Origin of the sequence: Bradyrhizobium sp. BR 10289, from assembly GCF_019455385.1 — a bacterium.
Classification (GTDB): Bacteria; Pseudomonadota; Alphaproteobacteria; order Rhizobiales; family Xanthobacteraceae; genus Bradyrhizobium.
The window spans coordinates 57,289-171,566 of record NZ_JACOFR010000011.1 but is presented as its reverse complement, the minus strand read 5'-3'; the positions used below and the strand labels follow the sequence as shown (position 1 = coordinate 171,566).

Annotated in this window: 104 protein-coding genes (1 of these 104 running past the window's edge); 51 read left to right on the top strand and 53 right to left on the bottom strand. The window is 65.0% G+C overall.

Going from position 1 to position 114,278, the window contains the following annotated elements:
- Positions 1-74: 74 nt before the first annotated feature.
- Positions 75-1,736, bottom strand: coding sequence for an electron transfer flavoprotein-ubiquinone oxidoreductase (locus HYH08_RS19980; RefSeq protein ID WP_220011517.1), 1,662 nt, complete (start codon positions 1,734-1,736; stop codon positions 75-77).
- A gap of 136 nt (positions 1,737-1,872) precedes the next feature.
- Between HYH08_RS19980 and HYH08_RS19975 the strand changes: the two genes are divergently transcribed.
- The gene (locus HYH08_RS19975; protein ID WP_220011516.1) at positions 1,873-2,679 is read left to right on the top strand and encodes a uracil-DNA glycosylase; all 807 of its coding nucleotides are present in this window, start codon (positions 1,873-1,875) and stop codon (positions 2,677-2,679) included.
- A gap of 120 nt (positions 2,680-2,799) precedes the next feature.
- Here HYH08_RS19975 and HYH08_RS19970 read toward each other — a convergent pair whose 3' ends face one another.
- From HYH08_RS19970 to HYH08_RS19960, 3 genes are all read right to left on the bottom strand, one after another.
- Positions 2,800-4,308, bottom strand: a complete 1,509-nt coding sequence (locus HYH08_RS19970; protein WP_220011515.1) for a glycosyltransferase family 39 protein — start codon at positions 4,306-4,308, stop codon at positions 2,800-2,802.
- A gap of 99 nt (positions 4,309-4,407) precedes the next feature.
- Positions 4,408-5,193 (bottom strand): ribonuclease HII, encoded by a 786-nt coding sequence (gene rnhB, locus HYH08_RS19965; protein WP_220011514.1) that lies wholly within the window; start codon positions 5,191-5,193, stop codon positions 4,408-4,410.
- A gap of 69 nt (positions 5,194-5,262) precedes the next feature.
- Positions 5,263-6,429 carry a PA0069 family radical SAM protein gene (locus tag HYH08_RS19960; protein WP_220011513.1) on the bottom strand — a complete coding sequence of 389 codons (1,167 nt, stop codon included), beginning with the start codon at positions 6,427-6,429 and terminating at the stop codon, positions 5,263-5,265.
- Between the two features lie 212 nt (positions 6,430-6,641).
- Here HYH08_RS19960 and HYH08_RS19955 point away from each other — a divergent pair, with 212 nt between their 5' ends.
- From HYH08_RS19955 to HYH08_RS19940, 4 genes are all read left to right on the top strand, one after another.
- Positions 6,642-9,056 (top strand): phosphoketolase family protein, encoded by a 2,415-nt coding sequence (locus HYH08_RS19955; RefSeq protein WP_220011512.1) that lies wholly within the window; start codon positions 6,642-6,644, stop codon positions 9,054-9,056.
- An 8-nt stretch (positions 9,057-9,064) separates the two neighbouring features.
- Positions 9,065-10,267: an acetate/propionate family kinase gene (locus HYH08_RS19950; RefSeq protein WP_220011511.1), complete on the top strand. Its 1,203-nt coding sequence runs from the start codon at positions 9,065-9,067 to the stop codon at positions 10,265-10,267.
- A 71-nt stretch (positions 10,268-10,338) separates the two neighbouring features.
- On the top strand, positions 10,339-12,267 hold the full coding sequence (locus tag HYH08_RS19945; protein ID WP_220011510.1) for a hypothetical protein: 1,929 nt from the start codon (positions 10,339-10,341) through the stop codon (positions 12,265-12,267).
- Positions 12,268-12,277: 10 nt separating this feature from the next.
- Positions 12,278-13,888, top strand: coding sequence for a PEP/pyruvate-binding domain-containing protein (locus HYH08_RS19940; protein WP_220011509.1), 1,611 nt, complete (start codon positions 12,278-12,280; stop codon positions 13,886-13,888).
- Here HYH08_RS19940 and HYH08_RS19935 read toward each other — a convergent pair.
- Entirely contained in the window at positions 13,882-14,721 is an 840-nt protein-coding gene (locus tag HYH08_RS19935) for an RMD1 family protein (RefSeq protein WP_220011508.1), read from the bottom strand. The genes HYH08_RS19940 and HYH08_RS19935 overlap by 7 nt on opposite strands.
- 329 nt (positions 14,722-15,050) lie before the next feature.
- Here HYH08_RS19935 and HYH08_RS19930 point away from each other — a divergent pair, with 329 nt between their 5' ends.
- Together HYH08_RS19930 and HYH08_RS19925 are read left to right on the top strand one after the other, a co-directional pair.
- Positions 15,051-15,626 (top strand): glycosyltransferase family protein, encoded by a 576-nt coding sequence (locus HYH08_RS19930; RefSeq protein WP_220011507.1) that lies wholly within the window; start codon positions 15,051-15,053, stop codon positions 15,624-15,626.
- Positions 15,627-15,690: 64 nt separating this feature from the next.
- Positions 15,691-16,620 (top strand): bifunctional helix-turn-helix transcriptional regulator/GNAT family N-acetyltransferase, encoded by a 930-nt coding sequence (locus HYH08_RS19925; RefSeq protein ID WP_220011506.1) that lies wholly within the window; start codon positions 15,691-15,693, stop codon positions 16,618-16,620.
- Between the two features lie 247 nt (positions 16,621-16,867).
- Here the strand turns inward: HYH08_RS19925 and moaB are convergent, their stop codons facing one another.
- Together moaB and ypfJ are read right to left on the bottom strand one after the other, a co-directional pair.
- Complete coding sequence (moaB, locus tag HYH08_RS19920) at positions 16,868-17,431, bottom strand: molybdenum cofactor biosynthesis protein B (RefSeq protein ID WP_220011505.1); 564 nt, start codon at positions 17,429-17,431, stop codon at positions 16,868-16,870.
- Between the two features lie 140 nt (positions 17,432-17,571).
- Complete coding sequence (gene ypfJ, locus HYH08_RS19915) at positions 17,572-18,513, bottom strand: KPN_02809 family neutral zinc metallopeptidase (RefSeq protein ID WP_220011504.1); 942 nt, start codon at positions 18,511-18,513, stop codon at positions 17,572-17,574.
- A 415-nt stretch (positions 18,514-18,928) separates the two neighbouring features.
- Between ypfJ and HYH08_RS19910 the strand changes: the two genes are divergently transcribed.
- From HYH08_RS19910 to HYH08_RS19900, 3 genes are all read left to right on the top strand, one after another.
- The gene (locus HYH08_RS19910) at positions 18,929-20,056 is read left to right on the top strand and encodes a site-specific DNA-methyltransferase (RefSeq protein ID WP_283844154.1); all 1,128 of its coding nucleotides are present in this window, start codon (positions 18,929-18,931) and stop codon (positions 20,054-20,056) included.
- A 184-nt stretch (positions 20,057-20,240) separates the two neighbouring features.
- Positions 20,241-20,567 (top strand): hypothetical protein, encoded by a 327-nt coding sequence (locus HYH08_RS19905; RefSeq protein ID WP_220011502.1) that lies wholly within the window; start codon positions 20,241-20,243, stop codon positions 20,565-20,567.
- A 120-nt stretch (positions 20,568-20,687) separates the two neighbouring features.
- Complete coding sequence (locus tag HYH08_RS19900) at positions 20,688-21,374, top strand: glutathione S-transferase family protein (RefSeq protein ID WP_220011501.1); 687 nt, start codon at positions 20,688-20,690, stop codon at positions 21,372-21,374.
- A gap of 52 nt (positions 21,375-21,426) precedes the next feature.
- On the opposite strand, the gene HYH08_RS19895 is transcribed toward HYH08_RS19900, so the two are convergent.
- From HYH08_RS19895 to HYH08_RS19865, 7 genes are all read right to left on the bottom strand, one after another.
- Positions 21,427-23,436 carry a HAMP domain-containing methyl-accepting chemotaxis protein gene (locus HYH08_RS19895; protein ID WP_220011576.1) on the bottom strand — a complete coding sequence of 670 codons (2,010 nt, stop codon included), beginning with the start codon at positions 23,434-23,436 and terminating at the stop codon, positions 21,427-21,429.
- A gap of 270 nt (positions 23,437-23,706) precedes the next feature.
- Complete coding sequence (locus HYH08_RS19890) at positions 23,707-25,716, bottom strand: methyl-accepting chemotaxis protein (protein WP_220011500.1); 2,010 nt, start codon at positions 25,714-25,716, stop codon at positions 23,707-23,709.
- A gap of 274 nt (positions 25,717-25,990) precedes the next feature.
- On the bottom strand, positions 25,991-28,534 hold the full coding sequence (locus tag HYH08_RS19885; RefSeq protein ID WP_220011499.1) for an HWE histidine kinase domain-containing protein: 2,544 nt from the start codon (positions 28,532-28,534) through the stop codon (positions 25,991-25,993).
- A complete protein-coding gene (locus HYH08_RS19880; protein WP_228747952.1) occupies positions 28,531-29,223 on the bottom strand; it encodes a biliverdin-producing heme oxygenase in 693 nt (230 codons plus the stop codon). Before HYH08_RS19880 ends, HYH08_RS19885 begins: the two co-directional genes overlap by 4 nt.
- A gap of 101 nt (positions 29,224-29,324) precedes the next feature.
- On the bottom strand, positions 29,325-29,945 hold the full coding sequence (locus tag HYH08_RS19875) for a glutathione S-transferase family protein (protein WP_220011498.1): 621 nt from the start codon (positions 29,943-29,945) through the stop codon (positions 29,325-29,327).
- 83 nt (positions 29,946-30,028) lie between these two features.
- On the bottom strand, positions 30,029-30,505 hold the full coding sequence (locus tag HYH08_RS19870; protein WP_220011497.1) for a nuclear transport factor 2 family protein: 477 nt from the start codon (positions 30,503-30,505) through the stop codon (positions 30,029-30,031).
- Positions 30,486-31,346 carry a helix-turn-helix domain-containing protein gene (locus HYH08_RS19865; RefSeq protein ID WP_228747951.1) on the bottom strand — a complete coding sequence of 287 codons (861 nt, stop codon included), beginning with the start codon at positions 31,344-31,346 and terminating at the stop codon, positions 30,486-30,488. The genes HYH08_RS19870 and HYH08_RS19865 overlap by 20 nt, the downstream gene beginning before the upstream one ends.
- 159 nt (positions 31,347-31,505) lie before the next feature.
- On the opposite strand from HYH08_RS19865, the gene HYH08_RS19860 reads away from it, so the two are divergent.
- Entirely contained in the window at positions 31,506-32,783 is a 1,278-nt protein-coding gene (locus tag HYH08_RS19860) for a flavin-dependent oxidoreductase (RefSeq protein WP_220011495.1), read from the top strand.
- Positions 32,784-32,995: 212 nt separating this feature from the next.
- Here the strand turns inward: HYH08_RS19860 and HYH08_RS19855 are convergent, their stop codons facing one another.
- On the bottom strand, positions 32,996-33,415 hold the full coding sequence (locus HYH08_RS19855) for a PaaI family thioesterase (RefSeq protein ID WP_220011494.1): 420 nt from the start codon (positions 33,413-33,415) through the stop codon (positions 32,996-32,998).
- A 249-nt stretch (positions 33,416-33,664) separates the two neighbouring features.
- On the opposite strand from HYH08_RS19855, the gene HYH08_RS19850 reads away from it, so the two are divergent.
- On the top strand, positions 33,665-35,410 hold the full coding sequence (locus HYH08_RS19850) for a sensor domain-containing diguanylate cyclase (RefSeq protein WP_220011493.1): 1,746 nt from the start codon (positions 33,665-33,667) through the stop codon (positions 35,408-35,410).
- Between the two features lie 5 nt (positions 35,411-35,415).
- On the opposite strand, the gene mutY is transcribed toward HYH08_RS19850, so the two are convergent.
- A complete protein-coding gene (mutY, locus tag HYH08_RS19845) occupies positions 35,416-36,513 on the bottom strand; it encodes an A/G-specific adenine glycosylase (protein WP_220011492.1) in 1,098 nt (365 codons plus the stop codon).
- A 106-nt stretch (positions 36,514-36,619) separates the two neighbouring features.
- On the opposite strand from mutY, the gene HYH08_RS19840 reads away from it, so the two are divergent.
- The 8 genes from HYH08_RS19840 (at position 36,620) to HYH08_RS19805 (ending at position 46,360) form a co-directional block, all read left to right on the top strand.
- Positions 36,620-37,117: a DUF721 domain-containing protein gene (locus HYH08_RS19840; protein ID WP_220011491.1), complete on the top strand. Its 498-nt coding sequence runs from the start codon at positions 36,620-36,622 to the stop codon at positions 37,115-37,117.
- A 136-nt stretch (positions 37,118-37,253) separates the two neighbouring features.
- The gene (locus HYH08_RS19835; protein WP_220011490.1) at positions 37,254-37,910 is read left to right on the top strand and encodes a DsbA family protein; all 657 of its coding nucleotides are present in this window, start codon (positions 37,254-37,256) and stop codon (positions 37,908-37,910) included.
- Between the two features lie 218 nt (positions 37,911-38,128).
- Positions 38,129-41,593 (top strand): chromosome segregation protein SMC, encoded by a 3,465-nt coding sequence (smc, locus tag HYH08_RS19830; protein ID WP_220011489.1) that lies wholly within the window; start codon positions 38,129-38,131, stop codon positions 41,591-41,593.
- A 131-nt stretch (positions 41,594-41,724) separates the two neighbouring features.
- On the top strand, positions 41,725-42,705 hold the full coding sequence (locus tag HYH08_RS19825; RefSeq protein WP_220011488.1) for a small ribosomal subunit Rsm22 family protein: 981 nt from the start codon (positions 41,725-41,727) through the stop codon (positions 42,703-42,705).
- 140 nt (positions 42,706-42,845) lie between these two features.
- Entirely contained in the window at positions 42,846-43,406 is a 561-nt protein-coding gene (locus tag HYH08_RS19820; RefSeq protein ID WP_220011487.1) for a LemA family protein, read from the top strand.
- Positions 43,407-43,438: 32 nt separating this feature from the next.
- Positions 43,439-44,665, top strand: coding sequence for a M48 family metallopeptidase (locus tag HYH08_RS19815; protein WP_220011486.1), 1,227 nt, complete (start codon positions 43,439-43,441; stop codon positions 44,663-44,665).
- 210 nt (positions 44,666-44,875) lie between these two features.
- On the top strand, positions 44,876-45,628 hold the full coding sequence (locus HYH08_RS19810; protein ID WP_131866245.1) for a P-loop NTPase family protein: 753 nt from the start codon (positions 44,876-44,878) through the stop codon (positions 45,626-45,628).
- A 63-nt stretch (positions 45,629-45,691) separates the two neighbouring features.
- On the top strand, positions 45,692-46,360 hold the full coding sequence (locus HYH08_RS19805) for a hypothetical protein (RefSeq protein WP_220011485.1): 669 nt from the start codon (positions 45,692-45,694) through the stop codon (positions 46,358-46,360).
- 250 nt (positions 46,361-46,610) lie between these two features.
- Here the strand turns inward: HYH08_RS19805 and HYH08_RS19800 are convergent, their stop codons facing one another.
- The 6 genes from HYH08_RS19800 to petA all read right to left on the bottom strand — a co-directional run bounded on the left by HYH08_RS19800 (position 46,611) and on the right by petA (position 53,454).
- Complete coding sequence (locus HYH08_RS19800; RefSeq protein ID WP_063196579.1) at positions 46,611-47,150, bottom strand: adenine phosphoribosyltransferase; 540 nt, start codon at positions 47,148-47,150, stop codon at positions 46,611-46,613.
- A 9-nt stretch (positions 47,151-47,159) separates the two neighbouring features.
- The gene (locus HYH08_RS19795) at positions 47,160-49,325 is read right to left on the bottom strand and encodes an anthranilate synthase component I (protein WP_220011484.1); all 2,166 of its coding nucleotides are present in this window, start codon (positions 49,323-49,325) and stop codon (positions 47,160-47,162) included.
- A 215-nt stretch (positions 49,326-49,540) separates the two neighbouring features.
- Positions 49,541-49,849, bottom strand: a complete 309-nt coding sequence (locus HYH08_RS19790) for a hypothetical protein (RefSeq protein WP_220011483.1) — start codon at positions 49,847-49,849, stop codon at positions 49,541-49,543.
- 101 nt (positions 49,850-49,950) lie between these two features.
- Entirely contained in the window at positions 49,951-50,625 is a 675-nt protein-coding gene (locus HYH08_RS19785) for a dienelactone hydrolase family protein (protein WP_220011482.1), read from the bottom strand.
- 163 nt (positions 50,626-50,788) lie between these two features.
- A complete protein-coding gene (gene fbcH / locus HYH08_RS19780) occupies positions 50,789-52,861 on the bottom strand; it encodes a cytochrome b/c1 (protein ID WP_220011481.1) in 2,073 nt (690 codons plus the stop codon).
- A gap of 62 nt (positions 52,862-52,923) precedes the next feature.
- On the bottom strand, positions 52,924-53,454 hold the full coding sequence (gene petA / locus HYH08_RS19775; RefSeq protein ID WP_041748489.1) for a ubiquinol-cytochrome c reductase iron-sulfur subunit: 531 nt from the start codon (positions 53,452-53,454) through the stop codon (positions 52,924-52,926).
- Positions 53,455-53,733: 279 nt separating this feature from the next.
- Between petA and HYH08_RS19770 the strand changes: the two genes are divergently transcribed.
- The 5 genes from HYH08_RS19770 to HYH08_RS19750 are packed head-to-tail and all read left to right on the top strand — an operon-like array spanning position 53,734 to position 56,864.
- Positions 53,734-54,192 carry a tRNA (cytidine(34)-2'-O)-methyltransferase gene (locus HYH08_RS19770; protein WP_220011480.1) on the top strand — a complete coding sequence of 153 codons (459 nt, stop codon included), beginning with the start codon at positions 53,734-53,736 and terminating at the stop codon, positions 54,190-54,192.
- An 18-nt stretch (positions 54,193-54,210) separates the two neighbouring features.
- Complete coding sequence (queE, locus tag HYH08_RS19765; protein WP_220011479.1) at positions 54,211-54,843, top strand: 7-carboxy-7-deazaguanine synthase; 633 nt, start codon at positions 54,211-54,213, stop codon at positions 54,841-54,843.
- Positions 54,844-54,860: 17 nt separating this feature from the next.
- A complete protein-coding gene (locus tag HYH08_RS19760; RefSeq protein WP_220011478.1) occupies positions 54,861-55,226 on the top strand; it encodes a 6-pyruvoyl trahydropterin synthase family protein in 366 nt (121 codons plus the stop codon).
- Between the two features lie 4 nt (positions 55,227-55,230).
- Positions 55,231-56,130 (top strand): oxygen-dependent coproporphyrinogen oxidase, encoded by a 900-nt coding sequence (gene hemF, locus HYH08_RS19755; RefSeq protein WP_220011477.1) that lies wholly within the window; start codon positions 55,231-55,233, stop codon positions 56,128-56,130.
- Positions 56,121-56,864, top strand: coding sequence for an HAD family hydrolase (locus HYH08_RS19750; RefSeq protein WP_220011476.1), 744 nt, complete (start codon positions 56,121-56,123; stop codon positions 56,862-56,864). The genes hemF and HYH08_RS19750 overlap by 10 nt, the downstream gene beginning before the upstream one ends.
- A 327-nt stretch (positions 56,865-57,191) precedes the next feature.
- On the opposite strand, the gene HYH08_RS19745 is transcribed toward HYH08_RS19750, so the two are convergent.
- Positions 57,192-58,109 (bottom strand): hypothetical protein, encoded by a 918-nt coding sequence (locus tag HYH08_RS19745; RefSeq protein ID WP_220011475.1) that lies wholly within the window; start codon positions 58,107-58,109, stop codon positions 57,192-57,194.
- 236 nt (positions 58,110-58,345) lie between these two features.
- Between HYH08_RS19745 and HYH08_RS19740 the strand changes: the two genes are divergently transcribed.
- From HYH08_RS19740 to HYH08_RS19730, 3 genes are all read left to right on the top strand, one after another.
- Positions 58,346-60,586 (top strand): Vps62-related protein, encoded by a 2,241-nt coding sequence (locus HYH08_RS19740; protein ID WP_349631449.1) that lies wholly within the window; start codon positions 58,346-58,348, stop codon positions 60,584-60,586.
- A gap of 199 nt (positions 60,587-60,785) precedes the next feature.
- Positions 60,786-61,832, top strand: a complete 1,047-nt coding sequence (locus HYH08_RS19735) for a hypothetical protein (protein WP_220011473.1) — start codon at positions 60,786-60,788, stop codon at positions 61,830-61,832.
- A gap of 132 nt (positions 61,833-61,964) precedes the next feature.
- A complete protein-coding gene (locus tag HYH08_RS19730) occupies positions 61,965-62,183 on the top strand; it encodes a YodC family protein (protein WP_220011472.1) in 219 nt (72 codons plus the stop codon).
- A 163-nt stretch (positions 62,184-62,346) separates the two neighbouring features.
- Here HYH08_RS19730 and HYH08_RS19725 read toward each other — a convergent pair whose 3' ends face one another.
- Positions 62,347-63,120 carry an MBL fold metallo-hydrolase gene (locus HYH08_RS19725; RefSeq protein WP_220011471.1) on the bottom strand — a complete coding sequence of 258 codons (774 nt, stop codon included), beginning with the start codon at positions 63,118-63,120 and terminating at the stop codon, positions 62,347-62,349.
- Between the two features lie 76 nt (positions 63,121-63,196).
- On the opposite strand from HYH08_RS19725, the gene HYH08_RS19720 reads away from it, so the two are divergent.
- Positions 63,197-64,090: a LysR family transcriptional regulator gene (locus tag HYH08_RS19720; protein ID WP_220011470.1), complete on the top strand. Its 894-nt coding sequence runs from the start codon at positions 63,197-63,199 to the stop codon at positions 64,088-64,090.
- 50 nt (positions 64,091-64,140) lie between these two features.
- On the opposite strand, the gene HYH08_RS19715 is transcribed toward HYH08_RS19720, so the two are convergent.
- Complete coding sequence (locus tag HYH08_RS19715; RefSeq protein WP_220011469.1) at positions 64,141-64,881, bottom strand: SDR family oxidoreductase; 741 nt, start codon at positions 64,879-64,881, stop codon at positions 64,141-64,143.
- A 296-nt stretch (positions 64,882-65,177) separates the two neighbouring features.
- Here HYH08_RS19715 and HYH08_RS19710 point away from each other — a divergent pair, with 296 nt between their 5' ends.
- Positions 65,178-65,453, top strand: coding sequence for a hypothetical protein (locus HYH08_RS19710; RefSeq protein ID WP_220011468.1), 276 nt, complete (start codon positions 65,178-65,180; stop codon positions 65,451-65,453).
- 76 nt (positions 65,454-65,529) lie between these two features.
- On the opposite strand, the gene HYH08_RS19705 is transcribed toward HYH08_RS19710, so the two are convergent.
- On the bottom strand, positions 65,530-65,799 hold the full coding sequence (locus tag HYH08_RS19705) for a hypothetical protein (RefSeq protein ID WP_220011467.1): 270 nt from the start codon (positions 65,797-65,799) through the stop codon (positions 65,530-65,532).
- A gap of 244 nt (positions 65,800-66,043) precedes the next feature.
- Between HYH08_RS19705 and HYH08_RS19700 the strand changes: the two genes are divergently transcribed.
- Positions 66,044-66,241 carry a hypothetical protein gene (locus HYH08_RS19700; protein ID WP_220011466.1) on the top strand — a complete coding sequence of 66 codons (198 nt, stop codon included), beginning with the start codon at positions 66,044-66,046 and terminating at the stop codon, positions 66,239-66,241.
- 43 nt (positions 66,242-66,284) lie between these two features.
- On the opposite strand, the gene HYH08_RS19695 is transcribed toward HYH08_RS19700, so the two are convergent.
- Positions 66,285-67,583 (bottom strand): glycosyltransferase, encoded by a 1,299-nt coding sequence (locus tag HYH08_RS19695; protein ID WP_220011465.1) that lies wholly within the window; start codon positions 67,581-67,583, stop codon positions 66,285-66,287.
- Positions 67,584-67,744: 161 nt separating this feature from the next.
- A complete protein-coding gene (locus HYH08_RS19690) occupies positions 67,745-69,913 on the bottom strand; it encodes a PQQ-dependent dehydrogenase, methanol/ethanol family (RefSeq protein WP_220011464.1) in 2,169 nt (722 codons plus the stop codon).
- 195 nt (positions 69,914-70,108) lie between these two features.
- Between HYH08_RS19690 and HYH08_RS19685 the strand changes: the two genes are divergently transcribed.
- Positions 70,109-70,669, top strand: coding sequence for a hypothetical protein (locus HYH08_RS19685; protein WP_220011463.1), 561 nt, complete (start codon positions 70,109-70,111; stop codon positions 70,667-70,669).
- A gap of 10 nt (positions 70,670-70,679) precedes the next feature.
- Here HYH08_RS19685 and HYH08_RS19680 read toward each other — a convergent pair whose 3' ends face one another.
- Together HYH08_RS19680 and HYH08_RS19675 are read right to left on the bottom strand one after the other, a co-directional pair.
- Positions 70,680-71,450, bottom strand: coding sequence for a sulfite exporter TauE/SafE family protein (locus HYH08_RS19680; RefSeq protein WP_220011462.1), 771 nt, complete (start codon positions 71,448-71,450; stop codon positions 70,680-70,682).
- A gap of 184 nt (positions 71,451-71,634) precedes the next feature.
- Positions 71,635-72,513 carry an outer membrane protein gene (locus tag HYH08_RS19675; RefSeq protein ID WP_220011461.1) on the bottom strand — a complete coding sequence of 293 codons (879 nt, stop codon included), beginning with the start codon at positions 72,511-72,513 and terminating at the stop codon, positions 71,635-71,637.
- A gap of 33 nt (positions 72,514-72,546) precedes the next feature.
- On the opposite strand from HYH08_RS19675, the gene HYH08_RS19670 reads away from it, so the two are divergent.
- Entirely contained in the window at positions 72,547-73,797 is a 1,251-nt protein-coding gene (locus HYH08_RS19670) for an AraC family transcriptional regulator (RefSeq protein WP_220011460.1), read from the top strand.
- 199 nt (positions 73,798-73,996) lie between these two features.
- Here the strand turns inward: HYH08_RS19670 and HYH08_RS19665 are convergent, their stop codons facing one another.
- Positions 73,997-75,094: a c-type cytochrome gene (locus HYH08_RS19665; protein ID WP_228747949.1), complete on the bottom strand. Its 1,098-nt coding sequence runs from the start codon at positions 75,092-75,094 to the stop codon at positions 73,997-73,999.
- Positions 75,095-75,377: 283 nt separating this feature from the next.
- Between HYH08_RS19665 and HYH08_RS19660 the strand changes: the two genes are divergently transcribed.
- On the top strand, positions 75,378-75,683 hold the full coding sequence (locus HYH08_RS19660; protein WP_220011459.1) for a hypothetical protein: 306 nt from the start codon (positions 75,378-75,380) through the stop codon (positions 75,681-75,683).
- Between the two features lie 65 nt (positions 75,684-75,748).
- Here HYH08_RS19660 and HYH08_RS19655 read toward each other — a convergent pair whose 3' ends face one another.
- Genes HYH08_RS19655 through HYH08_RS19640 form a run of 4 tightly spaced genes read right to left on the bottom strand, consistent with a single transcriptional unit; the run spans position 75,749 to position 78,567 of the window.
- Positions 75,749-77,005: a CCA tRNA nucleotidyltransferase gene (locus HYH08_RS19655; RefSeq protein WP_220011458.1), complete on the bottom strand. Its 1,257-nt coding sequence runs from the start codon at positions 77,003-77,005 to the stop codon at positions 75,749-75,751.
- Positions 77,006-77,027: 22 nt separating this feature from the next.
- Positions 77,028-77,291, bottom strand: coding sequence for a DUF6111 family protein (locus tag HYH08_RS19650; RefSeq protein WP_220011457.1), 264 nt, complete (start codon positions 77,289-77,291; stop codon positions 77,028-77,030).
- A complete protein-coding gene (locus tag HYH08_RS19645; protein ID WP_220011456.1) occupies positions 77,288-77,959 on the bottom strand; it encodes a CoA pyrophosphatase in 672 nt (223 codons plus the stop codon). The genes HYH08_RS19650 and HYH08_RS19645 overlap by 4 nt, the downstream gene beginning before the upstream one ends.
- Positions 77,956-78,567, bottom strand: a complete 612-nt coding sequence (locus HYH08_RS19640) for a DUF1285 domain-containing protein (protein ID WP_220011455.1) — start codon at positions 78,565-78,567, stop codon at positions 77,956-77,958. The genes HYH08_RS19645 and HYH08_RS19640 overlap by 4 nt, the downstream gene beginning before the upstream one ends.
- A 280-nt stretch (positions 78,568-78,847) precedes the next feature.
- On the opposite strand from HYH08_RS19640, the gene HYH08_RS19635 reads away from it, so the two are divergent.
- The 6 genes from HYH08_RS19635 to HYH08_RS19610 all read left to right on the top strand — a co-directional run bounded on the left by HYH08_RS19635 (position 78,848) and on the right by HYH08_RS19610 (position 88,855).
- Positions 78,848-79,846, top strand: a complete 999-nt coding sequence (locus HYH08_RS19635; protein WP_220011454.1) for an AAA family ATPase — start codon at positions 78,848-78,850, stop codon at positions 79,844-79,846.
- Complete coding sequence (locus HYH08_RS19630) at positions 79,846-80,790, top strand: DUF58 domain-containing protein (RefSeq protein WP_220011453.1); 945 nt, start codon at positions 79,846-79,848, stop codon at positions 80,788-80,790. Before HYH08_RS19635 ends, HYH08_RS19630 begins: the two co-directional genes overlap by 1 nt.
- Positions 80,787-83,600 (top strand): DUF4159 domain-containing protein, encoded by a 2,814-nt coding sequence (locus tag HYH08_RS19625; protein WP_220011452.1) that lies wholly within the window; start codon positions 80,787-80,789, stop codon positions 83,598-83,600. The genes HYH08_RS19630 and HYH08_RS19625 overlap by 4 nt, the downstream gene beginning before the upstream one ends.
- A 7-nt stretch (positions 83,601-83,607) precedes the next feature.
- Positions 83,608-85,671 carry a hypothetical protein gene (locus HYH08_RS19620; protein ID WP_220011451.1) on the top strand — a complete coding sequence of 688 codons (2,064 nt, stop codon included), beginning with the start codon at positions 83,608-83,610 and terminating at the stop codon, positions 85,669-85,671.
- A 241-nt stretch (positions 85,672-85,912) separates the two neighbouring features.
- Complete coding sequence (locus tag HYH08_RS19615; protein WP_220011450.1) at positions 85,913-86,317, top strand: DUF2946 domain-containing protein; 405 nt, start codon at positions 85,913-85,915, stop codon at positions 86,315-86,317.
- Between the two features lie 132 nt (positions 86,318-86,449).
- The gene (locus HYH08_RS19610; protein WP_220011449.1) at positions 86,450-88,855 is read left to right on the top strand and encodes a TonB-dependent receptor; all 2,406 of its coding nucleotides are present in this window, start codon (positions 86,450-86,452) and stop codon (positions 88,853-88,855) included.
- Positions 88,856-89,060: 205 nt separating this feature from the next.
- Here HYH08_RS19610 and HYH08_RS19605 read toward each other — a convergent pair whose 3' ends face one another.
- The 3 genes from HYH08_RS19605 to HYH08_RS19595 form a co-directional block, all read right to left on the bottom strand.
- Positions 89,061-89,543 (bottom strand): GNAT family N-acetyltransferase, encoded by a 483-nt coding sequence (locus tag HYH08_RS19605; protein WP_220011448.1) that lies wholly within the window; start codon positions 89,541-89,543, stop codon positions 89,061-89,063.
- A gap of 26 nt (positions 89,544-89,569) precedes the next feature.
- The gene (locus tag HYH08_RS19600) at positions 89,570-90,088 is read right to left on the bottom strand and encodes a GNAT family N-acetyltransferase (RefSeq protein ID WP_220011447.1); all 519 of its coding nucleotides are present in this window, start codon (positions 90,086-90,088) and stop codon (positions 89,570-89,572) included.
- Positions 90,089-90,367: 279 nt separating this feature from the next.
- Positions 90,368-90,859: an NUDIX domain-containing protein gene (locus HYH08_RS19595; protein WP_220011446.1), complete on the bottom strand. Its 492-nt coding sequence runs from the start codon at positions 90,857-90,859 to the stop codon at positions 90,368-90,370.
- Positions 90,860-90,936: 77 nt separating this feature from the next.
- Between HYH08_RS19595 and HYH08_RS19590 the strand changes: the two genes are divergently transcribed.
- Positions 90,937-91,818 carry a metallophosphoesterase family protein gene (locus HYH08_RS19590; protein WP_220011445.1) on the top strand — a complete coding sequence of 294 codons (882 nt, stop codon included), beginning with the start codon at positions 90,937-90,939 and terminating at the stop codon, positions 91,816-91,818.
- Positions 91,819-91,941: 123 nt separating this feature from the next.
- Here HYH08_RS19590 and HYH08_RS19585 read toward each other — a convergent pair whose 3' ends face one another.
- The 3 genes from HYH08_RS19585 to HYH08_RS19575 all read right to left on the bottom strand — a co-directional run bounded on the left by HYH08_RS19585 (position 91,942) and on the right by HYH08_RS19575 (position 94,543).
- Complete coding sequence (locus HYH08_RS19585) at positions 91,942-92,496, bottom strand: hypothetical protein (RefSeq protein ID WP_220011444.1); 555 nt, start codon at positions 92,494-92,496, stop codon at positions 91,942-91,944.
- A gap of 178 nt (positions 92,497-92,674) precedes the next feature.
- A complete protein-coding gene (locus HYH08_RS19580) occupies positions 92,675-92,881 on the bottom strand; it encodes a DUF4170 domain-containing protein (RefSeq protein ID WP_220011443.1) in 207 nt (68 codons plus the stop codon).
- Between the two features lie 27 nt (positions 92,882-92,908).
- Positions 92,909-94,543: an isocitrate lyase gene (locus HYH08_RS19575; protein ID WP_220011442.1), complete on the bottom strand. Its 1,635-nt coding sequence runs from the start codon at positions 94,541-94,543 to the stop codon at positions 92,909-92,911.
- Positions 94,544-94,774: 231 nt separating this feature from the next.
- On the opposite strand from HYH08_RS19575, the gene HYH08_RS19570 reads away from it, so the two are divergent.
- Complete coding sequence (locus tag HYH08_RS19570) at positions 94,775-96,220, top strand: helix-turn-helix domain-containing protein (protein WP_220011441.1); 1,446 nt, start codon at positions 94,775-94,777, stop codon at positions 96,218-96,220.
- A gap of 165 nt (positions 96,221-96,385) precedes the next feature.
- Here HYH08_RS19570 and HYH08_RS19565 read toward each other — a convergent pair whose 3' ends face one another.
- Entirely contained in the window at positions 96,386-96,679 is a 294-nt protein-coding gene (locus HYH08_RS19565) for an antibiotic biosynthesis monooxygenase (protein WP_164937563.1), read from the bottom strand.
- 357 nt (positions 96,680-97,036) lie between these two features.
- On the opposite strand from HYH08_RS19565, the gene HYH08_RS19560 reads away from it, so the two are divergent.
- Together HYH08_RS19560 and HYH08_RS19555 are read left to right on the top strand one after the other, a co-directional pair.
- Positions 97,037-97,843 carry a hypothetical protein gene (locus HYH08_RS19560; RefSeq protein WP_220011440.1) on the top strand — a complete coding sequence of 269 codons (807 nt, stop codon included), beginning with the start codon at positions 97,037-97,039 and terminating at the stop codon, positions 97,841-97,843.
- Positions 97,844-98,004: 161 nt separating this feature from the next.
- On the top strand, positions 98,005-98,358 hold the full coding sequence (locus HYH08_RS19555; RefSeq protein WP_220011439.1) for a hypothetical protein: 354 nt from the start codon (positions 98,005-98,007) through the stop codon (positions 98,356-98,358).
- 146 nt (positions 98,359-98,504) lie between these two features.
- Here HYH08_RS19555 and HYH08_RS19550 read toward each other — a convergent pair whose 3' ends face one another.
- Together HYH08_RS19550 and htpX are read right to left on the bottom strand one after the other, a co-directional pair.
- Complete coding sequence (locus tag HYH08_RS19550) at positions 98,505-99,146, bottom strand: tetratricopeptide repeat protein (protein WP_220011438.1); 642 nt, start codon at positions 99,144-99,146, stop codon at positions 98,505-98,507.
- A gap of 133 nt (positions 99,147-99,279) precedes the next feature.
- On the bottom strand, positions 99,280-100,224 hold the full coding sequence (gene htpX / locus HYH08_RS19545) for a zinc metalloprotease HtpX (RefSeq protein ID WP_220011437.1): 945 nt from the start codon (positions 100,222-100,224) through the stop codon (positions 99,280-99,282).
- Between the two features lie 146 nt (positions 100,225-100,370).
- Here htpX and HYH08_RS19540 point away from each other — a divergent pair, with 146 nt between their 5' ends.
- From HYH08_RS19540 to HYH08_RS19520, 5 genes are all read left to right on the top strand, one after another.
- On the top strand, positions 100,371-100,601 hold the full coding sequence (locus tag HYH08_RS19540; RefSeq protein ID WP_220011436.1) for a hypothetical protein: 231 nt from the start codon (positions 100,371-100,373) through the stop codon (positions 100,599-100,601).
- 5 nt (positions 100,602-100,606) lie between these two features.
- Entirely contained in the window at positions 100,607-100,834 is a 228-nt protein-coding gene (locus HYH08_RS19535; RefSeq protein ID WP_220011435.1) for a hypothetical protein, read from the top strand.
- A gap of 30 nt (positions 100,835-100,864) precedes the next feature.
- On the top strand, positions 100,865-102,175 hold the full coding sequence (locus HYH08_RS19530) for a lytic murein transglycosylase (protein ID WP_502788406.1): 1,311 nt from the start codon (positions 100,865-100,867) through the stop codon (positions 102,173-102,175).
- 267 nt (positions 102,176-102,442) lie between these two features.
- Entirely contained in the window at positions 102,443-102,946 is a 504-nt protein-coding gene (locus HYH08_RS19525) for a DUF1993 domain-containing protein (RefSeq protein ID WP_220011433.1), read from the top strand.
- Positions 102,947-103,125: 179 nt separating this feature from the next.
- Positions 103,126-104,226 (top strand): alkene reductase, encoded by a 1,101-nt coding sequence (locus tag HYH08_RS19520; protein WP_220011432.1) that lies wholly within the window; start codon positions 103,126-103,128, stop codon positions 104,224-104,226.
- Positions 104,227-104,424: 198 nt separating this feature from the next.
- On the opposite strand, the gene HYH08_RS19515 is transcribed toward HYH08_RS19520, so the two are convergent.
- The 7 genes from HYH08_RS19515 to glpD form a co-directional block, all read right to left on the bottom strand.
- Positions 104,425-106,164 (bottom strand): ABC transporter substrate-binding protein, encoded by a 1,740-nt coding sequence (locus HYH08_RS19515; protein ID WP_220011573.1) that lies wholly within the window; start codon positions 106,162-106,164, stop codon positions 104,425-104,427.
- 131 nt (positions 106,165-106,295) lie between these two features.
- The gene (locus HYH08_RS19510; RefSeq protein WP_220011431.1) at positions 106,296-106,625 is read right to left on the bottom strand and encodes a DUF2160 domain-containing protein; all 330 of its coding nucleotides are present in this window, start codon (positions 106,623-106,625) and stop codon (positions 106,296-106,298) included.
- 9 nt (positions 106,626-106,634) lie between these two features.
- Positions 106,635-107,441, bottom strand: a complete 807-nt coding sequence (locus HYH08_RS19505; RefSeq protein WP_220011430.1) for a carbohydrate ABC transporter permease — start codon at positions 107,439-107,441, stop codon at positions 106,635-106,637.
- The gene (locus HYH08_RS19500; RefSeq protein ID WP_220011429.1) at positions 107,441-108,343 is read right to left on the bottom strand and encodes a carbohydrate ABC transporter permease; all 903 of its coding nucleotides are present in this window, start codon (positions 108,341-108,343) and stop codon (positions 107,441-107,443) included. Before HYH08_RS19500 ends, HYH08_RS19505 begins: the two co-directional genes overlap by 1 nt.
- Positions 108,343-109,428 (bottom strand): ABC transporter ATP-binding protein, encoded by a 1,086-nt coding sequence (locus tag HYH08_RS19495; protein ID WP_220011428.1) that lies wholly within the window; start codon positions 109,426-109,428, stop codon positions 108,343-108,345. The genes HYH08_RS19500 and HYH08_RS19495 overlap by 1 nt, the downstream gene beginning before the upstream one ends.
- A 12-nt stretch (positions 109,429-109,440) precedes the next feature.
- Positions 109,441-110,580, bottom strand: coding sequence for an ABC transporter ATP-binding protein (locus HYH08_RS19490; protein WP_220011427.1), 1,140 nt, complete (start codon positions 110,578-110,580; stop codon positions 109,441-109,443).
- Positions 110,577-112,127: a glycerol-3-phosphate dehydrogenase gene (gene glpD, locus HYH08_RS19485; protein ID WP_220011426.1), complete on the bottom strand. Its 1,551-nt coding sequence runs from the start codon at positions 112,125-112,127 to the stop codon at positions 110,577-110,579. The genes HYH08_RS19490 and glpD overlap by 4 nt, the downstream gene beginning before the upstream one ends.
- 292 nt (positions 112,128-112,419) lie before the next feature.
- Here glpD and HYH08_RS19480 point away from each other — a divergent pair, with 292 nt between their 5' ends.
- Together HYH08_RS19480 and HYH08_RS19475 are read left to right on the top strand one after the other, a co-directional pair.
- Positions 112,420-112,671: a type II toxin-antitoxin system Phd/YefM family antitoxin gene (locus tag HYH08_RS19480; RefSeq protein ID WP_220011425.1), complete on the top strand. Its 252-nt coding sequence runs from the start codon at positions 112,420-112,422 to the stop codon at positions 112,669-112,671.
- Positions 112,671-113,087 (top strand): type II toxin-antitoxin system VapC family toxin, encoded by a 417-nt coding sequence (locus HYH08_RS19475; protein WP_220011424.1) that lies wholly within the window; start codon positions 112,671-112,673, stop codon positions 113,085-113,087. Before HYH08_RS19480 ends, HYH08_RS19475 begins: the two co-directional genes overlap by 1 nt.
- 3 nt (positions 113,088-113,090) lie before the next feature.
- Here HYH08_RS19475 and HYH08_RS19470 read toward each other — a convergent pair whose 3' ends face one another.
- Together HYH08_RS19470 and HYH08_RS19465 are read right to left on the bottom strand one after the other, a co-directional pair.
- Positions 113,091-113,936: a DeoR/GlpR family DNA-binding transcription regulator gene (locus HYH08_RS19470; protein ID WP_220011423.1), complete on the bottom strand. Its 846-nt coding sequence runs from the start codon at positions 113,934-113,936 to the stop codon at positions 113,091-113,093.
- 91 nt (positions 113,937-114,027) lie between these two features.
- A protein-coding gene (locus HYH08_RS19465) for an HAD family hydrolase (protein ID WP_220011422.1) crosses the window boundary here: on the bottom strand, positions 114,028-114,278 show its end. Its footprint extends 424 nt past the window's final position; 251 of the gene's 675 nt are visible here — the last part of the coding sequence; its start codon lies beyond the right edge, outside the window; it ends in the stop codon at positions 114,028-114,030.

Here is a 114,278-nt window from a genome sequence, read left to right as displayed (position 1 = left end):
GCCGCAGAGGGGGGCTCACGCGAACGTGCGCCAGATCACCTTTCGGACCTTGGCCGATTCCACCTAGCCCGCTCTTACATCGCCTCGTAGTTCGGACCGCCGCCGCCCTCCGGGGGAACCCAGGTGATGTTGCCGTTGGGGTCCTTCACGTCGCAGGTTTTGCAGTGGACGCAATTCTGGGCATTGATCTGGAAGCGCGGGCCCGAACCCTCCTCGATCCACTCGTAGACGCCGGCCGGGCAATAGCGATTCGAAGGGCCGGCAAACACGTCGTGCTCCGAGGTCTTCTGCAGGTTCATGTCCGTGACCTTGAGATGCACCGGCTGGTCCTCCTCATGATTGGTGTTGGACAGGAACACCGAGGACAGCTTGTCGAAGGAAATCTTTCCGTCCGGCTTCGGATAGTTCTTCGGGGTGTGCTGCTTCGCCGGATCGAGCGTGGCGCGGTCGGGTTTAGCATGCGGCTGGGTGCCGAACAGCGAGGTGCCGAACAGCGTGTTGCACCACATGTCGAAGCCGCCGAGCGCGACGCCGAGCACGGTGCCGAACTTCGACCACAGCGGCTTGACGTTGCGGACCAGGAACAAATCCTTGCCGACCGGCGAGGATCGCCAGGCGTTCTCGTAATCGACGATCTCGTCATTGGCGCGATCAGCCGCAATCGCCGCGGCGACGTGCTCGGCAGCCAGCATGCCGGTGCCCATCGCGTTGTGCACGCCCTTGATGCGGGGCACGTTGACGAAGCCGGCTGCGCAGCCGACCAGCGCGCCGCCGGGGAAGGTCAGCTTCGGCACCGATTGATAACCGCCCTCGGTGATGGCGCGTGCGCCATAGGCGAGCCGCTTGCCACCCTCGAACACGCCGCGGATCGATGGATGGGTCTTGAAGCGCTGGAATTCGTCGAACGGCGAGAGATAGGGATCATCGTAGTTCAGGTGCACGACGAAGCCGACCGCGACGAGATTGTCGTCATAATGATAGAGGAACGAGCCACCGCCGGTCTTCAGGTCGAGCGGCCAGCCGAATGAGTGCTGGATCAGGCCCTTCTGATGCTTGGCGGGATCGATCTGCCAGACTTCCTTGAGACCAATGCCGAACTTCGGCGGTTCGCTCTTGGCATCGAGCGCGAACTTGTTGATGAGCTGCTTGGTCAGGCTGCCGCGTGCGCCTTCGGCGAACAGCGTGTATTTGCCGAGCAATTCCATGCCACGGGTGAAGGAGTCCTTCGGCTTGCCGTCGCGGCCGATGCCCATGTCGCCGGTGGCGATGCCCTTGACCCTGCCCTCCTCGTCATAGAGCACTTCGGCCGCGGCGAAGCCCGGATAGATCTCGACGCCGAGCGCCTCCGCTTTCCGCGCCAGCCAGCGGCAGACATTGCCGAGCGAGCCGATATAGCAGTGATGATTGTCCATCAGCGGCGGCATCATGAAGCCCGGCAGCTTGATCGCCCCGCCCGCCGTCATCCAGTAGAAGCGGTCGTCCTTCACCTGGGTCTTCAACGGGCAGTCGGCATCTTCGCGCCAGTCGGGAATGAGCTTGTCGAGCCCGGCCGGGTCGATCACGGCACCCGAGAGAATATGCGCACCAACCTCGGAGCCCTTCTCCACCACGACCACGTTGAGATCGGCATTGAGCTGCTTCAGCCGGATCGCGGCCGACAGGCCCGAGGGACCGGCGCCAACGATGACGACGTCGAATTCCATGGATTCGCGCGGGGGAAGTTCTTCGGTGCTCATCTGATCTCAGCCCTTGAGACGGTCCTTGGTCGTTTGCGCCCTCTTGTTTCCGATTTTTCCGGGTAGGACAACCTCGGAATCGCGTTCCGCTGGGATGCAAGGCGGCTTAAGATGAACTAATAGTCTGACTTTCCAAATGATCCCCGAACCCGCACCCACCGTCCGAGAGCTACTCGCCTTCTATCTGGAGGCCGGCGTCGACTGCGCGGTCGCGGAGGAGCCGATAGACCGTCTGGCGGAAATGGATGCCCCGCCGCCGACCCCGCGCGCGGCGCCGCCGGTCGAGGCACCGCGGCCGGTCGCAGCGCCCGCGGTCATGCGCGGCGAGGCCGCGCCTGCGCCCGACGTCGCGATCGCCTCCGCGCGCGAGGCCGCGCGCACCGCGCCGACGCTGGAGGCGCTGCGCGAGCTCATGCAAAGTTTTGAGGGCTGCGCACTGAAACACACCGCGACGCGCCTCGTGTTCGCCGACGGCAATCCGCAGGCGCGCATCATGTTCGTCGGCGAGGCGCCGGGCCGCGACGAGGACATCGAGGGACTGCCCTTTGTCGGACGCAGCGGCAAGCTGCTCGACCTCATGATCGGCGCCATCGGCCTCAACCGCACCACCGCCTACATCGCCAACGTCATTCCATGGCGGCCGCCCGGCAACCGCACGCCGACGCCGCAGGAGACGCAAATCTGCCTGCCCTTCATCCAGCGCCAGATCGAGCTGGTGAATCCGGACGTCCTGGTGACGCTCGGCAATCCCTCGACGCAGACGCTGCTGTCGACACGCGAAGGCATCATGCGCACGCGCGGGCGCTGGTTCGACTACGAGACCGGCCAGCGCACCATTCGCGCGCTGCCGACATTCCATCCGGCCTATCTGCTCCGCTCGCCGTCCTACAAGCGGCTGGCCTGGCAGGATTTGCGGTCGATTGCGAAGGCGCTGGCGGGTTAGCAAGCTCTCGGAGGGTGGGCAAAGCGGAGCGTGCCTACCACCTCTATCGTGACAACGGATAGGTGACGTGGGCACGGCGCTTTGCGCCTTTGCCCACCCTACGATTTTCAGCGATTGTCGCTACGTCCCCTTCGGCCGCACGATCGCCCAGCCGATGCGCAAGAGTTGCTGACGGCCCGTCACCAGCCATTCGAAGGCGCGCGGTACTTCCGGCACGACGCCGGGGAAGCGCGCGAGAATCTCGGGCGGCGGGGTGCCGGCGGTATCGGCGGCACGCCAGACCACGACACCGCCGGTTTCACTGAACCTGGTCTGGTTCATCCACGGCGTCCGCGCAGGCTGAGCATCGATGAACAGATGCGGGCGGCCGGAATGCAGCGTGATCAAGCTCGCGAGCTGGGTCTCGCCGGCGACGGCGCGCAGGCGATGATTGGTGCGGCGGGCAAAGCTCTCGTCGAAGAAATCCGAGATCGCGCGCGCCGGCATCGAGGTCGCGATCTCGTTGGTGCCAGTCCAGGGCAGGAACAGCACGGCGAGCACGACACCGGCGGCCGGCGCCACGACGGCCGCGGCCCACACCGTCCGCAGCATGCGCGCGCGGCGCATTGCGATGAGATCGCCGGCCGCGACGATGACGGCAAGCCCGGACATCGCCAGAACGACACCAGGGCCGCCGACGACGGCATCGAGCCCGAGCACGCCGGAGATCAGGACCGCACCCAGCGCCGGTGCCAAGGCGAAGAAATAGACATAACTGCGCGCGAGCGGCTCGACCGGCGGGCGGTAGATGATCGGCGCGTCCTCACCTTTGGCGACGAACAGGCCGGTATTGAGAAAGGTCAGCGCCGGGATGGCCGCGGCGCCAAGCACGAGCCCGCCGAGCAGCCAGGCGGCGTGAATGGCGCGGGCATTCAGCTCGGCGACTTGCGGCAGGGTGGGCAGCACCAGCGTTTCGGCGCGCATCAGCCAGACCGCATAGGGCAGCGCCAGCACGGCGACGACGATCAGCGCGAACAGCGGGTCCAGCGCGCGCAGCGTGCGGCGGCCGCCGGCGGTCGAGATTGCGAAGACGACGATCAGCAGAAGCAGGAAGATCGCCGCGGGCGTCGTCAGCAGCAACAGGCCCGCCTCGATCGACCAGGCGAACCAGGCATTGCCGCGGCGCTGGCCGATGATCTGCCAGGAATGCAGCAGCAGCAGCGCCCAGAGCGGCCGCGCCAGCACCAGCAGGCCGAAATCGAGCGCCGGCGAGGAGAACGCCAGCACCGTCATGGTCAGCAGCACGGCGAGCACCGCCTGCTGCGAGCCGACCACGGCGCGCGAGAGATGATAGAGCGCGATGAAGGTCGCGATCTCGCAGAGCTCCGCCAGCACGTAGACGCCGAACATGTGGCCGCCCGCGGCGCGGTAGGCGATGTCGGCGAGCCAGACCGGCAGGGGCGGGCCGAGATCAGTCCCGACCTGGTACTCGCGGCCGAACGCCAGGAGGGTCGCGAGACCGCCGGGCGGGCTGCGGTAAAACACCAGCGCCACGAACAGCCACATCAAGGCCTGGAGCAGCACGGCGATCCACACGATCAGCCGCGGCCGGGCGCGAATGAGCTCGATGACCAGGGAGGTAAACCGCATGCAACGCCCGCAAGATGCAGCCAACCCGTCCAGCCGGCCCTATTCGCTCACGACTGTTTTGATAAAGGGCGCTGCGTGTCGTGGCAACGACCCTCTGATCTAGAGGCCCGCGGAAGCGTCGATTTCAACTGAGGTCTCCACCTGCACCTCGACCTCGGTGACCTCGAACAGGTCCCGCACGGGCTCGACCGTCCAGGGCATGTGCTTGGCCCGCGCCGCCGCGACGGGGGCGAAGAAGCTGCGGTGGTGGATCGTCGGGCCGAGGCGGCTCAGCGCGTCGAGATGCTCGGGGACGCCGTAGCCCTTGTGCTGCTCGAAGCCGTAGCCGGGGCAGTCCTGCGCCAGCGCGCACATCAGACGGTCGCGCGTCACCTTGGCGACGATCGAGGCGGCCGCGATTGACAGCACGATACCGTCGCCGCCGATCACGGCCTCGCAATCGCAGGCCGTGTCGAGCCGGTCGCGGCCGTCGACGAAGACGTGCTTGGGCTGCTCGGGCAGCGCCACCACGGCGCGCTTCAGCGCCCATAGCGAGGCACGCAGGATGTTGTCACGGTCGATACGTGCCGGCGAGGCGACGGCGACCGAGACCTGCGCGGTGGCACAGATCTTCTCGAACAGTCTTTCGCGCTCCTCCGCGGTCAGCCGCTTGGAATCGTCGATGCCACGCGGAATGCGGTCGGGATCGAGAATCACCGCCGCCGCCACCACGGGACCGGCGAGCGGCCCGCGGCCGGCCTCGTCGCAGCCGGCGATGGGCCAGATGCCGCGCTTGATCAGCGCACGCTCGCGGCGAAAGCTGGCCTTGGCAGGCGCGACTTTTTTCGCAGCGTCCTTCTCAGGCGCCTCTTTGGCAGGCTTGTTGGCGGACTTGTCCCGAATCATGGCGGGGATCGTGCGCAGCCCCTCGCGGTTGCGCAACCGGGAACCCTGGACGATCCCCGTTTTCCCTTGTCAAAACAAACTGAGCTGCTCGCCGTTCTGCTTCGGCCTTGCAAAATGATCCGTCGTCAGCTTGGAGCGGCGCTTGTTCAGGCCGAGCCTGTCGCAGGCGATCTCGAAGCGGCGGCCGATGGTCCAGGCCATCGGCCCGGTGCCCTTCATCCGCTCGCCCCATTTGGCGTCGTAGTCGCGGCCGCCGCGCATGTCGCGGATCAGCGTGAAGACGTGGCGGTAGCGGTCCGGATAATTGGCCATCAGCCATTCGCGGAAGAGGTCGCGCACCTCCAGCGGCAGCCGCAGCAAGACGTAGGAGGCCTCCTTGACGCCGGCATGGGCTGCGGCGTCGAGAATGCGCTCGATCTCGGAATCGTTCAGCGCGGGGATCACGGGCGCGACCATCACGGTGGTCGGGATACCGGCGTCCGAAAGCTGCTTCAGCGCCTCCAGCCGCTTCGGCGGCGTCGCCGCGCGCGGCTCCATGGTACGCGCGAGCTTGGGATCGAGCGAGGTCACCGAGATCGCGACCTTGGCGAGGTTGCGCTTGGCCATGCGGGCGAGGATGTCGATGTCACGCACCACCAGCGCCGATTTGGTGACGATGCCGACCGGGTGTCCCGCGCGCTCCAGCACCTCCAGAATGCCGCGCATGATTTTGCGCTGGCGCTCGATCGGCTGATAGGGATCGGTGTTGGTGCCGATCGCGATCATCCGCGGCTCGTAGCCGCTGGCGGCAAGCTCCTTCTCGAGCAGCACCGGCGCCTCGGGCTTCACGAACAGCTTCGACTCGAAGTCGAGCCCCGGCGACAGTCCGAGATAGGCATGTGTCGGGCGCGCGAAGCAGTAGACGCAGCCGTGCTCGCAGCCCCGATAGGGATTGATCGAGCGGTCGAAACCGATGTCAGGGGAATCGTTCCGGGTGATCACCTTGCGCGAGGTATCGACCGCGACCGTCGTCTTGAACGGCGGCAGGTCTTCCAGGCTCTGCCAACCGTCGTCGAATGCGACGCGCGCCTCGGACTCATAGCGGCCGCTGGCGTTCGACTGCGCACCGCGCCCTCGCCTGCGCTGGCGGTCGATGGCGACCGCCAGCTCTGGGAAATCAGAGCCCGCACCCGCCGGCTCGGAGGGCGCCTTGACCGGCGGGTGCTTGAGAGCATGAGAGGATGCTGCTGGACTCATGCAGCCAAGATAGCATGGCAAAGGAACAAATCAAGAACACAAACGCAAAACTCGAAAACAACCCCATGCACAGTAGAGCTGCCCAAACTTTGCGCCCCCGATCTTGACCTCACGCAACATCGCCAATGTCGCGATTTCGTTTGATGGCGCCGACGGATCGATCGCGCCGCCGCAGGGTTAGTGACGATCCCCCGGTGAAGGGTCGGAACAACATGACAAATCAACGACAATCGACCGCTCCGGCGGGCGACCTCGATCTGCTCGATCGCTACTGGCGCGCCGCGAACTACCTGTCCGTCGGGCAAATCTATCTGCTGGACAACCCGCTGCTGCGCGAGCCCCTGCGCCCCGAACACATCAAGCCGCGCCTGCTCGGCCATTGGGGCACGACGCCGGGGCTGAACTTCATCTACGCCCACCTCAACCGCGTCATCCGCGCGCTCGATGTCGGCGTGCTCTATGTCTGCGGTCCCGGCCATGGCGGCCCGGGCATGGTCGCCAACACCTATCTGGAAGGCAGCTACAGCGAGATCTATCCCGATATCGCGCGCGATGCGGATGGACTGCGAAAACTGTTCCGGCAGTTCTCCTTCCCCGGCGGCATTCCGAGCCATGCGGCGCCCGAGACGCCCGGCTCGATCCACGAGGGCGGCGAGCTCGGCTACGCGCTGGTACACGCCTATGGCGCCGCATTCGACAACCCCGACCTGGTCGTCGCCTGCGTCGTCGGCGACGGCGAGGCCGAGACCGGCCCGCTGGCTGCCTCCTGGCACTCCAACAAGTTCCTCAATCCCGCCCATGACGGCGCGGTGCTGCCGATCCTGCACCTCAACGGCTACAAGATCGCCAATCCGACCGTGCTGGGTCGGATGCGTGATGACGAAATCCGCGATCTGTTCCGAGGCCTCGGCCACGAGCCGCTGTTCGTCGTGGGCGACGAGCCCCGATTGATGCACCAGGCCATGGCGGACGCGCTCGATGTCGCCTTCGCCAGCATCCGCTCGATCCAGCAGCACGCCCGCGACGGACGCAAGACCACCGAGCGGCCGCGCTGGCCGATGATCGTGCTGCGCAGCCCGAAAGGCTGGACCGGCCCGAAGGAGGTCGACGGCAAGAAGGTGGAAGGTTTTTGGCGCGCGCATCAGGTTCCCGTGGCGAGTTGTCGCGAGAACCCGGCGCACTTGAAGATTCTCGAAGACTGGATGCGCAGCTACGAGCCGGAAGAGCTGTTCGACAAGAATGGCGCGCTCATTGCGGAGCTTCAGGCGCTGGCGCCCGAGGGTAACAGGCGCATGGGCGCCAATCCGCATGCCAATGGCGGCCTGCTCAAGAAGGAGCTGAAGCTGCCGGACTACCGCAGCTTTGCGGTCGAGGTGCCGCAGCCCGGCGGCGTGACCGGGGAAGCCACGCGCGAGCTCGGCAAATTCCTGCGCGATGTCATCCGCCTCAACGCCGAACAGCGCAATTTCCGCATCGTGGGTCCGGACGAAACCGCCTCAAACCGGCTCGATGCGGTGTTCGACGAGACCGAGCGGGTCTGGATGGAGCCGATCGAATCCTACGACGTGCATCTCGCTCAGGACGGCCGCGTGATGGAGGTCTTGAGCGAGCATCTCTGCCAGGGCTGGCTGGAGGGTTACCTGCTCACCGGCCGGCACGGCTTCTTCTCCTGCTACGAGGCCTTCATCCACATCGTCGATTCCATGTTCAACCAGCACGCCAAATGGCTGAAGGTGACGCGGCATCTGCCATGGCGGCGTCCGATCGCCTCGCTGAATTATCTGCTGACCTCGCATGTCTGGCGCCAGGACCATAACGGCTTCAGCCATCAGGACCCCGGCTTCGTCGATCTCGTCGCCAACAAGAAGGCCGACATCGTCCGCATCTATTTCCCGCCTGATGCCAACACGCTGCTGTGGATCGCCGATCACTGTCTGCGAACCTACAACCGCATCAACGTGATCGTCGCGGGCAAGCAGCCGGCGCCGCAATGGCTGTCGATGCAGGACGCCGCCACGCATTGCGATGCCGGCATCGGCATTTGGAGCTGGGCCGGCACCGAGGATACGAACGGCGAGCCTGACGTGGTGATGGCCTGTGCCGGTGATGTGCCGACACTGGAGACGCTCGCCGCCGTCGACCTGCTGCGCAAGGCGCTCCCTGACTTGAAGATCCGCGTCGTCAATGTCGTCGACTTGATGACGCTGCAACCGAGCGAACAGCACCCGCACGGCCTGTCGGACCGCGACTTCGACAGCCTGTTCACATCGGACAAGCCGGTGATCTTCGCCTATCACGGCTATCCCTATCTGATCCACCGCCTCACCTATAACCGCACCAACCACGCCGGCATGCATGTCAAAGGCTTTGCCGAGGAAGGCACCACGACGACGCCGTTCGACATGGTCGTGCTCAACGGGCTCGACCGCTATCATCTCGCGATCGAGGCCATCGAACGCGTGCCGGGGCTGGCGACCAAGGCCGCGCAAGTGAAGCAGCAGTTTCGCGACAAGCTGATCGAGCATTCGCGTTACGTGCGGGAGCACGGCGAGGACATGCCTGAAATCCAGCAATGGGTCTGGCAGAACAGTGCCGGGGGCAACACGCCGGCCGAGGCCGGCGATTGACGGCTGCCATGGCGGACGCCGTCCTCGTCCTCAATTCGGGCTCGTCGAGCATCAAGTTCGGCCTGTTCGACATCGCCGCGGCCTCGCCCGTGCTGCTCTGCAAGGGCCTGCTCGACGAGCACGAGAACAAGCCGCGGCTGGTGGTGAAAGGCCCGGCCGGCGAAGATTTGTTCGAGACGCAGAAAGAAGCGGCTGATGCGGACGGCGGTCATCTCTTCGCCGACGTGCTCGGCTTTGTCGAGGGCCATCTCGGCGCGGGCAACTTACGCGCCATCGGGCATCGCATCGTCCACGGCGGGCCGGACTACTCAGGTCCCGTTGCGCTCACTGACGAGGTCACCGCAAAACTGGAGGCGCTGACGCCGCTGGCGCCGCTGCACCAGCCGCGATGCCTCGCCCCGGTCCGCACGATCAGGGCGATCAAGCCCGAGCTGACGCAGATTGCCTGCTTCGACACCGCCTTCCACCACGGCATGACACCTCCGGCGAACCGTTTTGCCATCCCCCGACGCTTCGAGGCGCGCGGCATCAGACGCTACGGCTTTCACGGCCTCTCGTTCGAATATGTCGCCGGCCGTCTCGCCGCCATCGCGCCGGAGCTCGCGGCCAAGCGCACCGTCATCGCCCATCTCGGCAATGGTGCCAGCCTGTGCGCCTTGCGCGACGGCCGCAGCGTCGACACCACGATGGGACTGACGCCGCTCGACGGCCTCGTGATGGGCACGCGCAGCGGCACGATCGATCCAGGCGTACTGCTCTATCTGCAACAGCACGAGAAGATGAGCGTCGAAGAGGTCCAGCACCTGCTCTATCACGAATCGGGCCTGCTCGGCGTCTCCGGCATATCCGCCGACATGCGCACACTGCTTGCAAGCCATGAGAGTGGTGCGCGCGAAGCCGTCGATCTCTTCACCTTCCGGGCTGCGCAACAGGTCGCGATGATGGCGAACACGCTCGGCGGCCTCGACTGCCTGGTCTTCACCGGCGGCATCGGCGAACATGCCGCGGAGATTCGCAGCGCGATCGGCGAACGGCTCGCATGGCTCGGCGTGCGGATCGATGCGGCCGCGAATGACGAGGGGCGCGAGCGCATCAGCGCCGCGGACAGCCCCGTCGAGACGTTCGTCGTTCGCACCAACGAGGAGATCGCGATCGCGCGCCACTGCGCCGCGCTGCTGCGCGAACGCGGATCTCTTATGACGGATTCATGAATGATCTAGCGCAACCACCGCTCCGCCGCTTTGCGGCATGATGCCCGCATCACATGTCGTGCGGACAGACCATGAAAACCCAGATCATCGAAGAGCTCGGACAAGGCGACATCCTGTTGCCCGCGCTGGTGGCCGAAGGGCTCGCCGCCAATGACCGCATCAAGGTGCGGATGAGTGCGCTGCAGGAAGCGGCCCGTCATGCTCAGGAGCCTGGCCGGCCTGCGAGCGACCTTGGCGTCGAGAGTCAGACGGCCGGCATTGCCGCAGCCGGAATAACGGCCGTGATCGGCGGCGCCCGCCTGGTCGGGAAGGACCGGCTCGCGGCCCCCGATCTCGCAAGGCTGATGCAGGAGATTGCGGACGACGCCGCGACCATGATCCGCGCCGTCGGCGCCGGGGCTGCGAGCGAGGGCGACAAGGCGCAGGCGCGGCTCGATGCGATCCGATCCGCCGGCCTGCTCGATGCCGACGGCGAGATCGCGATGACCCGCATCGCACGCCTGACGGGCGTCGCCGAGACGGCCGGCGACAGCCTGCATCGCCTCGTGATGGATCTGCACAAGCAACTCAACAGGCTCGCCGCGAGCTGCTCCGAGGAAGCGCTCGACGGCGCCCATGTTTTCGGCCTGCACAGCGAGGACCGGAGCGCGGTCGCGGCCTTCATGAAAGGCCTGAACGCCACGCGCGGCCTCAAGTTCAATCATCCCGGCCTCGACACCACGGCGACGCGCGCCGGCGGACGGCTGCTGATCCAGAACGACATCGGCACCACCGACGCTCATGTCGTCGTGATCGCGGTGAAGAAGAACGCCGTCACCGTCACCTACACCGACGTGCACCTGGCGCGGGCGAAGTTCTTCATATCGCTGTTCGACCAATTCGACGCGACCTGGAGCGGCCTCGACCGTCACACCGCCGCAGGTCTCGGCGAAGACGATTCCTTCTATCTCGTCACCGGCCAGTTTCAATCCGCGCATGCCGCCGATCGCAACGAATTCCTCGCCGCCGCCGGCGCCGCGCTGGTCTTCCTGATCGACTGGAACAAGGCCCGCAAGCTGCTTCGGACCTGGGTCGCCAAAGATGACGCCGCCCGCATCCTGGAATGGGCGGCGCGCCAACGGATCGGCCATCGCGGCTTCCTCGAGCTTGGCGGCAACGATCTGTTGGGATCGGCGGTCCGCAACGCCGCGCCCTCGCGGATCGGCTTCGGCGAACGCCTCGACCAGGCGCTGGGCCGCACCGCCGCGATCGATTTCCTCAAAGCCGCGCTGCGCGCGTCCACCGAGGCGCTGCTTGCGGGCCGTTCGGTGAGGACGGTCCGCGACCAGATCGAAGCCGATCTGATACGGCACCTCGATCGCGTCGACGGAGCTCTGCTCGCGGCCGTCTTGCGCCAAATCGGCCTTGCCCACGATCTCGTCGCCGCGATTGCGCGCCATATCGCCGCGCTCAGAGCCGGTCAGGCCGCGGACGGCCCGCGGCTGGTGCAGCGCTGCGGCGCGATCGAGCAGAAGGCCGACCGTATCGCACTCGAAAGCCGCCAGGAGGTCGACCGGCTGAGTGCCCGTCCGCTGATCGGCCAATTGATCGACCGCGCCGAGGAGGCCGTCGACGAGCTCGAACAGGCCACCTTCATCGCCTCGCTGATGCCGGAGCGGTCGGACCCCTCCCTCCTCGCCGCGCTGGCCGAGCTTTGCTCGGTGGCGGCGACCGCGACCGAGGTCGCCGCCACCGGCGTTGCCGCGGCGATGGACGTGCCGGAAGGACGGCGTGCCGATTCCGAGGACGCGCTCTCCGCCGTGACACGCCTGATCGACGCTGAACACGCCGCCGACAAATGCGAGCGTGCGACGACCGCGCTGATCTTCCGCAGCGGCTTCGACATCGCGACGTCGCTGTCGGTAATCGAGCTTGCCCGCGCCATCGAACGGGCCACCGACCGCTTCGCCGCATTCGGCCATCTGCTCCGCCGTCACATCATGATCGATCTCGCAGCCTGAGGGAGTCTCCATGCATCTCGTGCGTATCGGCGCCGAGGCGACCGAATTACGGCCGGCCGAAGAGATCGGCGCCAAAGCCGCCAACCTCGCCCGCATGGCCGCGCTGGGGCTGCCGGTGCCACCCGCCTTCGTATTGCCGGTCAGGCTCTGTGCCGACATCATCGCCGGCCATGCCCATGCCAAACAGCATCTGCGCGAGGGCCTGAAAGAGGGCATCGCGTTCCTCGAGCGCGCGAGCGGAAAGCGCTTCGGCGACCGCAGGCAGCCGCTTCTGGTGTCCGTGCGGTCGGGTGCGGCGCGATCGATGCCGGGCATGCTCGACACCGTGCTCAACGTCGGCTGCACGTCCGGTGCAACGCACGGCCTGATCCGCGCCACCGGACGGCCGCGCCTTGCGTGGGATTGCCGGCGCCGCTTCCTGGAGAGCTTCGGCGAGACCGTGCTGGAGGTGGATTCGAGCGCATTCGCTGCATGCATCGCCGAACGGGTCGGCGCCGAGTGCGCCGGGAGCGATCGCGAGCTCGACAGCGAGGCGCTGGAGCGGCTCGCCGGCGACGAGCAGGCGCTGATCGAAGATCGCGCCGACGGCTGGCTCGAGGATCCGTTCGCACAGCTCGAAGCCGCGGCGGAGGCGGTCTACCGATCCTGGATGAGCGAGCGTGCGCGGGCCTATCGCAGCCTGCAGAATCTCGAGGCGCTCGCCGGCACCGCCGTCACGGTGCAGACCATGGTGTTCGGCAATGGCGGCCTTGCCTCCGGTGCCGGCGTGGCCTTCTCACGCGACCCCTCGACGGGCGCACCGCGCCCGATGATCGACCTCGTGCTCGACGCGCAGGGCGAGGACGTCGTGTCCGGTCGCCGTGCGCCCGATACGGCCGAGGCCATCGCGTGCGAATTGCCGACGATCGAGCACGAGCTTGGCGAGGTCCTGCGGCGGCTCGAGCGCGAATTCGCCGACGTGCAGGACGTCGAATTCACGGTCGAGAACGGCAAGCTCTGGATCCTTCAGACCCGGACGGCCAAGCGCACCCCGCGGGCAGCAGCCAGGATCGCGATCGATCTCGTGCACGAGGGGTTGATCGCGACGGACGAGGCCCTCACGCGCATTGCCCAGATCGACCTCGCCTCACTGACCGAGACGACATTGGTTGCTCCCGGCCAACCGGCGACGACCGGCATTGGCGCCTCCGGCGGCATCGGGGTCGGACGCGCGGCGTTCGATTCCGAAAGCGCGCAGCGGCTGTCGGCCACGGGCGAGCCGGTCATCCTGCTGCGCCCCGATACCAGCACGGCCGACGTCGCCGGCTTTGCGGTTGCAGCCGGCATCGTCACGGCGGTCGGTGCACGCACCTCGCATGCGGCCCTGGTCGCCCGTCAGATGGGCAAGCCCTGCGTGGTCGGCTGCCGCGACCTCAAGATCGATCCCGTCGCGAAACGGGCCCGGCTTGGCGACGCCGTGCTCGCCGAGGGCGAATGGGTCACGATCGAAGGAGACGCCGGAGCGCTCTATCTGGGACGCTGCGAGACGGCCGAGACGCGGCCGGACGCCGAACTCGCCGAGATCGCCAGGTGGCAGTCGCAAGATCACCGATCCAAGCGCCCGACTGTCGCGGTTCAATGAGTTCCCGACCATATCTGAAAACACCCGATCGCGACCTCGATCACGATCAGCACCACGACGGCGATCTCGAGGCGGAGCGAGCGCTGGGTGTCGATGATGTCGGTCAGCGCGTTGGCGGTCTCTGAAACGGCGGTGAGCTTGCGTTCGAGCGTATCGAGGCGCTCCTTCAATTCGTACTCGTCTTCGAGACGGGCATAGAGGCGGTCGAGCTCCGGCTTCTCCCAGAGCACATCGGGCTTCTCGGCGACGGCAACGCGGCCGGCGACACGCTGCTGCACCAACAGCGCATTGCCGATCAGCTGCAGAATGCTTTTGCGCCGGGGCGGCGTGCGGCCCTGCTCCGCGAGCGTGCGCGCAAAGGGCTCGATGACGTCGAACACCGCAGCAACGCGCCGTTCGTCGCGGGCGAGCGAGGTGCTCTTGGCGAGCGCGTCCGCGATCACCAGCAGCCGGTCGTCGGAGAATTTGGCGAGGCAGATCGGGCCGCCCGGCTGGATCGCCTCTGCGTTCTCGTCCTTGCAGAGCTGCGCCTGTGCGATCTCTTCCTCATACGGGCTGAGCTCGCCGGTCACGCGCGACTTCAGGCTGTCGATCAGCACCTTCTCCTCCGAAGGGAGGAGGCCGACCAGCACGACGACGCCGTAGCGGAAGATCACGACGAGGCCGGCATGAACGCGGAAGGCGGCGGGCGTCGAGGAGACCGGCGCGCCGAGCTCGAGCCCGGACGGATTGATGCGCTCGCCCAGCATCACGGCGCGGATCCGCAATGTTGGTGCAATGTCCGGCTTCGACGATGTTGCAGGACCACTAACGGCAAGTTGATCGACATTCATGAGACGCTCTCATCAGCATCGCGGATTGCAGGCTTTTCCTGTTTCCGCGGTCATTTCTCGCGCACCATGCGTTCGTGGGATTGCGATCTGCCTGCAGGGCGCGCAATATCGCAGCCAAACTCCGGATTAATACTGGGGCGGCGAGCCTGCGCCGAAATATTCGGCAACATTGCCACCCCGCAGGGGACATATTGGATGCGATGGCACTGGCAGTTTACCATCGAACACCGAAGCTCCGTCGGAAAGTTGCGCTCGGAAATGCCGCGTGTTTATGACAACATCATAACGGACTACGCTTCTCCCGAAGTGCGGACATCGAAGCCTCGATCATGCTGAGCGTTATCATACCGACCGAAGGCGTCGAACAGACGGCGGTCGCAACTCTGGCCGCGCTGGTGCCCGGCGCTGCTGCGGGCATCGTCAGGGAAGTGCTCCTTGTCGACGGCACCCGCAACGGCGTCATCGAACGCGTGGCCGACGTCGCCGGCTGCCGTTTCATCGGCTTTGAAGGCTCCTCGCAAGGCGCGGCGCTCGCCGCCGGTGCACTCCAGGCCCGTTCGCCCTGGCTGATGTTCCTGCCCGCAGGCGCGGTGCTGGAGACCGGCTGGATCGACGAGACCACCCAGTTCATCCAGAGCGTCGCCTCCAGCGGCCGGGATCGCGCCGCGGTGTTCCGCTACGCGCGCTCGCCCTATGCCGATACCGGATTCCGCGACGCCCTCTGGGCGGTGGTGCGCAAGCTGGTCGGCCCGCTCGGCGATCAGGGACTTTTGATCGCGCGTGATCATTACGACCGGATCGGCGGCTACCCGCCCCAGGCCCGTCGCTCCGAGGTGCGGCTGCTGCGCCGGCTCGGCCGCTCGTCCCGGACCATGCTGCGCAGCCGGATCGTCATGGTCGGCTGAGGCCATCCGATACTTGCCAAAGTCAAATAGTTGTTTGACAATGGCAAGTATATCGAGGTGAGCCATGTCGACCAACCGTCTCAACGACCAGATCGCAGCCGTTCGCGCCTTCAACCGCTTCTATACCCGCAAGCTCGGCGTGCTCGACCAGCATCTCGGCAAGAGCCCATTCTCGCTCAGCGAGGCGCGCGTGCTCTATGAGCTCGCGCATCACGACGAGCTCGCGGCCAAGGAGATCGGCAACGCGCTTGGCCTCGACCCCGGCTATCTCAGCCGTATCGTGCAAAGCTTCGACGAGAAGGGGCTGATCACGCGAAGGCCCCTGCCCGCGGATCGCCGGCAATACCAGCTCAGCCTTACCGCCAAGGGCCGCCAGACCTTCGCCAAGCTGAATCTCGGCTCGCAAAACGAGGTCGCCGCAATGCTGGCGCCGTTGTCGAGCGGCGACGCATCGCGCCTCACGCAGGCCATGGCGACCATCGAGGCCGTGCTGGAGCCAGGCCAAAGCCAGCCAGCTCCTGTCGTGCTGCGCAGCCATCGCGTCGGCGACATGGGCTGGGTCATCTCCAAGCAGGCTGCCGCCTATGCCGCGGACTACGGCTGGGACATCAGCTACGAGGCGCTGGTCGCCGAGATCTGCGCCCAGTTCATCAGGAACTACGACGCCACGCGCGAGCACTGCTGGATCGCGGAAGTGGGCGGCGAGCCTGTCGGCTCGGTGTTTCTGGTCAAGGCCACCGACGAGATCGCCAAGCTGCGGCTGTTGCAGGTGGAGAAGCACGCGCGGGGGCTCGGTGTCGGCCGCGCATTGGTCGAGCAATGCATCCAGGGCGCGCGCGAGCGCGGCTATAAAAGGATGACGCTGTGGACCCAGAGCATTCTGGTCGCCGCGCGCGGGATCTACAAGAGCGCCGGCTTCGAGCTGGTCGCGACCAAGCCGCATCACAGTTTTGGGCATGATCTCGTCGGCGAAACCTGGGAGCGGGATCTCTGACAATGCGGCAGCGGGCGGGCTGCGCATGACTGCGCCCTCGCCCCCTGTGGGAGAGGGCATCTCCGCTGGCGGACAAAAGCTCACCAGGGTGAGGGGTATGTCTCAGCGAGCACACCGTGCGGATAGGAATCGTAGGGTGGGCAAAGGCGCACTTGCGCCGTGCCCACGATCTCTCTCCGCAATCGACGGACCGTGGGCACGGCGCGCGAAGGGCGCGCCTTTGCCCACCCTACGAGACCGCCTGCAATCACACTGTCGCGCCCTGCGCCTTCGGCCGTCGCAGATGCTCGTCCAGCCGCGGCATGATCTCGACGAAATTGCACGGGCGCGTGCGGTAGTCGAGCTGCGCCGCCAAAATGCCGTCCCAGCCGTCGCGGCAGGCGCCGGGCGAGCCGGGCAGGCAGAAGATGTAGGTGGCGCCCGCGACGCCGGCGGTGGCGCGGCTCTGGATCGTCGACGTGCCGATCTTGGCGTGGCTCAGCATGTGGAAGGCGATGGAGAAACCATCCATGCGCTTCTCGAACAGCGGCTCGATCGCCTCGGGCGTCACGTCGCGCCCGGTAAAGCCGGTACCGCCGGTGGTGATGACGACGTCGATGCCGGCGTCGGCGATCCAGCGGCGGATGACGGTGCGAATGGCTTCGACATCGTCGGTGACGATCTCGCGTGCGGCCAGATGATGGCCCGCGGCGGTGAGGCGATCGGCGAGCGTCTGGCCGGACTTGTCGTCGGCGAGCGCGCGCGTGTCGGACACGGTGAGCACCGCGATGTTGAGCGGGATGAACTGTCTTGTTTCGTCGATCGAGGCCATTGCGCTGCACCTTCTCTCCCGCCCGCCGCCGTCATCCTGAGGTGCGCGCGCAAGCGCGCCTCGAAGGATGGGCCGCGGGCTCCGTCATCCTTCGAGGCCCGCCGAAGAGGCGGGCACCTCAGGATGACGCCACAACCAATTTAAAGCGCCCCGCTGCCAAACGTATTGCAGGCCTGCACGGTGCCCTGCTGGTAGCCGGTCATGAACCATTGCTTGCGCTGCGCGGCGGAGCCGTGCGTAAACGAATCCGGCACGACGCGGCCCGTGGCCTGGCGTTGCAGCGTGTCGTCGCCGATCGCGCTCGCCGTGGTCAGCGCGGCGTCGATGTCGCCGGGCTCGAGGAAGTTCGGGCGCTTCTTCGCCTCGCGATTGACCCAGACGCCGGACAGGCAGTCGGCCTGCAACTCCACCTTGACCTGGAGCGCGTTGGCCTCGGCCTTGCTGCCGGCCTGCTGCTGAAGGCGTGTCACGCGCGGGATGATGCCGAGCAGATTCTGGATGTGATGGCCGGCCTCATGCGCGATGATGTAGGCGGTGGTGAAGTTGCAGGCGGACTTGCCGGAGCAGCCGCGAAAGCGCGTCTCGACTTCGCGGAAGAAACCGGTGTCGAGGAAGATCGTCCGGTCGGGCGGACAGTAGAACGGCCCCATCGCCGACTCGGCCCGGCCGCAGCGGCCGCCATTGGTGACGTTGCGGAACAGCACGACCTTCGGACCGGTAAAGGACTGGCCCGAAGCCTGGAAGATTTCGCTCCAGCGATCGTCGATCTCGCCGAGGATGCCGGAGATCATGCTGCCCATCTCGTCGGTCGGCGCGCCGCGCTTGGCCTGGGACGACGGGCGATCGCTCTGGTAGCTCGGCGCCTGGCCGCCGCCGGTGAGGATCTCGGCGCCGCCGATCAGGATGCGCGGATCGATGCCGAAGGCGTAGCCGATCAGGCCGAGCACGATGATGGTGCCGATGCCGAGCCCGCCGCCGCCCATGGGCAGACCGAACCCGCCGCCTCCGCCGCCGAACCCGCCGCCACCTTCGTCGCGACGATCCTCGATGTCGTCGCTGCGGCGGAAATCATCGTAGCGCATGGCGGGTTTTCCTTAAGGTCCTCGATTGGCGTCATTTGGACGCATAGGCACGAAGGCTCAACGCGCCACACACGTAAAATTTCCGTTGCCTTTATCAATATCGTGCTCGGCAAAAATTGCCTAGTGCGACAGCATGCGACCGCCAGCAATTTTTTCCGAGGGCCGAGCAATTTTTTCCGAGAGAAATTTGGACTCTTTTTGACGCCCGCGCCGCTCCCGCAACGCGAAGACACGCGAAATAGACTGCAAAACAAGACGAATGCGAAGTGCGAGCCGCGAACCACGCGCGATCAACGATCTGCACACGAAAGCGGCGGGTTAAGTCGATTTTTACTTTGCCGCTTCAATGTAACGGTCAGTCGGTTGTTTGGTCCCGCGTCGCCGACAGCGTCGCCTGAGTCAGAGTTCTTGAGTCATGGTAGAGTCGCGTCGCGGGGCGTCTGCAAGGGCGCCCCGCACAAATTTTGAGTCTCCGTCGCATCGCATCATTCTCGGTGATTGCGTCGCCGAGATGTCGAAGCTTCAGGCAGGTAGCGTCGATCTGGTGTTCGCAGATCCGCCCTACAATCTCCAGCTCAAGGGCGATCTCAAGCGCCCCGACGAGTCCCACGTTGACGCCGTCAACGACGATTGGGACAAGTTCGATTCATTCTCCGCCTATGACGATTTCACCCGCGCCTGGCTGCTTGCGGCCCGCCGCGCGATGAAGCCGTCGGCGACGATCTGGGTGATCGGCTCCTATCACAACATCTTCCGCGTCGGCGCGATCATGCAGGACCTCGGCTTCTGGCTCCTGAACGACATCGTGTGGCGCAAGACCAACCCGATGCCGAATTTCCGCGGCCGCCGCTTCACCAACGCGCACGAAACGATGATCTGGGCCGCGCGCGACGAAAAAGCCAAGGGCTACACCTTCAACTACGAGGCGCTGAAGGCCGCCAACGAGGACGTGCAGGCACGCTCCGACTGGCTGATCCCGCTGTGCACCGGCGAGGAGCGCCTCAAGGGCGCCGACGGCAAGAAAGTGCATCCGACACAGAAGCCGGAAGGCCTGCTCGCGCGCGTGCTGCTGTCGTCCTCGAAGCCCGGCGATCTCGTGATCGATCCCTTCAACGGCACCGGCACCACCGGCGCCGTCGCCAAGCGCCTCGGCCGCTCCTATATCGGCTTCGAGCGCGACAAGACCTATGCCAAGGCCGCAGAGCAGCGCATCGCCGCGGTCGAGCCGCTGCCGGAAGCGAGCCTCGCCCCTTTCATGACTGCGCGCGAAGCCCCGCGCGTGGCGTTCTCCGAGCTGATTGAGCGCGGCATGATCATGCCCGGCACGAAGCTGTTCGACGCCAAGAAGAAACTAGGTGCGCTGGTGCGTGCCGACGGCGCCATCATGTTCGGCGACAAGGTCGGCTCGATCCATCGCATCGGCGCAGTGGCGCAGGGCGCCCAGGCCTGCAACGGCTGGACCTTCTGGCACGTCGAGACCAAGAAGGGTCTCAAGCTGATCGACGAGCTGCGCGCGGAGATCCGCGCGGGGATGGCGGAGTAGCCAGCTCTCTACCGTCATTCCGGGGCTCGCGAAGCGAGAACCCGGAATCCATCCGACCTCATCACACGCCGCCCAATGGATTCCGGGCTCGCGCTTCGCGCGCCCCGGAATGACAGCGGTGGTTGAAAGCCGCCGTAACCGGGACTAGACTCGACCGACAGCCCCGTCTGACCGGTTGGCTCCCATGCGACGACAGTCCGAGACATTGCTGCTGGTGCCGTTGCTGCCGATCTTCCTGATCGGCATGTTTCCGATGTTCTTGATCGCCCTGCTCGGCTTCTTCGGGCTCGCGCTGTTCGGCGTGCTGGTCGTCTGCGTCGGGCTCGCCAGCAGCAACGAGGCGCACGACAGTTTCAATCACGATGTCGTCGTGCACGGCTATGCGCGCGGATCGGAGCGCAAGGCGCGGGCCTCCGACATGCATCTGGCCAGCCGGCTCGGGCTGCGCCTCGAAGCCGTCGGCGCGGCGATGGTCGTTACGGCGGCGATCGGCCTTTGTTACGCCGGCTGATCTGCGCCTCGCGCAGACACCGCCCGGCAAACTCGCCGGTTGCCCTCCCCGGCCATGTTCGGGCACACAAAGCCGCGACGCTGCATTCATTCTCTAAAACGAGACATGGGGAGGACAAACATGCTCAAATTCTATTTCAACGGATCGCCGAACCCGACCAAGGTCGCGCTCTATCTGGAAGAGGCAGGCCTGTCCTACGAGCCGGTCAAGATCGACACCCGCAAGGGCGAGCAGTTCACGCCGGATTATCTCAAGGTCAATCCGAACGGCAAGGTGCCGGCGATCGACGACGACGGCACCATCGTGTTCGACTCGAACGCCATCCTGCTCTATCTCGCCGAGAAGACCGGCAAGTTTCTGCCGGCTGCAAGCGTGCGCGGCGAGGCGCTGTCATGGCTGATGTTCATCGCCACCGGCGTCGGGCCGTATTCCGGCCAGGCCGTGCACTTCAAGCATTTCGCGCCGAAGGACCAGAACCACGACTACGCCCATAACCGCTACCAGTACGAGACCGACCGCCACTACAAGATTCTCGACGCTCACCTGGCCGGCCGCAAATACATGGTCGGCGATGCCTATTCGATCCTCGACATGGCGCTGTGGGGCTGGGCGCGGATGGTGCCGTTCAAGCTTGGCGACGACGCCTTTGCGCGCTACCCGAACGTGAAGCGGCTGGTGGACGAGATCTCGGCGCGGCCGGCCGCGGCGCGCGCGATCGCGTTGAAGGACAAGTTCACCTTCAAGGCCGAGATGGACGACGAGGCGCGCAGCAACATGTTCAAGCACATGACGACCAAGGTCGCCTGATCGCACCACGTCGCGATGGAAAGGCCACGCGCATGCGCGTGGCCTTTTGCTTTCAGGCGGCGTGGACCGAGCTGAGGAACTTTGCGACTTCCTGCTTCAGCCGGTTGCTGTCCGACGACAGCGAGCGCGCCGCCGACAGCACCTGCGAGGAGGCCGAACCGGTCTCGGACGCCCCGCGTTGCACATCGCCGATATTGGTCGAGACGCGCCGGGTGCCGTGCGCGGCCTGCTGGACGTTGCGGGAGATCTCCTGCGTCGCCGCGCCCTGCTCTTCCACGGCCGCGGCCACCGCCGACGAGATCTCCGACAGCCGCTCGATGGTGCCGCTGATCTCCCGGATGGAGCCGACCGACTGCTCGGTGGCGGCCTGGATGCTCGAAATCTGCTGGCCGATCTCGCCGGTGGCCTTCGCGGTCTGCTCGGCCAGCGCCTTCACCTCGGAGGCGACCACGGCGAAGCCGCGGCCGGCCTCGCCCGCGCGCGCCGCCTCGATGGTGGCATTCAGCGCGAGCAGATTGGTCTGGCCCGCGATGGTGTTGATCAGCTCGACCACGTCGCCAATGCGGGCGGCTGCCTTGGAGAGTTCGCCGACCTGTTGGTTGGTCCGGCTGGCCTGCCCCACGGCCTCGCTGGCGATGCGGGCGGATTCCTGCACCTGGCGCGCGATCTCGCTGACCGAGGAGGACAGCTCCTCGGTGGCGGAGGCGACCGCCTGCACGTTGGCTGAAGCCTCCTGCGAGGCGGAAGCGACCTCGCTCGACAGATCCTGGGCGCGCGTTGCCGTGGTCGTCAGGGTGCCGGCGGAGGCTTCGAGCTCGTTCGATGCCGACGACACCGTGTTGACGATTTCGCCGACTGCACGCTCGAACTGGCTGGCCAAATTCCGCATGTCCGCCTTGCGGGTCTCGGCCTGGCGCGCCTCGACCTCGACCTGTTCGTGGCGCAGGCGCTCGGTCTCGACCATGCTCTCCTTGAACACCTGAATCGCTTTCGCCATATCGCCGATCTCGTCGCTGTTACCACGGCCGGGAATCTCGACCTTGAGATCGCCGCTGGCGAGCTGCCCCATCGCGCGGGTCATGGTGGTCAGGGGGCCCGCAATGCTGCGGCCTATCAGGAAGGCGACGATCACGCCGAACAGGACAGCGAGGCCGCCGGCGGCCTCCTGAATAAAAGTCGTGCTGGCAATGACGCCATCGGCGGCCGCGCGCGATTTCTGGTAGTCGGCCTTCAATCCGGTCTCGGCGACCTTGAGCCTGTCGACGCTTTCGGTGATCACCGGAGCGATGTCGTTGCGATAGATTTCATCAGCCTTGAGGATTGCAGCGGAGGCCGTCTCGAAGGCCGCCTGGTAGGCCGCAAGCGATTTCTTGATCGGCCCGAACGCTGCCTTGACCTCGTCGGGCAAACCGGCCCCCTCCAGCGACTTGAGCGCTTGCTGCGCCCGATCGACGTTGGTCCTGAAGGTCGCCGGCCCCTTGGCGTCCCGGAGGGCCAGGAAGCGCCAGTTCGCCACGCGAACCAGCAGGACCTTCGATTCAAGATCGGCGACGGGGGCGGTCACGCTGGTATCTTCGGTTGCGCGCGCGGCCTCGACCAGCTTGCCGGTATTGGCGGTCAGTTCATCACCGCCGGTGAGCAGAACGGCCTTGCCCTTTGTCGTCTCGTTGACCGCGGCGCCCATGCGCTCGCGCATCGACTTCATCTTGTCGACGTCACTGATGAGCCCGTTGTAGATCTTGAGCCGCTCGTCCGAGATCGTCGACTTGGCCGCGGCCTTCAACAGCTCGATCGTTGCCGCCTCGCGCTCGGCGGCTTCCTTGAAGGCGGGCTCGTCGGCATCGTAGATATAGCGCAGATTGGCGCGCCGGAGTGCCTGGAGGTTGATCGAGATCTCCTGGACGCGGGCCGTGTTGTCCGAAAGCGTGGACAGCCGCATCATCTGGGCCTGAACCGACCACAAATTCCAGACCGCGACCGCGGCCATGATCAAACCGACGGCCACAAGAAGTGAAAAGCCGGCGTAGAGACGCCCCCGAATTCTCAAACGCAAGCTCGGCATCTTCATCGTCCATCCATGATGAGTGAGATGGAGCAACCGAACGACGCCCCGACGTCGCAGCGGCCACCCGCACAGCCGCAATCACCTTCTGGAGATGTGTGCTGTGCCGGGACACCATGAAGAATAGTTCTTAACTCAATGCTGCTTTTGCCACACGTCGACTACGGAGGATCGTGCGAAAGATGCCGTGACCACGGCCAAAATCACCCAAGCATCAAAAAAGCCCACGCGCATGCGCGTGGACCTTTGCTTTCCGAATGGCCGCGCCGATTAGGCGGCGTGGACCGAGCTGAGGAATTTGGCGACTTCCTGCTTCAGGCGATTGCTGTCCGACGACAGCGAGCGCGCCGCCGAGAGCACCTGCGAGGAGGCCGAGCCGGTGTCGGACGCCCCGCGCTGGACGTCGCTGATATTGGTCGAGACACGCTGGGTGCCGTGAGCCGCCTGCTGGACGTTGCGGGAAATCTCCTGCGTCGCCGCGCCCTGCTGTTCTACCGCCGCGGCAACCGCCGACGAGATCTCCGACAGCCGCTCGATGGTGCCGCTGATCTCCCGGATGGCGCCGACCGACTGCTCGGTGGCGGCCTGGATGCTCGAGATCTGCTGGCCGATCTCGCCGGTCGCTTTCGCGGTCTGCTCGGCCAGCGCCTTCACCTCGGTGGCGACGACCGCAAAGCCGCGGCCGGCATCGCCCGCGCGGGCGGCCTCGATGGTGGCATTCAGCGCCAGCAGATTGGTCTGGCCGGCGATGGTGCTGATCAGCTCGACCACGTCGCCGATGCGCGCCGCAGCCTTGGAGAGCTCGCCGACCCGCTCGTTGGTCCGGCTCGCCTGCCCGACAGCGTCATTGGCGATGCGGGCGGATTCCTGCACCTGGCGCGCGATCTCGCTGACGGAGGAGGACAGCTCCTCGGTCGCGGACGCCACGGCCTGGACGTTGGCCGAAGCCTCCTGGGAGGCGCTGGCGACTTCCGTCGACAGGTCCTGGGCCCGCGAGGCCGTCGTCGTCAGCGTGCCGGCGGAGGCTTCGAGTTCGTTCGATGCCGACGAGACCGTGTTCACGATCTCGCCGACGGCGCGCTCGAACTGATTGGCCAGTTTTTTCATTTCGGCCTTGCGGCTCTCGGCCTGCCGCGCCTCGACCTCGACCTGCTCCGCGCGCATGCGCTCGGTGTCGATCATGTTGGTCTTGAACACCTCGATCGCCTTGGCCATGTCGCCGATCTCGTCGCGATTGCCCCGGCCGGGAATCTCGACCTTGAGATCGCCGCCGGCGAGCAACCCCATCGCGCGCGTCATCGAGGTGAGCGGACCGACGATGCTGCGGGCGATCAGGACTGCGACGATCAGGCCGAACAGGATGGCAAGGCCGCCCGCGATCTCCTGCACGGTGGTCGTGCCCGCGATCACGGCATCGGTCGTGCTGCGGGAGTCCTTGTATTCCTTCTTCAAGGCAGTTTCTGCGACCTTGAGCTTGCCGATGCTCTCGGTGATGAACGGCGCGAGGGTCTTGTGGTAGATCTCGTCGGCTTGGAGCATGGCTGCCGACGTCGTCTCGAAGGCGGATTTGTAGATTCCGAGCGAGGTCTTCACCGACGAGAGAGTGGTTCGCAATTCTGCCGCCTGCGGGCTCTTTTCGAGCGCCGAAAGCCGCTGCATGGCCCTGTCCACGTTGGTTCTGAAGTTGGCGGGCCCCTTGACGTCGCGCAGGGCCAGGAACCGCCAGTTCGCGATCTGAACGAGAAGCAGCCTGTTTTCCAGGTCGGCGACCAGGGAGGCGGTGTCCTCGTCGACGGCGGCGCGGGCGACATCGACCAGTTTGTTCGTCTTGGCGGTCAGCTCGTCGCCGCTCGGCAGCAGCGTCGCCTTGCCCGTTCGCGCCTCGTTGACGGCGTCCGCGAGAGAGTCACGCAGGCTGCGCATCTTCGCGACATCGCCGAGAAGATCCTCGTAGATCTTCCGCCGTTCCGACGAAGACGTTTCCTTGGCAGCCGCCTGCAGCAGCTCGGTCGCTGCGGCCTCCCGCTCGGCTGCCGTCCGCATTGCCGGCTCGTTGCCGTCGAGGACGTAACGCAGATTGGCACGCTGGATGATGTTGATATGGGTCGATATCTCGAGAAGCCGCGCGGTGCTGTCCGCGAGTGTGGATTGTTTTCCGACTTGATCCTGCACTTCCCGCAGATTCCAGACCGCCGTCACGGCCATGACCAGTCCAACCACGACGAGAGCCGTAAACCCGGCGTAAAGACGCCCCCTGATCCGCAAACGAAAGTTCGGCATTCCCACTGTCCACCCAGATGCATGTGACTTCGGGCGGCCGAACGTCCGGCGCAGCGTCACCAGCCACCCTGGCAGCCGCGGGTCGCCTCTCGGCGACCTGCGCTGCACTGCGACACAATGAGGGACACTCGTTAATTGAACCTTCTAATTCTTCGCGCACATCTCAAGAAGCGCATACAATTTCTGCTGATCTCCTATGCAGTTGCGCAAGATTTTGGCGCGAATCCCGCAGGCGCATGCAGATCGCTGCGGGGGACGTCCCGCTGGACGTTCGTCACAGGCTCGCCTGCGTCAATTTGCCGAGCGCGTTCTCGACCACTTCCAGCGTGTAGGGCTTCTGGACCACGGGCGCCGAAGCAAGGTCCACCGGGATCGGCGCGCGCTCGCCATAGCCGGTTGCGAAGATGAAGGGGACGCCGATCTCCTTCAGCTTCTGCGCCACCCTGATGCTGCTCTCGCTGCCGAGGTTGAGATCGAGCAGGGCAAAGCTCGGCCGGGTGCGCTCGATTGCGCGCAGGGCCTGGTCGACGGTCGCGGCGGTGTCGACATGGCGGGCGCCCAGATCGAGCAGGATGACCTCCGCGGCCATCGCGATGATGAGATTGTCCTCGACGATCAGCGCCGTGTCGGACAGCCGGGGACGTCCGGCTTGCTGCTCTTCGACGCGCATGGCGGCTCCTGCGATTGATGGCACCAACTGGACGAAGTTGGGCGGAATGACGAACTTGGCTTGGACCCCCAAAAGGTCGAAACGGATCTCGGCTTCGCCCTTGAGGTCGAACGGCACCGAGCGCTCGATGATGGTGGTGCCGAACCCGCGGCGCGTCGGCGGCTGCACCGGCGGGCCGCCGCTTTCCCGCCATTCGATCTCGAGACTGGAGGTCGGATCGATCCGCCAGACCACCTCGACCTGGCCGGTGGAATCGGCCAGCGCGCCGTATTTGGCGGAATTGGTCATCATCTCGTGGACGACCAGGGCCAGCGTCGCGAATGCCTTGGGATCAAGCGAGACGTCCGGTCCGTCGATCTTCACACGGTCTGCCCGTGCGCCGAGATACGCCCCGGACTCCGATTCGATCAACGTGCGCAACGCCACCGGCGCCCAGTTCAGGTTCGTGATCTGGTCATGGGCGCGGGCCAGCGCCTGGATGCGGCCACCCAGCACGCTGGCGAACTCTTCCACGCTATGGGCGGTATCCTTGCTCTGCGCCACCAGCGCGCGGACGAGGCTCAGGATGTTGCGGACCCGGTGATTGAGCTCAGCGATCATCAGCTCCTGCCGCTCCTGCGCCCCGCGGCGCTCGCGTGCAGCGAGGTCGGACAATTGCAGGATCACCTCCAGCAGCGTGACGCGCAGGCTTTCGGCGATGCGGATGTCGGCGGCCGACCACGGCTTCGACTGCCCTGCCACCGTCTGCTGCCAGAGCTCAAAGCTCTTGCGCGGCGTCAGGCGCGGGCCGTTCGGGCCCTCCTCGTAGACCTTGTCCGGGGCTCCCGCCCACGTTACCGAGCGCACCACCTCACGGCGGAAGAAGATCAGGCAGTCGCGCGGGGTGCGCGAGATCGGAATGGCGAGGAATCCGGCGGCGCGGTCGCGAAACACCTCGCCGGCCGCATAGAGCTTGGCGATCTCGGCGCTGGCGCAGATCCGGCCCGGCGAAGTCCGGTTGATGAAGGCGACGAGATCCTTCACCTCCGCCTCGGTCGGCGTCTCGCCGTCGAGCGTGATCTTGTTGTCGGACCACACCGCCACGCCGTCGCAGTCGATCATCTTGCGATAGTCCCGGACGAAATCGACAATGGCGCGACGGCTGTGCTCGTGCGTCGCCGCCGTCTCGATCAACCGTTCCTGGATTTTCTGGGCGCTGGCCTCGTAGCTGACGTCCACTTCGCGCTCGCGCCCCTCCACGATCCAGGAGAACATCTGGCCGAACAGCTCGGAGGCGGTGCGCTTCTCGAACGAGATGTAGCGCGGCGAATAATGGTGGCAGGCGAACAGACCCCACAGCTTGCCTTCGCGCAGGATCGACACCGACATCGAGGCGCGGACCCCCATGTTGCGTAGATATTCGATATGGATCGGCGACACCGAGCGCAGCACGCTCATGGAGAGATCGAGCAATTCCGCATTGTGCGTGGCGGTCGACAGCAGGAGGGCGGGCTTTGAATCGATATCGGCAATGATGCGCAGCCAGTTGCGCTGATAGAGGATGCGGGCCTGCTTCGGGATGTCGGAGGCCGGATAGTGCAGGCCGAGAAACTTTTCCAGGCCGGCTTCGGCGGCTTCCGCGATCACCTCGCCCGATCCGTCCGGGTGGAATTGATAGACCATGACGCGGTCGAAGCCGGTCAGCACCTTGAGCTGGCGCGCCGCCTCGCGCGCAAGCTCGGTCATGCCGCGCGTCTTGCGGATGCGATCCAGCATCAGGCGCACGAGCTCGCCGGAATTGACGCCGGGCTCGCTGACGCTCGGCTCGGCCTCGATGACGAGATAAGCGCCGGAAAAATGGATCGAGAGATCGTAGAGCGGCTTGCCGGGTTGCAGCGCGACGCCGAACAGGCGTTCCGTCGCATCGGGGCCGCTGAGATGGTCGACGCGGCTGCGGATGGTCTCGACCGCGACTTCTGAAATGACCCGCGACAGCGGCTGCTGGAGCAAATCGGCAACATCGGTGCCGAGGAAACTGCCGACATTGTCCGAGGCCATGCAGATCGTGAAATCCGACAGCACGGTGATCAGGAAACCGAAAGGCTGCACGCTGCCGGGAATGTGAATCGGCTCGCGATCGCAATTGGTGAGATTGACGGCCTCGTTCATGCGCGGTCCGCCGCCTGCTCGAACGCCACGAAGGCGCGGCGCGCCGCCGCGATCGCCTCGTCCTCGTCACAAGCTTCTTCGCTTGCGAGCTTCGCCAGAAAACTCTGCCACAGCCGCTTGCCGCTGCCGTGGCGGAGATAGGCGGTCGCCTCGCTGATCCGTGGATCGGCAGCGCCCGCGACGGTCTTGAGCAGGAATTTCGCGCCCAGGCGGGAGCCCTCCAGCACGTACATCGTGCCCATCATGCCGCCGGGCGTCAGCGGCGGCACCGTCACCGCGGCGTACGCGTCTCTGCCGAGTTTTTCGAGGTCGGATGCGATCGCGCGACTTCGGGCCCGCTCCGGCCAATCCGGAAACATGTTGGCGACACCGGCCTCGACGAGAGCCGCTTCGAGCGGAAGCAATGCACCGGCGCTGGCCTGGAGAAAACGGCGATAGCCGGACAAGACCGTGAGATCGAACGACGACAATTGCGCATCAAGCTCCCGATGGGCCGCCGACGTCGCGTCTCTCAATCGTTCCCGGAGTCCGGAGAGGCTGTGGCCTACATGTATTGAAACGTCCAAAGCCCCAGCCAGCATGAAATTCCCGAACGCGCGCAAGGCCGGGGCGCGATTGCCCCGGAAGCGAGGAAACGCCGGAGGGAACCCAAAGGTTCCGCCGGGAACCGGAAAAGTCGAGGCGGGCAAGGGCCGCGCCTTAAAGGGTGCAGGGCGGGTATAGTGGGGTCCGGGTTCGCCCTTCGCCCGCCCCGGGACGACAGGGGAGAATGTGGCCGCGCCCTATCCTCTCACGCCTTCTGCGCGTCCATCACCTTGGCCACGGCCGGGCGGTCCGACATGCGCTTGAAGTGATCGGCGATCTTCGGCGTCGCGTTGATATCGACGCTGTCGCCTTCGAGCCATGTCGAGAGCGTGTAGAGATAGGGATCGCAGATCGTGAACTGATCGCCCATCACCCAGGGCCCTCTAAACATCTTCTGCTCCATCAGCTTGAAACAGTCGCCCATGGTCTGCGGGACCTTCGCCTTCATGTCGGCGAACGAGCTTTCCTGCGTCGCCCAGCGCGCGCCGCGCATCTTGTGGGCGTGGTTGATGTGCACGGTCGAGCAGAGATAGGAGTTGAACGACTGCGCCTGGGCGAAGTCGAAGGGATCGTCGAGCGGGGCGAGCTTCGCCTTGGGGAAGGTCTGGGCGAGATAGGCCAGCATCGCCGGGGTCTCGGTGAGGACGCCGCGGTCGGTCACCAGCGCCGGCACGCGGCCTTTCGGGTTGATGGCGAGATAGTCCGGGCTGTTCTGCTGGTTGTCCTTGAAGCTGAGCCGTTCGGCCGTGTAGTCGGCGCCGACCTCTTCCAGGGTGATGTAGGTGGCGAGCGCGCAGGTGCCGGTGGCGTAGTAGAGCTTGAGCATGTCGGACCTCATGGGAAAACTGGAAATTAACGGTATGTCCATCCGCCGTCCACCCCTGAGGGGACGGACAGCCTTCGTTTCCATCAAGCCCGCCGCGGCTGAAGCTTCCCCTCGATGTAGACGCTCACGATGGTGTCATCAGCCGGATAGAACTCGGGCGCCACGGCCGTAAGCTGGGCCTGGATGCACTTCCACGCACCATTCTCGAACAGGTACGTATCCGTGTACGTGGTCATGCCGGTGACGTCCTTGCCGTCGCGGCGGCGGACGTGCTTGTTGGTCGAACGCACCAGCGCGACGTCGCCGAGGACGGTAATGAGCTCATCGCGAACATCCCAATAGATGATGACTTTTGGGTCGAACGCGGTGGCCCAATAAGTCAGATATGTCGCGCGATCCCATCGCTGCCCGGTGGGCGTGATGTTGCTGAAGTCCGGATGCAGGAGCGCATCGTGCGAGGCGACATCGCGCGTGACGAAATTGTGGATGAAGCGGGCGTTCACGGCGCGCAATTGGTCGATCGTTTCCGCCGCGCGTAGACTATTCGTGGCTGACTGCATGTCCGTCTCCTTCGCTTGGTGAAGCCGCCAATTCGCGCGCCTTTGCGGCCGTGACATCGTCGGCCGGAAAGAAGCATTCGAGCTTGATCTGCTGCAACACCGCGTCGGTCGGCATCGCCAGCGTCGTGAAGGTGGAAAAGAACGCGAGACGATAGTCGCCCTTGGCGAGTTGCATCGTCATGACCGGCGACGACGCCGTATGGCCGGGGAGCCGCCATTCGGAAGGCAGGCCGGGATAGACCATGATCTCGTCGAGCAGTCGCGCGGCTGCGCGACTGCCTTGAGCGGCGTCGCGATGCAGGATCTGGATCAACTGGCCGGCGAATTCGGCCCAGTTGAGCATGAACTGCCGCAGGCCGCCCGGATGAAAAACCACATGCATGGCGTTATCGGCAACACGGGCATCCATCCGGTATGAATCCCGGAAGGGTCTCAGCAGGCGCACCGAGGCCTGATTGCGCATGCGCACGTCCCAGCGTCCGTCGATCACGATGCCCGGATACGGCTCCTGCTGCCGCAGCATGAATTCCAACGCGTGCCGCACCGGCTGCAGATTGTCCGCCGCCAGCCCCTTGTCGCCATAGGGCGGCACGAAGCCCGCCGCGACATGCAACGCATTCCGCTCCTCCAGCGGCAGGTCGAGCGCACTGCCGAGAAGCTGCACCATCTCCCGGCTCGGCTGCGACCGCCCAGTCTCCAGGAAGCACAGGTGCCTCGCAGAGACGTTGGCATCGGTCGCCAGCTCGATCTGGGTCAGGCGGCGCACGTTCCGCCAGTGCTTCAGCAGGCGGCTGAACTGGCCCGTGACGACGTCCTGCGAATGATGCTGCGGCTCGCTCATGGGGCGGCAATCTAGACCATCGCATCAGGAGGGCAATTACCTCCGATGTAAGTGACGATCCGACAAACCCCTGCGACAGCGCCGGGAACGCCGGCGCCTTCGCAGTTGCCCCCTGTGCGCCTCCATGTCATGACGCCCGGAAAGTAGGAGGGAGCGAGCATGACGGTTCTTATTGCGGGCGGCGGTATTGGCGGGCTGACGCTTGCGCTCAGCCTGAATCAAATCGGCGTGCCCGTGAAAGTGTTCGAGAGCGTCGCGGAGCTGAAGCCGCTCGGCGTCGGCATCAACGTGCTGCCGCATGCGGTGCGCGAGCTGATCGAGCTCGGGCTGATGGACAAGCTCGACGCCAGCGGCGTGCGCACGCGCGAGCTCGCCTATTTCTCCAAGCACGGCAAGCCGATCTGGAGCGAGCCGCGCGGGCTGGAGGCCGGCTACAAATGGCCGCAATTCTCGATCCATCGCGGCACGCTGCAGCAGATCCTGCTCGACACCGCGATCGAGCGGCTCGGCCGCGACAACATCCTGACCAGCCATCATCTGACCGGCTGGACCGAGACGGCGAGCGGCATCCGCGCTGACTTCATCGACAAGGCCACCGGCAAGGCCGTAGGGACTTACGACGGCGCGATCCTGATCGCCGCCGACGGAATCCATTCCGCCGCGCGGGAAAAGCTCTACCCGAACGAGGGACCGCCGATCTGGAACGGCCGCATCCTCTGGCGCGGCGTGACGCCGGCAAAAGCCTTCCTCACCGGCCGCACCATGATCATGGCCGGCCACGAGATCCTGAAATTCGTCTGCTATCCCATTTCGAAGGAGCCGGATGCGTCCGGCAACCACCTCATCAACTGGGTCGCCGAGCGCCACATGCCGCCGACCTATCAGTGGCGTCGCGAGGACTATAACCGCACCGCGCGGCTGGAAGAGTTTCTGCCCTGGTTCGAGAGCTGGCAGTTCGACTGGCTCGACGTGCCCGGCCTGATCAGGAACTGCCCGCACGCCTATGAATATCCGCTGGTCGACCGCGATCCGGTGGCGCAATGGACCTTCGGCAAGGTCACGCTGATGGGCGATGCCGCGCATCCGATGTACCCGATCGGCTCCAACGGCGCTTCGCAGGCGATCCTCGATGCCCGCACCATCACGCGCGAGATCCTGGCGCATGGCCCGACGCAGGCCGCGCTGGCCGCCTATGAGGCCGAGCGGCGGCCCGCGACCACCGACCTCGTCCTGCTCAACCGCAAGAACGGTCCCGAGCAGGTGATGCAGCTGGTCGAGGAGCGCGCCCCTGACGGCTACAAGCTGGTGACGGATGTGCTGTCGCAGAGAGAGCTGGAAGACATCGCGGCAAACTACAAGCGCGTTGCGGGATTCCAGGTCGAGGCGCTGAACGCGAAGCCGCCGATCGTCAGCAAGAACGCGCGGGCAAGGGTGTGAGTTTAGCTGATCACCGAGCCGCAGGCTCCACTTCACCTCGCCTCGCTTGCGGGGAGAGGTCGGGTCGGTCTTGCGATCCGGGCGAGGGGGTACAGGTTTCACGATCATCGTATGCGCGGAGAGAAGCCCCTCACCCCGCCCCTCTCAGCGCGAGCGAAGCTCGTCTCGGCCCCGTAAGAACGGGGCGAGGGAGCGAGAGGCCGGTGCCCGCCTTACTTCACCACCCGCGCCGCTTCCAGCAGCCGCTCGCTCGCACTGGCCGTCGCGAGCACCGTGCCGTCCTCCGCCATCAGCTTGGCCTCGACGAATGCGATGGTCTTGCCGAGCTGCGTGACCTTCGCCTCGCCAATGATCGGGCCAGGCTTGGCGGGGCTGAGGAAATTCACCGTCATGCTGATGGTCGTGGTGTAGAGCCGGCCCTCGCTCATCACCAGCACCGCCGGACCCATGGTGTCGTCGAGCATGGCCGAGAGCATGCCGCCCTGGATGAAGCCGGCGGGATTGCAGAACTCCGGCTTGCCTGCGAAGCCGAGCCTGATCCAGCCCTGCTCGGGGCGGGCATCGAGCAGGCGCCAGCCGAGCAGCTCGGCGCAGGGCGGCCTCTTGAAGTCGTCGAGCGCGGTCTTGACCATGGGGAGCCTCCGTTTGGTTCTTGCTACCGCTCGCCTGCTGACAGCCTCGTGTCAGCAGCCCCTCTGCGGGGCCACAGCCACAAGGCGAACCCGAAAAATCTTCGCGATTTTGTCGATCTGAGGCAGCCGTTAAGCCTGGTTCAACCATCCGTCTTCACGACCGATTCAATACGATCCAATTGGGCAATCGGCCGGTAAGCGGTTGGAAGTTACCACATGGCATGAGCGACGGTGACACCGGAGCCTTCCATGCGAGCCCTCTTGCAGCGTGCGGTCAACCGCCTGCACGCAATCGAAGATCATCTGACGGTAAGAACGCAGATCGCCGCGGCGGTCGCCGCCATGTCCATCGTGCTGGTGGGCACGCTGGCGGCTGGCGCCGCGCTCATCAGCTACAGAAACACCTCGACGCTCATCGAGAACAACCTCGCCGGGACCGCGGCGATGGTGTCTGGCCGGCTCGACCGCTTCATGGCGACGCGGCGGCAGGAGATGATGCTGTTTGCTGGGCTGCAACCGATGGAGCAGCTCTGGCAGGGCGATCCGGCGGCGTTGCGCAGCTCGCTCGAGGCGCTCCAGCATTCCTTCGATTTCGCCTGGATCGGTTTCGCCGATGTCGACGGCAACGTCGTTGCGTCGACCGGCGGCCTGCTGCAAGGCAAGTCCGTGGCGGCGCGCCCCTGGTTCAAGCAAGGTCTCGAGCGGGTCGCCGTCGGCGACGTGCACGAGGCTCTCCTGCTCGCCTCGCTGCTGACGCAACGCGCCAACAACGAACCGTATCGCTTCGTCGACATCGCCGTTCCGGTGCGCGACGCCTCGGGCAAGCTGCTCGGCGTGCTCGGCGGACATCTGGACTGGAATTGGGCGACCAGCCTGATCAAGGACGCCGAAGCTCGTGACGGCAACGCCGATGCAACGCTCTCGATCATCAGCAAGGGCGGCATGGTCCTGGTCGGGCCGCAGAAGGAAACCATCCGCTATGCCGGCGACGAGCTCGCCGATATCCTGAAAGCCGGCGATGGTACCTTCCGCGAAACCAGGGACGGGCAGCAGATGCTGACCGCGTTCCATGTCGGCAACGGCTTCCGCGACTATCAGGGCCTGAACTGGATCGTCACCGCGAGCCAGCCGGCGAGCGTGGCGCTCAAGGCCGCGATCGCCTCGGCAAAAACGATCCTGGCGATCGGCGCCGCGACCGCGCTGATCGCGCTGTCGCTGGCCGTGCTGGTCTCGCGCCGGATCGCCGCGCCGATCGTCGCCATCACACGCGAAGCGGACCGCATCGGCCGCGCCCACGGCCCGACCATGCTGGCGCGGCAGAGCGGCTCGGCCGAGGTGGTGCAGCTGTCGCGCGCGCTGCGCTCGCTGCTGCGTCGCATCGGCCTGGCCGAGGAACGCACCAAGGAAGCCGAGCTGCGCGCCACCGAAAACGCGATGCAGCTCCAGGAAGACATGCTGAAGCTGCGTCAGCTCGCCGACACCGATTTCATGACCGGCCTGATGAACCGCCGCTCGTTCCTGACCGTCGCCGACGACGCCGTCGCCTACTGCCGCCGCTACAAGCGCAACATGGCGACGCTGATGATCGACATCGACCATTTCAAGAAGATCAACGACACCCATGGCCATGCCGCCGGCGACGACGCCATCAAGCGCGTCGCCGAGATCGTCAGCCAGTCGATCCGGACCACCGACAAGGCGGCCCGTTTCGGCGGCGAGGAGTTCGTGGTGCTGCTGCGCGAGATCGACCAGGAGACCGCCGTGCTGCTCGCCGATCGAATCCGGACTGCGATCGAGAGTGCGACGGTGCGTCATGGCAATGTCATCATCCCCCTGACCGTCTCGGTTGGCCTCGCGCTGTTCGACGAGAGCGATCGCGACGTGCAGGACGTGATCGAGCGCGCCGACCAGGGCCTCTATGTCGCCAAGAAGACCGGCCGCAACCGCACCTTCCTGATGCCGGCGGAGGACGAGCGCGCGGCGCGCGCCGCTTGAGATTGCTAGTCCAGCGCGTGCGCGATCACCTTGCGCATGACATTGGGCAGCGCTTCGTCGGCCAGCGTCGCGATCGCCACCCAGCGCATGCCCTCAGGCGCGCGCGTGCGGGATTGCGCCTTCGCCGTGTAGACCACGAGTTCCAGCGGGAAATGCGTGAAGACGTGGGTGACGACGCCGACCTTCCGCTGCCAGCGCGACAGCCCCTTCAAGTCAGGTGCCTGCTGTTTTGCTGCCGCATCGTCTTGCCCGGCCAGCCAGTCCGAGCCGGGCACTTCGGTCATGCCACCGAGCAGGCCTTTCTCCGGCCGCGAGCGGACCAGCAGTTCGTCGCCGCGCGTGATGACGAAGGCGGCGCCACGCCGCAGCGTCCCGCTTTTTTTCGGCGCCTTGCGCGGAAAGGTCTCCTGCGTGCCCTGCGCGCGCGCCGTGCAATCCTCGCTGAATGGGCACAGCGCGCACGCCGGCTTCTTCGGCGTGCAGATCGAGGCGCCCAAATCCATAAGCGCCTGCGCGCTGTCGCCGGCGCGCGTATTCGCGAGCAGCGTCGCCGCCAATTGCTGGATCAGCGGCTTGGCCTGCGGCAGCTCGTCCTCGACGGCAAAGAGCCGCGACACGACGCGCTCGATATTGCCGTCGACCGGCATGGTGTGACGGTCGAACGCAATCGCCGCGATCGCCGCCGCGGTATAGGGACCGATCCCCGGCAGCGCGCGCAGCCCTTCCTCCGTGTCAGGAAACACGCCGCCATGCTCGCGCGTCACCGCAACCGCACAGGCATGGAGGTTGCGCGCCCGCGAGTAATAGCCGAGGCCGGCCCACATCCGCAGCACGTCGTCCTGCGAGGCATTTCCCAGCGCCGTGACATCGGGCCAGCGCGCGACGAATTTCTCGAAATAAGGCCCGACCGCCTTCACCGTGGTCTGCTGGAGCATGATCTCCGACAGCCAGACCCGGTAGGGATCCGAGGCCTCGCCGGGCGCGGCACGCCAAGGCAGCCGGCGACGGTGGCGGTCGTACCATTGGAGGAGCGCGATCGGCCGCGGCGAGGTCTCCGCCTGACCAGGTTCCGATTTCGCCTTCAGCGCGGATTTGGGGCTCATGCTTTCACTGTAACGATGTCGCGCAGATCCCTCCACGTCATGCCCGCGTTCGTCGCGGGCATCCACGTCTTTCTTCGTGGATCGCTCCGAAGTGCTATAAGGGCCCATGTCCAAATTCGGCCCCATCTTCAAACTTGGTCCGATCAGCGCCAAGCCGCTGTCGATCCTGCTCGACGACGTCTTTGCCGAGGCCTACGCCAAGCAGGGGTTTGCGGCGCGCGAGTTGGTGACGCGGTGGGCGCAGATTGCGGGGCCCGAGATCGCGGCCCATGCCGAGCCGCTCAAGATGCAATGGCCGCGCCCGGTCGAGGGCCAGCCGCAGGAGCCGGCGACGCTGGTGCTGCGGGTCGAAGGTCCCATGGCGCTGGAGATCCAGCACTCCGCCGACGTGATCCTGGAACGGGTTAACCGCTTCTTTGGCTGGAGCGCGGTCGGCAAGCTCGCCTTCCGCCAGGCCCCCCTGTCGCGGCCCCGCGCCCGGAAGCGGCCGGGCCCGCCGGACCCGAAGGCTGTCGCCAAGGTGGCGGAGAGCCTGGGCGACATCCAGGATGATGAACTGAAGGCGGCGCTGGCGCGGCTTGGGGCCGCCATCAAGCGAAATTGAGCCTCATTTTGCGGCCAATCTGGACCCGTCCCCACCGCGCGCCATTGCCTCAAACCACGTTTCAAGCTAGCGACAGGCCGCCCGGGAACCTCGCTACAGGCCTTTGGGCGAGATCACGCCAATTCGGGAGCCGACCTTGATCATCACCCGCCGCGCCTTCAACACGATGCTGTCGCTGACCGGGCTTGCCGCGCTCGCCGGGCTCTCGCCGCTGCGGTTCATTTCCGAGGCCTTCGCCCAATCCGCCGCCGACGTTGCCAAGCCGGTGTCGCTGCCCGACATGGCGCTCGGCCCGAACGATGCCGCCGTCACTATCACCGAATTCGCCTCGATGACCTGCCCGCACTGTGCGGCCTTCAACGAGCAGGTGTTCCCGAAGCTCAAGAAGGAATACATCGACACCGGCAAGATCCGTTACATCTTCCGCGAGTTCCCGCTCGACATCAAAGCCGCCGCCGGCTCGATGCTGTCGCGCTGCATCGCCAATGGCGACGCGCCGAAATATTTCGCCGTCACCGACATGCTGTTCCGCCAGCAGAGCGACTGGGTGATGAAGAACACCACCGAGACCCTGACGCGGATCGGCAAGCAGGCCGGCCTCACCCAGCAGCAGGTCGAGGCCTGCCTGAAGGACCAGGCGCTGCTCGACAAGATCGCCGCCGACCAGAAATACGCCAGCGACGTTCTCAAGGTCGATTCCACGCCGACGTTCTTCATCAACGGCGAGAAGATCAAGGGCGAGGCCTCGTTCGAGGAGTTCGCCAAGAAGATCAATCCGCTGCTGAAGAGCTGATTCGCGCGTCAAGATCCTGAATAGCATCTCGAAAGCCGTATCTTTCCCGGCATAAATCCCTTGGGAAAAGCGGCTTTCGCCGGTTGCCCTCGCGGCGCACCGCGGCCATTGTCCAGCCGCATGAGGCGCCTCGCGCGACTCGCCCCGGATAGCGACATTGCCTTTCATGGTATTGTCCCGGCAGGGGGATTCGCGCCTGCCAACAGAGATGCGTGCTTATGAAAATCACCCGCCTGCGCCTTCACGGCTTCAAGTCCTTCGTTGAGCCCACGGACTTCGTTATCGAGCCCGGCCTGACCGGCGTGGTCGGACCCAATGGTTGCGGCAAGTCGAATCTCGTCGAAGCGCTGCGCTGGGCGATGGGTGAAACCTCCTACAAGAGCTTGCGCGCCGCCGACATGGACGCGGTGATCTTCGCCGGCTCGGGCAACCGTCCCGCGCGCAACCACGCCGAAGTGACGATGACGATCGACAATGCCGATCGCACCGCCCCTGCGGCGATGAACGACAGCCAGATTCTCGAGATCTCCCGCCGCATCGAGCGCGAGGCGGGTTCGGTCTATCGCATCAACGGCCGCGACGTGCGCGCCCGCGACGTGCAGATCCTGTTCGCGGATGCCGCGACCGGCGCGCGCTCGCCCGCCCTCGTCCACCAGGGCAAGATCGGCGAGATCATCCAGGCCAAGCCCGAGCAGCGCCGCCGCGTGCTGGAAGACGCCGCCGGCGTTGCCGGTCTGCACGCCCGCCGTCACGAGGCCGAGTTGCGGCTGAAGGCCGCCGAAACCAACCTCACCCGCGTCGAGGACGTCATCGGCCAGCTCTCCGGGCAGATGGAGGGCCTGAAGAAGCAGGCCCGCCAGGCGGTGCGTTATCGCGAGGTCGCAGCCAAGGTCCGCAAGGCCGAGGCGACGCTGTTCCACCTGCGCTGGATCGGCGCCCATGCCGACGTCAACGAGTCCGGCCAGACTCATGATCTCGCCGTGCGCGAGATGGCGGAGCGCACCCAGCACCAGGCCGAAGCAGCCCGTATCCAGGCGATCCGCGCCGCCGAGATGCCGGCGCTGCGCGATGCCGAAGCGCGCGCCGCCGCCGGCCTCCAGCGCCTGACCAATGCCCGCGAGCAGCTCGACCGCGAGGAAGAGCGCGCCAAGGAGCGCGTCGCCGAGCTCGAGCGCCGTCTCGCGCAGTTCGAAGGCGACATTTCCCGCGCCCAGCAGCAGACCATGGACGCCGACGTGGCGCTGCAGCGGCTCGACACCGAAGACGCCGAGCTGAAGGAAGAGATCAAGTCGCGCGTCGAGAAGCGTTCCGGCGTCGACGAGCGTGTTGCGGAAGCCGAGGCGGTGCTGACCGAAACCGAGCAGCAATTCGCCGAGCTGACCACCGCGCTCGCCGACCTCACCGCCAAGCGCAACCAGCTAGAGGCCAACGTCCGCACCCACCGCGACAAGCTCGCGAGGCTCGACCAGGAGATCGCGAATGTCACCGCGGAAGAGCAGAAGCTCGCCGCCGAGACCGGCGGCTTTGGCGATCTCGACGAGCTGACCGCTGCCGTCGAGACCGCCGAGCAGACGCTGGCGGCATCGGAAGCCGCGGCGCAAGCGAGCGAAGCCGCCCATGTCGCGGCGCGTCAGACGCTGGAAGCCTCACGCTCGCCGCTGGTCGAAGCCGACAAGCGCGTGCAACGGCTCGATACCGAAGCGCGCACGATCTCGAAAATCGTCAACGGCGAGACCAAGAATCTGTGGCCGCCAATCATCGACGGCATCACTGTCGACAAGGGTTTCGAAAAGGCGATCGGCGCTGCGCTCGGCGACGATCTCGACGCGCCGATCGATCCCTCCGCGCCAATGCGGTGGACCAATGTGGGCGTCACCGACGGCGATCCGGAACTGCCGGAAGGCGTCACCCCGCTCGCCAATCACGTGCAGGCGCCGGCCGAACTGACGCGCCGCCTGGCGCAGATCGGTGTCGTGCCGCGCGAGCGCGGCGCCGAGCTGGTCTCGCAGCTCAAGACCGGCCAGCGGCTGGTCTCGCCCGAAGGCGACGTCTGGCGCTGGGACGGCTTCGTCGCCGCCGCGCACGCTCCGACCGGCGCCGCACGGCGCCTCGCCGAGCGTGCCCGTCTCGTCGACATCGAGAACGAGCTGGAGCAGGCCCGCATCGACGCGCAGATCAAGCGTCAGGCGCTGGAGAATGCCGAGTCCGAATTGCAGATGGCGGCCAGCACCGAAGGCGCCAGCCGCGAAGCGATGCGTGCCGCGCAGCGCGAGCTGAACGTCGCGCGCGAGCGCCACGCTGCTGCCGAGCGCGAGATCAGCCGCCACGCCGCCCGCAAGGCGACGCTGTCGGAAGCGCACAGCCGTCTTGCTGCCGATCGCGCCGAGGCCGAGGCTGCCTACGAATACGCCGAGGCCGGCATCAGCGAGCTGCCCTCGAGCGAGGACACCGAGACCCGTCTCGCCGCGGTCCGCAGCGACATCGAAAATCATCGCCGCATGGCCGCCCAGGTCCGCGCCGAGGCGCAGGCGCTGGCGCGCGAGGCGGAGCTCGCCGACCGCCGCGTCCAGGCGATCCTCGCTGAACGAACCGAGTGGGCGAACCGCAAGGAAAGCGCGGCCTCCCATATCGACACCATCCAGGCCCGCATCGCCGAGCTCACGATCGAGCGCAGCGAGCTCGAGAACGCACCGCAAGTGTTCGCCGAGAAGCGCAGCGCGCTGATCACCGAGATCGAATATGCCGAGAACGACCGCCGCATGGCTGCCGACGCGCTCGCCACCGCGGAGGCCGCGATGGCCGAGACCGACCGCGTCGCCAAGCTGACGCTCGAAGCGCTGTCGAGCTCGCGCGAGGCCACCGCCCGCGCCGAGGAGCGCATGGAAAGCGCACGGCGCCGTCTCGAGGACATCGAGCGCGAGATCCGCGACATGCTCGAGGTCGAGCCGCAGGCCGTCGCCGGCCTCGCCGAGATCGAGCCCGGCGCCGAGCTGCCGCCGCTGCACGACATCGAGGAAGACCTCGAAAAGATGCGCCGCGACCGCGAGCGCCTCGGCGCCGTCAATCTGCGCGCCGAAGAAGAGCTGCGCGAGGTCGAAACCCAGCACACCGGCCTCGTCACCGAGCGCGACGACCTGGTCGAGGCCATCAAGCGGCTGCGCCAGGGTATCCAGAGCCTCAACAAGGAAGCGCGCGAGCGCCTCTTGACCTCGTTCGAAGTCGTCAACAACCATTTCAAGCGCCTCTTCGTCGAGCTGTTCGGTGGCGGCGAGGCCGCGCTGCACCTGATCGAGAGCGACGATCCGCTGGAAGCCGGTCTCGAGATCATCGCAAAGCCGCCGGGCAAGAAGCCGCAGACGCTGTCGCTGCTCTCGGGCGGCGAGCAGGCGCTGACCGCGATGGCGCTGATCTTCGCGGTGTTCCTGACCAACCCGTCGCCGATCTGCGTGCTGGACGAAGTCGACGCGCCGCTCGACGACCACAACGTCGAGCGGTACTGCAACCTCCTGCACGAGATGACCAGCTCGACCGACACGCGCTTCATCATCATCACGCACAACCCGATCACGATGGCGCGCATGAACCGCCTGTTCGGCGTCACCATGGCCGAGCGCGGCGTCTCGCAACTGGTGTCGGTCAGCCTGTCCGAGGCGGTGGACATTCTCGACCAGAACGTGGCGTGAGCCAGCGCTCGCGCAACACCCATTGACGTCATCATCCGCGCAGGCGGATGATCCAGTACGCCGCAGCTTCTCGGTTTGACGGCACTGTCTCGGAATACTGGATGCCCCGCCTGCGCGGGGCATGACCGCGGATGATAATCGCTCCCACCCTCCCCGCTGAACTGAAGGCCGCCCTCGACGGCAAGCTCCAGGGCTTTTCGCGGACCGATGCGGCGCAGCGGTCGCAAAAGATCTCGACCACCTATCGCGCCGGAGGCGGTTCGACCACCATCAAGTCGGAAGCCGATGCGCTCGCCTATGCGCTGGCCCGGATGCCGGCCACTTACGCGGCCGTCGCCGCCAGCCTGAGCGCCTTCACCGAGATCGCGCCGGACTTCGCTCCGGAAACATTGCTCGACGTCGGCGCGGGCCCGGGCACGGCGAGCTGGGCCGCTGCCGAGGTGTTCTCCTCGCTGCACGATTTCACACTGCTTGATGCCAATGCCACGCTGAGCCGGCTCGCGCTCGAGCTGGCACGCGAGAGCACCCGTTTAGCCGATTGCCGCTATCTGCCCGGCGATGCCGCGACCAACCTCGCCGAAGCGTCGCAAGCCGATCTCGTGATCGCCAGCTACATCATCGGCGAGCTCGGCGAGGCGGAGCAGCGCAAGCTCGCGGAGACGATGTGGACGAAGGCGCGCCACGCGCTAGTCGTGATCGAACCCGGTACGCCCGCCGGCTATGCCCGCATCCTCGCGCTGCGCCAGCAACTGATCGGACTGGGCGCCTTCGTCGCTGCCCCCTGCCCACACGAAAAGCCCTGCCCGCTCATCGCACCCGACTGGTGCCATTTCAGCCAGCGCCTGCCGCGGTCGCAGGCGCACCGCCAGATCAAGGGCGCCGAAGTGCCGTTCGAGGACGAGCGCTTCATCTATGTCGCCCTGACCCGCGCGCCGCCCGCAACGCGCGCCGCCCGCGTGCTGGCGCCGCCGGATGTCGGCAAGGCCGAGATCGCGGCGAAGCTCTGCACCGAGGACGGTGTCGAGCTCGCTAAAGTGCCGAGGCGCGACAAGGCCGCCTATGCAAGCGCCCGCCGCTGGCGCTGGGGCGATGCCGTAATTGCCGAAAGTTAACGACTGTTCACTGCTTTTGCCTTGAACTTGGACGGTTCCTCATCCGACCAAGCCTTACCTCACCTCTGCGGCGGGGCTCTCGCTCTGCGCCAATTTGGTCTACCCTAGCGCCCGCCTTCTTCCCCCTTCAGGAGTTCTCCATGTCGACCGGCTGGATCGTTCTCGGCGTCATCGTCGTCCTCGTGTTCTTAGGCTTCAGCGCCTACAACCGGCTCGTCGCGCTGAGCCAGAGGGTCGGCCAGGCCTTTGCCGACATCGACGTGCAGCTCAAGCAGCGCCATGACCTGGTCCCGAACCTGGTCGAGACGGTGAAGGGCTACGCCTCGCATGAGCGCGGCACGCTCGACGACGTCATCAAGGCGCGCAACTCGGCGATCTCGGCGCAGGGCCCGGCGCAGGTGTCCGCCGCCGAGAACCAGCTGTCCGGCGCGCTCGGACGGCTGATCGCGCTGTCGGAGGCCTATCCGGACCTCAAGGCCAACGCCAACTTCCAGCAGCTCGCATCCGAGCTGTCCGACCTCGAGAACAAGATCGCGGCCAGCCGCCGCTTCTTCAACAATGCCGTCCAGGAATACAACACCGGCATCCAGCAGATGCCCGCCGCGCTGTTCGCCGGCATGTTCGGCTTCACCAGGAAGGACTTCTTCGATCTCGGCGCGAGCCGCACCGAGGTCGAGGCTGCGCCTCAGGTGAAGTTCTGATGTGAGCCGATAGGCCGGCAGGGCAGCGCGTCATGGCCGCGTATGGTCTCTACACGCACATCGCCTCGAACAAATTTCGTTCGATGCTGCTGCTCGCCGGCCTGTTCGCGCTGGTCTATGTGCTGGTCTATGCCGGCGCGCTGGTCGCCGAAGCCCTGATCGACAGCAACCGGACCGTCGCCTTCTACCTGAGCCATGCCTTCTATGACCTGAAAGTTGCCGCACCGGTTGCGACGATCGTGGCGGCGGCCTGGATCGTGATCGCCTATTTCTTCCACCAGTCGATGATCGACGCGGTGACCGGCGGCCACGACGTCACCCGCCAGGAGGAGCCGCGGCTCTATAATCTGCTGGAAAACCTCTGCATCTCGCGCGGCATCACCATGCCTAAGCTGAAGATCATGGAGAGCCCGGCGCTGAATGCGTTCGCGACCGGCCTCAACCCGCGGCAATACTCCGTCACCGTCACCACCGGTCTCCTCAATGCGCTGGATGACAGGGAGATCGAGGCGGTGCTGGGCCACGAGCTGACCCACATCAAGAACGGCGACGTCCAGCTGATGGTGGTCGCCGTCATCATCGCCGGCGTGGTCGGCTTCTTCGGCGAATTGTTCTTCCGCCTGTTCACCAATTTCAGCTGGAGCTCGGGCGGCGGGTCGTGGTCATCTGGCTCCTCGTCCTCGTCGCGGTCGTCCTCGTCGTCGAACGACAGCAAGAGCTCCGGCGGCGGCGCAGTGATCGTCATCATCATCGCGGTCGTGCTGATCGTGGTGGCCTGGCTGATGTCGCAGGTGGTGAAGCTGGCGCTGTCGCGCTCGCGCGAATATCTCGCCGACGCCGGCTCGGTCGAGCTGACCAAGGATCCCGACGCCATGATCTCGGCGCTGCGCAAGATCGAGAATCGCGGCGAGCTGCCGGGCGCAACCTCGGCGGTGATGGAGCTGTGCGTCGACAATCCGCGTGAGGGCTTTGCCGATCTGTTCGCAACCCACCCCTCGGTGCAGTCCCGCGTCGATGCGCTGGTCAAGTTCGCCGGCGGCCACGACCCCGGCCCGCTGCCCGACCCCACCGACGAACCTGAGGCGGAACAACCCGAGGCACAGGCCGCCCCGCAGGACGCTCCGCCGCCGGTGCCGCATGGCCCGTGGGGCGATGCGGGCAACCCGGCCACGCCGCCGCCCGTGCCCGCGTCCAGCCCCTCAGGAACCCCGGCCGGAAATCCCATAGGAAGCCCAATGGGACCGTGGGGCCGCCACTGAGCCGCGCGTTTGGCGACAATTTGCGGTGGGGTTTCACAACGGTCGGGAAAAACCTCGGGAATTGCCGCGCCCCAGGCCGGCGGAATTGAATTCTCCCTTGTTTCTGCCATGTTCGCGCCCAACAGCAGACTCGGGACGTCCTTTGGGACATCGATCTGGGGCCCGGCCGATTGCGACCTCGCGATCGGGGGCGCGCGTTAGGGGACAGCAATGGCAAAGCCGGCAGTGGTTGTGGTGGGCGCGGACAAAGGCGGGGTCGGCAAGACCACGGTATCGCGCACCCTGCTCGATTATTTCTCAGCCAACAACGTGCCGACGCGCGCCTTCGACACCGAATCGCCGCGCGGAACGCTGAAGCGCTTCCACCCCGACATCACCGAGATCGTCGACATGACGACCACGGCCGACCAGATGAAGATTTTCGACACGCTCAACGCGGTCAGTCCCTCGGTCACCGTCATCGACGTGCGCGCCGGCCTGCTCTCGCCGGCACTGGCTTCGCTGCGGGACATCGGCTTCCTCGACGCCGCCAAGGCCGGCCAGATCACCTTCGCGGTGTTCCACATCCTGGGACCCTCGATCGCCTCGCTGGAGGAGATCGCCGAGACCGCCGGCTTCATGGGCGGCGCGAAATATTTCCTGGTGAAGAACTTCATCAACGACACCCAGTTCTTCCAGTGGGACCAGGCGACCTACAATTCCTATTTCCACCGCATCAAGGACGCGACCGAGCTGACCATCCCCAAGCTCAACGAGATGGCCTATGAGCAGGTCGAGGTGTCCTCCGTTCCATTCCTGAAATTCGTCGCCAACAAGGGCATCAACGACGAGGCCGCGAATTATTCGTTCGTGCTGCGCGGCTATGTCCGGCACTGGCTGGCCAACGTCTGGAGCGAGTTCGACCGGATCCGCCTGACCGACATCGTCGGCTCGAAGCCGGTGACCCGCAACAGCGAAAAATAGTTGCGCCACCCGGGCGGATACGGCTGGATTGGGGCGGCCAGTTCGCTCACATAATGGCCCGCAATGCCCGCGACACCCGTCTACATCATCTGCTCGCCCCGCCCGCAGGTCGGCAAGACCCTGCTGGCGCGGCTATTGAGCGAATTCCTGCTGCTCAAGAACGGCAACGTCGCGGCCTTTGACGTCAATCTGAAGGAGCCGTCGCTGCTAGACTATCTGCCGAAGATCACGGAAACCGCCGACGTGATCGACACCTATGGCAAGATGCAGCTGATGGACCGCGTCATTATCGACGACGGCCTCGCCAAGGTGATCGACCTCGGATTCCACGCCTTCGACGAGTTCTTCAAGATGACGGACGAGATCGGCCTGCTGAAGGAAGCGGCACGCCGCCACGTCGCGCCCATGATCATGTTCGTGGCCGACACCGACCGCGTCTCGGCCCGCGCCTACCAGATGCTGCGGGAGCAGATTCCGCGGATGAACCTGATCACGGTGGACAACGAATATGTCGTCCGCGGCGAGCTGCCGGCCGCGATGGAAGCCGGCCGTCTGTTCCGCCTGCCCGCCCTGCCCGGCTTCCTGAAGACCTATATCGACCGGCTCAGCTTCTCCTTCACCGGCTATCTGCGCCAAGAGAAAGACGCCTCGACCGAGCTACACCAATGGACCCGGCGAAACTATCTCGCGTTCCGGGAGCTGGAGCTCAGCCTGATCCTGCAGCGGTCGTAAAGTGCCCGGCCGGCGAACTCGGTGTTCACCTCTCCCCAGCGGGGAGAGGTCAGATTGCGCCGGGCGATGCGGAGCATCGTCCCGAGCAATCCGGGTGAGGGGTCGCGGCAACCAGTGAGACCAGAGCCCCCTCACCCGGATCGCATCTGCGATGCGATCCGACCTCTCCCGAAGGGAGAGGTGAACCGAGGCCGCGACCGACGACAATCCAAACAAAATGAGCCCGGGCGATATCTTCCGCCCCTGCCCTTCAGTGCCCTTCGAACGTCATCAGCGTGCGCACCGGGACATCCATGGCGCGCAGCTTGGCGGCGCCGCCGAGCTCGGGCAAATCGATGATGAAGCAGGCGGCGACGACGTTGGCGCCGATCTGGCGCAGCAGCTTTACAGCGCCCTCCGCGGTGCCGCCGGTGGCGATGAGGTCGTCGACCAGGATGACGCGTTCGCCGGGCGCAATGGCGTCGACATGCATCTCCATCTCGTCGATGCCGTATTCGAGCGAGTAGGCGATGCGCACGGTGGTGTGCGGCAGCTTGCCTTTCTTGCGGATCGGCACGAAGCCGGCCGAGAGCTGATGCGCAACCGCCCCGCCAATGATGAATCCGCGCGCTTCCATGCCGGCGACCTTGTCGATCTTGTTGCCGGCCCAGGGATTGACGAGCTCGTCGACCGCGCGGCGGAAGGCGCGCGCGTCGGCGAGCAGGGTCGTGATGTCGCGAAACATGATCCCCGGCTTGGGATAGTCAGGGATGGTGCGGACGCTCGCCTTGATGTCGTGGTCAAAGGTCATTGGTGCCTCTCAATCAACACGCGCATCCAGCCGGAAGGCGTTCTCGACAATCTTCAAGCCGACCTCGTTGCCCAGCGACATCAGCGATTCCGGATGGAATTGCACGCCGGCGACCGGCAGCGTCTTGTGCTCGAGCGCCATGGCGACGCCGTCTTCGGTGCTGGCGGTAACGGACAGAACCTCGGGCATGCTGTCGCGCTCGACGAAGAGGGAGTGATAGCGGCCGATCACGATCTCGTTCGGCAGATTGCGCATCAGCCGTCCGCCGCGGACCTGCACCCGGGAGGGCCGTCCATGGGCGGGATGGGTGAGCTGGCCGAGTTCGCCGCCGAAATATTCGCCGATCGCCTGCACGCCGAGGCAGACGCCGAATACCGGCAGCTTCTTCTCCAGCGCCGCATCGATCGTCTTCTTGATCGCGAAATCTTCGGGCCGGCCGGGACCTGGTGACAGCACGAGAAGATCCCATGGCTTCTTGTCGAGCATGGTGAGCGCATGCACATAGCGGACCACGGTGACCTCGGCGCCGACCTGGCGGAAATAGTCGGCGAGCATGTGCACAAAACTGTCGTCGTGATCGATCAGCAGCACCTGCTTGCCCGAACCGGTCGCATCGGGGGCGAAGGTCGACAGCGGCTTCGGCGGATCGCCGCGCAGCGCCTGGAACAACGCGGCGGCCTTGACCTGGCATTCGCGGTCTTCCGCGGCGGGATCGGAATCGAACAGGCAGGTGGCGCCGACGCGCACTTCGGCCAGACCATCCTTCATGCGGATGGTACGGATGGTGAGGCCGGTATTGATGCTGCCGTCGAAGTTCACGGCGCCGATGGCGCCGGCATACCAGCGCCGCGGCGAGCGCTCGTGATCCTCGACGAATTGCATCGCCCAGAGTTTTGGCGCGCCTGTCACGGTGACGGCCCAGGCATGGGTGAGGAACGCATCGAGCGCGTCGAAGCCCGGGCGCAGCATGCCCTCGACATGGTCGACGGTGTGGAACAGCTTTGAGTAGGTCTCGATCTGACGGCGCGCCAGCACCTTGATGGTGCCGGGGACGCAGACGCGCGCCTTGTCGTTGCGATCAACGTCCGTGCACATGTTGAGCTCGAACTCGTCCTTTTCCGAGTTCAGGAGCTGGCGGATCTGCTCGGCATCGCCGATCGCATCGGTGCCGCGCGCGATCGTGCCGGAGATCGGGCAAGTCTCGACACGCCGCCCGTCGGAGCGCACGAACATCTCCGGCGAGGCCGAGACGAGGAATTCGCCCTCGCCGAGATTCATCAGCGCGCCGTAGGGCGACGGGTTGATGACGCAGAGGCGCTGGAACACTTCGGCCGGGGAGCGATCGCAGGGCTCGGCGAACAGCTGCCCGGGAACGGCCTCAAAGAGATCGCCGCGGGCAAACGCTGCGCGGGCAGTTTCCACCGTGGCCTGATATTCGCCGGGCGCGTGATCTGCAAAGCCCTGGCGCGGGGTCTTCAGATACGGGCTCTCGGCGGTCTCGCGCGGCAGGCCTTCGGTCGATTTGCCCTTCCAGGCGAAGTCGTAAGTGAGCACCACGCCGCGGCCGGTGGCGCGGTCATAGGCCAGCAGGCGGTCGGGGACATAGAGCACGATGTCGCGCTGATCGGCCTCACGCGGGCGCTTCTGGACAAGGTCCTCGATCTGGAACACGAGGTCGTAGGCGAAGGCGCCGAACAGGCCGAGCAGCCCGTCATCATTGGCGGAGAAGGCGGCGACGATGTCGCGCACCAGCGACATCACGCTGGCGCGGCGCGTACGCTGATCTTCCTCGACCGGCGCATCGCCGCGGATGATATGACCGGCAAGGCGCGTGGTCGTCTTCTCGGAGATGACGACGCAGGGTTCGCGCAGGACATCGGCGAGGAAGGCAATCAGCACCTGCCCGCGACCGTTCAGCGCTTCCAGCCTGAAGCTAACGCCCGTGGTTTCGAGCTTGAGCGGCGGATCGGAGAAGCCGAGGTCGAAGCTCTCGTAGCGGCCGGGCACGGTCGTGCCGGAGGACAGCACCACGCCGCGGCGGCGGTCGAGCAGGTTGATGAGGTCGTCGAGCCGCTTGGCGCCGCCGGTGAACTGCTCCGCCACGCGCGTGATCGCGAGCCCTGCGCGGGTCACGTAATCGCTTCGGGCCGGGAGGGCAAAGACTGTCCTGTTCATGTCGTCCTCTTACGAAACTTGCCGAGGAAACGCCACACAGGACAAACGATCGGGCCGCCGCACTGTGCAGGCGACCTCAGACGATTTGGAAGAATAAATCGCACCGGCCACCTCTTAGGAGGTGCGCCACCAAAGACGGGCTGGGCGGACGGCGGTGCTCATGGCCGGATACTCACCATGGCGCGGGGACGACGTCAAGGGTGGGCGGGCCCTGCCTACCGGCTGGGCGGCGCATCCTCGAACTGGTCAATCGCAGGCGCCGCTGATTGCTCGATACGATGTAGCAGCGAAAGGATCTCGGTTTGCGCGGTGAGCGTCTTGTTCTCCAAAAGTGCGATATCGCTCTTAATCTCAGTCAGGTCCCGGCGCACTTCTGCGACGTCGCGCTCCAGACGTCCGAAGCGCTCGGTATGGCGAGCTTGGGTTTCGAGCACCAGGTCCATTTTCCGGTCGAGCGCACGCAGAAAGGCCAAGGTGTGACTTGCCACCTTGGCACCATCTTCATGCGGGTCCGGCTCGGCCATGGCTCCAGCTCCGTCCCACCGCGACAGAGTAGCGGAACGGCGCCAGTATAGTTGGTCTACACCGAGACGAAAAGCCGCTCGCGGGACACCTTGGGGCGCCCCTACCCCAAATGTTTCCGGAAAAACTCCGTCGCCCGGCCCCAGGCGAGCTCGGCGGCTTCGCGGTCGTGCACGGCCTGGCGCTGCTCGTTGACGAAAGCGTGTTCGGCGTCATAGCGGAACAGCTCGAGTGACTTGCCGGCGGCCTTCATGGCCTTCTCGAAATTGTTGACCAGTTCCGGCGTGCACCAATCGTCCTTGTTGGCGAAATGGGCCTGAAGCGGGATTTTGACGTCGGCGGGCTTGGCGGCCTGCTCCGGCGGGATGCCGTAGAACACGACGCCGGCGGTGAGCTCCGGCACATGCACCGCGCCGATGATGGTGACGGCGCCGCCGAGGCAGAAGCCGGTCAGCCCGACCTTGGCGCCGTTGCGCGACAGGTACTGCGCGGCGCCGCGCACGGTCTGCGTGGTGGCGTCCATGAAGTCGAGCGAGTTCATCTCTTTGCCGGCCGCGTCGGTGTCGTGATACGGCACCACCTTGCCCTTGTAGAGATCGGGCGCCAGCGCATCGAAGCCTGCGAGCGCAAATCGGTCGCACAGGCCCTTGATCTGGTCCGACAGGCCCCACCATTCCTGGATCACGACCACGCCCGGCGCATTGCCGCGGGCGGCGTTGGCGAGATAGCCCGAGGCGTCCTTGCCGTCCGGACGCTTGAAGCTGATGGCGGTTCCCATGGTGTCCTCCGACGATGTTGTGGGGAGCGGTTGGCGGTATTTTGGCCGCTGGGAGCGCGCGGCGCAATCCACACTCTCGTCATTCCGGGCGCGCGTAGCGCGAACCCGGAATGAGGACAACAAAAAAGCCCCTTGCGGGGCTTCTTCATTTTGGCTTGGCCGCTCAGTGGGAGTCGGCCCAGACCTTCTTCTTGGTGAAGTACATCAGGAAGGCGAAGATGATCAGGAACACGAACACCTGGAAGCCGAGGCGCTTGCGTGCCTCCATGTGCGGCTCGGCGGTCCACATCAGGAACGTGGTGACGTCCTTGGCGTATTGCGCGACCGTGGTCGGCGAGCCGTCGTCATAGGTCACCTGGCCGTCGCTAAGCGGCTTCGGCATCTTGATGGCGTGACCCGGGAAGTACTTGTTGTAGTACGAGCCCTCCGGGATGGTCACGCCTTCCGGCACGTGGTCGTCGAAGCCCTGGAGCACCGCCGCGACGTAGTCCGGACCCTGCTCCTGGTACTGGGTGAAGAAGTCGAAGATGAACCAGGGGAAGCCGCGGCCGTAGGAGCGCGCCTTGGTGATCAGCGACAAGTCCGGCGGCGCCGCGCCACCATTGGCCGCACGGGCGGCCTGCTCGTTCGGGAAGGGCGAGGGGAAATAGTCCGCCGGCCGGCCCGGACGTTCGAACATGTCACCGGCATCGTTCGGACCGTCCTTCACCTTGTAGTCGGAAGCAAACGCCGCCGCCTGCGCCACCGAATAGCCGGGACCGCCGGGCTCGGCGAGGTTGCGGAAGGCGACGTAGGACAGGCCATGGCAGTTGGCGCAGACCTCCTTGTAGACCTTCAGGCCGCGCTGGAGCGCACCGCGGTCGTACTTGCCGAACGGGCCCGAGAACGACCATTTGTTGCCCGGCGGCTTGTCGCTGCCTTCGGACGCCTTCGCGCTGTCGATCGAGCCCGCGAACAGCGAACCGGCAAGCGCCAGCACGATCGCGGTCGAGACCATCGGAGTCGACCGGCTGCCGGTCTTCGCCAAGACCGCATCCGAGATCGAGTTCGGCACCGGCCGCGGCGTCTCGATGCGAGAGAGCAGCGGCAGCACGATCAGGAAGTAGGCGAAGTAGCAGACCGTCAGCACCCGGCCGGCGATCACGTAGATGCCTTCCGGCGGCTGCGCACCGAGATAACCGAGCAGGATGCAGACCGCGACGAAGATCCAGAAGAACTGTTTGGCCAAGGGCCGGTACTTCGACGACTTCGTCTTTGCTGCATCCAGCCAGGGCAGGAAGCAGAGGATGATGATCGCCGAGAACATTGCGATGACGCCCGCGAGCTTGTTCGGGATCGAGCGCAGGATGGCGTAGAACGGCAGGTAATACCATTCCGGCACGATGTGCGGGGGTGTCACGCCCGGGTTCGCCGGGATGTAGTTGTCGGCGTCGCCGAGGTAGTTCGGCATGTAGAAGATGAACCAGGCGTAAAGCAGCATAAAGCAGGCGACGCCGAACATGTCCTTGATGGTCGCGTGCGGCGTGAACGGCACCGTGTCCTTTTCCGTCTTCGGCTCGACACCGTCAGGATTGTTCTGGCCGGCCACATGCAGCGCCCAGACGTGCAGCACGACGACGCCCGCAATCAGGAACGGCAGCAGATAGTGAAGCGAGAAGAAGCGGTTCAGCGTCGGGTTGCCGACCGAATAGCCGCCCCACAACAGCGTCACGATGCTCTCGCCGACATAGGGGATGGCAGAGAACAGATTGGTGATGACGGTGGCGCCCCAGAAGCTCATCTGGCCCCACGGCAGCACGTAGCCCATGAAGCCGGTCGCCATCATCAGCAAGTAGATGATGACGCCGAGGATCCAGAGCACCTCGCGCGGCTCCTTGTAGGAACCGTAATAGAGACCGCGCAGCATGTGGACGTAGACCGCGAAGAAGAACATCGACGCGCCGCAGGCGTGCATATTGCGCAGCAGCCAGCCGTAGTTCACGTCGCGGACGATCAGCTCGACCGACTTGAAGGCGAGATCGGCATGCGGCGTGTAGTGCATCGCCAGGATCACGCCGGTCAGGATCTGCATCCCCAGCATGAAGGAGAGGATGGCGCCGAAGGTCCACCAATAGTTCAGGTTACGCGGCGTGGGATAGACGACGAAAGAAGAGTGCATGAGGCCGAGGATCGGCAGGCGCCGCTCGAGCCATTGCAGGGCCGGGTTACTCGGCTGGAAGTCGGATGGTCCGCTCATGATGCGATCCTGAGGAAATAAAACGACGAGACGGCGCGAAGCTTCGGACGCGGGTCCGAAACTCAGCCGATCTGGATTTTGGTGTCAGAAACGAAAGTGTACGGCGGCACCGGCAGGTTCGCGGGCGCGGGCCCCTGGCGGATGCGGCCGGACGAATCGTACTGCGAACCATGGCAGGGGCAGAAGAACCCGTCGTAATTGCCTTCGTGGGCGATCGGGATGCAGCCGAGATGGGTGCAGATGCCGATCACGACCAACCATTGCTCGTGGCCGGACTTGACCCGGGCCTCGTCGCTCTGCGGATCGGGCAGGCTCGCCACGTTGACGGCGCGGGCCTCGTCGATCTGTTTCTTGGTGCGGTGACTGATGTAGATCGGCTTGCCGCGCCAGAACACCTTGATGTCCTGCCCCTCGGCGACCGGGCTGAGATCGACCTCGATCGGCGCACCGGCCGCGATGGTCGACGCATCAGGATTCATTTGGGAGATGAAGGGCCAGAGCGCAGCTGCGCCCCCTACTGCTGCAGCCGCCCCCGTTGCAACGAATAAGAAATCACGGCGTGTCGGATGGTCCGCCGAAGACGCTGTCGTCACGATTCCAACCCTTTCTTCTTATGCTGCCGGTGGAACCGCTCCAGGAGCCCCCAAGGTCCCCGGAACAGTGCTGCCAGCGCCCGCGGCCCCCCGCGGCGGCAGGACTTGGCTTGTCCCCACCAAAACAAGGCGAAAACAGCAGTCCAGAATCGTTCTATTGGCACCCTTGCCGGGCGAGCGCAAGCCCGCTAACGGCGTGCGGGCGTGCAATGCACGAATTCCGCGGCCAGCGATGTTTTATTGAGACATTTCCGGCCCGCCACCCATCCGATACAGCCCATGCAGATCGCGCTTTTCCAACCCGATATCGCCCAGAACACCGGCACGATTCTCAGGCTCTGCGCCTGTCTCGGCATCGCCGCCCATATCATCGAACCGGCGGGCTTCCCCGTCTCCGACCGCCTGTTCCGCCGGGCGGGAATGGATTACCTCGACCATGTCAACCTGACCCGCCACGATTCTTGGTCCAGGTTCGAGGAATGGCGCGCCGCACATGGCTACCGCCTGCTGCTGTTCACCACCAAGGCCGCCACCGATTACCGCGATTTTCATTACCAGAGGTCGGACATCCTGCTATTCGGGCGCGAGAGCGCGGGCGTCACCGACGCCGTGGTCGCGGCCGCTGATGCCCGGCTGGTGATCCCGATCCATCCGGGGCTGCGGTCGCTCAATGTCGCCATGACCGCGGCGATGGCCGCAGGCGAGGCGCTGCGACAGCTTCGGAACCCGCAAGCTTGAGATGTTGAGGAGAGGCCATTGAGTTACGCGGTCAAGGAGATCTTCCTGACCCTGCAAGGCGAGGGCGCCCATGCCGGGCGCGCGTCGGTGTTCTGCCGTTTCGCCGGCTGCAACCTCTGGAGTGGCCGCGAGGCCGACCGGCAGTCAGCAACCTGCAAATTCTGCGACACGGATTTCGTCGGGACCGACGGCACGCTCGGCGGACGCTACGCGTCGGCTGCGGAGCTTGCCGACACCATCGCCGCGCAATGGACCGCCTCGCCCCATAACCGCTATGCGGTGCTGACGGGCGGCGAGCCGCTGCTCCAGGTCGATACTGATCTGATCGGCGCGCTGCATGCGCGCGGCTTCGAGATCGGCGTCGAGACCAACGGCACGATCGAGGCGCCCGCAGGGCTCGACTGGATCTGCGTCAGCCCCAAGGGCGGCAGCGAGTTGGTCCAGCGCCACGGCCACGAGCTCAAGCTGGTCTACCCGCAGGCGCTTGCCGCCCCCGAGACGTTCGAGGGCCTCGCCTTCGAGCGCTTCTCGCTGCAACCGATGGACGGACCCGAGGTGACGGAGAACACCGCGCGCGCGATCGACTATTGCCTGCGCCATCCGCAATGGCGGCTCAGCGTGCAGACGCATAAATCGCTCGGCATCAGATAGGATTGGTTTTCGGACAGATGTGGGAATTGACGAAATCGTTCCGCTTCGAGGCGGCGCATTCGCTGTCGGGGACGACCTTTGGTGCCGCCAGTGAAGAAATCCACGGCCACTCCTTTCGCGCCGAGGTGACGGTGCGCGGCACGCCGGATCCCAAGACGGGCATGGTGGTCGATCTCGGCCTGCTCCAGCGCGCGATGGAGGAGGTGCGGCTGGCGCTGGACCACAAGTTCCTCAACAAGATCGAGGCACTGGGCACGCCGACGCTGGAAAACATCTCGCGCTTCGTCTGGGAGCGGCTCCAGCATATCGGTAAGCTCACCCGCGTCAGCATTCACCGCGACAGTTGCAACGAGAGCTGCACCTATTACGGTCCGCAGGGATGACGACATGACATCGGCAATTGACCCGACCGTAATCGAAGACCGCAAGGCCCGCGCCCGCAGCTGGTTCGAGAGCTTGCGCGATGACATCTGCGCGAGCTTCGAACGTCTGGAAGACGACGCTCCCGAACATCTCTATCCGGGCGAGGCCGGCCGCTTCAAGCGGACGCCCTGGCAGCGCACCGATCACTCAGGCGCGGCCGGCGGCGGCGGCGTGATGTCGATGATGCATGGCCGGCTGTTCGAGAAGGTCGGCGTGCACTGCTCGACCGTGCATGGCGAGTTCGCACCGGAGTTTCGCGCGCAGATTCCGGGCGCGGCCGAGGACCCGCGCTTCTGGGCCTCGGGCATCTCGCTGATCGCGCACATGCGCAATCCGCATGTGCCGGCGGTGCACATGAACACGCGCTTCGTCGTCACCACAAAGGCGTGGTTCGGCGGTGGCGCGGACCTGACGCCGGTGCTCGACCGCCGGCGTACGCAGGACGATGCCGACACGCTCGCCTTTCATGCCGCGATGAAGCAAGCCTGCGACCAGCCGGGCGGCGTTGCCGATTACGACAAATACAAAAAGTGGTGCGACGAGTATTTCTACCTGCCGCACCGGAAAGAGGCGCGCGGCATCGGCGGCATCTTCTACGACTGGCATGACAGCGGCGACTGGGACGCGGACCTTGCTTTCACGCAGGACGTCGGCCGCGCCTTCCTGAAGATCTATCCTGAACTCGTGCGGCGCAATTTCGCGAGCGCCTGGACCACTGAAGACCGCGAGGAGCAGCTGGTCCGGCGCGGGCGCTACGTCGAATTCAACCTGCTCTACGACCGCGGCACCATCTTCGGACTCAAGACCGGCGGCAATGTGGACTCCATCCTGTCGTCGCTGCCGCCGGAGGTGAAATGGCCATGAGCACTGCAATGAGGCCCCTTCCCCGCGCCATGCTGATCGACATGGACGACACCATCCTGTCGGCCTATGGCCGGCCGGAGATCGCCTGGAACACGATCGCCAACGAGTTCGCCGAGGAGCTCGCGCCGCTGCCGCCGGCGCAGGTCGCAACCGCCGTACTCGCCTATGCGCGGCAGTTCTGGTCGACCGCGGGCGCGGAGTGGCGCATGAAGCTCGGCGAGGCACGCCGGCTCACGGTGCGCGGCGGCTTTGCCGCGCTCGCGGCCCAAGGCCATCGCGCCCTCCCCGACGATCTCGCCGATCGGCTCGCCAATCGCTTCACCACCTATCGCGAGGAAGCGATCTTCGTCTTCCCCGGCGCGCATGATGCGATCGACGCGTTCAGGGCGCGCGGCGTCAAGCTCGCACTGGTGACCAACGGCGCCGCCGACATGCAGCGCGCCAAGGTCGAGCGCTTCGAGCTGACGCATCGCTTCGATCACATCCAGATCGAGGGCGAGCACGGTTTCGGCAAGCCCGAGGAGCGTGCCTATCTGCATGCGATGGAAGCGCTCGGCGTCACCGCGAAAGACACCTGGATGATTGGCGACAATCTGGAATGGGAAGTCGTGACGCCGCAGCGCCTCGGCATCTATGCGATCTGGCTCGACGCGCATGGCGAGGGCCTGCCGGAGGGATCGACCATCAAGCCCGACCGCATCATCCGCTCGCTGACCGAGCTGGTGCCGGGATAACCGGGGGGCTGCGGCGACCAAAATTCGAAAACAACCCCATGCACAGTAGCCACGCTGCTGCAAAATCAAACGACTGCGGATTTTTCGAAAAAAAGTTTGACACGTCGGGCAAAACAGGGGCATAATGCCATCATCGCCGCGTTCGGGACCAAAGAGCCCTTGCGTGCCCTTTCCCCACTCGAACCTTTGTCATCGGCATTTCGGTCTGTGCAGGCAGATATGCGCGGCGTATCCGCAGCCACGATCGGCATGTCATGACGGCCGGCCTTGCGGTCTGCGGCGATCATCGCGTGCATCGTCGCTGTAATTCGTACGCGTGGTTTCGATTCATGGCACGTTGCACAAGTGACCCGCCGACGCCTGAGACCACTCGCGCATCGCGACCAGATTGACTGCGTCGGTGAGGTACATCCCCACTGCGAGCCCGCGGTCGTAGCTTGCCCAGAAACGCGGAAGAATCTCGATGTTGCGTCCTCCCCGACCGATGATCCTGACGAGCCCGGCGGCTTCGGCGGATATCATGAGGTTGCGGACATGGGTTCGGGAGACGCCGAAACGGCTGGTGGCCTCGATATAGGGCACGACCGCGCTCGGGTCGCCGGCGTCCATCGCAGCCTTCAGCACCGCATTCTGGATCAAGGGGCCTGCGGCATGACTGAAGAACAGCATCGTGTCCGGCAGCGTCATCATGAGCCGGGCCGCCGCAGGATTGAAGGACGGAGATTTTCTGCAGTGAAGGAGATAAAAGTCCCGGTCGCGCGCGAGTATCGGGCCGTAGTCGTGATCCAGATACAAATTCGCAAGGGGCACGTAGTGAGCCACCAGCCATTCGATGTGATGCGCGCGCAGCCTGTCCGTGGTTGCCAGCAATCGGGCGCGGCCGTCTCCGGGCGCCCTGCGCAACTCGAGAAACCCGACCTCCCGCAACCGCGCGATCAGATGATCCACCTGCCGGTCGCTTGCGTATCCAAACAGGGCAAGCTCTCGCTTAAGGGCGCCGACGGTGAACCACGTCTCACGCCGGGAAGGGTCCTGCGCGGCTTCAAGGACTGCCGCACAGTGGAAGACGAAAAACCGCCCCGCTTCCAGTAGCAGCCGAACCAGAAACGGTTCGCCCTCGTACACTTTCAAGAAGCTTGTCAGATAGGCGTGCCGCGCCTCCGGCAAGCGGGGATGCCGCACGATCTCATCAAGCGTCAATCGCAGCCGGCCCCCGACAAGGCGCTCAAGTTCGTCCTGCTCCAAAGCCGCCCCCGGTCTTGATGCGGGGAACATATTAGGAGACGAGCAGCGATAGGCGCAATGTTTTCCATACAACCCTGAGTAGAAACCGCTAGGTTTTCCGCGATCGCTCAGGCGCGGCTGGTTCATTAAGGGCGAGCCAAGTCCAGGCGGCAGCGCAATATTTTGATTTTGCGACAGCCCGGCAGCGATGCTCTGTGACGTAACGCTTTTCGACAGAAATACTATCTTAAGTAGAAATTTTTGCGACGATATTCATATGGAGTCCATCGATCATGACCGACACCGATCAAGATGTCCTGCTCGCTCCCAAACTCGCAAACGTGAACAGTCAGGCGCCGGACCGCCCGAGCCTCGATGAGATTCATTCCCTCATCCAGCAGTTTGGGCCGCTTGTCCGGCTTCACCCTGACGAGAAATACCTGATGGACGAACCGGAGGCCTTATTGGCGACCGGCCAATGCGCCCTTGTAGCGGGCCTCGTCCAGAATGAAACGAGCTACGACGGGTTCACTCAGACCATCCTCTCATCCGAGGCGGTTTCGTCCGGCCGCACCCTGCTCGATGCGGTCGCGCGGGCCAAGCAGGGCCCGCAGGCGGGGAATCGCGCGTTTCGGTACTGGCTGAACATTCCGGACAGTCTCAAGCCGGGCAACATGGCGCGCGCAAAGGCGCAGGTCCGGGTGAAGGCGTGGGCGCAAGGAGGCATCGACCTGCAGTTCTGGTTCTTCTACGGGTTTAACGGCCCCGGCAAATTCCAGGTTAAATTCTCGCACCAGGAAGAGCCGCAACGTTACGAGCTGGACAGCATTGGCCGCCATTACGGCGACTGGGAGCACGTTACCATACGGCTCGCGCGTCCCCAGCCGTCGGCCCCGTGGCAGCTTCGCAACGTCTACCTGTCACGTCATGATTTCACGATCTGGGCGAACGTGCTCAGCCAGCTCCAAATTGTCGGCCAACACCCGGTCGTCTATGCGGCGCGAGATTCGCACGCGCACTATATCGATCCGGGATTGCATTTGTACGAGCGGCTCAGCAAAACGGACGCTGGCGTTACGACCGCTACGGTCGATGCTTACGATCTCACGGCAGACGGCGGTATCCAATTCGAAGCCTGGAAGCCCGAGCACTACGCGATCATCGCGTCGGATTTCGCGGAGCATGATGTCAGCTCCCCAGCGTGGGCCTCTTTCGATAGCCGATGGGGCCAATATGAAAAGCTGAGCTACACCTATCATCTGACCTTCGCCGGCGCGACCGTCTATTCGCATCCCTATGAAACGGTCGAATCCGGCCCGTCCGGTCCGCTGCAACACGACCCGGGCGGCGGGCTCGCAGCCGAATGGGCCAGCGACAATATGGGCCAGGGCTACGGCGCCTTGAGCTGGCTGGTCGGCGACATCGCGGGCGACGGCAAGTCCAAGATCATCCAACCCTGGGGCAACGGGTCAAGGCTCGGAATGATCGTCTATGGTGGCGACGGGTTCGGCGGTCTGACGCAGACCTGGGCAACCGACAACATGGATGACAACGGGCCGGGCGCGGTGACGTGGCTCGCGGCCGACATCGATGGCGACCGCAAGACGGAAATCATTCAGGGCTGGAGGAACGGATCGAGCCTCGGCTTCATCGTCTATGGCAGCGACGGCCGTGGCGGGCTGACGACATTGTGGGGCACCGGGGACATGGGACAGGGTCCCGGCGCGCTGACCTGGCTTCTCGCCGACGTCAATGGCGACGGCAAGCCGGAGATCGTGCAGCCCTGGGCGAACGGCTCGAGCCTCGGGCTCATCGTCTATGGCAGCGATGGCGGCAAAGGCTTGCGTTGTTTGTGGGGAACCTCGGACGTCGGCCAGGGCCCAGGCGCGGTCGCCTGGCTGGTCGGCGACTTCAACGGCGACGGCCGCGACGAGATCGTACAGGCCTGGGCAAACCACGACAGCCTCGGCTTCATCACGTACGGCAGCAAGGACAGCCAGGACAAAAACGAGCTGAAGGTCCTCTGGTCGACCGACAATATGCAGCAAGGACCGGGCGCCGTGACATGGCAGGCCGCCGACATCAACGGCGACGGCAAGACGGAGATCATCCAGGGCTGGGCCAACGGCTCGCAGCTCGGCTTCATCGTCTACGGTAGCGACGGTCGCGGCGGCCTCAAGGTGCTCTCGGCCACCGATCATACCGGCGACGAAGGTCCGGGTGCGGTCGCATGGCAGGTGGGCGATTTCTCCGGGTCGGGCAAGCCCGAGCTTCTCCAGCTGTGGGCCAATAACGGTTTCAACCTCGCCATGATCCTGTACGGCAGCGACGGCAAAGATGGTCTCACGAAGCTCTGGGGGAGCCCCGATCTGGGCGAGGGCCCCGGGGCACTTGCGTGGCTGCAGGGCCGCTTCAATGGACTCGACAATCAACTTGTGCAGGCCTGGAAGAGCGGCTCCAATCTGGGTTTGATCGCCTACAGCAAGTCGACCGAATAACTGAGCAAGCTCGAAGCGCGGCCAAGCAATTGTGGTCAATTGCGGTGACATGGTCACCGCAATTCCGCAGTTTCGGACGGCCCGCCGCGCGATTTTGCGACAACGTCCCTGCCTCACTCGACGTGAACTGCCTCACACGCCGCGATCGGGAAGTGCGGTATCCTTGCGCCATGGGGCGTGGAGTGAGTTGGAGGCAGCAATGGAGCAGGACCTTCCGAAGGACGCAGCGCGCACGCAACCTTCCCCCGAGGCTCCCGGCGTGTGGCAGAAGATCCAATCCTGGGACAGCCGCTTGTCGGTCACCAAGGGATTGACGGCCGTCACTTTGCTGACCGGCTTCCTGGGCGGATACTTCCAATATCTGAATTCCTACGAGCAGAAGGTCGGCGAGCAGGCCAAGGCCGACATGCAGAAGGCCACGGAGACCTTCATCGAGATTTCAAACGCGTTCGCCGAGGTCCAGATGCTGCAGGAGAGCATTCCGCCCGAGCGGTTCGGCGCGATGAAGGCGCAGGCAAGTCCGGCCTTCATCCCCGTGGACACCAAGACGCTCGAACCGTTCGCGGATTATTGGAAGGCGCGAACGGCCTTGCGGCGGAACGGCGCCATCTTCGCCCGCAAGGCGGAGATCTACATCGATTGGCCCAGCGACATGGACCGCGATGCGGCGGCCGAGCACACGCTCGATCAGGATCCCCTGACCGCCACGTTGCTCACGAAGTACAATTTCGATTGCGAATCCGAAGCCAATCTTCCGCAGTTCAAGGGCGCGGCCTACAACGGAAGCGATCTCGGACGCCCCACCGAAGAGCTCTGCAACGACCCGGGCGCCGACGGGCCGAAGGCCTATGTCGCCCTCTGTGCCCGGCTGCCGGGCGGGGCCGTCGATCCCCTGCAGAAGGTCGTCGCGCTCAACTGGTGGAGCACCAAGCACCATGTTCTGGTGATGAACCATTGCTTCGAGGCGCTGCGCGGCCAGCCCGGTGCGCTGGCATCGAGCAGCGATGTGCCCGGCGATCGCAAGCCAGACGCCGTGAAGCCGCCGCTCAGCAGCGAGCAGAGGCTGCAATTTCAGGCTCGCCGGCTCGACGCATTCATGACGCTGACCATGGCGCAGCTCGACCGCATCAGGGTGCGCTACCGGCCGACCGGCTTCGTCTGCCACGTTCCCGTGGTGCGCGACGCCATCGGCTATTTCAGCAACGAGTGCCTGCCGATCCAGCCGGCCAAAAGCGAACGTGGCTGAGCGAACATAGCCGGGACTTGCCGCGCCCAAGTGGCGGTGAAAGCACCTCTCGCCGCACGCCGGGCTCGCGTGATCGGGGTGTCATGACCGCCTGCTAGCCTCCTCCGGATCGATCAACTGGAAGGACCATCCATGGAATTGAAAGCCGGCGATATCGTCATGCTGAAATCCGGCGGCCAGCCGCTCACCGTCGCAGAGGTCAAAGGCGACGACATTTTGTGCCTCTGGATGGGCATGGAAGGCGATCTCTTCCGCGAGACGCTGCCGCTGGCCACGCTGGTGCAGGTGGAAGAGGATGAGGATGAGGATGAGGATGAGGACGACGAAGACGAGGATGAAGACGACGAGTAGGCAGGCCGACGGCCGCATCCTCGTCAGATGGGAGTGTTCGGGTCCGGTCCTCCTGACGTGCGCTGCTCTGCCGCCAACGGCGTAGCAGCGGACGTCGATGTCGCGGAAAGAACAAAAGCTGACACCGGGAAGGTGGAACATTCGCCGGTTTGGCGGAGGTTTCCTACCATGAAATGGTCAAGGGTTTGCCTTTCTCAAATCGATTTAGACGCCTGGATAAATTGAACGCAGCGAAAACGTCGGCGAGTTGATCCTGAGTTTCGCGCAAATGGCCCCAGCCCTCGTTATGCACGGAAACAAGAACGGCATCTGGAAAGGCGTGTGCAGCTTCCAAAGCATCTTCGCTCCCCATGGTCATGTGATAGCGGCCGCGAGGTTCGGCCGCCCCGGTATGCAGGATGACAACCTTCGGCGAAAACCTCCGCGCCACCTCAGCCGTGCCATCGAACCAGAGAGTATCACCCGTGATATAGACTAGGTCGCCGGGCGCCTCCGTTCCCAGAGCGAAGCCGACGACATCTCCGACGTCGATACCGATGGGGCCATGGCGCGCGGGGGTGGCAGTCACGATCAATCTTTCGCGACCATCTCCTTCCAGATATCGAGTTTCGAAGGGATTGAAGCCAATTGCGTTTTGACCGAGGCGCTGCGCCCCCGCCCTGGTCGTATAAACCGCCTCGACCATCGGCAGCAGCGACCGGCCCGAGTTATCGAGATTGTCGAAATGATGATCGTGACTCAACAAGACCGCGTCCAGCTTGCCAATCTCGGCAATCGGGATGCTTGGCCCGTCAGTCTTGACATGCCTTACAGGGCTGTGCGGGCCTTGATACTGGCCGGGGGGATCGAAAGTGGGATCGGTGAGCAGGCGATAGCCACCGTACTCGATGAGCACGGTAGGGCCACCAATCAGTGTGAGAGTGATAGAACGAGGCATGGCGGGATTCTTCGTTGTTGAGGGCCATCGCAGATAAACCGCTGGCGCCCTGAGAGAAATCCACTATCCTTTCTCAATGGCTGATAAAAAACGCACAGCGCTGGATTGGGAGGATGTGCGGGTCTTCCTCGCGCTTGCTCGTCACGGCAGTTTGTCAGCTGCCGCCCGCGTGCTGTCGGTGAACCATGCGACGGTCTCCCGCCGCGTCCAATCATTGGAACGATCTTTAGGCGAGCGATTGATCGAGCGGCGTGTGGATGGTTACGTGCTCACTCCAGCAGGGACGCGCTTGCTGGGACCGGCGAACGAGATGGAGACGGCGGCGGCCAACCTGAGCCGTGGCGGGCGGGGCGACCAGCCTGTTGGGCTTGTGCGCGTCAATGCGCCGCCAAGTCTCTCACAGCTCTTTCTCGCGTCCCGTCTCGCTGGACTTTGTGAGAAGTATCCGGGGATCGACATCGATCTGGCGACCGACTTTCGAACGGTGAGCCTGGAGCGGCATGAAGCCGACATTGCCCTCCGCTTTGGACGCCCCCAGGATGGTGACGTTCTGGCCAAGCGGTTGCGGTCGATCGCGTTCGGGTTCTACGCTACTGCGGAATACCGGCGCCGCATCAAGGCCGGCGCAGATCCAACTTTCGTCGGATTTGATGAGGCGAACGCTCACTTGCCGGAAGCGCTTTGGCTGTCCAGACACTTCGCCCGCAACCGCATGTCATTTCGGACGAATAGTCAGTCTACTCAATCTGTCGCGGCTAGAGCGGGTGCAGGCATCGCGCTGCTGCCGCACTTCGTCGGCAAAATGGATGATAAACTCGTGGTCTGCGATCTTGAGCCCGAACCACCCGCACGTGAGCTCTGGCTGATCATCAGGCGACAAAATCGGGACAGTCTTCACATCAGAGCTGTTGCCGAGCATATCACTTTCGTTTTCGCCAATGAACCCGGCTTCTTTGAGAAGAAGCGATAGGCCGTGGGTCGGTTGGCGGCGACTCTTGCTTCAGCTCACGTCGTTGACGTTCAGATTGCTTGAGCTGTCGGACGGATCACTATCTCATTCACGTCGACATTGGCGGGCTGCTCCATTGCAAACGTGATGGCACGAGCCACGGCTTCGGCCGGTATCGCATTCTTGTAGATCGCGAGCATGCGGGCGCTGTCGGAGCCTGTCGTCTTGTATTGCATGCCGGTATCTACGGCGCCTGGCGTGATCAGGCTGGAGCGTATGGGGGTGTTCGCAAGTTCTGCTCTCATCCCCTCCGACAGGGCTCGAAGAGCAAACTTCGAGGCCGAATGCACAGCCCCTCCGGGCGAAAACACTTTCAATCCGTGGACCGAGCTCAGGTTAATGATATGCCCTCGCTGCTGCTCGAGGAACACAGGCAGAATGGCGGCGATCGCCCATAGGGCTCCCTTGATATTCAGGTCAATCGTCGTCTCCCATTCTTCCGTATTGGTCTCGCTCAAGGGACGGACGAACATTATTCCCGCGCAATTGATCAGCGCGTCCAGCGCGCCGTAATCGCGCAAGACGAGCTGAACGAGAGCTTTCACCTGGTCCTTGTTTGTGATGTCGACGGGGTAGGCGCGAGCAACACCACCCTTGTTCTGGATATTTCTCGCGACAATCTCAGCCTGCGCCTGATTTATATCGGCGACCGCGACCTTTACTCCTTTCGCCGCCAAGTCTTGCGCCGCTGCTGATCCGATTCCACCGGCCCCTCCAAGGATAAGGGCTACCGTGTCTATGATCCCGCTCATTCGCCGCTCCTCGTCACAACAAGCGAAAACGTAGTCGATGGCGGACCGAACTTGAATGCGCGTTTTTCAACCGCCACTGCGAACAAATGCACACATCGAAGCTGCGATTTCGTCTGCGCAGGATGGGTTGAGCCCCTGCGAGACCCCGTCGATGTCTCATTGCGAGGCTTTGATCCGTTCCGCTTCGCTCTACCCATCCTACGAGCTAAGGGCTGTTATCGGATGTCGGGCAGACACGCGCACACGCCCTGGCATTCCTGACGGAACACCGCCCCGATCCTGTCGTTGTGCTCTTCGTGCGCAAGTTCCTGAACTGGTTTTTCCGCAATCGCGAAAACGGCGCCATCACGGTCGCTCAGTGGCCCAATCCCGCCCTGTGGCTGGTGATCGCGGCGGCCGTTCTGCTCTGGATCTGGCCCTCGTCAGGCCGAGCCAGCGCCGCCCTTGCGGTTGTCGTCAAGGGCGGTCTTCTCGTCTGGGCCGCCGACGAGATCGTGCGCGGCGTAAATCCCTGGCGCCGCTGTCTCGGAGCAGCTGTCGCCGTCTACGAGCTCATGAGCCTTCTGACGTGACGCCGGGGCTTCATCCGCTGAAGAGTACCAGTGACACGAGGGCGCGCTTCGGGACGCACCGTCGAACCGCTTGCGCTCACTTGCCGCCAGCGCCGCCGCCGGCCTGGCTGCCCATGTTGTTGGTGTTGCTTCCGCCGGCAGAGGGAGGCTGCGTGCCGTTGCTGCTGGCGGACTCGTTCTGCATGTTGGAGGCCTTCCCGGTGGTCATCCCCTTTGTCGCAGGGCCGCGCGAGGATTGACCGACATCGCCCTGACCGGATGCGCCCGGCGCGGGTTGGTTCGTCTGTGCGACGGCGCCCGTTGCCATGGCGATGATACAGGCTGATGCCAACAGGATCTTCTTCATGTGACGTCTCCCTGGTTTCTTCGTTGTTCAAGACAACGCGACATCGGGAGCGCGCGTTCCTTGAGCAGACTGCACTGATTTGCCGGAACCTCTGTAAATTAGGAACGTCCGCATCGACCCTTGATTGAACAGTCATCACCGCACGATGCGGAGACATCACAGTCGCGACACGTGATGAGGTTCACGGCGGACGCCTGATCGCGACCCCGTCAGACTGAGATTCCCTACGACACGGGAGAGAACAATGAACAAGCCAGACGATGCGAATGCCACACGACAGGTTGCGCCGAATGGTGTCGAGCCGGCGTTCTCGGAAGACGATCTCCAGCGCGAGCAGCTCGGACCACGCGGCGTGCCGGGCCAACCGGCCCCCACAAGGATGACCCCGCAGCGCGACAAGAAGACACCCAAGCAGGGCAAGTTCGACGGGCATACGGCCTGAGCAACCGGGCGTGCACCCGTCCGCCTCGCGCCGCCCGTTTCGATCACGCCGATTTGCGAAGCGGCAGCTTGTTCGGCTGCTGCCGCGCCGCGCGGCCCAAGGCGGCGATCGCTTCCATCTCGTCGACGAGGCTGGAGCGATCGATGTCGGCCTTCATGGCTTCGCCGATGAGACCGGCGGCCATCCTGAATTGCGGTTCTCCGATCAACCGGTTCACCGCCGCGGCGATGTCCGCCGCCGAGGCAGCTGCAGGCAGTTGAAGCCCCGCTCCCCTTGCGGCGACCCGTGCGGCGTTGGCGGCCTGATCGCGCCCCATCGGCAGAATGAGTTGCGGCAATCCGTTGAGGAGCGAACGCGTGGTGGTGCCGTGGCCGCCCTGCGATATCACCACGGAGACATCCTTCATGACGAGATCATGCGGCGCGCCGCGCACCAGATGCACGTTCTTCGGCGCCCTGAGATCGGCGATGTCCAGATTGGGACCCGCCGTTGCGATGGCATCGATCTCGACCGTTTCCATCGCGTCGATGATGCGCTGGAACATGTCGCGCTGGCCTTGCGCGCCTGTGCTGCATGCGATCAGCGCGCGCGGACGGCCCGAGCGGCCCGACCATGGCGCTCGCCATGCCTCGGCCTGGAGCGATCTCGACCAGCTCGGAACGTCGAGCAGCGGTCCGATATAAGTGAGATTGTCGGGCAGCGTATCGGCCTGAAAGTCGAACGCCTGACTGGTGGCGAGCAGGAGCCGGTTGGCGCGATCGAACAGATCGAACATATCAGCCAGCGCCGGAAGACCAAGATCGGCGCGAACACGGTTGAAATCCGGCAGGAACGCATTGATCGTCTCGGCCTGGCTGACATTGGCGGCGTCCACCTCGGCGCGCTCCTCCGCCGTTCTCGGCTGGCTCAAGGCGCTGGTGATCGGCGGCACTCCCGGCAGCGGCCGAAGGCTGACATGGGGGGACAGAAGCGCGAAGGGCACGCCGGATGCTTCGGCCCCGAGCGCGGCACCGAACAGCGTATCAAGCACCAGAACGGCATCGGTCGGCAGGCGGTCGATCTCGTCCCTGATATCGGCCGCATAGAGCGCGGCGGGATCGAAGAGGGCGCGGCGCAGAAAATCCTGGATATCCGAGACATCGACCGGGTCCGCCGCCGTTCCGGTCGGCGCGCGGCGCCACGTGACGAAGGCAAAGCCGGCGGCCTCGACCTCGGACCGCATCGCCGGATCCGCCATCACGCGGACGTGGTGTCCATGTCGATGCAGCCTCCGCGCCGCAGTGAGCATCGGGCTCAGATTGCCGAGGGTCCCCCACGACGCCAGCAGAAAATCATACGACATCTCAGAATCTCTCCATCGCCTGGCCGCGGATGCGCGGCGGTCCCGCCAAGGATGAAGCGCCGCGCGCTACCGAACGATGTCGCCATGGTTTGAGATGGTTACAGCCGTAGGCAGAAGACGACCGCCTGTGGGCACAAAGCGGCATGTGAGAAGATCGCTCATCACCTGCTCTGCCTGATGATGTCGACAGTTCCCTGGATGAAGGCCTGGAGCTTGCCGATGTCGCCTTCCGTCAGCTTGCCGCTGAAATCAGGCATGCCCCGGTCGCCGAATGGACCATGGAAGACGATGGTCCCGAGATTGGTGATCTCGTCCGCTCCGACATAGCCGAGATTGACGATGTTGCCGCCGTGGCCGATGCCGGGAACGCCGTGGCAGGCGATGCAGCCCGCCGTCATGTAGATCTCCGCGCCTTCCCTGATGTCTTTTGGATCGTACTTCACGCCCTGGAGCAGCGGTCCGGTCTGATCCTTGACGAAGGCCGGTAGCTTCGCCGTGCCGCCGAGCGCATAGGTATAGATCGTTCCCGGGTTCTGGTACGGGGTCTCGCGGTGTGTCAGGCCATAGGAGCCGCCCCAGCCGACCGCAATCGAGATATATTGCCTGTCATCGACCATGTAGGTCGCGGCCGCGGCGATCGCACCGGTGCCGGTCGGGATCTCCCACAGCCTGGAGCCGTTTGCGGCGTCATAGGCGACGAAGCGGCCATCCGCCGTGCCCTGGAAAACCAGATTGCCGGCGGTGGTCAGCGTGCCGCCATTCCACGGCGAGCTGTGCTCGACGCGCCAGACCTCCTTCTGATGCACCGGATCCCAGGCGAGCAGACGTCCAAACCGGGCCGATGTCGGCGACGGGTTGAAAGCGAAGCCGATATTCGCGCCCAGCAAGGCGCCGGGCTTGCCCGGTGTCACCGCATTCTGCTCGAATGATCTCTCCGGCGTCAGGTTGACCGGGATGTGCTGCGCCGGAAGGTAGACGAGGCCGGTGATGGGATTGAACGACATCGGCTGCCAGTTGTGAGCGCCGTCCGGTCCCGGAATGGACTCGTATCGATCGGAGTCGCGCGCAGCCGGCAACTCGATCGGCCGTCCGTCGGCGCCATATCCCGTCGCCCAGTTCACATCGACGAAGTTCTTCGCCGAGATGAACTTGCCGTTGGTGCGATCGATGACGAAGAAGAAGCCGTTCTTCGGCGCGTGCAGGATCACCTTGCGCGGCGCGCCGTCGATCTCGATGTCGGCGAGGATCATCGGCTGGGTCGAGGTATAGTCCCAATTGTCGCCGGGCGTCTCCTGGTAGTGCCAGACATACTGGCCCGTATCGGCGTTGAGCGCGACGATGGAGGCGAGATAAAGATTGTCGCCGCCGGACGGGCTGCGAAGCTTGCGATTCCACGGACCGCCATTGCCGGTGCCGACATAGACGAGGTTCAAATCGGGATCGAACGTGATCGTGTCCCACGGCGTGCCGCCGCCGCCATTGATCCAGTACCTGCCCGAGGGGTCCCAGGTCTTCGCCGCGGCTGCCATCGAGGCGTCCTCGAACGGCTTCGACGGATCGCCGGGCACGGTGAACCAGCGCCAGAGTTGATGGCCGGTCTCGCTGTCGTAGGCTGTCACATATCCACGCGCACCGTATTCGGCGCCGCTCTGGCCGATCACCACCTTGCCGTTGAAGACACGCGGCGCGCCGGTGATGGTGTAGGAATGCGCGTGATCGATCAGCGTGTCGGTTTCCCAGACCTTGGCCCCGGTCGCGGCATCGAGCGCGATCAGGCGGCCGTCATAGACGGCTTCGAAGACCCTGCCCTTGTAAAGCGCAAGGCCGCGGCTGACGGCGTCGCAGCAGCCACGATAGCCCTTCGACCGGTCGACGCCCGGATCGAAGGTCCAGATTTTCTGACCCGTCCGCGCGTCGATGGCATGGACCACGTTCCAGGGCGCCGACTGATACATGATGCCGCCGACGACGAGCGGGGTGGCCTCGATGCCGCGCGATGATTCCAGATTGTAGCTCCAGACCAGGCCGAGCTGATTGACGTTGCCGGCGTTGATCTGATCGAGCCTGCTGAACCGCGTCTCGGCGTAATCGAGGCCGACAGTCGGCCAATCCCGCGACGTTTTCGCATTGGCCTTGATGAAATCGCTGTCGACCCGCGCGATATCCGCCTTGATGCTGTCAGCGGTCGCGGTCTGTGCCCATGCGTGCAACGGGAAAGAAACACCCACGAGAACAAGAAGGCGAGCAAGATCGCGGCTGACCTTGCGGACCGCAATCCGGATCTTTAACTTTTCCTCAGGCCATTGGCATTCGGCGCTTGATCGTCCCATGGCTCACCTTCTTCCGTGCAGATCGAGACGGCGATGCGTGCGTCTGCTTCCGTTGGACATGACACGCCAAGCCTGGCCGGGCGGTGCTACCGAACCATTTCAGTCCCGGGATGCCCGATTGCAGTTGTAAGAAAGCGGATGCCGATGGCCGACGCGCCAATTGCGCTGAGCCGAAAGGCTGACTAGGAAGTTTGGATGAGCATCGAATCGTCTCAGAACTGGCCAGCCGCCGAGCCGCCGCCCTTTGTACCCGCGCCGCGTCGCCGATGGCCGTTCGCGCTCTTCGTGGCCGTCGTCCTTGCACTCGTCGGCGCCGGCGCTGCTTATGCCTGGATGAACCCGGGATTGTTTGGTCAGCTCACCGGACGCGAGGCAGGAGATGCCGACGGCAAAGCCAATGACAGCGCAGTCATGACGGACCTGCTCGCCGCGCAACAAAAAACGGCGGAAGACCTGGCGACGATCGACCGGACCATCGCCGACCAGCAGGAGCAGCTGAAGGCGATCATGAGCCAGCTTGCCGACCTCAATGCGAAAATCGACGCGCTGAAGAGCCCGGCCCCGCAGCCATCGGTCGCACCGGCTCCGCTGACGGCGCCGACTGCCGCGATGCCGCCGGCGCCTCCCGCCGCGCCCGCTCCGGCAGCGCGCGCCGTGCCGAAGCAAAAGAAGCCGCCGCACGTCACGGCCCCGAGCGGGCCGATCTCGGTCGGCGGAGCGCCGCTGAACGTGACGCCCGATACGACCGTGCGCTGAGCCGGGATCGTCAGGCGATCAGCGACCTCACCGCTGCCGAGATCATCACCAGCCCGCCCGTGATCACCGCGGCGTCGAGGATCGCGGTGTGGATGTGCACCGGCATCCGCTCGACGAAGGCTTTTGCGAGGAATGCGCCGGGGATGGCGATGCCGCCGATCAGCAGCGCGAAGGCGAGCACCTGCGCGGTGACGGCACCTGCAAGGCCGAACACGGAGATCTTGATCAGGCCGGTGCCGAGCGAGATCATCGCATCGGTCGCGATCACCGCGGCGCCTTCGAGGCCTGCGGCCATCAAGAGCGAGAGCAGGATCACGCCGGAGCCGGAGGTGCCGCCGACCAGCACGCCGTAGCCGACGGAGCCGGCGGCAAGACCGGTGTCGCCGATCTTGACCTGGCGACGCCGCAGCACGCGGCGCAGCGGCACGCTCAGGATCAGCATGGAGCCGATCACCAGCGCTGCGCCCGCGTTGGTGAGGCGCGTATAGCCGTAGGCGCCGAGCACGGTCGTCAGCGCGGCGCAGGCAAGCACGATCGCTGCGCGGCGGCGGTCGACATAACGGAGATAGGCGATCGCGCGGCTGCAATTGGTGAACATCGCAGAGATCGCGATGATCGGCACCACCGGCTCGGCGCCGACCAGCGGCACGAGGACCAGCGGCATCAAGGCGCCGGTGCCGTAGCCGGCGAGACCACCGATGATCGAAGCAAACAACGCCATCATTGCTACCAGCAGGAGCTGGAAAATCGAGATGTCGGCGAAGCCTGAGACGATGGTCAATTTCTCTCGTCGCGGTTGATGCGGGCCGCAGCTTGATCGGCGATGGCAGCGAGTGCGGCTTCCTCTAGGGGAAAATCCGCCGCAAGCCAAGCGTCTTCGGTGCGTGTCAACACATGTCCGGCTTCACATTTTTTCGAGCAGCCGGCCGCCGGATGGAGCGCCGTCTTCGGTGGCCCCGCGCGAGTCAAAACCGGAAGTTCATTCCCATACGAGCGATGTCGTAAGCGTTGCTGAACCTGACATTGACAAAGCCATTGCCGGTCGCCGGGCCCTGCACCGTCAGCTTCACGTTCTGGTGGCCGAGGTCGATGTGCAGATATTCGGCCTTGATGGTGACGTTCGGCAGCACCGCGTATTCGAGGCCGCCGCCGGCCGCCCAGCCGGCTGACGTTTGTGACGAGGCTCCCGCGAGGCAGGTCGTGAAGCCAGGACAGATGATCCTCGTGACGAAGCCGCCGTCGATACTCCACCCCAGCGGACCAATGATGGAGATGGCGGCCTGTGCCTTCGTTCCACCATAGGCGAGGCCGCCCGTGCCGAACGCGAGCAGGCGGTCGGTCAGCAAATAGCCGATCCGGCCGCGCAGCGTGCCGTACCAGTCGAGTTGATGGGAAGATGCCGCCGACAGGGTGACGCCGCCCCCATCGGGCGCCCTGAACAGACTATCGCCCTTGACGTTGGCGTATTGCAGGTCCGCTTCGAAACCCGCGACCCATCTGCGCTCGATCTGCCAATTGTAGCCGATCTGTCCGCCGCCTGTGAAGCCGGACGTGTGAAGAGATTGCCGGTAGGCCGGATGATTCACGGCCGCCTCTTCGCTCGCCTGCAGCGAACTCATCGCCAGATCATCGCTGAACACGGTGCCCGCGCCGCCGCCGAGACCCGTCACCGGATCGGCGAAGTAATCGCCGGTGTAAGCCGCGCTCTTGTGTTGCCAGCCGTAGCCGGCATTCACGCCACCGTACCATCCGGTCCAGCCATAGAGGGGGACTGGCTCGGCAGCCGATGCGTACGACAGCATCATGCCTGAAACGACAACAGCGGCCGCGATCAATTTTCTCATGTTCAAGAATTCCCAATAAGTCCGTCGCTCGGAATGACTATCGAGCTGCGCTTGGGTCGTCTTGTCCACGAAGGTGCTGGGCTTGATCGAGACGGTACGGCACAGGGATCGCTGGCGGATGTGATTTCGGCGCAACGGTCGGCAGCCGAAAACTTGACCTATCCAGCACTGAACTTGACCTGGAATGCACGGCGGACCGCTTTTGCATCAGATCAGCGGGTGCGTGGGCGGATGCCTTTCACGTGGCCTCATGATACCAATGGAACCGGCACGCGAGCATTATGGACGGATATGCCGAAGGTAGAATTTTCATCGGACCAGCTTCCATCCCATCTGAATGATAAGGCCCGCTTCCGCCTGTGGCATGACATCTGGATGGAGCAACTCGGCAAGGCGGAGATGAAGCACGCCGAGGACAGGCCATTCTATACCGCGTCGAAGAATGTCCTGCTTGGCGAATTGAGCGTCGGCCGGTTTGCCACGACGACCGGCCACTACGTGCGCACGCGCAAGCACGTGGCCCATGATCGCGACGACATTTTCGTGGGCTTTTATCGCAGCCCCCAGCCGCAATTATGGACGGTGGGCGACCAGGGGTTCGAGCTGAAACCGGGAAGCGTCGTCGCCTTCAACATCGCCCAGCCGGTCTCGAGCTTTACCAACGGTCTCACGGCGTGGAATTTGGCCTCCATACCTCGTGCGCAAATTCTGAAACTCGTTCCGCATGCCGATCATCGTGCGGCCATGTTGCTCGACCCCGCGAATCCGGCGGTCCGGCATCTCGAGCGCACCATCAATTTTCTGCTTGAAGCCGATGAAATCTGCGAAGACCCGGAGTTGATGCGGCGCGCCCAGGCCACGCTCGGAGACCTGATCGTGCTGGCGCTCGGCGCGCGCGGGGAAGTCGCGGAGATCGCGGCGGAACGCGGCTTGCGCGCCGCGCGGCAGCGCGAACTGATCGCGATCATCGAGAAGCGCTTCGCCGAACCGTCCCTGTCGATCACGGCCATAGCGGATGGCCTCAAGCTGTCGCGCCGCTATGTGAGCGATCTGCTGCTCGAAAGCGGCGCGACATTCTCCGAGCGCGTCCTCGAGCTGCGCCTGCAGAAGGCGCGGGCCATGCTGACGGATGTTCGCTACGACGGCACGAAGGTGAGTGACATCGCCTTTGCCTGCGGCTTCAATGAAGTGACTTACTTCAATCGCCGCTTCCGCGATCACTTCGGCTGCTCACCGACGCAATATCGAATGGGAACGAACCACGGCGATGGTCGATCTTTCTGATCGCGCGTGATGCGTGCCGCAGTTTGATCTGCGATGGAAGCGAGCGCCGCACGCGACAGCGCGACGAATGCCTGCGCTTTCCGCACGCACCCAGCCCAGCAAGACGCACTCGCGACAACGCTCTGCGCCAAGCCGGTAGAGCTCGCCCACGCGGGGTTCGACAATTTCTCGGGACAGGGCCCGGAAGCGATGGTTCAAATCATGGCGCGAGCGATGCCACGTAAGCGGCCAGCGCGATCATGTCGTTCACGGACAATTTTTCCACCGTCGGTTTCATCAAGGCGCTCGCGCTTGCCGCGCGGCCTCCGTTCTGAAACTCATAGAGCTGTCGCACGATGTAGGTCGGCGAACGACCCGCAATCGAGGGAATATCGCCAGTGCCTCGGAGATCCGGACCGTGGCAGCCGGCGCAAGCAACGGTCGTGCCCGATCCGCCGGTCGTGACAAGTGCTTGTCCCTTCGCCAAGCTGCCGATCGGCACATAGGCCGTGAAGGTCGCTCGCGAGTCACGAAGCTCGAACTTATCGATGTCGTCAGGCATCTCGACGATTCGCTCGCCGAGCGCTTCGGTGCCGCCCTCGGCGCTCTTGACGTAAAACATGCGAGATGGCCCGGTTTTGGGAATGCTCTCGCTTTCGACGACCTTGATCAGCCGCCTGGGCTTCAGCTCTGCAAAATATTCCGCCGCAGCCCGCATCTCGGCGTCGGTCATGGCCTTGGCCAACGCAATCATGAGTTTGGGGGGTCTCTCCGGCCCCGACATCGTTCTGGCGCCACTTTTGAAGTCGGCGAGTTGCTGAACCAAATAGTTCACCGGCAACCCCGCGAGACTCGCACCCTCGGGACCGCCGGTGCCCTCGACGCGATGGCATGCTCCGCACGCGCGGATGTCCGGCTTGCGCCCGGTGGCAACGATCTCCGGCATGGCCGGATGGTCGTCCGGATGCCAATCCGGTGCAAAGAAAAGGTCTCTGGCCTGCTTCCAACTGAACGAAGCGTCGCTGCCGTCCAGTCGATTGGGTTTGTCGTCCGGCGGAGGCACCTTGACGGATGGGTCCCACAAGAACGCCCAGGCGGGAAATCCGTCGGACGGAAGGACGGCGCTGGCTTGCTGCGCAAAGGCAGCAGGTCCAACGAAAACGACCGATATCGATAGCATCAGCGCGGGCAGGTTCACGGCAATGATCCTCTGGAAATGAATTGAGCAGATCTGGAAATGGATCGAACAGATTGGCGATAAATAACGTCGGTAATCCAGGTCTCCCGAGCCGGGCAGCAAGTCAAATTCGGCGAACAAGCAATCGACTCGATTTCCTGTCCGGGCGACTTCTCAGCAGGCTAAGTGCAATCGCGGCATGGCGCGTGGAAAACATTGCGTGGATTGCGGCGAGCCGATGGGGTCTCCTTGAGAACGGCAAGACTGCCCGGCCGCACAATGGCTTCGGGTCATTCGAGTTAGGGAACGCGCCGGCGATTATATACGCAGGGTTTTCCAAGCGCCTGCCCCGGTCCGGAGGCTATTCTGGCGCTGCCTGCGAACAACCACTTTCCTGTCAACCTTGATTTTCAATGAGATTTTCATGACCGAAACCAAAACCAATGCGCCCAGTCTCCGCCACATCCCGCTCCCTGCATTTGGCCCTGGGCTCCTCATTGCCGGCCTGCTCGCCTATGGTCTGCACGCGCTGTTCATTTCCCACCCCGCCATGCGCGACGCCGCACGCGAATATCTCGAACGGACGATAGCGGAGGAGGATCGCGACGTCTGCGGGACGCTCGGCATCCGCTCCACCGACACCGCATTCACCGCGTGCCGGAGAGAATTGGCGATCGTTCGTCAAAAGCAAGTCGACCGTGATACCGCGGTCGCGCAGGGCATTCTTTAGAGCCTTTCCCGTTCCGATAGAATCGGAACGGCTTTGGAGTTGCTGGAGAAGCCTGAAAGCGAGCGTCACGTTTTCCCGTCGCGGCTGACGCGGACTACAGCTTGATCTGCGATGGCAGCCAGCGCGGCTTCCTCCAGCGGAAAATCCGCCGCAAGCCAGGCGTCCTCGGCGAGTGTCAACACATGTCCGAGCGCCGGCCCTTCCGCCATGCCGCGCGCGATGAAGTCGGCGGCCTTCAGCGGAAATTTCGGCGCCGTCCAGCGCTGCGGCAGCTCTGCGAGCGCGCGCCAGTGCGACGAATGCACGTCGCTCGCCGCACGCGCCCAGCCGAGCAAGACGCGATCGTGATAGCGTTCCGGCCCGAGCCGGTACAGCAGTCGCCGCGCACTGGCCTCGTCCTTGGTGGCGAAGCGCCACCAGCGATGCCCCATCGAATCCAAGGCCTTGGCCTCGGCATTGGACAGCCGCAGGCGCGAGGCGAGGCGTTTTGCATCTTCGGTCACGGCCACTGTGAGCGCGGCGAGGCGCCGCGTCGGACTTGCGGTGAGGCCGAGCTCGTGCTCGATCGCGATCATCATCTGCAGCGGCCCGGTATAGGCGACGCCGCCGATCAGGGCCTGCAACAGCCCGCCCTCGGCCATGACCGATGCGGCCGCGGATGCGCCCTCGGCCACCAGCAGCTTCAGCATCTCCATGCGCACCCGTTCGGCCGACAGGCTGGCAAGGCCGGCACGGCCCCGGATGCAGGCGAGCGTACCGTCGCGGTCGGGCGCGCCGGCGCCGAAGGCGGCGTGGATGCGGAAGAAGCGCAGGATGCGCAAGTAATCCTCGGCGATGCGCTGGTCGGGATCGCCGATGAAGCGCACGCGCCGTGCTTTGGCATCCGCGATGCCGCCGACATAGTCGTAGACCACACCGCGCGCATCGACGGAGAGACCGTTCATGGTGAAGTCGCGCCGCTCGGCGTCCTTCACCCAGTCGCGGCCGAACGCGACCTTGGCCTTGCGGCCGAAGGTCTCGGTGTCCTCGCGCAGCGTCGTGACTTCGTAGGGGTGGCTGTCGATGACCAGAGTGATCGTGCCGTGGTCGATGCCGGTCGGCACGCTCTTGATGCCGGCCGCCTTGGCGCGCCGCATCACCTCTTCGGGGCGCGCCGTGGTGGCGATGTCGATATCACCGGGCACGAGGTCGAGCAGCGCGTTGCGGACGGCGCCGCCGACCACGCGCGCCTCCTCGCCGTCGGTGCCCAGCAATTGCAGGACGCGCGCGGTCCCGCCTGCGGTCAGCCAGGGCGCATGCGCAAGTATCGGCTCCGCGCTCATCGTCCGGCCCCTATCTTTCCATTTAGTTTTCCCTGCCCCGCACGAGCTTGCCGTTCTCGATGTGGGCGGGAACGTAGGTCGAATCCGGCGCCGCGCCGGAGAAATGCGCAAGGCCGATCAGGCCGGCGATCACCAGCGCCAGCGCCGCCAGGACGAGGCGCGCGACGATCGTGACCGGCCAGGACGATTGCACGAACAGGCCGGAGCGCGTGGCGGCCAGGAACAACGCATAGACGGCAAAGGGGATGAGGAAAATTCCGATCTCGGTGAGAACCGGCCGGATCATGATGAATAGATCCGCTCATACAGCACACGCAGCATGCCCGCCGTCGCACCCCAGATGTAGCGCTCCGCGAACGGCATCGCGTAGTAGAAGCGCTCCATGCCGCGGAATTCCTTGCTGTGCAACTGATGGTTCGCCGGGTTCATCAGGAAGGAGAGCGGCACCTCGAAGGCGTCATCGACCTCGGAATGGTTGATGGTGAGTTCGAAGCCGGGCCGCACCTTTGCGACCGTCGGCAGGATGCGGAAGCCGAAGCCGGTGCCGTAGAGATCGAGATAGCCGAGCGGCTCGACGAAGTCGCGGGACAGGCCGACCTCCTCCTCGGCCTCGCGCAGCGCCGCATCGAGCGGGGATGCGTCGGTCGCGTCGATCTTGCCGCCGGGAAAGGCGATCTGGCCGGCATGATCGTTGAGATGGGCGGAGCGCTGCGTCAGCAGGATGGTCGGCTCGGGACGGTCGACCACCGCGATCAGCACCGCAGCGGGACGCACCGGCTGCTCGCGCGCGATGATCTCCAGCATCTTGTCGGTGCCGGGATCGCCGGAGGCAGGGATGATATTCGGATCAAACAGTCCCGGCGGCACGTCGAAGCCGAGCCTCGCGCGCGTGCGGGCGAAGAAATCCGCAGCGCCAATCGCGACGGGCTCGCTCTTCAGGATTGGCTTGTTCAAAGCGCGGCCCTCACCTGCTCCGCGTCGGCCATGGCGAAGAATTCGCCGGCCGACTCGACGCCGAACATCGGCTGGCCATCGACCATCCGCTCCTCGCCCATGTCAACCAGATCGTAATAGAGCGCACGGGTCACCTTGGCCCAGAGATCGGCACGGACATGCAAATACGGCGTCAGGCCGCCGTCCTTGGCCTGCTCGAAGCGCAGCCGGTGCGCAGCATCGCAGGTCACCCAGTCGTCGACATTGGTCCGGAAGCTCAGCACGCGATGGTTGTCCTCGCCCGCCTTCAGCATCTCCACCGCCATGAACGGCGCGTCGTCGACGCGGATGCCGACCTTCTCCACCGGCGTCACCAGGAAATGCTTGTCGCCCTCGCGCTTCAGGATCGTCGAAAACAGCCGGACCAGCGCGTGCCGGCCGATTGGCGTCCCCATGTAGAACCAAGTACCATCACTGGCGATTCGGATGTCGAGATCGCCGCAAAACGGCGGATTCCACAGATGCACCGGAGGCAGGCCCTTTTTGGCGCCTTCGGCACTGGCAGCACTTTTGGCGGCGGCAGTCAGCCCCTCAAGACCGCGTTCGGCGCTCTGCCCTTGGTTCGCCATGGTTTGCCCTGACTTTGTCATTTGGCACGGATGTCATTTGGCACGATTGGTGCAGGTCTACGTTGTATGTTGGTGCTCGGTTCCACCCCGGATTCATCCGGTGTGGAGGTCGCCACTTCGTGATGCCCTACATACCCTTAAGCCGATAAGGTGGGGATAGGTTAATTCAACGAATACATGGCCTTCCTGCTGGCGTTCCTGCAAGTCTAGCATAGGCCCCATGTGATGAGTTGACGTGACGACGCAAGAAAGCCGCGTGGCGGACCTAAGGAGCTGACGGATGGCGGAGAGTGTCGAGAAACTCGAGGACGGGATCGTCCGTTCGGCGGAGCAGGTGTCGGCCCAGGTTCGCGCGGCGAAGGAGGCGATCGGCTCCGTCATCTTCGGCCAGGACCGCGTGGTCGAGAACACGCTGGTCACGATCCTCTCGGGCGGCCATGCGCTGCTGATCGGCGTGCCCGGTCTTGCGAAAACCAAGCTGGTCGAGACGCTCGGCGTCACGCTCGGCCTTGATGCCAAGCGCATCCAGTTCACGCCCGATCTGATGCCGTCGGACATTCTCGGCGCCGAGGTGCTGGACGAAAGCACCGCCGGCAAGCGCGCCTTCCGCTTCATCTCCGGTCCCGTGTTCGCGCAGCTCCTGATGGCCGACGAGATCAACCGCGCCTCGCCGCGCACGCAATCGGCGCTGCTGCAGGCGATGCAGGAGCAGCACATCACGGTCGCCGGCGCGCGTCACGATCTGCCGAAGCCGTTCCACGTGCTCGCCACGCAAAACCCGCTGGAGCAGGAAGGCACCTATCCGCTGCCGGAAGCGCAGCTCGACCGCTTCCTGATGGAGATCGACGTCGACTATCCCGATCGCGACGCCGAGCGCCGCATCCTGTTCGAAACGACAGGCGCCGAGGAGACGCTGGCGAAGGCGTCGCTGACGGCCGACGCGCTGATCACCGCGCAGCGGCTGGTGCGCCGCCTGCCGGTCGGCGATTCCGTCGTCGAGGCGATCCTTTCGCTGGTACGCTCGGCGCGCCCGGGCCCCGACGCCGGCGAGACCGGCAAGTTCATCGCCTGGGGCCCCGGCCCGCGCGCCAGCCAATCCCTGATGCTCGCCGTGCGCGCCCGCGCGCTGATCGATGGGCGTCTCGCCCCCTCGATCGACGACGTGCTCGACCTTGCCGAGCCCGTGCTCAAGCACCGCATGGCGCTGACGTTCCAGGCGCGCGCCGAAGGCCGCACGATTCCGGACGTGATCAAGCAGCTCAAGACACGGATCGGTTGATGGCCGCAGAGGACGGGCACACGGGCAAGGAGATCATCGCGATCCGACGTGCCGATGGCGAAAGCCGCACGCTCGCAGCTTCCTTGCCGCGCCTCGTGCTGGAAGCCCGCCGCATCGCCGCCAACGTCATCCACGGTCTGCACGGCCGGCGCCGCGCCGGCTCCGGCGAGAATTTTTGGCAATATCGCCGCTTCGTCTCGGGCGAGCCGTCGCAGAACGTCGACTGGCGGAGATCGGCGCGTGACGATCATCTCTATGTCCGCGAGCTCGAATGGGAAGCGTCCCACACGGTCTGGATCTGGCCGGACCGCTCGCCGTCGATGGCGTTCGCCTCGAAGACCGCGCGCGAATCTAAATTGGAGCGTACGCTGATCGTCGCTTTCGCGCTGGCCGAGCTCTTGGTCTCCGGCGGCGAGCGCGTCGGCGTCCCCGGGCTGATGGCGCCGACCGCGAGCCGCAGCGTCATCGACAAGATGGCGCAAGCGATGCTGCATGACGATGCCGGCCGGCCCAGCCTGCCGCCGTCCTTCGTGCCCTCCGCGCTCGCCGAGATCATCGTGCTGTCGGACTTCTGGTCGCCGATATCAGAGATCACGGCGACGCTCGCGGGTCTCTCCGGCGCCGGCGCGCATGGCACACTGGTGCAGGTGGTCGATCCCGCCGAAGAATCGTTCCCCTATTCCGGCCGCATCGAGTTCGTGGAGCCGGAAGGCGCCGGCGTCATCACGGCCGGGCGCGCCGAAAGCTGGGCGCAGGATTACACTGCACGCCTTGCGCTGCACCGCGACCAGATCCGCGCCGAGACCTCGCGGCTGGACTGGCTGTTCACGACACATGCGACCGACCGCTCCGCTGCCGAACTGCTGCTGTTCCTGCATGCCGGCATGCAGGTGAGCAAATCCGGCGCGCGCAGCTCGACCATCAAGGCGGGGCCGGCCGCATGATGGGATTGCCGCTCGCCTTCACCGAACCGCTGCTCCTGATCGGCCTCATCAGCCTGCCGGTGCTGTGGTGGCTCCTGCGCGTGACGCCGCCGCGGCCGCGCCGGATCGAGTTTCCGCCGACGCGCCTCCTGTTCGACATCGCGCCACGGGAGGAGACGCCGTCGCGGACGCCGTGGTGGCTGACCGCGTTGCGGCTCCTGGCTGCGGCCCTCGTCATTTTCGCCGCCGCCGGCCCGATCTGGAATCCGCAAACAGGCGTCGCCGGCAGCAAGGCGCCGCTGATGATCATGCTCGACGACGGCTGGAGCGCCGCCTCGAACTGGGACGTCAGGATCCGGGCCGCCGACGAATTGATCGCCAATGCCGACAACGACCGCCGCGCCATCGCGCTGGTGCCGCTGTCCGAGCCGAACCGCGACATCACGCTGATGCCGGCGGGCGCCGCGCGCGTCGCGCTGCGGCAGATCACGCCAAAGCCGTACTCGATCGACCGCGTCGACACGCTCGCGGCTGTCGATCGCTTCCTGAAAGCGACCGGCGATTGCGAGATCGCCTGGCTGTCGGATGGCGTCGACACCGGCCGCGGCGAGGAGTTCGTGACCGGCCTCGGCAAGACCTTGGGCGACCGCAGCCTGACCATCTTCGAAGGCGGCACGTCTTCCCCACTGGCGCTGGTCGCAGCCGAGAACGCCGCCGCCAAGATGACGGTGAAGGTGCTGCGCACCGACAGCGGCATTGCCGTCGGCACCGTGCGCGCGCTCGACCAGAAGGCCTCGCCGATCGGCGAGGCGCGCTTCTCGTTCGGCCCGCAGGACAAGGAGACCGACGCGGCGTTCGACCTGCCGGTCGAGCTGCGCAATGACATCACCCGGCTCGAAATCTCCGGCGAGCGCTCCGCCGGCGCGGTGCAGCTGCTCGACAAGCGCTGGCGGCGCCGCGCCATCGGCATCGTCTCGGGCTCGACCAGCGAGACCGCGCAGCCGCTGCTGGCGCCAACCTTCTATCTCACCCGTGCGCTGGCGCCGTTCGCCGACGTCAGGCTCGCCGACAAGGGCTCGCCGCAGCAGGGCATCACGCAGTTCCTCGACCAGAAGCTGCCGATGATCATCCTCGCCGATGTCGGCACCATCGCGCCCGAGATCCGCGAGCGCCTCAACGCCTGGATCGACCAGGGCGGCGTGCTGGTGCGCTTCGCAGGGCCGCGCCTGGCGCAGGCCGAGGACGATCTGGTGCCGGTCAAGCTGCGCAAGGGCGGCCGCACGCTCGGCGGCAGCCTGACCTGGGAGAAGCCGCAGCATCTCGCCTCTTTCGCCGCCGACGGCCCGTTCGCCGGCGTCGTCGTCCCCAAGGACGTCACTGTGAGCCGGCAGGTGCTGGCCGAGCCCGATGCGGTGCTCGCGACCAAGAGCTGGGCCTCGCTTGAAGACGGCACGCCGCTCGTCACTGGCGAGCATCGCGGCAAGGGCATCGTCAGCCTGTTCCATGTCAGCGCCGACATGCGCTGGTCGGACCTGCCGATGTCGGGCATCTTCGTCGAGATGCTCCGCCGGGTGGTCGACATGTCCGGCTACACCGCCAAGCCCGGCGCCGGCGTGGCCAGCGAAGCGACCACGGAGACGGTGGCGCCGCTGCACATCCTCGACGGCTTCGGCGCTTTCGGCCCGCCGCCGGCGACCGCCAAGCCGCTGCCGGCCGATTATCGCGACCGCGCCACGCCCGATCACCCGCCCGGCTTCTATGGTCCGGCAGAAGGACCACTCGCCGTGAACACGCTTGCTGCCGCCGACCGCATCGCAGCCCTGAACACATCCAGCCTGCACGCCCGGCACGCCACCTACACCAATGCCGAGCCGCGCGACCTGCGTGGCTGGCTGCTGTCGACGGCGCTGGCGCTGTTCTTGGTCGACGCCCTCATCGTCGCGCTGCTCGGCGGCGGCCTCGCCGCGCTGCTACGCCGCCGCGCCGCGACCGCAATGATCCTGCTCGGCCTTGCGCTGGCTGGCGGCGCGGTGCTGGCGCCGACGCCCTCGCGCGCCGACGGCGCCTCCGACGAATTCGCGATGAAGGCGGTGTCGCAGACCCGCCTCGCCTATGTGGTGACAGGCAATGCCGACGTCGATTCGATCGTCAAGGCCGGCCTGTCAGGGCTGACGCTGTTCCTGGCGCAGCGCACTGCGCTGGAGGCCGGCGATCCCGTCGGCATCGATCCCGCCCGCGACGAGCTCGCCTTCTTCCCGCTGATCTACTGGCCGATCGTGCCCGGCGCGCCGAAGCCGCCGCAGGACGCCATCAACAAGATCGACGCCTATATGAAGCAGGGCGGCACCGTGCTGTTTGACACCCGCGATGCGATCGAGGCGCCGCCCGGCGACAACGGCACGTCGCAGACGCCCGGCATGCGGACGCTCCGCGAGATCCTGTCCTCGCTCGACGTGCCCGAGCTCGAGCCGGTGCCGCGCGAGCACGTGCTGACCAAGACCTTCTATCTGCTGCGCGACTTCCCCGGCCGCTTCAACACCGGCCAGACCTGGGTCGAAAGCCTGCCGCGCGAGGACGACGAGGACAGCGCGCAGCGGCCGGCCCGCGGCGGCGACGGCGTCTCGCCGATCATCATCACCTCGAACGACCTCGCCGGCGCCTGGGCCGTGCGCCCCGACGGACAATACATGCTGCCGGTGACCGGCGGCGACAACCGCCAGCGAGAATTCGCCTACCGCGCCGGCGCCAACATCGTCATGTACACGCTGACCGGCAACTACAAGGCCGACCAGGTGCACGCACCGGCCCTGATCGAACGGCTCGGCCAATAGGATCGCCATGAATTACGGCATCGCGTTCACGCCGCTTGTTCCTTCGATCGTGCTGTGGCTCGCGCTCGCCGCGATCGTCGTCATCGCGCTTCTGCTGCTGGTGGCGCGGGCGCGCGGGGCGGCCGTGCGCGTCGCCGCGCTGGCGCTGTTCCTGCTGGCGCTCGCCAATCCTTCCTTCACGCGCGAGGACCGCGATCCCCTCACCTCGGTCGCAGCGATCGTCGTCGACAAGAGCCCCAGCCAGAATTTCGGCAACCGCACCCGCGAGGCCGCCCAGGCGCAGGAGGCGCTGGTCGACAGCCTAAAGAAGATCAAGGGCCTCGAAGTCCGCGTCGTCGACGCCGCACAGGCCGACGGCGAGACCGACGGCACCAAACTGTTCGGCGCGCTGGCCTCGGCTTTGGCTGACGTTCCGGTCGATCGCGTCGCCGGCGCCTTCCTGATCACCGATGGCCGCGTTCACGACATCCCCGCCAATGCCGCCGCGCTGGGCTTCCAGGCACCGGTGCACGCGCTGATCACCGGGCAGAAGGATGAGCGCGACCGCCGCATCGCGATCACGGCGGCGCCGCGCTTCGGCATCGTCGGGCAGAGCCAGACCATCACATTCCGCCTCGACGACCAGGGCGTCACCGGCGAGCGCGCCAAGGTCACGGTGCGCCGCGACGGCGAGCCGATCAACGAGCGCACGCTCTCGAGCGGGCAGACCGCCAGCATCGACGTCGACATCAAGCATGCCGGCCCGAACATCGTCGAGATCGAGGCCTCGCCGCTCGCGGGCGAGCTGACGCCGGTCAACAACCGCGCCGTCGTCGCCATCGACGGCGTGCGCGACAAGCTGCGTGTGCTCCTGGTGTCGGGCGAGCCGCATTCCGGCGAGCGCACCTGGCGCAATCTGCTCAAGTCCGACGCCAGCGTCGATCTCGTGCACTTCACCATTCTGCGGCCGCCGGAGAAGCAGGACGGTACGCCGATCAACGAATTGTCGCTGATCGCGTTTCCGACCCGCGAGCTGTTCCAGCAGAAGATCAACGAATTCCAGCTGATCATCTTCGACCGCTACGCCCGCCAAGGCGTGCTGCCGGTCGCCTATTTCGACAACATCGCGCGCTATGTGCGCGGTGGCGGCGCGGTGCTGGTCTCCGCCGGCCCGGACTATGCCTCCAACACCAGCATCTGGCGCACGCCGCTGGATTCGGTGCTGCCGGCAGAACCCGTCGGTGTCAGTGAAAAACCGTTCTATGCGCATCTGTCCGACATCGGCAAACGCCATCCCGTCACGCGCGGGCTGGAGGGCTCGGCCTTCGAGCCGCCGCACTGGAGCCGCTTCTTCCGCACCGTCGACACCCGCAATTCCGTCAACCCGCCGGTCATGACAGGCCTCGACGGCAAGCCGCTGCTGTTCCTGTCGCGCTTCGGCGAGGGCCGCGTCGCGCTGCTGCTGTCCGACCACATCTGGCTGTGGGCGCGCGGCTATGAAGGCGGCGGTCCGCATCTCGATCTGCTCCGGCGGATGTCGCACTGGCTGATGAAGCAGCCGGATCTGGACGAAGAGGCACTGCGCCTCCAGGTGCAGGGCAAGGATCTCGTCGTGGTGCGCCAGACCATGGCGGACAGCGTGCAGCCGGTGAGCGTGACCTCGCCCTCCGGAGTGTCGCACGATCTGACGCTGACCGCCGGCGATCCCGGCGAATGGCGCGCGAGCCTCCCGGCAAGCGAGCTCGGCCTGTGGCAGGCCACCGACGGCACGCTGAAGGCGCTGATCAATGTCGGCCCGACCAATCCGAAGGAGTTTTCGGAAGTCACCTCCACCACCGACACCTTGAGGCCGCTGACGCAGGCGACGGGTGGTAATGCCGTGCGCGTGGTCGATGGCTCCAGCGTCGAGCTGCCGCGCATCGTGCCGGTGCGCTCGGTGAGCAGCTTCGCCGGTGACGGCTGGATGGGCGTGCGGATGCGCGACGCCAGTGTCGTCAAGGGCGTCGGCGTGCTGCCGATCTTCGCCGGCCTGATCGGGCTACTGCTGCTGCTCGGCGCCTTCGCGGCGACCTGGATGCGCGAGGGGCGCTAAGGCGCCATCGGCTGCGCAAGGTCACACCTCTCCCCGATGGGGAGAGGTGTTTCGAGTTCGCGGCGCACACCGTTCCCTCAAGCCTGATCTCAGGCTAGTTGCCCGAACGACACATCGGATCGGCGACCTGTATCCGCACGCGCGGCCTGCCGTTGACATCTGCTGATCGATACTGCGATGTTACAATATAACATCGCGGGATCAGAGGATAATCCCTCGCGATGCGGGGTGGCGTTTCCAGATGAAGTGGTTCCGGTCGAATATCAGGCACGGCGCCCGGCTCGCGTTGTTCGCGATGCTGGTGCAGCTGGCGCTGACGTTTGGCCACAGCCACTGGTTCGCGCAGGCAACGACCTTCGCCCAATCCTCGCTCGAGCAGACGGACAGCAGCAAGGCGACCGCTTCGATCGACCGCGTTGCTGTCCAGAAGCAATCGCCTTCCGCCCCCGACCGCGAGCAGCCGGGAGACGACAATTGCGCGATCTGCGCATTGGTCGCGATGGCGGGTACCGTCGTCTCGGCGACGCCGCCCCTGCTTCTGCTGCCGCAGGCGATCGAGCTGCTCCAGCTCACGACAGATGCCGAATTCATCCATCTGAAATCGGCCGGCACGGCGTTCCAGCCGCGCGCGCCTCCCGCGTCCTGACCTCCAACGCTTGATCACACCTGGGCGCGTATGCCCGGGAATTGTTGAAGTCGAATTCCGTCGCGCCGCGACGGCAGGCCGCCTCCGATCAGCACAGCATCTTACGGACGGCGCCTGACTGGAATCAGGACCATGTCATTTGAATTGCGACGCGCGCAGCGTCTCGCAGGAGCCAGCCTGCTCCTGCTCGGCGCCGCCGCCACATCCGCGCCGGCCCAAACGGCTGCACAAGACCCTGCGCCAGCTTCTGCCCCCGCGCCAGCACCATCGTCGAGCGAGATCCCGTCCGTCACGGTGACGGCGCCGAGCCCCATCGTGCGCAGGGTGGTGCCGACCCGCAGCCAGGTCCGTGTCACGCGCACCGGGCGATCGCGCAATCCGCAACGCACGGCCGAAGCGCCTCCGGCGGCTGCAGCAACGACGGCCGCCGCCGCGCCTCAGCGGGGCGTGCTGCCTGTCGTCACCAACCAGTTCGCGACCGTCACCGTGGTGCCGAACGAGGAAATCCGCCGCGAGGGCGGCGGCCAGCTCGGCGATCTCCTGTTCTCGAAGCCGGGCATCACCGGCTCGAGCTTCGCGCCGGGCGCCTCCAGCCGCCCGATCATCCGGGGCCTCGACGTCAACCGCGTTGGCATCGTCGAGAACGGCACCAATTCGGGCGGCGCCTCCGATCTCGGCGAGGATCATTTCGTCCCGATCGACCCGCTCGCGACCAACCAGGTCGAGGTGGTGCGCGGGCCGGCCGCGCTCCGCTACGGCTCGACCTCGATCGGCGGCGTCGTCAGCGCCACCAACAACCGGATTCCGGATGCGTTGCCATCCTGCGCGCCGTCGTTCCAGGCTTACGGCCTTCCGGCCAAGGCGCCGCTCGCGTCCGCCGCGACCTCGCCTTGCGTCAGCGCCGAGACGCGCTCCGCGTTCTCCTCGGTCGATCGCGGCGTCGAGAGCGGCGTGCTGCTCGACACCGGCGGCGGCAATTTTGCGTTCCATGCCGACGTCTATGGCCGCACCACCTCGGACTACAACATTCCGAGCTATCCCTATCTCAACGACCAGTCGCGTCCCGTGAACGGCCGCCAGCCGAACTCGGCCACACGTTCGGACGGCGCCTCGATCGGCGGCTCCTACTTCTTCCAGGGCGGCTATATCGGCGCGGCGATCACGGAGAACGATTCGCTCTACCACATCCCCGGCATCGACGGCGCCGACCACCAGACACGGATCGACGGCCACCAGACCAAGATCAACGTCAAGGGTGAATACCATCCCGACGCGACTGCGATCGATACCGTCCGCTTCTGGGCGGGTGCGACCGACTACCGGCACAACGAGATCGGCCTTGCCGATCCCGCCGATCTCAACAGCCTCGGCATCCGGCAGACTTTCACCAACAAGGAGCAGGAGATCCGCACCGAGGTGCAGCTGATGCCGTTCAACGCGCGCTTTGCGGAAGTCACGACGGCGCTGGGCTTCCAGGTCGGCCATCAGGAATTGAACGCACCGAGCCCGGACAATCCCGGCACGCTGTTCAACGGATTGTGGGATCCCAACACTAGCACGCGCGTTGCCGGCTACGCCTTCAACGAGTTCAAGTTCACGGAAGCGACGCGGGCGCAGATCGCCGGCCGGATCGAGCATGTCGAGCTGCACGGCACGACGCCCGATTTTCCGGCGGACTTCCTGCCCGACGGCGCGCCGCAGGCGGCGATCGCGCGCAATCCGTCGTTCACGCCGAAGAGCGGCAGCATCGGCCTACTGCAGGATCTGCCGGGCGGCATGGTCGGCAGCATCACCGCGCAATATGTCGAGCGCGCGCCGAAAGCGGCCGAGCTGTTTTCGCGCGGTGGGCATGATGCGACAGCGACATTCGACATCGGCAATCCCAACCTCACCATCGAGACCGCGAAATCCGTCGAGCTCGGCCTGCGCAAGGCGACCGGACCGTTCCGCTTCGAGGGCACCGTCTACTACACGCATTTCGACAATTTCATCTATCGCCGCCTCACCGGCGTGATGTGCGACGACGATTTCGCCTCATGCGGCAATCCGGGCGCGGAGCTGAACCAGGCGGTGTACTCGCAGGCCAACGCCAATTTCCGCGGCGGCGAATTCCAATCGCAGCTCGACGTCAGCGCGTTCCAGGGCGGCATCTGGGGCATCGAGAACCAGCTCGACTTCGTCCGCGCCACCTTCACCGACGGCACCAACGTGCCGCGCATTCCGCCGTTGCGGATGGGCGGCGGCGTGTTCTGGCGCGACGACAACTGGCTGATGCGGGTGAACCTGTTGCACGCCTTCGCGCAGAACAACATCGCCGTGATCGCGGAGACGCCGACGGCGGGCTACAATCTGCTGAAGGCCGAGGTGAGCTACAACACCAAGCTCGATCCGCGTCAGTTCGGTGCGCGCGAGATGACGGCCGGCATCGTCGGCAACAATCTCCTCAACGAGAACATCCGCAACTCGGTGTCCTATACCAAGGACGAGGTGCTGATGCCCGGCATCGGCGTGCGGGCATTCGCGAACTTCAAGTTCTAGGCTTGAGCCGGCCGGGACCTACGGGCCCCGGCACGCACATCTGGAGCAGGCTGCGACTATCTCCACAATCGTCACTGCGAGGAGCGAAGCGACGAAGCAATCCAGGCTGCCTCTGCGGAAAGATTCTGGATTGCTTCCGCTTTCGCTGAAGCTTCGGCGGACAAGTCGCTGCGCTCGCAATGACGGAGGATGGAGCGCGGACCGCTCACGCCATGGGCGCGAGCCGCTTCTCGAAGCGCGACTGATCCACGGGGAACGGCCCGTTCGACGTCTCCGACATCATCACGAAGGTGCCGGCCTTGCGCCAGCCGCTCTTCTCGTAGAACCGCTCGGCGCGCGTATTGCCGATCGCACATGCCAGCCACGCCAGCTGCACGCCGCGCGCGGCGAGCCGTTCCTCGGCGTCGGCGATCAGCGCTGCGGCCACACCCGTCCCATGCGCTTTGGGCGACACGAACAGCTGGTACAGTTCGTCGCCTTTGAGGGCACACAGGCCGAGCGGCGCGCCGGCGGGGCCTACGACGCAGACATCGGCAAGCATGAGCGCGAGCCGGTCACGAAAGCTCGCGACCGTGCGGAGGCGGACGAGCTCAGGCGGCGCCAGATGCGCATGCGCGTGATGCCAGGCATCATGCCACAGCTGCGCGAGCTGATCGATCTCGGCGGGATCGGCGGGACGCACCTGCATGGTCGAAACTCCATCCGAGCAACAGATTACCCCACGCGCGCCTTGCTCCAGTCCGGCGCGACGACGCCCGACACGCCTTCGAACGCACCTTCGACGAGCTCGAACACCAGGACGCGCGCGGCGTCGACCGGGCCGGGCATGGTGACGCGGCCCTTCTCGACCTGCTTGAAGCCGACCCGGCTGTAATAGGGCTCGTCGCCGACCAGCAGGATCAGGCGGTGACCCTTATCCCTGGCGTCCTTCAGCGCCCGCTCCATCAGCTTGCGGCCGATGCCGCGGTCGCGGAACGGCGGCTCGACGGTGAGCGGCCCGAGCAGCAAGCACGGCGTCTCGCCGATCAGCACCGGCAATTGCCTGACCGACCCGACCAGCAGCGTGCCGATGCGGGCGGTGAAGGAGACGTCGAGCAGATGGTCGACATGCTCGCGGATCCGGTAGGCGCTGAGCACGAAGCGGCCGGGGCCGAAGGTGCGTTCGTGCAGCCGTTCGATCGCCTGGGCGTCGCGGGCCGTCTCGGGAAGGATGGTGAGCGAAAGATCGGTCATGTCAGCACAGCGTTTTCGAGCGAAGTGGGCCCCGGTTCGCGTCAGGAAAACGCGTCGACGTCGGACGCGGGATAACATCTCGGGCGGCCGTGGTCTACCGGGCGGGTGCCAGATCGGGCCGCTGCGCCAGGCCGCGGGTTCTTTCCTCTTGGGAATCCCATCATCGCGGAAGCACCGCCACCCCAGCCCTCCCCCGCAAACGCCCGCAAACGGGAGAGGGAGCGCACCACCGTCGCTGCAGCAATCAAGCCTGATCCCATTATGCTGTAGCGGCGCCGTTCACCGCCACGTCGCGATCAGCGGCTTGCCTTCGAGCACCTCCGACAACCGCAACCGCGTGCCGCGCGTGGTGCCCTCGGGCAGCGCATCGATGGCGAAGAAGCCGCATTCAGCGATCTCGCGGTTCGGCTCCGGCAGGCGATCCTGCCTGAACTGCCTGACGACATAGACCGCGACGTGATCGCGGCGGGAGACATGGCTGTTGAGGAAGATGCCGTGCAGCACGGCCTCGCCGGTGAGGTCGATATCGCCCTCCTCCTTGAGCTCGCGCCGCATCGCCTGCTCCATGGTCTCGCCGAGATCGACGCCGCCGCCGGGCAGATACCAGCCGACGACGTAGCTGTGCCTGACCAGGAACACCCTGTTGTCGGCGTCCAGCACGACGGCACGGACGCCGAGCGTCATGCCGCGCACCAGCAGGAACCAGGCGTGGAAAATCCGCCGCAGCAGCGGCTCGAATTTCCGTCGGATATGATTCAGGCGCTCTCCCATCAGGCTCCCGTCGGGCGCTTGCACAGTGGTCGCGACCTTGCCATTACAGCGGACGAATAGCGAGGCAATCGCCTATCATGGCTCCCTTCACGCTCGCCCATCTGTCCGACCCGCATCTGGCGCCCCTGCCGAGGCCGCGGCTGATCGAGCTCGCCGGCAAGCGCGCGCTCGGCTACGTCAACTGGACGCGCAACCGCCACAAATACCAGCGCCGCGAGGTGCTCGACGCGCTCGTTGCGGACGTGAAGGCGCAGGCGCCCGACCACATCGCGGTGACGGGCGATCTGGTCAACCTGGCGCTGGAAGCGGAGTTCGCGCCGGCACGCGCCTGGCTCGACGGCGTCGGCCCGCCCGACCGTGTCACCGCGATTCCGGGCAATCACGACGCCTATGTCCGCAACACGTATCACCGCTTCGGCGAGACCTTTGCGCCCTATCTGGCGGACGACGACGGCCGCATCGGCTTTCCGGGCGTCCGCCGACGCGGGCCGCTGGCGCTGATCAGCCTGTCTACGGCGGTGCCGACCCTGCCGCTGATGGCGACGGGCACGCTCGGGCGCGACCAGCTCGCAGCTCTTGAACGGGTGCTCGACCGGCTCGCGACTGAGGACGTCTTCCGCGTGCTGCTGGTGCATCATCCGCTGAAGTCCAGGGCACGCCAGAAACGGATGACTGATTCCGCCGAGCTGCTGGCGCTTTTGAAACGCCACGGCGTCGAGCTGATCCTGCACGGGCACGACCACATTCACTCGACGATGTGGTTCGAGGGCCCCAACGGCAACATCCCCGCGATCGGCGTCCCCTCGGCCTCCGCGCTCGCGCACGGGCACACTCCGGCGGCGGCGTATAATCTGTTCAGAATCGAGAAGGACAATGCCGGCTGGCGCTGCGAGCAGACCGTGCGGAGCCTTGGCGCCGGATTTCAGATCGGGCAGATCAAGCATGTGAGGTTGATCTAGTCTCACGCCGTCATTCCGGGGCATGCGAAGCATGAGCCCGGAATCCATCGGGCGACAGCGTACGCGGATGAATGGATTCCGGGCTCGCGCTCCGCGCGTCCCGGAATGACGGCGGAGCGAGCTTCACCAGCTCCGCAAAGCCGCGACGACGGCGAGCCCGAACAGCGCGGCGGCACCGAGCACGAAGCCGAGCACGAACGGCCAGAACCGCGAGCGGCGCGGCGGCTCTGTGGCCGGGGCCTGCGGCTCGGGCATCACGACCATCGCACGCTCGCGCTCGACGATGCGGCGGGCGACATAGTCGGTGACCGCTTCGACGATCACGGCGGTGTCGTGCGACTCGGCGAGCACGAGGCGGCCGAAGCGGGTGTCCTGGACGAAGCGGTACATCCGCTTGTCGCGCCCCATCATGATGTGGGCGACGACGTCGATCCAGAGCCTCGGTGTATCGCCCTGGCTGATGCCGCGGTCGAACAGGTCGATCTGATCAGGCACCTGCGCGAACAGCGGGTCGAGCGCGTCGTTGAGGATCTCGAGCCGCGCCACCTCGGCGTCGCGCAGATCGACGACGACACCCGTCCGGTCGGCGGCCTCGATCCGCGCGCGCAACAGCGCGTCGCGTAGCCGCACCGGGCGCACCTGGCTGGGATTGACACCACTGGTCTCGGGCTCTGACATTGTCGGCCTCGTCCTCAAACTCTGCCGTTAACCTATCAGCAACCAAACCCTTCGCAAAGGCCTACAATTCCAGATACTTACGGCGCCCACAGGCGCCTCACCTGTGCCAAAAACAGACGATCCCACCCGGCTTGCGCCGGATGGGACCCTCCGTCCTTGGACGTCTTCTTAGACGAGATCAGGCCGAAACGCGCGACGGCTCTTCCACGATCGAGAAGCGGACGCCGGCCATGTGGCGGGTCTCTTCCGACACTTCCTTCCAGCACTCCTCGGCTTCCTTGCGGGACTTGAAGGGGCCTCGAACCTGGGCCGAGCCTTCCACCAGCTTGTGGAAGTTCATCGAACCGAACTCGCCGCCGATCACCCAGAAATTGCTGTTGGTCATGGTCGCTCTCCTCTCAAGCGTTCTGCGTTAGCCGAACTGGTTCATGGTGTTGTGGGCGCCGCCCGCCTTCAGGGCCGCTTCACCCGCGAAGTATTCCTTGTGGTCGTCACCGATGTCGGAGCCGGCCATGTTCTGGTGCTTGGCGCAGGCGATGCCCTGACGGATCTCCTGGCGCTGCACGTTCTTGACGTAGCCGAGCATGGCCTGCTCGCCGAAATACTCGCGTGCGAGATTATCGGTGGACAGCGCGGCCGTGTGGTAGGTCGGCAGCGTGATCAGGTGATGGAAGATGCCGGCGCGCTTGGCCGAATCCGCCTGGAAGGTCCGGATGCGCTCGTCGGCTTCGATCGCCAGCGGCGTCTCGTCGTATTCCGGCTTCATCAGCTCGGCACGGCTGTACTTGCTGACATCCTTGCCGGCTTCCTTCCACGCGTCATAGACCTGCTGACGGAAGTTGATGGTCCAGTTGAACGACGGCGAGTTGTTGTAGGCGAGCTTGGCATTCGGCACGACCTTGCGGATGCGGTCGACCATCTTGGCGATCTGCTCGATATGGGGCTTCTCGGTCTCGATCCAGAGCAGGTCGGCGCCGTTCTGCAGCGAGGTGATGCTGTCGAGCACGCAACGGTCTTCGCCAGTACCTGGACGGAACTGGTAGAGATTGCTGGGCAGGCGCTTCGGACGCATCATCTTGCCGTTGCGGTTGATGATGACGTCGCCGTTGCGAGCGTTCTCAGCCGTCACTTCCTCGCAGTCGAGGAAGCTGTTGTACTGATCGCCGATGTCGCCCGGCTTGTGGCTGACGGCAATCTGCTGCGTCAGGCCGGCGCCGAGCGAGTCGGTCCGGGTGACGATGATGCCGTCCTCGACGCCGAGTTCCAGGAAGGCATGGCGGCAGGCGCGGATCTTCGCCAGGAAGACCTCATGCGGCACGGTGACCTTGCCGTCCTGATGGCCGCACTGCTTCTCGTCCGAGACCTGGTTCTCGATCTGGAGGGCGCAGGCACCCGCCTCGATCATCTTCTTGGCGAGCAGATAGGTCGCTTCCGCATTGCCAAAGCCCGCGTCGATGTCGGCGATGACGGGCACGACGTGGGTCTGGAAGTTGTCGATCTTCTCGATCAGCTCCTTCTCGCGGGTCTTGTCGCCTTCCTTGCGCGCCTTGTCGATGAGACGGAAGATGTCGTTCAGCTCGCGCGAGTCAGCCTGACGCAGGAAGGTGTAGAGCTCCTCGATCAGCGCCGGCACCGAGGTCTTCTCGTGCATCGACTGGTCGGGCAACGGACCGAACTCGGAACGCAGTGCCGCGATCATCCAGCCGGACAGGTACAGATATTTGCGATCGGTCCTGCCGCCGAAATGCTTCTTGATCGAGATCAGCTTCTGCTGGGCGATGAAGCCGTGCCAGCAGCCCAGCGACTGGGTGTACTTGGTCGGATCGGCGTCATAGGCAGCCATGTCCGCGCGCATCAGCGCCGCGGTGTAGCGGGCGATGTCGAGACCGGTCTTGAAGCGGTTCTGGAGGCGCATGCGTGCGACGGCCTCGGCGGACACGCCGTTCCAGGTCGGCTGCTTCTCGAGCAGCGCCCGGGCCGCGTCGACCTCGCTCTGGTAGGACGCGGGACCCTGGAGGGTGTTGATGCCACGGGGCTGGTAGTTCATGTGCCTGATCCCTTTCGACGGATGACAAAGCAGCAGCTGTCATCGACATTTTTGACAATGCATTGCGAAATGCGTGTCAGGAGCTAAACGCGAGAAAGGGAAGTTCGTATAGAGGCCTTGTATTTGAATGGTGATGTCATGTAACATCAGAACATGTAATAGATGTTATTTTGTAAATTTTGTAAATAATAGGTCAGATTTCCTGACCTTGATGCTGCTGGAGACCTGAATATGCCCGCCGAGTCCGGGAAAAAGCTGTTCGTCGGGCCGCGCTTCCGGCGGATCCGGCAGCAATTGGGGCTGTCGCAGACCCAGATCGCCGAGGGCCTCGGGATTTCGCCGAGCTACGTCAACCTGATCGAGCGGAACCAACGTCCGGTGACCGCTCAGATCCTGCTGCGGCTGGCCGAGACCTATGACCTCGATCTGCGGGACCTCGCCACCGCCGACGAGGACCGCTTCTTCGCCGAGCTGAACGAGATTTTTTCCGACCCGCTGTTTCGCCAGATCGACGTGCCCAAGCAGGAACTGCGCGACCTTGCCGAGCTCTGTCCGGGCGTCACCCATGCGCTGCAACGGCTCTACGCGGCCTATGCCGAGGCGCGCCAGGGCGAGACGCTGGCGGCGGCGCAGATGGCCGACCGCGACGTCGGCACGCGCTATGAGGCTAATCCGGTCGAGCGCGTCCGCGAGCTGATCGAGGCCAACCGCAATTATTTCCCGGAGCTCGAGCAGGCCGCGGAAAACCTGCGCGACGAGCTGAACGTGCCGGCCGAAGGACTCTATGCCGCGCTCGCGGCGCGATTGCGCGAGAAGCATTCGATCCAGACCCGCATCATGCCTGTCGACGTGATGCGCGAGACGCTCAGGCGCTTCGATCGCCACCGCCGCCAGTTGCTGATCTCGGAGCTGGTCGATCCGCCCGGCCGCGCGTTCCAGCTCGCCTTCCAGCTGGGCTTAGGTGAATGCGCGCAAGCGCTGGAGACCATCATCGGCCGCGCCGGCCCGCTCGACGATGCGCCGCGGCGGCTGTTCCGCATCACGCTTGGCAATTACTTCGCGGCCGCCGTGATGATGCCCTACCCGGCATTTCTCGCCGCTGCCGAAGCTCTCAACTACGACATCCACGTGCTGGCGCAGCGCTTCAATTCCGGCTTCGAGCAGGTCTGCCACCGCCTCACCACGTTGCAGCGGCCGAACGCGCGCGGCATTCCGTTCTTCCTGCTGCGCGTCGACAATGCGGGCAACGTGTCGAAGCGCTTCTCCTCCGGCACGTTCCCGTTCTCGAAATTCGGCGGCACTTGTCCGCTCTGGAACGTGCACTCGACCTTCGACACGCCGGATCGCCTGCTGAAACAGGTGATCGAGCTCTCCGACGGCACGCGCTATTTCTCGATCGCGCAGATGGTGCGCCGTCCCGTCGCGCCGCATCCGCTGCCGCAGCCGCGCTTCGCCATCGGTCTTGGCTGCGAGATCCGCCACGCCGCGCGTCTGACCTATGCGGCCGGCATGGACCTCGAGAAGACCGAGGGCACGCCGATCGGCGTCAACTGCCGCCTCTGCGAGCGCGAAAACTGCGCCCAGCGCGCCGAGCCGCCGATCACGCGGACGCTGATCCTGGACGAGACGACGCGAAGGGTGTCGAGCTTCGCGTTCTCGAACGCACGGGAGTTGTGAGGATTCTCCCTCGCCCCGCTTGCGGGGAGAGGGTCGGGGTGAGGGGGAGTCTCCGCAAGGACGGTGAGAGTTGGACTCGCGGAGAGTCCCCCTCACCCGAAATCCGCGCTCCGCGCGCATTTCGGCCTCTCCCCGCACGCGGGGAGAGGCGAAGGCACCACCACCCTACGCCAGCGTATGCACGATTACAGGTCCCGCGGCCGCGCTCGCGTGTCCTGCGAGCAGTGGGCCGAGATCCTGCTCGATCCAGGCAATGGCGCGCTTGTTCGCCTCCTCGGCCTGCTCGAACTTGTCGAAGATCGAGATCGCGGTGACCGTGTCGTCGCCGGCATAGACGACGTAGTAAGCGCGAAAGCCGTCGACATCGCTGATGATGGGGACGGCACCGTCCTTGATGCGGCGCGCCAGCTCCTCGGCGCTCCCGCTTTTCGCCTTGGCCTGACGGATGGCGGCATACATGGCATCCTCCCTTCCGGCTTCTGATGTGGGGCTTGCTGCCCTCAGGTGAATCTACACCCTCAGTACCCATTCCGTCATCCTGAGGCGCGAGCCCTTGCGAGCCTCGAAGGATGCACGGCCCCGATGCAGCCGGGCCGTCGCCCTTCGAGGCTCGCCGAAGAGGCGAGCGCCTCAGGGTGACGGTGATAGGCTGCCGTGCGCGCGGCCTTGGTTAACCCAGCCCTAATCCGCTCCCGCGATCTGCAACCAGCGGTTAAGCACGCCTCAACATCGCGGCCTTAGTCTCGCCTCACTCACTTTTCGCAAACAACGGCGCCCTATCGTGGCGAGCGAAGTGACATCAGGGGGTTCATCATCATGCGCATTGCGTTGCTGCTGACCGCGACCATCGTCGGCGCGCTCTTTGCTGGTCCATCCATTGCCGGGACGCTCGATGCGACCGGCGAGGCCGCGCAGGCGTTGCCGCCGGGCTTCCAGAACTATCGCGGCTACATGTTCGACACCACCGAGGCCCGCGACCGCAAGGATATCGACAAGCTCACCGACAATCTGAAGAGCCAGATCGACGTCGTCGAAGGCGTCGGCCTCTCGCCGCGCGTGCTGCGCTTCTTCCACACCGTTCCGATCGTCGCGAGCGAGCTCGCCTGCCTCGACGAAGGCGCCGCGACCGCATGCTACGGCCGCGTCACGCCCGACATCCAGCGCAGCGCGCCCCGGACGCTGACGGTCTGGGACCCCGGCAAGCAGCGCTGGAGCAATCCGAACGCGGTCGACCTCGCGGTCGATTCGGGGCTCGGCGTGATCATGCTGCGCCCGGACATGATGCGCTATGAGAAGGAAGCCGTGCTGCTGCACGAGATGCTGCACGCCTATCACGCCCGGCTGTTGCCGGACGGCTACGCCAACAAGGGCGTGATCACCTATTACGCCTACGCCAAGTCCAAGGACCTGCTGCCCAGGGAATCTTATGCGATGAAGAACCCGATGGAGTTCTTCGCCGTGACCGCCAGCATCTTCCTGGCGGGAAAAAGCGAATTCCATGACCCCAAGTCGCGCGAGACGCTCAAGGAGAAGATGCCCGACTATTACAAATATCTGGTCGGCGTGTTCGGCTTCGACCCCGACCCGGCGGCCACCAGCGGCCCTGTTGCCTCGCTGAAGTGAGGCCCCGCCAAGCCAGCCCGAAAGCCGCGCGAAAATGCGCGGCTTTTTTGTTGTGGGCTGCCGGAAGCTGCGGATGATTGGCGGCCGGCAATTGCCAAGGTGGGGCCCGATCTGCATAGTCCCGCCCGCATCGATACCTGTTTTCAAGAGGATAGAACAACATGGCGGACGCCGACCTGGATGTCGTGATCCGGCAATTGGCCAGACAGCTGCAGACGGGCCTGATGACCCGCGCCAAGGAGCGGCGGGATCGCTTCAGCGGCCTTGCGGCCAAGGCCAAGAGCAAGGAGACCGGCGACCGCTTCAAGATGATGGCCAAGGCCACCATGGAGCAGGCGAGTGCTGCCGCCAGGCGCCTGCAGATGTCCGCCGACAACGTCGCCGACAGCTACGCCCGCGCCATGCGCCTCGCCGCCAGCACGCCGATCGCGGTGAAGGCGGAGAAGCCGGCGAAGGACAAGCCGGTGAAGAAGGTTGCCAAGGCGAAGAAGGCGAAAGCCAAGAAGACGAAGTAGGGCGCCATCTCTCCGGACATTCAGCATCGTAGGGTGGGCAAAGCGAAGCGTGCCCACTCGTGTGTTGCCTTATTGAGCAGGTCGTGGGCACGGCGCAAGTGCGCCTTTGCCCACCCTACGATTCCGGACTCGCGGATAGAGTCCCCTCATCGCCTCGGCGCTGTGACCCGGCTCGGCTCGGCGCTCGTGAGCTCGGCTAGCTTCGCGCGCGCCGCTTCGCGCGTGCCGGCGTCCTTGCCTGATGGCAACGCCAGTGCGACCTCGAAATCGGCGCGGGCGTCATCGGCTTGGCCGCGGGCGAGGAAGGCGAGGCCGCGGTCGAGGCGGGCCTGCGCATCGGTGGGATCGAGGCGGACCGCGGTGCTGTAGCTCAGGATGGCGCGATCGAGATCGCCGGTGGCGGCGAGCGCAAGGCCGCGCTGGTGATAGGGCGCGGCCAGCTTGGGATCATGCGCAATCGCCTCGTCATAGTCCTCGATGGCGAGTGCGAGGTCGCCGTTCTGCCGGCGCGCCAGCGCGCGGTCGCGATAGAGGGATGCGCGATTGGGATTGAGGCGGATGGCCTCGTCGAAATCGGCGATCGCCCGCTTGAAGTCGCCATGGCGCAGCGCGATCCGTCCGCGCCCTTCATAGGCAAAGGCGATCAGCGAGCCCCGCAGCGGCGAAAAGCCGATCACAGCCGAGCAGACGTCGGGCTCGTCCTCGTCGCCGCAATTGACGACCGTGTGCGTGGACAGGCCGATGAGCACGCCAAGGACGATCAACAATGGTACGGCAGTTCTGGTCATCTTCGACGGTGGCCGGCGGAGGGCCGGCCACGCATCCCCTTTCGAAGAAAGTGTCACGCCGAGGTGTTAGCACCGGCCGCGACGATGCTGTGTGCGCCAGGTCACAAAGGGGAGCAAATCCCGGCCGGATCCATCAGCCCCAAGGACCACGAGAAGGACCACGTGACGAGGAGCGGCCCCACGGGCCCTGCGGCGGATAGTTCTCGTTGGCCCCGACCGACGGGGTCGCTCGCGCGCCGAGCTCGGCTGCAAGCCGCTGCAGCGCGGCGATGCGGTTCTGCGTCGAGGGATGGGTCGTGAACAGATTATCCACGCCATGGCCCGACAGCGGATTGATGATGAACATGTGCGCGGTCGCTGGATTGCGTTCCGCCTCGAAATTCGGGACCTGATGCGCCGCGCCCTCGATCTTCAGCAGCGCCGAGGCCAGCCACATCGGCTGGCCGACGATGCGCCCACCGAGATCGTCCGCGGCATATTCGCGGGTGCGACTGATCGCCATCTGCACCAGCATGGCGCCGAGCGGCGCCAGGATCATCATCAGGATCGATCCGACGATGCCCGGGCCGTTGTTGTCGCGGTTGCCGCCGAAGAACATGCCGAACTGCGCCAGCATGGAGATGGCGCCGGCGATCGTCGCGGTAATCGTCATCAGCAGCGTGTCGTGATTCCTGATATGCGCAAGCTCGTGCGCGATGACACCAGCGAGCTCCTCGCGGCTGAGCTGATTCATCAGGCCGACGGTGACGGCGACGGCGGCATTCTCGGGATTGCGCCCCGTCGCGAACGCGTTCGGCTGCGCCTCGTCCATCACGAACACGCGCGGCATCGGCAGGCCGGCGCGGCCGGCAAGCTCGGCGACGAGCCCGACCAGCTCCGGCGCACTGCGGCGGTCGACCTCATGGGCGCCGTACATCGAGAGCACGGCGCGGTCGGAGTTCCAGTAGGTGAAGATGTTCATCGCGGCCGCAATGACGAGCGCGATCATGGCGCCGGAGGCACCACCGATCAGATAGCCCACACCCATGAACAGGGCGGTGAGGCCTGCAAGCAGCATTGCGGTACGCAGATAGTTCATGGCCGTCTCCCGGAGCGGCCGCGGGCGAAACCTCTGGCCGGCACAGTTCAGGTAGGGATGACCCCGGCCCGGGTGCAAGGTTTCAAGGTGCGTCGCGGGGCCGCGGCACTTGACCCAGCCGGGGACGGCCGGGCACGATCGGGGCCATGCATTTCGAGATTCTCGGCGAGATTTCCGAGGTCGAAACCTTCGCCAGCGGTTCGGGTATTCGCGAGATCGCCCGGCTGCGACGAATCTATGGGCGGGGACGCTGGCGGAAGCGCAAGGGCATCGCACGGGTGCGATTATCCAATGGCTCTACCCATCTCGCTGAGATACATTGGTACGAGGCTGCCGGCATCGGCCGCAAGGAATTCAAGATCAAGAACCTGCTCTGACCATCATGACGAAATCGCGAAGCAAGCAACTGGTGATCTGCGTCGGCAATGAGGGCTATGAGGCGTCCATCGAGAAGCGCAAGATTTATGTGACGCTGCGCGATCCGGCGGCCGAGAAGCTCGACATGCTGCGGATCGTCGATGAGTCCGGCGAGGACTACCTTTATCCAAAAGCCTTCTTTCGCGAGATCGCCCTTCCCCTTGCTGTGAAACGCGCCGTCTTGGCGGCCTAGCAGCTCCCTGCACCAGAGATATCGATGCCGATGAACTGCCTTGGTTCTCGCCTTGCGGTCGCAACGATCGCGGCCTCGTTTGCGCTCGCCCTTCCCGCCTCCGCCCAGTTCGCGCCGCCGCCGGCAAAGCCTGCCGCGCCCAAGGCCACCGCGCCGTCGCCGCGCGCGGCATCGTGCCATAACGGGGCGAGCTTCGATCGCTTCCTCGCCGACGTGAAGAGCCAGGCTGTCGCCGCCGGCGTGTCGCAGCTCACGATCGCGGAGGCTTCACCCTACCTCGTCTACGACCAGGGCATCGTCAACCGCGATCGCGGCCAGCGCGTGTTCGGCCAGCTCTTCACCGAATTTGCCGGACGCATGGCCGCGCCCTATCGCATGCAGAACGGCCAGCAGCACATCAAGCAACATGCGGCCGCGTTTGCGCGCGCGGAAAAGGAATACGGCGTGCCGCCGGCAGTGATCGCCGCGTTCTGGGGCCTGGAGAGCGATTTCGGCGCCAACATGGGCAATCTGCCGACGCTGAAATCGCTGGTGTCGCTGGCCTATGACTGCCGGCGCTCGGAGATGTTCGTGAACGAGACCATCGCCGCGCTGAAGATCATCGATCGCGGCGATCTCACCCCCGACGAGATGATCGGCTCCTGGGCCGGCGAGCTCGGCCAGACGCAATTCCTGCCGGTGCACTACGTCAATTATGCCGTCGACTATGACGGCGATGGGCGGCGCGATCTGCTGCGCAGCGAAGACGACGTGATCGGCTCGACCGCGAACTACATCGCCAACGGCTTGAAGTGGCGGCGCGGCGAGCCGTGGCTGGAGGAGATCAAGGTGCCGCAGAACCTGCCGTGGGATCAGACCGATCTCACCGTGCAGCTGCCGCGCTCGAAATGGGGCCAGCTCGGCGTCACCTATCCCGACGGACGACCGCTGCCGAACGACAACCTCCCCTCCTCGATATTGCTGCCGATGGGGCGTTTTGGGCCGGCCTTCATGGCCTATGCGAATTTCGCGGCCTACACCGAGTGGAATAACTCGCTGATCTATTCGACCACCGCAGGCTATCTCGCCACCCGCATCGCAGGCGCCCCGCCGATGCGCAAGCCGGCGACGCCGGTTGCGCAGCTGCCGTTCAACGAGCTCAAGCAATTGCAGCAGCTGCTGGTCCAAGCCGGCTTCAATGTCGGCAAGGTCGACGGCGTCCTGGGCCAGCAGAGCCGTGCCGCGGTGAAGGCGATGCAGATCAAATACGGCCTGCCGGCGGACTCGTGGCCCACCGCGGAGCTGCTGGCGCGGATGCGCGGCGGCACGGCGCAGGCGCAGCCGGGGGCAACGATCCGCTAAACAATCTGTCGGTGGTCATTCCCCGCGAAGGCGGGGAATCCAGTACGCCGCGGCCCATCGACTTAATCAATACTGCCTCGGAGTACTGGATCGCCCGGTCAAGCCGGGCGATGACCGCGAGGGTATGGCAGCGACGGCACCATAAGCCAGCGAAGGAGAATTTTCGCACCGCAAAACCGTTTCATGCGATTGCATTATTCCATGAGGCTCCCATGTGAGTGGCTCAGGTTTTTCGCCTGGGTTTTCCCTCATTGAAGAGAGCATCACATGTCCTTCTACGACGCCGTCGTTCCCGCCTATCTGCAAATGCTGAACAGCATGATCGGCCTGCTGACCAAGGCCGAGGCGCATTGCGCGGCGAAAAAGATCGAGCCGAGCGTCCTGCTCGGCTCCCGCCTTTTCCCGGACATGTTGCCGCTGTCGAGGCAGTTTCAGCTCGTCACCGACTATCCGACCAGAGGCTGCGCGCGGCTGACGCAAAGCGAGGTGCCCTCGACACCCGACACTGAAACCAGCTTTGCGGAGTTGAAGCAGCGGCTGGCGAAGACGATCGACTATGTCAAATCCTTCAAGCCCGAGCAGTTCGAGGGCGCCGACGCCAGGGACGTCACCTTTCCGGTCGGCGCCGGCAAGACCATCACCATGACGGGACAGCAATTCCTGAGCTCGTTCTCGCTGCCGAACCTCTATTTCCACGCGGCGATAGCCCACGGCATCTTGCGCCACAACGGCGTCGAGATCGGCAAGCGCGATTTTCTCGGCACGAACTGATTTGTGGAATCGCACGGCTGCGACAGCGGGATTTCGCTGTCGCGGCCGAAATTGCACATGAATTATGCTACGCGCGGTCTCACGCGTAGCTCGCCTGCACTTTCCGTATGGCTCATCCCTTGCGCTGATTGCGGCGATGCACAAGTGTTCCGGACCTCTCACCGCCTGGAAGCATTCCCATGAGCCGTTCGACCAAATTGTTTGAGACCTACAAGCTCGGCCCCATCACGCTGGCCAACCGGCTCGTGATGGCGCCGCTGACGCGCAACCGCGCCGTCCCTGGCACGTTCGTCCCCGGCGCGCTGGCCGCCGACTATTACGCCCAGCGCGCGTCCGCAGGGCTGCTGATCACCGAGGCGAGCCAGATCTCGCAGCAGGGCCAGGGCTACCAGGACACCCCCGGCATCTACACCAAGGACCAGGTCGCCGGCTGGCGCAAGGTCACTGACAAGGTCCATGAGCGCGGCGGCAAGATCTTCATCCAGCTCTGGCATGTCGGCCGCATCTCGCATGTCGACCTTCAGGCGGGTGGCGCGGCCCCGGTCGCGCCCAGCGCGATCCGCGCCAAGGGCAAGACCTTCGTGAACGGCGGCTTCGCGGACGTCTCCGAGCCCCGTGCGCTCGAACTCTCCGAGATTCCCGGCCTCATCGACGACTACAAGCGTGCTACGCGCAACGCGCTGGAAGCCGGATTCGACGGCGTCGAGATCCACGGCGCCAACGGCTATCTGCTCGAGCAGTTCGCCAAGGACGGCGCCAACAAGCGTACCGATGCCTATGGCGGCTCGATCGAGAACCGTGCGCGGCTGATGCTGGAAGTCTCCAGGGCCGTCGTTGCCGAGGCCGGCGCCGAGCGCACCGGCATCCGCATCTCGCCGGTGACGCCCGCCAACGACATCTCGGATTCCAACCCGCAGGCGCTGTACGATTACATCGTGGACGGCCTCAGCGCGCTCAAGCTGGTCTATCTCCACGTCGTCGAAGGCGCCACCGGCGGTCCGCGTGACATCGCGCCGTTCGACTATGCCAGCATCCGCAAGCGGTTCGCCGGCGCCTATGTCGCCAACAACGGCTACGATTTCGATCTCGCAACCAAGGTGCTGGATGCGAATGCCGCCGATCTCATCGCCTTCGGCAAGCCGTTCATCTCCAACCCCGACCTGGTCGAGCGGTTGAAGGCGGGCGCCGCGCTGAACGAGTGGGACAAGAACACCTTCTACGGCGGCGGCGCCAAAGGCTACACGGATTATCCGACGCTGGCGGCCGAGCCGGCGGAGTAGTCACTTCTCCCTCTCCTCGCTTGCGGGGAGAGGGTCGGGGTGAGGGGGAGTCTCCCCGGGGACGGTAACAGTTCGACTCGCGGAGACTCCCCCTCACCCGCCACGCATCGCGTGTCGGCCTCTCCCCGCAAGCGGGGCGAGGCGAAGGAAGAAAAAGGCCGGGATCGCTCCCGGCCTTTCGTCGTTATGGGGCTTCGCTTATTGCAGCGAGGCGCGCTTGGGCGGGGTGGCCGGCCACGACTTGATCAGGGTGTCGTAGTCGACCGTCTCGCCCTTCGGTTTCTCGTTGGCGAGCTTGCGCTGCGGGGCAATCGTGCCGTCCTTCTGGGCCTTGGCGAACCAGAACTCTGCAGACTCCTTCTTGTGCAGCTTCGGACCGCAGGCGCCCTGCACGCCCGACTTCTCGAGGCGCTCCATCACGGAGTCCTGGGCGGCCGCGAGGGCGTCCATCGCGGCTTGCGGCGTCTTCGTACCGGACGACGCATCGCCGATGTTCTGCCACCACAGCTGGGCGAGCTTCGGATAGTCGGGCACGTTGTTGCCGGTCGGGGTCCACTGCACGCGCGCGGGCGAGCGGTAGAACTCGATCAGGCCGCCGAGCTTCGGCGCACGCTCAGTGAACGACTTGTCCCAGATGTCGGATTCACGGATGAAGGTGAGACCGACATGGCTCTTCTTCAGCGACACCGTCTTGGAGACGATGAACTGGAGATACAGCCAGGCCGCCTTGCGACGGTCAGCCGGGGTCGACTTCAGAAGCGTGAGCGAGCCGGCGTCCTGGTAGCCGAGCTTCATGCCTTCCTTCCAGTAGGCGCCGTGGGGCGAGGGAGCCATACGCCATTTCGGCGTACCGTCCGCGTTCATCACGGCGATGCCCGGCTTCACCATGTCGGCGGTGAAGGCGGTGTACCAGAACATCTGCTGGGCGATGTTGCCCTGCGCCGGCACCGGACCCGACTCGGAGAAGGTCATGCCCTGGGCCTGCGGCGGAGCATACTTCTTCATCCACTCGAGATATTTGGTGATCGAGTAGACCGCGGCCGGACCGTTGGTGTCGCCACCACGCTCCACGCTGGAGCCGACCGGGCGGCAACCTTCCATGCGGATGCCCCATTCGTCGACCGGCAGGCCGTTCGGAATGCCCTTGTCGCCGTTGCCGGCCATCGATAGCCAGGCGTCGGTGAAACGCCAGCCGAGCGAGGGGTCCTTCTTGCCATAGTCCATATGGCCGTAGACCTTGACGCCGTTGATCTCCTTGATGTCGTTCGTGAAGAACTCGGCGATGTCCTCATAGGCCGACCAGTTCACGGGGACGCCGAGCTCGTAGCCATACTTGGCCTTGAACTTGGCCTTGTAGTCGGGGTTGGTGAACCAGTCGTAGCGGAACCAGTAGAGGTTGGCGAACTGCTGGTCCGGCAGCTGATAGAGCTTGCCGTCCGGAGCAGTGCCGAACGACTTGCCGATGAAGTCGTTGACGTCGAGCATGGGGTCGGTGACGTCCTTGCCCTCGCCGGTCATGTAGTCCGACAGCGCGATGGTCTGGCCGTAGCGGAAATGCGTGCCGATCAGGTCGGAGTCGTTGATCCAGCCGTCATAGACGTTCTTGCCGGACTGCATCTGGGTCTGCAGCTTCTCGACGACGTCACCTTCCTGGATGATGTCGTGCTTGAGCTTGATGCCGGTGAGCTCGGAGAACGCCTTGGCCAGCGTCTGCGATTCGTATTCGTGGGTCGTGATGGTCTCGGAGACGACGTTGATCTCCATGCCCTTGAACGGTTCGGCAGCCTTGGCGAACCACTCCAGCTCCTTCTTCTGGTCGTCCTTCGACAAGGTCGAGGGCTGGAATTCGGCGATCCACTTCTGGATCGTGGCGTCGTCGGCGGCGCGAACCGGCGCCGAGACGGCGAACGACACCGCGAGCGCGGCGACGCTGGACATGGTCAGAAAGCACTTCTTGGTCAATGGACCTTTCCTTCTCCTAAACTGTCGCATGTTGTTCCTCCGTTGCAGCGACAAAATTTTATACAGACCCGGATTGCCCCCGGATCTGGCCGTCCCTTTCGCGAGCGTCAGACCGTGCGGAAAATGAGCACGGCCGTGGCCAGCGAAATTCCTGATGCGAGCCACAGGCTCGAGATCTCAAAACCTTCCTCGCCGATCGGCAGCGTCGCAATCGCCTCGGTGCCGACGAGGCCGATCCAGACGAGATGGATGACGGCCGCCGTGATCAGCGAGATGAACAGGCGATCGCCGCGCGTGGTTGGAATCCTGAGCACGCCGACGCGCTCGGCCTCGGGATAGACCGCGGCAAGCCAGGTCATCACCGCGAGCGTGCAGGCGAGCGCGGCGAAGAAAATCGCCGTCGGCAGCGTCCAGGCCATCCATGCGATCGATTCCATTGATGCCTCCTACACGCGCCCGAGCGCGAAACCGCTCGCGATGTAATTGCGGACGAACCAGATCACGAGCGCGCCCGGAATGATGGTGAGCACGCCGGCGGCAGCGAGCAGCCCCCAGTCCATGCCGGCCGCCGACACCGTGCGCGTCATGATCGCGGCGATCGGCTTGGCCTGTACCGAGGTCAGCGTGCGCGCGAGCAGCAGCTCGACCCAGGAGAACATGAAGCAGAAGAAGGCGGCAACGCCGATGCCGCTTGCGATCAGCGGCACCAGGATCTTGATGAAGAAGCGCGGGAAGGAATAGCCGTCGAGGAAAGCCGTCTCGTCGATCTCGCGCGGCACGCCGGACACAAAACCTTCGAGGATCCACACCGCCAGGGGAACGTTGAAGATGCAATGCGCGAGCGCCACGGCCCACGGCGTATCGAACAGGCCGATCGCCGAATAGAGGTTGAAGAACGGCAGCGCATAGACCGCAGCCGGCGCCATGCGGTTCGACAGCAGCCAAAAGAACAAATGCTTGTCGCCGAGGAAGCGGTAGCGCGAGAATGCGTAGGCCGCAGGCAATGCCACCGAGATCGAGATGATGGTGTTGAGGACGACGTATTCCAGCGAATTGATATAGCCGGAATACCAGCTCTCGTCGGTGAAGATGCGCTTGTAGTGCTGCAGCGTCGGGGCGTGCGGCCACAGCGTCATCGTCGAGACGATCTCGGCGTTGGTCTTGAAGCTCATATTGACGAGCCAGTAGATTGGCAGCAGCAGGAAGATCAGAAACAGCGCCATGACGAGGCGACGGCCGGGGATCGAATGCATCACGCGGCTCCTTCCTGATGCTTACGTTCGGTGCCGGCGTTGGTCATGACAGTGTAAAAGATCCAGCAGACGATCAGGATGATGAGGTTGTAGACAAGCGACAGGGCAGCAGCCTTGCCGAGGTCGAACTGGCCGAGCGCAATCTTGACCAGCTCGATTGACACGAAGGTAGTGGAGTTACCGGGTCCGCCGCCGGTCACGACGAACGGTTCGGTGTAGATCATGAACGAGTCCATGAATCGCAGCAGCACCGCGATCAGGAGCACGCGGTTCATCTTCGGCAGCTGGATCGCCTTGAACACGGCCCAGCGCGAGGCGCCGTCGATCTGCGCGGCCTGGTAATAAGCTTCGGGAATCGACTTCAGGCCGGCATAGCAGAGCAGCGCGACGAGGCTGGTCCAGTGCCAGACGTCCATCACGATGACAGTGACCCAGGCATCGATGTCGTTGGAGACGTAATTATAGTCGAGGCCGATGTGATTGAGGACATAGCCGAGCAGGCCGATATCGGGCCGGCCGAAGATCTGCCAGATCGTGCCGACCACGTTCCACGGAATCAACAGCGGCAGCGCGAGGATCACGAGGCAGGCCGCCACCGTCCAGCCCTGGCGCGGCATCGACAGCGCGACGACGATGCCAAGCGGCACCTCGATCGCGAGGATCACCAGCGAGAAGAACAGATTGCGGCCGAGCGACGCGAGGAAGCGGCCGCCGAGATCGGTCGAGGGATCGAGCAGCTCCTTGAACCAGCCGACGCCGTTCCAGAAGAACTGGTTGTTACCGAACGTGTCCTGCATCGAATAGTTGACCACCGTCATCAGCGGCAGCACCGCCGAGAAGGCGACGACCAGGAACACCGGCAGCACCAGGAACCAGGCTTTTTGGTTGACGGTCTTGTCCATCAGGCGGCTCCCTCCACCAGAAGGCTGTCGGCGTAGACGTGGATGTGCGACGGATCGAATTTCAGCCCGGCGGTGCCGTCGGAGCTGGTGAAGCCGTTGGGCGCGCGCGCCGCAAGCTTAGCGTCGCCGACGCGGACGCGCGCAAAGCGGATGCGGCCGAGATCGTCGATGCGCTCGATCTTTGCCGTGAGCAGACCCGGCGCGGGCGCAACGACCTCGACGAATTCGGGGCGCACGCCGATCTCGATCTTGGCGCCTGCGGGCAGCTTGTCGTAAGCGCGATTGAGCGCGATGACATGGCCGTCGATGCGCGCCTCGCGCCCCCTCACCTCGGCCGGCAGGATGTTCATGCCGGGCGAGCCGATGAAATAGCCCACAAAAGTGTGCGCGGGCTTGTCGAACAGCTCAGCCGGCGTGCCGCTCTGCACCACGCGGCCGTCATGCATGACGACGACGGTGTCGGCGAAGGTCAGCGCCTCGGTCTGGTCGTGGGTGACATAGATCATCGTGAGATCGAGCTCGCGATGCAGCGCCTTCAGCTTGGAGCGAAGCTGCCATTTCAATTCGGGATCGATCACCGTCAGCGGCTCATCGAACAGCACGGCGGCAACGTCGGACCGGACCAAGCCGCGGCCGAGCGAGATCTTCTGCTTGGCATCGGCGGTGAGCCGGGTCGCCTTGCGATTGAGATAAGGTTCGAGATCGAGCAGGCGGCCGATCTCGGCGACACGCTTGTCGATCTCGGTCTTCGGCACGCCGCGGTTCTTCAGCGGAAACGCGAGGTTCTGCCCCACCGTCATGGTGTCGTAGATCACCGGAAACTGGAACACCTGGGCGATGTTGCGCTTCTGGGTCGACAGCGGCGTGATGTCCGCCCCGTCGAACAGGATCTTTCCGCGCGATGGCGTGATGATGCCGGAGATGACGTTGAGCAGCGTGGTCTTGCCGCAGCCGGAGGGTCCGAGCAGCGCGTAGGCGCCGCCCTGCCGCCAGGTCATGGTGACAGGCTTCAGCGCAAACGTCTCCTGCGGCGCGTCATTGCCGCCGTAGGAATGGGCGAGATCGACGAGGTCAATGCGGGCCATGTCGCGCTCCCCTCAAGTGCTTTTACTGGTTGACGCGTTTTCTTCACGCGAACCGGTACGCACTTCGCTTGAAAACGCTATGCCGGGAGCGGCGACCAGACGGTCAGCCGCGTCGAAGACAAAAACGTCATTTGGGTCAAGCACCGCATCGATGGTCTGGCCGGGCTCGAACTCGTGCACGCCGTGCAGCACCGCAACCCAGTTCGATCCGCCGCGGGTCAAATGCACAAAGCTCTCCGAACCGGTGATCTCGGTCACCGTGACAGTGGCGTGGAAAGAGTGGCGGTCGGCCTCGCCGTTGGCAAGCGCGAGCTGATGCGCGCGAAAGCCGACACGATAGGCGCCGTCGGCGAGCGAGGAATAGAGGCCCGAGGCGGGCGAGGCCGTGCCGCCGGCATATTGCACGGAGCCGTTCTTCTTCTCGATGCCGACGAGGTTGAGCGGCGGATCGGAAAAGACCTGCGCGACGCGCAGCGTCTGAGGCCGGCGGTAGACGGTGGGCGTCTCGCCGATCTGCAGCGCCCGCCCCTCCCACATGCACACCGTGTTGCCGCCGAGCAGCAGCGCCTCGGTCGGCTCGGTCGTAGCATAGACGAACGTCGCACCGGTTGCCTCGAAAATGCGCGGCAATTCGGCGCGGAGCTCTTCGCGCAGCTTGTAGTCGAGATTGGCGAGCGGCTCGTCGAGCAGCACGAGATCGGCGCCCTTGACCAGCGCGCGGGCGATCGCGGTACGCTGCTGCTGGCCGCCGGAGAGCTGCAGCGGCGTGCGCTTCAGGAACGGCTCGAGGCGCAAGAGTTTTGCGGCCTCCGCCACGCGCGCCTCGATCTCCTCACGCGGCTTTCCCTGTACGCGCAGGGGTGAAGCGATGTTCTCGTAAACCGTGAGCGAGGGGTAGTTGATGAACTGCTGATAGACCATCGCAACCGAGCGCTGGCGCACGTCGGCGCCGGTGACGTCCTTGCCGTTCACCAGCACCTTGCCCGTGGTCGGCTTGTCGAGGCCAGCGAGCAGCCGCATGATCGAGGTCTTGCCCGACAGCGTCGGCCCGAGCAGCACGTTCAGTGTGCCGCTCTCGAGCGTCAGCGAGACGTCGCGGATGTGCTCGGCACCGTCGACGGTCCGGGTCACGTGATCGAGTGTCACGCTCATGAGCGTCCTCCCGCTTCCAGCAGCGGACTTTGCGGCACGGCGTGGGTCCTGATCCAGTCGTCAAGCGCGGCGATCTCGTCGGCAGATAGGCGCAGGCCGAGCTTTGAGCGGCGCCAGACGATGTCATCGGCGGTGACGGCCCATTCATTAGCCATGAGATAGCGGACCTCGCGTTCGGTCAGGGTCGCGCCGAACGGCTGGCCCATATCCGCGGCCGATTTCGCGTCGCCGAGCAGCTTGATGGCGCGGGTGCCATAGGCGCGGGCGAGGCGCCGCGCATGGTCGTGGCCGAGGAACGGATAGCCGCGCTGGAGCTCGGCGATCAGGCCGTCGATGTCGGAGACCTTCATGTCACCGCCCGGCAGCGGCCATTTGCCGGTCCAGCCCTCGCGCGCTTTCGCACTGCGCAGGTAGGGCGCAAGCCGCTCCAGCGCCTCTTCGGCAAGGCGGCGGTAGGTCGTGATCTTGCCGCCATAGATCGACAGCAGCGGCGCCCCGCCCGGCGTGTCGAGCTCGAACACGTAGTCGCGCGTCGCGGCCTTGGCTTCGCTGGCACCGTCGTCATAGAGCGGCCGCACGCCCGAATAAGTCCAGACCACGTCCTCAGATGTCACGGCCTTGGCCAGATATTCGCTCACCGCCTTGCAGAGATACTCGATCTCCTCAGCCGTCGCCTTCACCTTGGCCGGATCGCCGTCATAGTCGCGGTCTGTCGTCCCGATCAGCGTAAAATCGTCCTGGTAGGGGATGACGAAGATGATGCGGCCATCGGCGTTCTGGAACATGTAGGCGCGGTCGTGGTCGTAGAGCTTCTTGACCACGATGTGCGAGCCCTGCACCAGGCGCACTTTTGCCTTCGCGTTGACGCCGGCGCCGCGGCCGAGCACGTCCTCGACCCAGGGGCCGCCGGCATTGACCAGAGCCTTCGCCCGGATCTGCGAGCGCTCTCCGGTCAGTGTGTTGATCAAGCTGACGGTCCAGATGCCGTCGGCCTGCCTGATATCGGTTGCGCGGGTGCGGGTACGGATCTCAGCACCCTTGTCCGCGGCATCGCGCGCATTGAGCACGACGAGGCGGGCGTCGTCGACGAAGCAGTCGGAATATTCGAAGGCGCGGCTGTAGCGATTCGGGATCAGCGGCTTGCCGACCTCGTCGCGCCCGAGATCGACCGAGCGCGTCGCCGGCAGGAGATGACGACCGCCGATGTGGTCATACAGGAAGAGGCCGAGGCGCAGCAGCCAGGCCGGGCGAAGGCCGGCGTGATGCGGCAAAACGAAACGCAGGGGGCGGATGATATGGGGCGCGATGCCCCAGAGAATCTCGCGCTCGATCAGCGCCTCGCGGACCAGGCGAAACTCGTAATATTCGAGATAGCGTAGGCCGCCATGCACCAGCTTGGTCGACCAGGACGACGTCCCGCTGGCCAGGTCGTTCATTTCGCACAGGAAAACACTGTTGCCCCGGCCGACCGCATCGCGCGCGATGCCGCAGCCGTTAACACCGCCTCCAATGATGGCGAGATCGAAAATACGCTCCAACAGACGCATCCCCCGACGACCGCTCGTTCCTTCGAGCGGCTACTTTCGCTTTTGATTAGATCATACCGAAAAACGAAAGCAAGATGAAAGAGAGGCGAAAGGAAGTGAAAGGGGAACTTTTTCAACGCCAATAGGACGGAGAAATTGGCAGGGAGGCGATCAGATTTGGAGGCAAACCGCTCGATTGCTCGGCAGATGGCATAACCGCGCGCCCGCAACGCGCCGAAGAACTTGAATGTAGCAACATAACTACATATTAATCTCATCTGGATGGCATTGGTACTTCAAGGACGCGCTCGCGATGGTGACCACCCTGACCAGCCGGGAATTCAACCAGGACACGAGCGGCGCCAAAAAGGCCGCCTCGCAAGGGCCGGTCTTCATCACGGATCGCGGTCGCCCGGCCCATGTCCTGATGACGATCGAGGATTATTTGCGCCTGACCGGCGGCCTCATGAGTCTTGCCGAAGCTCTGGCGCAGGCGGGCGCGGACTTCGATTTCGATCCGCCTCGCATTGAGGGCGGCATCTCCCGGCCCGCCGATCTCGACTGATGTTTCTGCTGGATACCAATGTCGTCTCCGAACTGAGACGACCGGATCGCGCGGATCGCAATGTCCTCGCCTGGGCCAATGCAGTGCCCGCAGCAAGCTTCTTCATCTCGGCCATCTCAATCCTCGAAATCGAGCTCGGTGCGCGCCTGATCGAGCGCAAGGACGCAGCGCAAGGTGCTGTCCTGCGCGCCTGGATCGACCATCACATTTTGGCCCGCTTCGAGCGGCGAATACTGCCGATCGATACGGCCGTCGCGCAGCGTTGTGCCCAACTTCACGTTCCCAACCCGCGGGCCGAACGTGACGCCCTCATTGCGGCGACCGCGCTCGTTCACGGCCTGACCGTCGTGACGCGCAATGTGGGGGACTTCGCACCGACGGGCGTTCCGCTGCTCAATCCTTGGGACGACGTGTAAGCCTCAGCGCAGCCGAACCACCGGTGCGGCTTCCGGTACCGCATCCTGCGCATCTGCCGGCACATCATCGATATCCGCGGCCTTCGGCATCGCCGCCATCACCTCGATGCCCTTGCTGTGGCAGATCGTGGCGAGGCGCTCGGGGAGCTCCTGGTCGGTGACGAAAGTCTGGATCTGGGTGATGTGGGCGATGCGCACCGGCGCGCTGCGGCGGAGCTTTGTCGAATCGGCAACCAGCATGACGCTGCGGGCGTTGGCGATGATGGCTTGCGCGACCTGCACCTCGCGATAGTCGAAATCGAGCAGCGCGCCCTCCTCGTCGATCGCGGATGCGCCGATGATGGCGTAGTCGACCTTGAACTGGCCGATCAGCTGCGTCGCGGTCGAGCCGACGACGGCGCCGTCGGCGCGGCGCACCGTGCCGCCGGCCACCACCACCTCGATGCGGGGATGGCGGTAGAGCAGCATCGCGACGTTGAGATTGTTGGTGATGACGAGCAGGTCTTCGTGCGAGGTCAGCGCGCTCGCGACCTCCTCCGTCGTGGTGCCGATATTGATGAAGAGCGAGCAGCCGTTCGGAATCAGCGACGCGGCGGCAGCACCTATCGCCTTCTTCTCGTCGGCGGCGACGAACCGGCGCGCCTCATAGGCGAGGTTTTCGACGCCGGAGGCGATGATGGCGCCGCCATGGATGCGGGTCAGCGATCTCCGCTCGCAGAGATCGTTGAGATCCTTGCGGATGGTCTGCGCCGACACCTCGAACTTGCGCGCGAGCTCCTCGACCATGACGCGGCCGGAAGCGCGCGCGATGTTGAGGATTTCGGCCTGGCGATGGGTCAATCCGGTCACGGCGATGGCCTCACATCAGAAAGGTGCATGGTGCGGCGGTTCGCAGCCGCGGTCAATGCGGACGACGATCACAGTTGATGATCGAGGCCGCTCACCACGCCATCGCGGCAGCAAGACGCGCGAGCAGATCGGGATCGTCGAACGCGCTGGCGGAGGCCACCGCGCCCGCAGCGACAAGGTCTGCGTGGCTGAGGCTGGTCCGGATCCCGATGGTCGGAATGCCGGCTGCGGTGGCGGACTGCACGCCCGTGCGGGAGTCCTCGAACGCGACCGAAGCCGCCGCGCTGCCGCCGACGAAGCGCAGGCCCTCCTGATACGGCAGCGGATGCGGCTTGCCATACG

Coding starts and splice junctions, on each gene's coding strand:
- HYH08_RS19475 (WP_220011424.1), top strand. CDS start 112,671: ATGTTTCTGCTGGATACCAATGTCGTCTCCGAACTGAGACGACCGGAT.
- HYH08_RS19950 (WP_220011511.1), top strand. CDS start 9,065: ATGGCGGACGCCGTCCTCGTCCTCAATTCGGGCTCGTCGAGCATCAAG.
- HYH08_RS19480 (WP_220011425.1), top strand. CDS start 112,420: ATGGTGACCACCCTGACCAGCCGGGAATTCAACCAGGACACGAGCGGC.
- HYH08_RS19590 (WP_220011445.1), top strand. CDS start 90,937: ATGGCTCCCTTCACGCTCGCCCATCTGTCCGACCCGCATCTGGCGCCC.
- HYH08_RS19940 (WP_220011509.1), top strand. CDS start 12,278: ATGCATCTCGTGCGTATCGGCGCCGAGGCGACCGAATTACGGCCGGCC.
- HYH08_RS19540 (WP_220011436.1), top strand. CDS start 100,371: ATGCATTTCGAGATTCTCGGCGAGATTTCCGAGGTCGAAACCTTCGCC.
- HYH08_RS19805 (WP_220011485.1), top strand. CDS start 45,692: ATGCCCGCGACACCCGTCTACATCATCTGCTCGCCCCGCCCGCAGGTC.
- fbcH (WP_220011481.1), bottom strand. CDS start 52,861: ATGAGCGGACCATCCGACTTCCAGCCGAGTAACCCGGCCCTGCAATGG.
- HYH08_RS19530 (WP_502788406.1), top strand. CDS start 100,865: ATGAACTGCCTTGGTTCTCGCCTTGCGGTCGCAACGATCGCGGCCTCG.
- HYH08_RS19660 (WP_220011459.1), top strand. CDS start 75,378: ATGACCGAAACCAAAACCAATGCGCCCAGTCTCCGCCACATCCCGCTC.
- HYH08_RS19795 (WP_220011484.1), bottom strand. CDS start 49,325: ATGAACAGGACAGTCTTTGCCCTCCCGGCCCGAAGCGATTACGTGACC.
- HYH08_RS19890 (WP_220011500.1), bottom strand. CDS start 25,716: ATGCCGAACTTTCGTTTGCGGATCAGGGGGCGTCTTTACGCCGGGTTT.
- HYH08_RS19520 (WP_220011432.1), top strand. CDS start 103,126: ATGAGCCGTTCGACCAAATTGTTTGAGACCTACAAGCTCGGCCCCATC.
- HYH08_RS19555 (WP_220011439.1), top strand. CDS start 98,005: ATGGCGGACGCCGACCTGGATGTCGTGATCCGGCAATTGGCCAGACAG.
- HYH08_RS19770 (WP_220011480.1), top strand. CDS start 53,734: ATGCAGATCGCGCTTTTCCAACCCGATATCGCCCAGAACACCGGCACG.
- HYH08_RS19865 (WP_228747951.1), bottom strand. CDS start 31,346: ATGAGCGAGCCGCAGCATCATTCGCAGGACGTCGTCACGGGCCAGTTC.
- HYH08_RS19685 (WP_220011463.1), top strand. CDS start 70,109: ATGAGCATCGAATCGTCTCAGAACTGGCCAGCCGCCGAGCCGCCGCCC.
- HYH08_RS19510 (WP_220011431.1), bottom strand. CDS start 106,625: ATGGAATCGATCGCATGGATGGCCTGGACGCTGCCGACGGCGATTTTC.
- ypfJ (WP_220011504.1), bottom strand. CDS start 18,513: ATGCGCTACGATGATTTCCGCCGCAGCGACGACATCGAGGATCGTCGC.
- glpD (WP_220011426.1), bottom strand. CDS start 112,127: ATGCGTCTGTTGGAGCGTATTTTCGATCTCGCCATCATTGGAGGCGGT.
- HYH08_RS19975 (WP_220011516.1), top strand. CDS start 1,873: ATGATCCCCGAACCCGCACCCACCGTCCGAGAGCTACTCGCCTTCTAT.
- HYH08_RS19895 (WP_220011576.1), bottom strand. CDS start 23,436: ATGCCGAGCTTGCGTTTGAGAATTCGGGGGCGTCTCTACGCCGGCTTT.
- HYH08_RS19615 (WP_220011450.1), top strand. CDS start 85,913: ATGAAGTGGTTCCGGTCGAATATCAGGCACGGCGCCCGGCTCGCGTTG.
- HYH08_RS19730 (WP_220011472.1), top strand. CDS start 61,965: ATGGAATTGAAAGCCGGCGATATCGTCATGCTGAAATCCGGCGGCCAG.
- HYH08_RS19705 (WP_220011467.1), bottom strand. CDS start 65,799: ATGAAGAAGATCCTGTTGGCATCAGCCTGTATCATCGCCATGGCAACG.
- HYH08_RS19900 (WP_220011501.1), top strand. CDS start 20,688: ATGCTCAAATTCTATTTCAACGGATCGCCGAACCCGACCAAGGTCGCG.
- HYH08_RS19600 (WP_220011447.1), bottom strand. CDS start 90,088: ATGACCGATCTTTCGCTCACCATCCTTCCCGAGACGGCCCGCGACGCC.
- HYH08_RS19955 (WP_220011512.1), top strand. CDS start 6,642: ATGACAAATCAACGACAATCGACCGCTCCGGCGGGCGACCTCGATCTG.
- HYH08_RS19630 (WP_220011453.1), top strand. CDS start 79,846: ATGGCCGCAGAGGACGGGCACACGGGCAAGGAGATCATCGCGATCCGA.
- HYH08_RS19670 (WP_220011460.1), top strand. CDS start 72,547: ATGACTATCGAGCTGCGCTTGGGTCGTCTTGTCCACGAAGGTGCTGGG.
- HYH08_RS19840 (WP_220011491.1), top strand. CDS start 36,620: ATGTCCAAATTCGGCCCCATCTTCAAACTTGGTCCGATCAGCGCCAAG.
- HYH08_RS19525 (WP_220011433.1), top strand. CDS start 102,443: ATGTCCTTCTACGACGCCGTCGTTCCCGCCTATCTGCAAATGCTGAAC.
- HYH08_RS19960 (WP_220011513.1), bottom strand. CDS start 6,429: ATGAGTCCAGCAGCATCCTCTCATGCTCTCAAGCACCCGCCGGTCAAG.
- HYH08_RS19695 (WP_220011465.1), bottom strand. CDS start 67,583: ATGTCGTATGATTTTCTGCTGGCGTCGTGGGGGACCCTCGGCAATCTG.
- HYH08_RS19625 (WP_220011452.1), top strand. CDS start 80,787: ATGATGGGATTGCCGCTCGCCTTCACCGAACCGCTGCTCCTGATCGGC.
- HYH08_RS19735 (WP_220011473.1), top strand. CDS start 60,786: ATGGAGCAGGACCTTCCGAAGGACGCAGCGCGCACGCAACCTTCCCCC.
- HYH08_RS19610 (WP_220011449.1), top strand. CDS start 86,450: ATGTCATTTGAATTGCGACGCGCGCAGCGTCTCGCAGGAGCCAGCCTG.
- HYH08_RS19580 (WP_220011443.1), bottom strand. CDS start 92,881: ATGACCAACAGCAATTTCTGGGTGATCGGCGGCGAGTTCGGTTCGATG.
- HYH08_RS19715 (WP_220011469.1), bottom strand. CDS start 64,881: ATGAGCGGGATCATAGACACGGTAGCCCTTATCCTTGGAGGGGCCGGT.
- HYH08_RS19925 (WP_220011506.1), top strand. CDS start 15,691: ATGTCGACCAACCGTCTCAACGACCAGATCGCAGCCGTTCGCGCCTTC.
- HYH08_RS19565 (WP_164937563.1), bottom strand. CDS start 96,679: ATGTATGCCGCCATCCGTCAGGCCAAGGCGAAAAGCGGGAGCGCCGAG.
- HYH08_RS19875 (WP_220011498.1), bottom strand. CDS start 29,945: ATGCTCAAGCTCTACTACGCCACCGGCACCTGCGCGCTCGCCACCTAC.
- HYH08_RS19490 (WP_220011427.1), bottom strand. CDS start 110,580: ATGAGCGTGACACTCGATCACGTGACCCGGACCGTCGACGGTGCCGAG.
- HYH08_RS19495 (WP_220011428.1), bottom strand. CDS start 109,428: ATGGCCCGCATTGACCTCGTCGATCTCGCCCATTCCTACGGCGGCAAT.
- HYH08_RS19535 (WP_220011435.1), top strand. CDS start 100,607: ATGACGAAATCGCGAAGCAAGCAACTGGTGATCTGCGTCGGCAATGAG.
- HYH08_RS19810 (WP_131866245.1), top strand. CDS start 44,876: ATGGCAAAGCCGGCAGTGGTTGTGGTGGGCGCGGACAAAGGCGGGGTC.
- HYH08_RS19575 (WP_220011442.1), bottom strand. CDS start 94,543: ATGAACTACCAGCCCCGTGGCATCAACACCCTCCAGGGTCCCGCGTCC.
- moaB (WP_220011505.1), bottom strand. CDS start 17,431: ATGGCCTCGATCGACGAAACAAGACAGTTCATCCCGCTCAACATCGCG.
- HYH08_RS19935 (WP_220011508.1), bottom strand. CDS start 14,721: ATGAATGTCGATCAACTTGCCGTTAGTGGTCCTGCAACATCGTCGAAG.
- HYH08_RS19585 (WP_220011444.1), bottom strand. CDS start 92,496: ATGTCAGAGCCCGAGACCAGTGGTGTCAATCCCAGCCAGGTGCGCCCG.
- HYH08_RS19505 (WP_220011430.1), bottom strand. CDS start 107,441: ATGCATTCGATCCCCGGCCGTCGCCTCGTCATGGCGCTGTTTCTGATC.
- HYH08_RS19850 (WP_220011493.1), top strand. CDS start 33,665: ATGCGAGCCCTCTTGCAGCGTGCGGTCAACCGCCTGCACGCAATCGAA.
- HYH08_RS19650 (WP_220011457.1), bottom strand. CDS start 77,291: ATGATCCGGCCGGTTCTCACCGAGATCGGAATTTTCCTCATCCCCTTT.
- HYH08_RS19720 (WP_220011470.1), top strand. CDS start 63,197: ATGGCTGATAAAAAACGCACAGCGCTGGATTGGGAGGATGTGCGGGTC.
- HYH08_RS19635 (WP_220011454.1), top strand. CDS start 78,848: ATGGCGGAGAGTGTCGAGAAACTCGAGGACGGGATCGTCCGTTCGGCG.
- htpX (WP_220011437.1), bottom strand. CDS start 100,224: ATGAACTATCTGCGTACCGCAATGCTGCTTGCAGGCCTCACCGCCCTG.
- HYH08_RS19790 (WP_220011483.1), bottom strand. CDS start 49,849: ATGGCCGAGCCGGACCCGCATGAAGATGGTGCCAAGGTGGCAAGTCAC.
- mutY (WP_220011492.1), bottom strand. CDS start 36,513: ATGAGCCCCAAATCCGCGCTGAAGGCGAAATCGGAACCTGGTCAGGCG.
- HYH08_RS19750 (WP_220011476.1), top strand. CDS start 56,121: ATGGCCATGAGCACTGCAATGAGGCCCCTTCCCCGCGCCATGCTGATC.
- HYH08_RS19825 (WP_220011488.1), top strand. CDS start 41,725: ATGATAATCGCTCCCACCCTCCCCGCTGAACTGAAGGCCGCCCTCGAC.
- HYH08_RS19620 (WP_220011451.1), top strand. CDS start 83,608: ATGAATTACGGCATCGCGTTCACGCCGCTTGTTCCTTCGATCGTGCTG.
- HYH08_RS19930 (WP_220011507.1), top strand. CDS start 15,051: ATGCTGAGCGTTATCATACCGACCGAAGGCGTCGAACAGACGGCGGTC.
- HYH08_RS19515 (WP_220011573.1), bottom strand. CDS start 106,164: ATGTCCAGCGTCGCCGCGCTCGCGGTGTCGTTCGCCGTCTCGGCGCCG.
- HYH08_RS19820 (WP_220011487.1), top strand. CDS start 42,846: ATGTCGACCGGCTGGATCGTTCTCGGCGTCATCGTCGTCCTCGTGTTC.
- HYH08_RS19970 (WP_220011515.1), bottom strand. CDS start 4,308: ATGCGGTTTACCTCCCTGGTCATCGAGCTCATTCGCGCCCGGCCGCGG.
- HYH08_RS19910 (WP_283844154.1), top strand. CDS start 18,929: ATGGTAGAGTCGCGTCGCGGGGCGTCTGCAAGGGCGCCCCGCACAAAT.
- HYH08_RS19690 (WP_220011464.1), bottom strand. CDS start 69,913: ATGGGACGATCAAGCGCCGAATGCCAATGGCCTGAGGAAAAGTTAAAG.
- HYH08_RS19675 (WP_220011461.1), bottom strand. CDS start 72,513: ATGAGAAAATTGATCGCGGCCGCTGTTGTCGTTTCAGGCATGATGCTG.
- HYH08_RS19980 (WP_220011517.1), bottom strand. CDS start 1,736: ATGAGCACCGAAGAACTTCCCCCGCGCGAATCCATGGAATTCGACGTC.
- HYH08_RS19725 (WP_220011471.1), bottom strand. CDS start 63,120: ATGCCTCGTTCTATCACTCTCACACTGATTGGTGGCCCTACCGTGCTC.
- HYH08_RS19800 (WP_063196579.1), bottom strand. CDS start 47,150: ATGACCTTTGACCACGACATCAAGGCGAGCGTCCGCACCATCCCTGAC.
- HYH08_RS19700 (WP_220011466.1), top strand. CDS start 66,044: ATGAACAAGCCAGACGATGCGAATGCCACACGACAGGTTGCGCCGAAT.
- smc (WP_220011489.1), top strand. CDS start 38,129: ATGAAAATCACCCGCCTGCGCCTTCACGGCTTCAAGTCCTTCGTTGAG.
- HYH08_RS19860 (WP_220011495.1), top strand. CDS start 31,506: ATGACGGTTCTTATTGCGGGCGGCGGTATTGGCGGGCTGACGCTTGCG.
- rnhB (WP_220011514.1), bottom strand. CDS start 5,193: ATGATTCGGGACAAGTCCGCCAACAAGCCTGCCAAAGAGGCGCCTGAG.
- HYH08_RS19550 (WP_220011438.1), bottom strand. CDS start 99,146: ATGACCAGAACTGCCGTACCATTGTTGATCGTCCTTGGCGTGCTCATC.
- HYH08_RS19870 (WP_220011497.1), bottom strand. CDS start 30,505: ATGCAGTCAGCCACGAATAGTCTACGCGCGGCGGAAACGATCGACCAA.
- HYH08_RS19945 (WP_220011510.1), top strand. CDS start 10,339: ATGAAAACCCAGATCATCGAAGAGCTCGGACAAGGCGACATCCTGTTG.
- HYH08_RS19785 (WP_220011482.1), bottom strand. CDS start 50,625: ATGGGAACCGCCATCAGCTTCAAGCGTCCGGACGGCAAGGACGCCTCG.
- HYH08_RS19905 (WP_220011502.1), top strand. CDS start 20,241: ATGCGACGACAGTCCGAGACATTGCTGCTGGTGCCGTTGCTGCCGATC.
- HYH08_RS19605 (WP_220011448.1), bottom strand. CDS start 89,543: ATGCAGGTGCGTCCCGCCGATCCCGCCGAGATCGATCAGCTCGCGCAG.
- HYH08_RS19885 (WP_220011499.1), bottom strand. CDS start 28,534: ATGAACGAGGCCGTCAATCTCACCAATTGCGATCGCGAGCCGATTCAC.
- HYH08_RS19855 (WP_220011494.1), bottom strand. CDS start 33,415: ATGGTCAAGACCGCGCTCGACGACTTCAAGAGGCCGCCCTGCGCCGAG.
- hemF (WP_220011477.1), top strand. CDS start 55,231: ATGACATCGGCAATTGACCCGACCGTAATCGAAGACCGCAAGGCCCGC.
- HYH08_RS19640 (WP_220011455.1), bottom strand. CDS start 78,567: ATGGCGAACCAAGGGCAGAGCGCCGAACGCGGTCTTGAGGGGCTGACT.
- HYH08_RS19760 (WP_220011478.1), top strand. CDS start 54,861: ATGTGGGAATTGACGAAATCGTTCCGCTTCGAGGCGGCGCATTCGCTG.
- HYH08_RS19655 (WP_220011458.1), bottom strand. CDS start 77,005: ATGAGCGCGGAGCCGATACTTGCGCATGCGCCCTGGCTGACCGCAGGC.
- HYH08_RS19815 (WP_220011486.1), top strand. CDS start 43,439: ATGGCCGCGTATGGTCTCTACACGCACATCGCCTCGAACAAATTTCGT.
- HYH08_RS19560 (WP_220011440.1), top strand. CDS start 97,037: ATGCGCATTGCGTTGCTGCTGACCGCGACCATCGTCGGCGCGCTCTTT.
- HYH08_RS19500 (WP_220011429.1), bottom strand. CDS start 108,343: ATGGACAAGACCGTCAACCAAAAAGCCTGGTTCCTGGTGCTGCCGGTG.
- HYH08_RS19595 (WP_220011446.1), bottom strand. CDS start 90,859: ATGGGAGAGCGCCTGAATCATATCCGACGGAAATTCGAGCCGCTGCTG.
- HYH08_RS19570 (WP_220011441.1), top strand. CDS start 94,775: ATGCCCGCCGAGTCCGGGAAAAAGCTGTTCGTCGGGCCGCGCTTCCGG.